Here is a 115343-nt window from a genome sequence, read left to right as displayed (position 1 = left end):
AGAGACCGAGCAGAAGCTGCGTAGCCAGTGGAATGTGAATCTGGTAGGCAGCCAGGATGGCTACTTCAAGCCGGAACAGCGGGATGCCTTGTTTGAACGCATTCGTGCCAGCGGCGCGGCTATCGTGACCGTGGCGATGGGATCGCCCAAACAGGAAATCCTGATGCGGGATTGCCGCAAGGTGCATCCACAGGCGTTGTATATGGGGGTTGGCGGCACCTATGACGTGTTTACCGGCCATGTGAAGCGCGCGCCCAAGGTGTGGCAGAATCTGGGGCTGGAGTGGCTCTACCGCCTGCTCAGCCAGCCGAGCCGTATTCGCCGCCAGCTTCGACTACTCAAGTTCGTCGGCTATTACTACACCGGCAAGATGTGATCCTTCGGCTGGAGCAGCCTCTCCGTTGCTCCAGCGTCTGTTTTGCTCAAATAATCTCCCTATCGGGCATAACGTGGTCAAAGCTATAACCTCGGTCAATCATTCCCTCGTCACTTATTCCATAAGGTTTTAATTCGCTGTTTGCTTATAGCGGCAAAATGCGAAACCATAGCGCCCGAAAATTTCCCCAGGCTGCAGCGGCACTTCCCCGCAATTAAATTGTGCGGATGACTCCTTAAGTTCCGTTTTGCCCGGCTGGGGATGAATTACACTCAACTTGTCTAAAACAATAATGACCGGCACCGATCGGCAGGCAAAACAGCATCAAAAATATGATTGAGGATGTATGGCAAGCAAAGAAAAACCACAAGGTTTACATCGCGGGTTAGAAGCGCGACATATAGAGCTGATCGCCCTGGGTGGCACGATCGGCGTGGGTCTGTTTATGGGGTCAGCCAGTACGTTGAAATGGGCAGGGCCTTCGGTGCTGCTGGCCTATATCATCGCTGGCCTGTTTGTGTTCTTCATCATGCGTTCGATGGGGGAGATGCTGTTCCTGGAGCCGGTAGCGGGCTCTTTCGCTGTCTATGCGCACAAATACATGAACCCCTTTTTCGGCTATCTCACCGCCTGGGGCTACTGGTTTATGTGGCTTGCCGTGGGGATATCGGAAATCACGGCTATCGGCGTCTATGTGCAGTTCTGGTTCCCAGAGATACCGCAGTGGCTGCCTGCGTTAATTGCGGTCGCTATGGTCGCGTTAGCCAACCTGGCGGCGGTGCGCCTGTACGGTGAGCTGGAGTTCTGGTTTGCCATGATCAAGGTCACCACCATTATCGTGATGATCCTGGTGGGCTTGGGGGTGATCTTCTTCGGCTTTGGTAACGGCGGGCAACCGACGGGCTTTGCCAACCTGACGGCTCACGGCGGCTTCTTTGCCGGTGGCTGGAAAGGCTTCCTGTTTGCCCTGTGTATCGTGGTGGCTTCTTACCAAGGGGTTGAACTGGTCGGCATTACCGCCGGGGAAGCCAAAAACCCGCAGGTGACGCTCAAACGTGCGATCAACAACATCCTGTGGCGTATCCTGATTTTCTATGTCGGTGCCATCTTCGTGATTGTCACCATCTTCCCGTGGAACGGTATCGGCACCGCAGGCAGTCCGTTTGTGCTGACCTTTGCCAAGATTGGTATCGTCGCCGCCGCAGGTATCATCAACTTTGTGGTGTTGACTGCCGCGCTCTCCGGCTGCAACAGCGGCATGTATAGCGGCGGCCGCATGCTCTATGCCCTGGCCAAGAACCGCCAACTGCCTGCGGCATTGACCAGGCTTTCTGCCAGCGGCGTACCGGTCAACTGTATTGCCGTTACCATCATTTGCCTGTTGGTGGGGTCTGCGCTGAACTACGTTATCCCCAATCCTCAGCAGGTGTTTGTCTATGTCTATAGCGCCAGCGTGCTGCCGGGCATGATGCCGTGGTTCGTGGTGCTGATCAGCCAGATCTATTTCCGCCGTGCCCATAAAGAAGCGATGAAGACTCACAGCTTCAAGTCATTTATGTTCCCTTACATGAACTACCTGACCATCGCTTTCCTGATTTGTGTGCTGGTTGGCATGGGGATCAATCCGGATACGCGGATTTCGTTGGTGGTGGGGATGATTTTCCTGGCTGCGGTGAGCCTGTGTTACTTTGTATTCGGTATGCATAAAGTCCATCATCAGCCTGAAAAGCGGACAGAAAGTCAGCGCTAAGCTTACGAAAAGGGCCTTGTCGGGCCCTTTCTGCTGCAAGAGTGAGCAAAGGGTCAGCGAACTCAACATTTCTGAGAAAAAGCACTAGACAGGATGGGCATAAAACCGTAGTATCCCCACCCGCAACGGCGCTACGCGCCCGTAGCTCAGCTGGATAGAGCGCTGCCCTCCGGAGGCAGAGGTCTCAGGTTCGAATCCTGTCGGGCGCGCCATTAATTTTGTGCGCAGGAGCTGCGGTGGTATGATTACCGCGTGAAGTAAGCAGTAGATAAAGTAGTTATGGTGGCTATAGCTCAGTTGGTAGAGCCCTGGATTGTGATTCCAGTTGTCGTGGGTTCGAGCCCCATTAGCCACCCCACTTTACCTAGGGTAAAGTAAAAGAATTGAAAGCTGTTTTGTGACAGTGCGAAGGTGGCGGAATTGGTAGACGCGCTAGCTTCAGGTGTTAGTGTTCTTACGGACGTGAGGGTTCAAGTCCCTCTCTTCGCACCACACACAAAATGTCTGATAAATTTAATATTTACATAGACATAAGCTGGAAAGTTCAGTAGTATCAGCAACAAGAAATCGGCGAGTAGCGCAGCTTGGTAGCGCAACTGGTTTGGGACCAGTGGGTCGGAGGTTCGAATCCTCTCTCGCCGACCAATTTCAAAGAAACCTGCTTTTTTAAGCAGGTTTTTTTACGTCTGAAGTCTATGAGGATGAGAACCTCCGAAGGAGGTCGACAAATCTGTCGGGAACAGATTTGCATATCGCGTCAGCGATACCCCGAAGGGGCGAGTATCATGGACGATACGAGTGAATCCTCTCTCGCCGACCACATTCAAGAAAGCCCGCTTTTTAAGCGGGCTTTTTTACGTCTGGAATTTGTGTAGCCCTTTCAGTAATGAGCGGCTTTTTTGCTTTTTATATTGAGTGACATTGTGGGTGTCCGATACCTGAGATATCGTGCTGGCCCCTCACCCTAACCCTCTCCCACAGGGAGAGGGGACCGATCGAGCTCGTTGATTTCTCTGCGTATCACCCGACCTTTCTTCTTACTTATCACTCTCCGAAGCGGTACGATCGAGTTCGTTGATTCTCTGTGTAATACCTTGCCTTTCTCCTTCTTACATCACTTTCCGAAGTCGCACGAGCTAATCAAGGGCTCAGGGCAGCCCCCTCGCCCTTTGGGAGAGGGTTGGGGTGAGGGGAAACAGACGACTTTAGAGCTGGCCTTACAAGGGAATGATCAGAAGGAAGCAGAGATAAGCGCGGGAAAAATGGCAGGGTGCAAAATGGAGGATAAACAGCGCAACGACTTCTGGAGCATATCGGCATCATGCCGTTCTTGCCCCAGATAACAGTCGTTTTATTTCAGGCAGGCGTTACGTCGGCAATCAGAGATTGATCGTGCCGAATGAGAAGTCTACGTTATTGAAAACGTTGATGATTTTGTTGATCAGTTTCATAGTGGCAGTCCCCAGAGAGTCATTGGTAGTGTGATTCATGTCACACAAATAGGCTACACTCGGCCGCCAAATCGATCAAGTATTTTGTGATGTATCTCACAAAAATATTAAACCAACGTTTTATTTTAACGTGAGTCGTTTTATCGAGCGGTTTTATCTTGGCAAACCCTACGAAATTTCAACCTGTCTCCTTTTGTCCTTTATGGGCATGCCTGTTGTCGTCAGTTTGAGACATTTAACCTGATGATTTTAATCAATAAAAAAGACTTCTCATTAACCCGTCGTTTTAAGGCGACAGGATCCGTAGAGGGGCAAATCGCAGCGAACAGGAGGGAAAAATCAGAGGGTTAATAGAGATAATTTTAAATCGTTTAAATTCAAAATGATGAGTTAAATTTTTGCCTGTTGGCACTCAGCAATCAAAAGTTGGCACGCCAAGTGCAATATCTCTATCGTAGATGCTCATTCCACTTCTTATGTTCGCCTTAGGCCTCATAAACCCAGGAATGATGCAGAGCCGATTTTAGGGTGCCTATTGCCCACCTGAACGATGAAAGGGTTGCTTGCAACGGCTTCATCACACTCCGGGCAAAACGTTGAGTGAGGCACCACCCCAGTTGTCCTAGACCTGATTGCTTCTTTTATACACTTGTCTCGCGGCAAGTGTTTTTTTTTGCCCCAAGGAAAGTTTCAGGCAAAAAAAAGGGCCCAGCACGGCATGCTGAGCCCTGACAAGCCAACCGGGGAAGTTACTCGCCGTTTTGCTTGAGCGTTAACATCAGCCCTTCACGGCGCATCTGTGTGGCTTCGTCGCTGCGGTGCAGCTTATCCAACGCATCTGCCAGCCAGGCGTAGTCATAGGCATCTGGCCGCTGTTGCAGTGCTGCATGGAAGGCATCACTGGCTTGCTGCCATTCACCGTGCTTCATCAGTAACTGACCCAGTGTGCTGTTAAGCAACGGCGTCGCGCCATGCTGCTTGATCTGTTGGCGTAACGCTTTCTCCAACTGCTCCGGGTTGCCAGACTTGATACGTGGGATCAACAACACCAACCGCTCGTCGTATTGGCGCTTCAGACCGTCCAGCACAATGCTTTGTGCCAGTTCATGGTCATTACACTCAATAAGATGTTCCACCATCGCGACCTGTAGCGGGATTTCGTGGCGAATTTTACGGCTTTGATCTTTCCACCAGCGCTTCAACCCTTCACTGCCTTCATCGGCCATGGCCTGATTCATCAGGCCGATATAGGCCTGCTGCTGTAAAGCTTGTAGCTCTTCTTCGCTGTGCAGGTTGATTTTGCTCATCGAAGGCAGAATTTCCAGCAGTGAGGCATAAGCTCCGGTGCGCAGATAAGCCTGCTCCGCCAACCGCAGCACTTCCGGATGACGTGGTGCCTGGTTCAGCAAGCGATCGACGCCGTGCCGTGCCGCATGGGCTTCACCCTGCGCCAACTGAATACGCACGCGGGTAATGTCTACCGGCAACTGATCGGTATCGGCAGCTTCGGCGGCACGCTCCAGATACTGGTTGGTGCGGAAGCCATCGCCACGTTGCTGTGCAGCTTCCGCTGCCAGCAGGTAGTTCACCACCGGTTGCTCGGCATGATCGGCATTGCGGGTCAGCAGTTTCTCTACCTGCTTGTAATCCCCTTCCGCCAGTTTGATCAGCGCCTCTTTGGTTTGCTTACGGGCGCGGCTACGTTTGCGGCCAAGGAACCAGCCACGGGTGCGCGCGCCAGTGCGGAAGACGCGGCGCAGGATCCATTCGATGACAAACAGCACCAGGAACAGCAGTACTGCCATAATCACCAGACCGGTCACGCTGGTTTCGACGTTGTAATTGTCGGTCTGGATCAGCACATAGCCTTGGTGCCCGGCCAGCATCGGCCCCAGCACCAGGCTGGCAATCAGCACCAGAAACAGGAATAACACGCGTAACATGGCTTATCCCTCCTGGTGAGTGGCAGGGGCCTGGGCCAACAGATTACGTACCCGGGTCTGCATCAGTTTTTCCAGCATCGGCTGGCTTTTCAGCTGGCCCGGCACGTCCATGGAGATCGATTGCTGGCTCAGGTTGTCCAACTCTTCCAGGAATGCCTTGGTAGCCGGATCGGTGGTATCGAAGTAGGCGCGTACCCAGGTCGATACCGTTTCCAGCGACTGTTTATACACTTCGTTCTGATGACGAGGGATCGCCTGTGCGGCAACCAGCAGGCGCGAACGGATATTCTCACGCAGGTAGACATCCTGATTCGGCGCCAGCAGCGGTTCGGCACTGCTATCGCGACGGCGGACGGTAATAAAGTCCGCCATAAAGTTGTGCCAGCTTTTGGTCAGGTTTTGACGCCATTCGCTCAACGAACTGGACAGCTCGCCGTCGTCTTCATCCATTGGCCGTTCGTCACGGTTGTTATCCGCCAGACGCAGGTCGTCGACCTGATTGGACAGTTGGTTGACCTTCAGGATGATGCCGTCAAAATCGATCTGCGCCACGGCGGAAAGGGTGCCGACATCTTCGGTGATGGCGCGGCGAATATCGATCAGGCTCGGATCGTTCATCTCTGCCAGGCTGGCGTCGGCGCTTTTCAGCAGCGCAGCCGCGGTGGTGACATCCTGATCGCTCCACAGCTTGCGGCCTGCCATTTTCACCAGAAAGTCCGCCTGTGCCAGCAGCCAGGTTTTGGCATCGCTGCCGGAAATGGTGGCAACCTTATCTTGCAGTTCATTGAGCTGACGCACCAGCGAGGTTTGCTCGCGATCGGTGGCCTCCAGCGTTTTCCCCTGCTGTTGCAGCAAGCCTTCCAGCGCGCTCTTTTCCTGCTGCTGGCTCTGCTTAAGCTCTGCCAACTGTTGTTGCAAGGCCTGGTTGGCGGCGATCAATGTCTGCGCCTGCTGGTGCGTGTGATAATAGCCGCCAGCACCCAGAGCGATGACCAGCACGATGGCAATCGCACCCAATACCGGGCCGGTGTTCTTACCTTTCCGGTGGTCAGCGGCTGGCTGCTGGGGGCTCTCAACCGCTGGGTTTGATTCTTCAACCGCGGCGGATGGAGTGTTTTGTTCCGTCATAGTGGCACATCCCATAGTCAGGTTATTGTAGCGCGCGGATCAGCGCGTCATTATCTGCGTTTTCAGCTACCCGAATCGTGCTCCAACCCAGCTCCTGGGCAAGGGTAGCAAGACGTTCACTGACGACTATCAGGCGGCAACGTAACAGCCACGAAGAGCGATAGTAATCAGGAACTAAAGTATAGAGCTGTTGTAACATTTCGCCGCTGGTCACTACCAGCGTATTGATACCGGCACGTTGCCAGTGGGCGCTTTGCTCACTGCCATCATAGTGCACCGGGCTGCGTTGATAACATTCATAATAGCTTACCACTGCACCCCGCTCAGCCAGCGTCTCGCCTAGCAGTTCGCGGCCGCCGTTGCCCCGCATGATCAACGCCCGTTTACCGGTGAGCTGTTGCAACGCGGGCAGCAGCAACAGCATTTCGCTGATTTCACGTTCACGCGGATAGTCTACCGGCAGGCTGCTGATGCGATGCATTGCCAGTGCGGTGGTGCGGCCAATAGCATAATAGGACAACTGGCCAGGCCATTGAAGCCCGGCACGATTGATGACCGAACTGGCATAGCTGACGGCATGCTGCGATAGGGCAAACACCAGATCGCCCGCCTGCAACTCTGCCAGCCCCTGAGGTAAGCGGACAAGATCGTTACCGGGGGCGAAGTCGATCAGCGGCGCGTGAAAGGCAACCCGGCCAAGTGCGCGCAGGCGGCTCACCAGTTGTTCCCCGGCGGGAGAAGGGCGGGTTACCAGAATAGTCATGCAGGAGGATTTCCCTGATAAACGTCATGCAGGATCTCACGGGCACCGGCAGCCAACAGTTCTTCTGCCAGTTCTACACCCATTTGCTCAGCCTGTGCCGACGGGCCACGGCGTTCACCGCAGACCATCTGACTGCCATCAGGGGCACCGACCAGCGCACGTAACCACAGTTCATCGCCTGTCAGCTCGGCATAGCTGCCGATGGGAACCTGGCAGCCCCCTTCCAGCCGGGTGTTCATCGCCCGTTCGGCGCGGACACGGATTTCTGTTTCGCGATGGTTGAGAGGGGCCAGCAAAGCGCGGGTGACGTCATCGTCAAGGCGGCATTCGATACCGACCGCACCCTGGCCGACGGCAGGCAAGGATTCTTCCGCGCTCAGCGGGCAGCGGATACGCTGTTCCAGGCCCAGACGTTTTAACCCGGCCACGGCCAGAATAATGGCGTCGTAATCGCCGTTATCCAGCTTACCCAACCTTGTGCCGACGTTGCCCCGTAGATCGCGCACGATCAGATCCGGGCGACGGCGACGCAGCTGGCATTGACGGCGCAGGCTGGAGGTACCTACCACGCTGCCTAGCGGCAGTTGATCGAGCGAGGCAAAGTTATTGGAGACAAAAGCGTCACGCGGGTCGTCACGTTCACAGATGGTGACCAGCCCCAAGCCGGCGGGGAAGTCGACGGGGACGTCTTTCATTGAGTGCACGGCAATGTCTGCCCGGCCTTCCAGCAGAGCCAGCTCAAGTTCTTTGACGAACAGGCCCTTACCGCCAACCTTGGCCAGCGGCGTATCCAGAATGATGTCGCCGCGCGTGACCATAGGCACCAGTTCCACCTGCAGGCCTGGATGGCTCGCCATCAGACGCTGCTGAACATAGCGTGCTTGCCATAGGGCAAGTGGGCTCTGACGGGTGGCAATTCGAATAATTTTGTCTAACATGCTGGTTACCGTTTTTATAATTCGCCGTCCATCCTACCACTGAGGATCAAAACTGTCAGTGCAAGAAGCCACAGGCGGAGAAAGGACAACGGAATCAAAGGGGCGTGAGGGGAAGTTGGCGGCAGTTCACACTGCGGGTAAATCATTTATAGAAGCGCTAGGATAAGTGTGTCGCTTTACCTCCTTTACGGTCAATCAGCAAGGTGTTAGATTGATCACGTTTCCAGCAATAAGTCGTCAAAAATTCTTCTAAACTAAAGACGCAGCGGGAATACGGGTTTTTTTCAAGCATCGGGATAATCAGGCGAGACGTCTTGTACCTCTACATCGAGACACTGAAACAAAGACTGGATGCGATCAACCAACTACGTGTCGATCGTGCCCTGGCGGCCATGAAGCCCGCGTTCCAACGGGTCTACAGTCTGCTGCCTACCTTATTGCACCACCATCACCCACTGATGCCGGGCTACCTCAACGGTAACGTTCCCCATGGCATCTGTATCTACACGCCTGATGAAACCCAACAAGCTTATCTCAATGATCTAGAAGACAAATGGGGCAGCCCGTTTGAAAAAATGGCCACGGGCGAACTGCCGATTACGGCGCTTTATTCCATGGGCAGCACCTCCTCGATCGGCCAGAGCTGCACCTCGGATCTGGATATCTGGGTCTGCCACCAATCCTGGCTAGACAATGAGGAACGCAGCCGCCTGCAGCAAAAATGCAGCCTGCTGGAGAAATGGGCGGCCTCGATGGGGGTGGAAGTCAGCTTCTTCCTGATCGACGAAAACCGCTTCCGCCACAACGAAAGCGGCAGCCTGGGCGGTGAAGACTGCGGCTCAACCCAACATATTCTGTTGCTCGATGAGTTCTACCGCACGGCCGTACGCCTGGCAGGGAAACGTATCCTGTGGAACATGGTGCCGGGCGAAGAGGAAGCGCATTACGATGAATATGTGCTTTCGCTCTATTCCCAGGGGGTATTAACCCCGAATGAGTGGCTGGATCTTGGCGGATTGAGCACGCTCTCTGCCGAAGAGTACTTCGGTGCCAGCCTGTGGCAACTGTATAAGAGCATCGATTCGCCCTACAAGGCGGTGCTGAAAACTCTGCTGCTCGAAGCCTATTCATGGGAATACCCGAAAACGCAGTTACTGGCGATGGGGATCAAGCATCGTCTGCACCAGGGGGAGATCGTCTGCTTCGGCCTTGATGCCTATTGCATGATGCTGGAGCGCGTCACCCACTACCTGACTGAAATCAACGACACCACCCGCCTTGACCTGGTTCGCCGCTGCTTCTATCTGAAGGTCTGCGAGAAGCTGTCGCAATCCAACAACGCCACCATCGGTTGGCGGCGGGAAATCCTCAGCCAACTGGTCAGTGAGTGGGGCTGGGACGAAGAGCGGTTGGAGATCCTCGATAACCGGGCTAACTGGAAGATCGAACGGGTGCGCGAAGCCCATAACGAACTGCTGGATGCGATGATGCAAAGCTATCGCAACCTGATCCGTTTCGCTCGCCGCAACAATCTCAGCGTCAGTGCCAGCCCGCAGGATATCGGAGTGTTGACCCGTAAACTGTACGCGGCCTTTGAGGCACTGCCGGGTAAGGTGACGCTGGTGAACCCGCAAATTTCGCCAGACCTGTCAGAAAACGACCTGACCTTTATTCACGTGCCGATTGGCCGCGCCAACCGCACCGGCTGGTACCTGTACAATCAGGCACCGGAGATGAGTTCGATCGTCAGCCATCAGCCGCTGGAATATAACCGCTATCTCAACAAGCTGGTGGCCTGGGCTTACTTCAACGGCCTGCTCACCTCACGCACCCGCTTGCATATCAAGAGCGGCAATATCTGCGACACCGCCAAACTGCAGGAACTGGTTACCGACGTGTCGCACCATTTCCCGCTGCGCTTGGCCGCTCCGACGCCGAAAGCGCTCTACAGCCCGTGCGAAATCCGCCATCTGGCGATTATCGTCAACCTGGAAAACGACCCGACGGCGGCCTTCCGTAATCAGGTGGTGCATTTCGATTTCCGCAAGCTGGACGTGTTCAGCTTTGGCCAACAGCAGCAATGCCTGGTTGGCAGTATCGATCTGCTGTACCGCAACTCATGGAACGAAGTGCGTACCCTGCATTTCAGCGGTGAGCAGTCGGTGCTTGAAGCGTTGAAGACCATTCTGGGCAAGATGCATCAGGATGCTGCACCGCCGGAATCGGTGGAGGTATTCTGCTATAGCCAGCACCTGCGTGGCCTGATCCGTACCCGCATTCAACAGCTGGTTTCCGAGTGTATCGAGCTGCGTCTTTCCAGCACTCGCCTGGAGCCGGGCCGGTTTAAAGCGGTGCGTGTGGCCGGGCAAACCTGGGGCCTGTTCTTCGAACGCCTGAGCGTGTCGGTGCAGAAGCTGGAAAACGCCGTGGAGTTCTATGGGGCTATCTCCAACAACAAACTGCATGGTCTGTCGATCAAGGTAGAAACCGATCAGGTGCATTTGCCACCGGTAGTCGATGGTTTTGCCAGTGAGGGGATTATCCAGTTCTTCTTTGAAGACACCACGGATGATAAAGGCTTCAACATTTACATTCTGGATGAGTCGAACCGGGTTGAGGTGTATCACCATTGTGAAGGGAGCAAAGAGGAGTTGGTGCGCGATGTCAGCCGCTTCTATTCCTCCTCACACGATCGCTTTACCTACGGCTCCAGCTTTATCAACTTCAACCTGCCGCAGTTTTATCAGATAGTCCATCTCGATGGGCGCACCCAGGTGATCCCATTCCGCAGCAATGCGTTGTCGAACCTGTGTATCACGGTCGCCGACGGCAATGCCGCACAGCCTCTGAAGCAACAGTTCCAGCTGCATTAATGCTCGAGGGCGCAGTCGCTTGCGCCCCTCAGCAGAACTCAACTGAAGCTGACCGTCTCGCCGGACTGTGTGCTGGCCGCTTCACTCAGTAACTCATAAAATTCCCGGCCGCTGCGATCGCACTGCCAGCTCTCGTCACGATAGTTAAAGTGATAGCCTCCGGCCTTGGTGGCCAGCCACACCTGGTGCAACGGCTCCTGACGGTTGATCACAATCTTGCTGCCGTTTTCGAAGCTTAGCGTCATCACCCCGCCGTTGGTTTCGTAATCGATATCCGCATCACCATCAAAATCGTCCAGGGTCTGTTCAATATTCAGCATCAGTTGGTCGGCCAACTGGTGAAACTCGCTATCGTTCATATTCGATTCCTATTGCTTTTCATGATCCACCTGCGATTATAGTGAGCTTGGACGCATGAATTACAGGCATTAATGCAAATGAAAAAACAACTACGCTATGCGCTGATGGCCGTTTTGCTGGCCGGGCTCTCTGGCTGTGGCCTGAAGGGCCCGCTGTATTTTCCACCGAAGGACAAACCGGCAGAGCAACCGGTAACCAGTGCTGGTACCGTTAGCAAAAACCAACAAGAACCCGCTGGCACTCAGCAGCAACCGTCGATGATCAATCAGTAATGAGCCTTTATGGTGGTTGATGCCACCATAAGTATCAGACGGTACGTCGTCCAGATAGCGGAGTATGATATGCAGTTCTCCAAAATGCACGGTTTAGGCAACGACTTTATGGTGGTCGATGCCGTTACACAGAACGTCTACTTTTCACCTGAGCTGATCCGCCGTCTGGCCGACCGGCATCTGGGCGTGGGTTTTGACCAGATGCTGGTGGTAGAACCGCCGTACGATCCCGAACTCGATTTCCATTACCGCATTTTCAATGCTGACGGCAGTGAAGTGGCCCAGTGTGGTAACGGCGCCCGCTGCTTTGCCCGCTTTGTACGCTTGAAAGGCTTGACCAACAAGCGTGATATCCGCGTCAGCACCCAGACCGGGCGCATGATCCTGAGCGTCACCGATGATGACCTGGTGTGCGTCAATATGGGCGAGCCGAATTTCGATCCGCAGATTGTGCCGTTTCGCGCCACCAAAGCGGAAAAGACCTACATTATGCGCGCGGCGGAACATACGGTGCTGTGCGGCGTAGTCTCAATGGGTAACCCGCACTGTGTGTTGCAGGTGGACGACGTGAAAACTGCCAAGGTGGAGCTGTTGGGACCGGTGCTGGAAGGACACGATCGCTTCCCGGAACGTGCCAACATCGGCTTTATGCAGGTGGTGAGCCGTGAGCACATCAAACTGCGGGTTTATGAGCGCGGTGCCGGTGAAACTCAGGCCTGTGGCAGTGGTGCCTGTGCCGCCGTGGCGGTGGGCATTCAGCAAGAGCTGCTGGCGGAAGAGGTGCATGTCGAACTGCCCGGCGGTAGCCTGCATATCCGCTGGAAAGGGCCAGGAGAGCCGTTATTTATGACCGGCCCGGCCACCCATGTTTATGACGGATTTATTCACTTATGAAGCAGGTTGACGATCGAATAGCCACGGGCGTTGAGCTTGATGATGACTCGGTGATGCAATTTCTGATGCAGAATCCGGACTTCTTTATGCGCAATGCGCGGCTGGTTGAACAGATGCGAGTGCCTCACCCGGTGCGGGGCACGGTATCGTTGGTGGAGTGGCATCTGGCGCGTCAGCGCAACCAAATCACCCAGTTGGAAGAAGAGATCACCTTGCTGATGGAGCAGGCCAGCGCAAACGAATCGCTGTTTGGCAGCCTGCTGCATCTACAGGCCGACCTGGCCACCGCCAGCAGCCTGCAGGATATGCTCAACCGCTTACAGCGTTGGGCGCGCGGGTTTGGGTTGGCAGGGGCGAATATCCGCCTGTTTGCCGATCGCTGGAATATTGGCGCACCGTCGGACTTCACCCATCTTGGCCTGGCGCGCTCGGCGTTTGAGCCGCTGCGAATTCAACGCCTGGGGGATCGCTATCATTACCTTGGCAACCTTAATGGCCCCGAACTGCTGCTGCTGTTGCCGCAGGCCAAACAGGTTGGCTCCGTGGCGCTGTCGTTGTTGGGGGAGCAGGGCGATCTCGGCATGGTGATCTTCAGCAGCCGCGATACTCAACATTATCAACAGGGGATGGGCACCGTGATGCTCGGCCAACTGGCGCGTATGTTGCCAAAACTGTTGGAACGCTGGATAGAACGCGCATGACCGGCGTAGCGGCCAACCTGCAACCGCCGGTGGACGCTTTCCTGCGTTATTTAAAGGTGGAGAGGCAACTCAGCCCACTGACTCAGATCAGCTATTCGCGCCAGCTGCAGGCATTGATCGCCATGGCAGGCGAACTGGGCATCAGTGAATGGCCGATGCTGGATGCCGCCAGAGTGCGTCAGTTGGCAGCCCGCAGTAAGCGCGCCGGGTTACAGTCTTCCAGCCTGGCGCTGCGCCTTTCTGCATTACGCAGTTTTCTGGACTGGCTGGTCGGCCAGGGCGTGATAAGCGCCAACCCTGCCAAAGGCATCCGTACACCGCGCAGTGGCCGTCATTTGCCGAAGAATATCGACGTCGATGAAATGAACCAACTGCTGAACATCGATCTTAACGATCCGCTGGCGGTTCGCGATCGCGCAATGCTGGAAGTGATGTACGGAGCCGGGCTGCGTCTGGCCGAACTGGTGGGGCTGGATTGCCGCCATGTCGATCTGGGCGGCGGTGAGATCTGGGTGCTGGGGAAAGGCAGCAAAGAACGCAAATTGCCGATAGGCCGTACGGCGGTCACCTGGCTGGAACACTGGCTGGCGCTGCGCGATCTGTTCGCGCCGCAGGATGATGCCATGTTCCTCTCCAATCAGGGCAAGCGCATCTCGGCGCGCAACGTACAGAAACGTTTTGCCGAGTGGGGCGTCAAGCAGGGCGTCAACAGCCATATCCATCCGCACAAGCTGCGCCACTCCTTTGCCACCCATATGCTGGAATCGAGCGGCGATCTGCGCGCGGTGCAGGAGTTGCTGGGGCACGCCAACCTGACCACCACGCAAATTTATACCCACCTCGACTTTCAACATCTGGCGAACGTGTACGATGCCGCGCATCCACGCGCCAAACGAGGGAAATCCTGATGCACTTTTACCGTCCGTTACGCCCGCTGGCCGCACTGACTTTCGATCTGGACGATACGCTGTATGACAACCGTCCGGTGATCAAGCAGACCGAGCATGAGTCGGTGGCCTTTTTGCAGAACTACCATCCCGGATTGAGCCACTTCCAGTCGGCGGACTTCCACCGTTTACGGCAGGAACTGCGTGAACAGGATCCGGAGATTTACCACGACGTTACCCAATGGCGCTGGCGGGCGGTCCACCTGGCGTTGAGCCGGCAGGGGCTGCGCGATGCTGAAGCGTCCATCGGTGCCGATGCCGCCATGCAGAACTTTGCCCTTTGGCGTAGCCGGATCGATGTTCCGGAAGCCACTCACGCTACCTTGCGGGCGCTGGGGCAACGTTATCCGCTGGTGGCGATCACCAATGGCAATGCCGATCCGGCCCAGTGCGGCTTGGAGCAATACTTCCAGTTTGTACTGCGCTCGGGGCCAGATGGCCGCGCCAAGCCGTATCAGGATATGTATCAACTGGCGGTCGAAAGGTTGGGCGTGGCGCCAGAACACATTCTGCACGTCGGGGATGACCTGACCACCGACGTTGCCGGGGCGCTGCGTTCGGGCCTGCAAGCCTGCTGGATCAACGACCGTCAGCGCAGCCTGATGCAGGTGGCTGACAGCCGTCTGCTACCACATATTGAGATTTCGCAGTTGGCATCGCTGACAGCATTGTTATAATCCCAGCAGAACTCTGTATAAATTCCCAGTGGAAAGCGCGTGGAAGCGGGTTTTCCCTTTACCAATCAATGGTGCCTATGGACGTTTCCGACCTGCTCGACAGCATGAATGATAAACAACGTGAAGCCGTGGCTGCGCCACGCAGCAACCTGTTGGTGCTGGCCGGTGCAGGCAGCGGCAAGACCAGGGTGCTGGTGCATCGCATTGCCTGGCTACTGGCGGTGGAGAACTGCTCGCCGTACTCCATCATGGCGGTGACTTTCACCAACAAGGCGGCAGCAGAGATGCGCCACCGTATCGAACACCTGATTGGCACCAGCCAGGGCGGCATGTGGATCGGCACCTTCCACGGCTTGGCACACCGCCTGCTGCGCGCTCATCATATGGACGCCAACCTGCCGCAGGACTTCCAGATCCTGGATAGTGAAGATCAGCTGCGCCTGCTGAAACGCATCGTGCGGGCGCTGAACATTGACGAGAAGCAATGGCCGCCGCGCCAGGCGATGTGGTACATCAACGGCAAGAAAGACGACGGCCTGCGCCCGCAGCATATCGAAAGCTACGGTAACCCGGTGGAAGCCACCTGGCTGCGGATCTATCAGGCTTATCAAGAGGCTTGCGATCGTGCAGGGCTGGTCGATTTTGCCGAATTGCTGTTGCGCGCCCATGAGCTGTGGCTGAACAAGCCGCATATCCTCAATCATTATCGTGAGCGCTTCACCAATATCCTGGTGGACGAGTTCCAGGACACCAACCGCATCCAGTACGCCTGGATCCACATGCTGGCCGGGGGCAAGGCCAACGTGATGATCGTGGGGGATGATGACCAGTCGATCTACGGCTGGCGTGGTGCACAGGTGGAAAACATCCAGCGTTTCCTGAAGGATTTCCCCGGTGCGGAAACGGTGCGTCTGGAGCAGAACTACCGCTCGACCAGCACCATCCTGAAGGCTGCCAACACCCTGATCGCCAATAACGACGGGCGCATGGGCAAAAACCTGTGGACCGAAGGGGCCGAAGGCGAGCCGATCTCGATTTACTGCGCATTCAACGAACTGGATGAAGCCCGCTTTGTGGTTAACCGCATCAAGGCCTGGCAGGACAACGGCGGCGCGCTGAACGACTGTGCCATCCTGTATCGCAGCAACGCCCAATCGCGCGTGCTGGAAGAGGCCTTGTTGCAAACTGCCATGCCATACCGCATTTACGGCGGCATGCGCTTCTTCGAACGTCAGGAGATCAAGGATGCTCTGGCCTATCTGCGGCTGATCGCCAACCGTAACGATGATGCAGCCTTTGAGCGCGTCGTGAATACCCCAACGCGCGGCATTGGCGATCGTACCCTCGACGTAGTGCGCCAGGCGGCACGAGACCGCCAGCTGACGCTGTGGCAGGCTACGCGTGCGCTGCTGCAAGATAAGGTGCTGGCGGGCCGTGCAGCGTCCTCCCTGCAGCGTTTTCTGGAGTTGGTGGACTCATTGGCCCACGAAACCGCCGAAATGCCGTTGCATGTGCAAACCGATCGGGTGATCCGCGATTCCGGGCTGTTCATCATGTATGAGCAGGAAAAGGGCGAGAAGGGTCAGGCGCGTATCGAAAACCTTGAGGAACTGGTCACGGCCACGCGCCAATACAGCTACCAGGATGAAGATCAGGATCTGATGCCGTTGCAGGCCTTCCTGTCCCATGCCGCGCTGGAAGCGGGAGAAGGGCAGGCAGATGCTTATCAGGACGCGGTTCAACTGATGACCCTGCACTCGGCCAAAGGGTTGGAGTTCCGCCAGGTATTTATCGTCGGCATGGAAGAGGGCATGTTCCCAAGCCAGATGTCGCTGGATGAAGGTGGCCGCCTGGAAGAGGAACGCCGTCTGGCCTATGTTGGCCTGACCCGTGCGATGCAAAAGCTGACGCTGACCTATGCGGAAACCCGCCGCCTGTATGGTAAAGAGGTGTATCACCGGCCATCACGCTTTATCGGTGAGATCCCGGAAGACTGCGTGGAAGAGGTGCGCCTGCGGGCCAGCGTTTCCCGCTCGGTAAGCCACCGCCGGATGGGGACGCCGATCAGTGAAAACGACACTGGTTACAAGCTTGGGCAGCGCGTGCGCCATGCCAAGTTTGGCGAGGGCACCATCGTCAACCTGGAAGGCAGCGGTGAACACAGCCGGTTGCAGATCGCGTTTCAGGGTGAAGGCATCAAGTGGCTGGTAGCAGCTTACGCCAAGCTGGAAACGGTATAACATCCCCTCACCCCAACCCTCTTCCACAGGGAGAGGGCGCTCAAAGTCCCTGCTTTGTTGGAAGCAAGAAGATAATCTCAGCAAAAATTGAGTTTATCTTCACCTAAGGTGAGTCAACAAAAGTACATGATGTATCACCGTTTTTTCAGGCCAACTCGATCGCTCCCCGTGGGAGAAGGTGAGGGGGAAATAATTTAGTGAGCGAAACGGTCACCCACCTTTGCAGTGGCATACCAGCGCATCACCGCTTCGATCCCCTCGCCACCTTCCGGTGGAGCCCAATGCATACAATCGTCTTCACCGAGCGCCTGATAAGGGCCCTGCTTCACTTCAAACACCACGCCACCCGGATCGACAGACAGCACGGCATGCCAGGTAAACGCCGGCATCTCCAGCACCTTGGTTTCTTCGCCTAGCAGGGTGCGTTGGGTGACCACGCCTTCGTCATTGAACTGCAGCACCACGAAACGGCCACGCAGCGGGGTGAGTAACTCCCAGGTCTGCGGGTGGCGGTGTGGGCGAATATAGGTGCCGGGCTCCATGGCAATGGCCAGGCGTTGCACTGGATCGCTCAGCTCTTCATGTAAGGTACGGTGGGCACGCAGGCGTGGAAGTGTAGCTGCCTGTTCACTCATGGTCGTCAGGTCGTGGGCGGTAATCTGTTTCATGTCGTCAATCCGCAATATTTCTGTGCGCTAATCTTAGCAAGATTCGTGGCTGCGGTCAGAGATCGCGACGCGGTTTTCCATCAGGCATGGTCAAGGTTGCGGGAGTGTTACAAACTGGCCGCGAGCGTGCTGAATTGTTGCGCGATTATCCACCCTAACCGGTTGACAGGCTTTTTCTTCTCGGCGTAACATGCGCGCACGAATATCAATGAGGACACACGCCTTGGACACACCCAGTAGATACTGGCTCACAGACCTGGACACCAGGTACAACTTCTAAGGCTATCCCATTGCGCTGATACCCTTCGTGGTTGTCGGCGACCCTCCCCAGCGTCGCTCCGAGTCAGATCTCTTCATGGTCTGGAACGAGCCGGTATTGCATACTTCCCTCGCTTTCTGTGCTTCAATGCGTTGTCTACCCCGTTACCATTAGGGAGTTTTGGCACATGCTAAGCGCTTTTAAATTAGATAACAGCCGCTTATCCCGTCTGGAGTTGGATGACTCAGATGATTTGACCTCGTCGCTGTGGGTTGACCTGGTCGAGCCGGAGGAGGGCGAACGCGAGCGCGTGCAAAATGAGTTGGGCCAAAGCCTGGCGACACGCCCCGAACTGGATGATATCGAAGCCTCGGCCCGTTTCTTCGAAGACGATGACGGCCTGCATATCCACTCCTTTTTTTACTACGAAGACGCCGAAGATCACGCGGGCAACTCTACCGTGGCTTTCACCATCCGCGATGGCCGCCTGTATACCCTGCGTGAACGCGAACTGCCTGCTTTCCGGCTTTATCGGATGCGTGCGCGCAGCATAAGAATGGTGGACGGCAACGCCTACGAGCTGCTGCTGGATCTGTTTGAAACCAAAATTGAGCAGTTGGCCGACGAGATAGAAAACGTCTACAGCGATCTGGAAAAGCTCAGCCGGGTGATTATGGAAGGGCACCAGGGCGACGAATATGATGAAGCGCTGTCCACGCTGGCGGAGCTGGAAGATATTGGCTGGAAGGTACGCCTGTGTCTGATGGATACCCAACGCGCGCTGAATTTCCTGGTGCGCAAGGCGCGTTTGCCAACCAGCCAACTGGAACAGGCGCGGGAAGTGCTGCGCGATATCGAATCCCTGCTGCCGCATAACGAATCGCTGTTCCAGAAGGTCAACTTCCTGATGCAGGCAGCGATGGGCTTTATCAATATTGAACAGAACCGCATCATCAAGATCTTCTCGGTGGTATCGGTGGTGTTCCTGCCACCGACGCTGGTGGCCTCAAGCTATGGGATGAACTTTGAGTTTATGCCTGAGCTGCGTTGGTCGTTCGGCTACCCGGGCGCGATTGCACTGATGATCGTGGCGGGACTGGCACCTTATCTCTACTTCAAACGCAAGAACTGGCTTTAAATCCGGCTCTCGTACGCTTCGGGTGGTGGCCTACACCACCGCCCCATTTTATCTTCAATGATCCCCTCTTTCGCCCGTTAAACCGGGGTAGAATATCCCCACTGCTTATCGGCTCGTAAGGCATGCGTCTTAATGGAGAAGTTCCCGCGCGTCATTCAATGGCTGATCCTGCTGCTGGCTTCGCTGGTGTTGGGGTTTGGTCTACAGGCCTTCCATGTTCCTGCCGCCTTGCTGCTGGGGCCGATGATTGTCGGCGTCGCGATGGGGCTGCTCGGCGCTTCGGTGCGCATCCCTGGCCCCTTATTTATTGCGGCACAGGCAATCTTGGGCTGCATGATTGCCCAAAGCCTTTCGCCCAATATTCTTACCCCCTTGTTGGATGACTGGCCGCTGGTGCTGTTGGTGCTGATCGCGACGCTGTTGGCGAGCGGCGTTTCCGGCTGGTGTCTGGTGCGTTTCAGTGGTCTGCCCGGCCCTACCGGTGCCTGGGGATCTTCCCCTGGCGGCGCATCGGCGATGGTAGCGATGGCGGGAGATTTCGGTGCAGATGTGCGGCTGGTGGCGTTTATGCAATATCTGCGCGTGCTGTTTGTCGCGACGGCAGCAGCGGTCGTGGCGCGTATCGGCCTGGGAGATGAGGCTGGGCATGGGAGCGCCGCTCTGGAGTGGTTCCCCGCCCTCGACTGGCGCTTTGCCGGTACTTTGGCCGTAGCCGTTATCGGCTCCTGGTTAGGACCGCGCCTGCGCATTCCTTCTGGTGCGCTGATGTTGCCAATGATCGCGGGGGCGGCATTACATTCTACCGGCACCATGACGTTACAGGTGCCTGAATGGCTGTTGGCGCTGGCCTACACGCTGATTGGCTGGAGCGTCGGGCTGCGTTTTACCCGGGCCATCTTCCTGCTGGCGTTGCGCACCTTGCCGCAGATGGTGGTATCGATTGTCGCGCTGATGCTGTTTTGTGGTGGGCTGGGGTGGATGTTGACCCAGTTCCTGCCGGTCGATCTGCTGACGGCCTATCTGGCCACCAGCCCAGGTGGATTGGATACCGTGGCGATCATCGCCGCAGGCAGCCGGGTTGATATGACCTTTGTGATGGCGATGCAGACGCTGCGGCTGTTTACTATTTTGCTGACCGGCCCGGCGATGGCCAGATTCATCTCTAACCACGCCCAGCCAGTGCAATCAACGTAGCTTTCGTTGCTGGTATAAGGCATCCAACAGGAACAACACCAACGCCGCCCAGATGAAGCCAAAGGTCACCAGTTTATCCTGACCGATGGTCTCACCGTAGAAGGTGACCGCCAGCAGGAACATCAGAGTTGGCCCCAGATATTGGAAGAACCCGAGCGTAGACAGGCGCAGGCGGGTGGCCGCTGCGGTAAAGAACAGCAGTGGAACGGTGGTGACCACTCCGGCGGCAACCAGCAGTAAATTCAGCGACCAGGGGTTGGCACTCAGATGGCTGGTTGGGCTATCGGCAATCAGGAATAGGTAGATGGCGGCCACCGGTAGCAGCCACAGGGTTTCGATCAGCATGCCGGTTTGTGCATCAATGGCAATCTTCTTGCGCAGCAGGCCGTAGAAGGCAAAGCTGAAGGCCAGGCCAAGCCCGATGATCGGCAGCGAACCAAACTGCCACAGCTGCACCAGCACTCCGGTAAAGGCCAAGGCTACGGCCACCCATTGCATACGGCGGAAACGCTCTCCCAGGAACAGCATCCCCAGCAGCACGTTCACCAGCGGATTGATGAAATAGCCCAGGCTGGCCTCCAGCATATGGTGGTTATTCACCGCCCAGATAAACAGCAGCCAGTTCCCTCCCACCAGCAGCGCGGTAACGGCCAGCAGCAGTAGCCGCTTGCGGTTTTTACAGGCGGCCCGCACCTGCGGCCAGTTGCGGCCCAATGACACCAGCCCCAGCATAAAGAAGAACGACCAGATCACCCGGTGGGTGAGGATTTCATCGGCAGGGACTTGTTGGATCAGCTTGAAATAGGCGGGGGCGATACCCCAAATAAAATAGGCGGCCAGAGCAAAGAAAATGCCCTGCCGCGTTTGTTGTGCGTCCATGACGGTTACCGGGTGGGAAAGGGAGATGCGGTGATTTTACTGAAGATAACCGGCCGTGTCCCACAATTGTGTGGTTTATGGATCACAACCGGCTGGCACCGTTAGCCCACCAGGTAGGTGGCAGTGGCGCTGGCGATGTGTAAGCCATCGTGGTTGTGCAGCTCAACGCGGGCTACCGCCACTTTATTACCGCTGCGCAGTACGCTGGCGGACGCAACAAAATGCTCACCACGGCCTGGGCGCAGATAGTCGACGCGCAGATCGATCGTCCCCATGCGCGATAGACGGGCCGCCAGCTCTTCTTCAATCAGCGGATCCTGGCGCATCAGCACGCTGCCCACGCACGCTAGCCCGGCGGCAACATCCAGTACGGAAGCGATCACGCCGCCATGCAGGATTTTCTGGGCGGCATTGCCCACCAGTTTAGGCTGGTTGGTAAAGCTCAGTTCAACGAAGTCGTCCTCAAAGCGGCGTAGCTCCAGCCCCAACTCACGGTTAAACGGCATGTGGTAGACGAAGATTTCGCCTATTTTCTGGCGGGCGGCCTCGAGGGTCAAAGTTGTGTGTGACATAATTCCTTTCTTCATGTGAGTTTTGCCAGCCGATGTACTGGTCAGTCCAGGTTAATGACTTGTGGATTTTATGCTTATCTTTTGTTGCTTTCCAGGCCTGACAGATAAATGTATTCACTAGTGCGGTAAATCCTGCAATGTGTGTAAAATGACCTGCTTTTATTTCTGGGTTTTTCCTTATCTTTCGAGAGTGAACTAAATTATGCGCGTTCTGTCTGGGATTGTGATGGCGATGCTGTTTACGCCAGTAGTGGTGCAGGCCGATGAGGCCACCGAGCAAAAAAATCTGAATAAACCGGCGGTTCGTGGCAGCATCATCGGCAACATGCTGCAACACTATGATAATCCGTTCACTCTGTATCCTTATGAAACGAACTACCTGATTTATACCGACACCAGCGATCTGAACAAAGAAGCGATCGAATCCTATAGCTGGGCGGAAAATGCCCGCAAGGATGAGGTGAAGTTCCAGCTCAGCCTGGCTTTCCCGATCTGGCGTGGCATTGCTGGCGAAAACTCGGTCCTGGGGGCGTCTTACACCCAGCGGTCCTGGTGGCAGCTTTCCAACCATGACGAATCCTCACCGTTTCGTGAAACCAACTACGAACCGCAAATTTTTGTCGGCTGGGCCACGGCGTATAAGTTTGCCGGCTGGACGCTGCGTGATATCGAAGTGGGGCTGAACCATGAGTCCAATGGCCGTGAAGATCCTACCTCACGTAGCTGGAACCGTGGTTATGCACGCCTGATGGCGCAGAACGGCGACTGGCAAGTCGAGGTCAAACCCTGGTTCCGCTTCTCGGAAAGAGACAGCAGCGACGATAACCCGGATATCACCAAGTATATGGGCTATTACCGCCTGACGGTGGGTTATGCCTTGGGGGAAAGCGTGTTCAGTGCAGAAGGCCAATACAACTGGAATAGCGGATATGGCGGCGCGCAGTTGGGCTGGAGCTACCCAATTACCAGCCATGTGCGTTTCTACACCCAGGTGTTCAGCGGCTATGGCGAATCGATGATTGATTACAACTTCAAGCAGACACGGCTGGGTGTTGGTGTCATGCTTAACGATATTATGTAGTTTAGGTAATAACGGTGTCAGTCAGGCACCGTGATAGCGATAAATGGGGAAGTGTGTGTCAACCGCAGCAGTGATAAACAGAGAGTTGCTGGCAGAGCAGGTATTACGCGATACCTTCGGCTACCAGCAGTTCCGTCCGGGTCAACAAACGATTATCAACGCAATTATCGGCGGCCAGGATTGCCTGGTGGTGATGCCGACCGGCGGAGGTAAATCGCTGTGCTATCAAATCCCGGCGCTGGTGATGGATGGACTGACGCTGGTGGTATCCCCACTGATTTCCTTGATGAAAGATCAGGTCGATCAGCTCTTGGCCTATGGTGTTTCCGCCGCCTGCTATAACTCGACGCAAACGCGGGAGCAGCAGTTGGAGGTGATGGCGGGCTGTCGCAGCGGCCAGATCAAGATGCTGTATATCGCCCCCGAACGGCTGATGATGGACAGCTTCCTCGAACTGTTGGATCACTGTCCGCCGGTGATGCTCGCGGTGGATGAGGCACACTGTATTTCCCAGTGGGGCCACGACTTCCGCCCGGAATACCGAGCACTGGGCCAACTGAAGCAACGCTTCCCGACCATGCCGGTAGTGGCATTGACGGCCACGGCCGATGAAGCCACGCGGGGAGATATTGTGCGTTTGTTGGCGCTAGACGAGCCGCTGATCCAGATCAGCAGCTTCGACCGCCCCAATATCCGCTACACGCTGGTGGAGAAGTTTAAGCCGCTCGACCAACTTTGGCGCTTCGTGCAGGACCAGCGCGGTAAAAGCGGCATTATTTACTGCAATAGCCGCGCCAAGGTGGAAGACACCACCGCGCGTCTGCAAAGCCGTGGATTGAGCGTTGGGGCCTATCACGCAGGGCTGGACAACGAACGTCGCTCCCAGGTGCAGGAAGCTTTCCAGCGTGATGATTTACAGGTGGTGGTCGCCACCGTAGCCTTCGGCATGGGCATCAACAAACCCAACGTGCGTTTTGTGGTGCACTTCGATATTCCGCGCAACATCGAGTCCTATTATCAGGAGACTGGCCGCGCAGGGCGTGATGGCCTGCCAGCGGAAGCGATCCTGCTGTATGACCCGGCGGATATGGCCTGGTTACGCCGTTGCCTGGAAGAGAAACCGGCGGGGCAGCAGTTGGATATCGAACGCCATAAGCTCAACGCCATGGGAGCCTTTGCCGAAGCGCAAACCTGTCGTCGCCTGGTGCTGTTGAACTACTTCGGTGAAGGCAAGCAGCAGGCCTGTGGCAACTGCGATATCTGCCTTGACCCGCCCAAGCGTTATGACGGCCTGGAGGATGCCCGCAAGGCACTGTCGGCGATTGGCCGCGTTGGGCAACGTTTCGGCATTGGCTATGTGGTGGAGGTGCTACGCGGCTCCAATAACCAGCGTATCCGGGAGTTTGGTCACGAAAAGCTGCCGGTGTACGGCATTGGCCGCGATCAGACCACCGAACACTGGACCAGCGTGCTGCGCCAACTGATCCATCTGGGCTTTATCACCCAGAACATTGCGATGCATTCGGCGCTGCAACTGACCGAGGCCGCGCGCCCGGTGCTGCGTGGCGAAGTGGTGCTACAGCTGGCGGTGCCGCGTATCCAGAGCTTCAAGGTACGCAGCAGCGCCAACCAGAAATCCTACGGCGGCAATTACGATCGCAAGCTGTTTGCCAAACTGCGCAAGTTGCGTAAATCGATTGCCGACGAAGAGAACATCCCACCGTACGTGGTGTTCAACGACGCAACCCTGCTGGAGATGGCCGAACAGATGCCGATCAGGGCCAGCGAGTTGTTGAGCGTCAACGGCGTGGGGCAGCGTAAGCTGGAACGTTTTGGTGCGCCATTTATGGCGATGATCCGCGCTCACCTCGACGGTGACGACGAATAAGGATAATCAATCATGCTGATGTTGTTTTTAACGGTGGCGATGGTGCATTTGATTGCGCTGATGAGCCCAGGGCCGGACTTCTTTTTTGTATCGCAAACCGCAGCCAGCCGTTCCCGTCGCGAGGCGATGATGGGCGTGGTGGGGATCTCCCTTGGCGTCATGGTCTGGGCCGGTGTGGCGCTGCTGGGGCTGAACCTGATCCTGCAAAAGATGGCCTGGCTGCACCAGATCATCATGGTGGGCGGTGGCCTGTATCTGTGCTGGATGGGCTGGCAACTGCTGCGTTCCGCCCGTAGCCAGAATGCGCAAACTGCTCCGGCAGAAGAGGTGAAGGTGGCGTTACCCAAGCCGGGCCGCAGCTTTATCCGTGGCTTGCTCACCAACCTTTCCAATCCCAAGGCCGTTATCTACTTTGGGAGTGTGTTCTCGCTGTTTGTCGGTGAGGATGTTGGTGCCGGAGCGCGCTGGGGATTGTTTGCTTTGATCACGGGTGAAACCTTTATCTGGTTTACCCTGGTGGCGATCATCTTCGCGTTACCCGCCATGCGCCGGGGCTATCAGCGGATGGCGAAATGGATCGACGGCTTGGCCGGGGTGTTGTTCACCGGTTTTGGCCTGCACCTGATTTTTACCCGTTAATAATCGTCGGGCCGAACGCTTCGGCCCAATCGTTCATGCCTTTCTTGCCGTTGCCAGTAATCCCGCCACCAGAATAAACAGCGAGCCAAAAATCCGGTTCAGCAGCTGCATTTGGCGCGGGGTCTTTAACCAACCGGCAATGCGCGTGGCCAGCGTGGCGTAACCAATCATCACCAGGATATCGATCACCACCGTGGTGACGCCGAGAATGACATACTGCTCGGCCTGGGGCTGGTTGGGCATGATGAACTGCGGGAACAGAGCTGCCAGAAACACGATGCTCTTGGGGTTGGTCAGATTTACCAGGACGGCGCGGCGAAACAGGCGGCGGCGTGGCATGGTGCCTGCCAGAGTGTGCAGATCCAACGCGCCTGCGGCGCGCCACTGCTGGATACCCAGCCACACCAGATAGGCCGCACCAAACCATTTCAGTAGTTCAAAGGCCAGCAGCGACTGGGAAACCACCGCGCCGAGGCCAATCCCCACCAGCACGATATGGATACTCAGGCCGACCTGTAGACCCGCAATCGACGCTGCCGCTCCGCGATAGCCGTGGCTGATGCCGGTACTCATGGTGTTGATGGCACCGGAACCGGGGGAAAGACTGAGGATAAGGGTTGTCAGCAGATAGGTTAACCACCAGTCTAAGGTCATCGCAATGCTCCCTGAATACACCAATTTGTCACCAATTTGTGCCACAATACGCTAGTATGATTTCCCGTGCCAGAGATCACATTTACCTCTCTGAACATCCCGTTAAAAGGTAGGCCATGTCGTCATTCACCCTTGATCCCGCGCAATGGTTAAACCGTGAAAAGCAGTTCTCTGCCTTCGCGACTGGGCCACTGCTGGATTTTTGGCGGCGACGTGAGGAAGGGGAGTTCACCGGCGTCGGGGGCGTACCGATCCGCTTTGTGCGTTTTGCTTCCCCGCTGCACCAGCGGGTAGTGGTGATCAGCCCGGGGCGCATCGAAAGCTATATCAAGTACCCGGAAGTGGCGTACGATCTGTTTCACAGCGGTTATGACGTGATGATCATCGATCATCGTGGTCAAGGGTTGTCCGGGCGGATGCTGGCAGATACGCACCGGGGGCATGTGGTAAACTTTGCCGACTACGTGGACGATTTTGCCCAGTTTTACCATCAGCAGGTCAAACCCTTGGGTTACCGGCAGCACGTCGCGCTGGCACACTCGATGGGGGGCGCGATACTGGCGCAGTTCCTGGCGCGTGAGCCACAGGCGTTTTCCGCCGTTGCACTCTGCGCACCGATGTTGGGCATTTATCTGCCGATGCCGGACTGGATGGCCAACGGTATTTTGAACTGGACGGAAAAGCGCCCAGGGCTGCGTGACTATTACGCAGTTGGTACCGGGCATTGGCGGCCCTTGCCCTTTGTGGTCAATACGCTGACCCACAGCCGCGAGCGTTATCGCCGCAACCTGCGTTATTACGCCGATCATCCCGAGCTGCGGGTAGGTGGGCCAACCTATCACTGGGTCAAGGAAAGTATTCAGGCCGGGCAGCAGATCATTGCCCAGGCTGCTAACATCACTACGCCGATTTTATTATTGCAGGCCGGTGAGGATCGGGTGGTAGACAACCGTTCCCAGCGCGCTTTTTGTCAGGCACTGTCAGACGCGGGGCACCCTTGTGAAGGGGGAAAACCGTGGGTTATCAAAGGCGCTCGCCATGAGATCCTGTTCGAACGGGACGCGATGCGCGCCGAGGCACTGAACGCAATCCTGCGATTCTTTGCTCAGCACTTAGGCGGTACTGCTGCCGCCGAAAATTCCACTAGAGGTTAGAACATATCGCTATGTATCACGTCGTTGCTTCCGATTTAGATGGCACTCTGCTGTCCCCTGAGCACACCCTGACACCGTACGCCAAAGAAACGCTGCAGCTGCTGACGCAGCAGGGCGTGCACTTTGTTTTTGCTACCGGCCGCCACCATATCGACGTTTCCCAGATCCGCGATAATCTCGGCATCAGTGCTTTTATGATCACCTCCAACGGTGCGCGGGTACATAACACCGCCGGTGAGCTGATCTTCAGCCACAATCTGGATGAAGATATCGCCCGCGATCTGTACAACATGATGCACGATAACCAGGAAATCCTGACCAACGTCTACCGCAACGACGATTGGTTCATGAACCGTGAAAGCCCGGAGCAGGAAGAATTTTTCCAGGAATCGATCTTTAAATATGAGCTGTTTGAGCCGGGCTTGCTGGAAACCGATGGCGTGTGCAAGGTGTACTTCACCTGCGACGATCATGAAAAACTGCTGCCGCTGGAAGATGCCATCAACGCGCGCTGGGGCGATCGGGTCAACGTCAGCTTCTCGTTCCCAACCTGCCTGGAGGTGATGGCCGGTGGCGTCTCGAAAGGTCATGCGTTGGAAGAAGTCGCCAAGATTATCGGCTATTCGCTTAAAGAGTGCATCGCCTTTGGCGACGGCATGAACGATCTGGAAATGCTGTCGATGGCGGGGAAAGGCTGCATCATGCAGGATGCCCAGCAACGATTGAAAGACAAGTTGCCGGAGCTGGAAGTGATTGGCTCCAACGTTGACGACGCCGTGCCTCATTACCTGCGTAAAATGTACTCGATTTAATTGATTGTGGCGCAGTCTTCACCGGCTGCGCCACCGAGCGATCTGGCTCATATTCCATCAACAGTAGGCATTCCGTGCCACACCATGATTTATCGTTGGGTTCCGTGCTATGCACCTGAGATGGAAAAACGTCTGCGTTGGTACGGGCGTCAGCCGACAGATCTGTGCTGGCTGTTGATAGCCACGGCACATCATTACAGATAAAGCATGGCCTATGGCAGAGCACTCGCGTTATTGAACTAGGAAGGCAAATGCCCGCCAGACGTAGTGCACCGTCAGGTGAACGACGTCTTCAGTCTCTAAGGGGGGAGCCTAAGGGAACGTTTTCCCTAGCCCGAATCAAATCATCTGGCTGAAGTTCATTTGAGCCATCAGTTTGTAATTGTCAGCATAATCTACCGGGATTGCCACCACCACCGGCCCCTGAATTTCCATAGCCTTACGCAACATAGGCCGCAACTCCTCCACTGATTGCACCGCAAACCCGACCGCACCGCATGCCTCTGCATAGGCTTTGAAATCAATCGGGCCAAACTCTACACCAGACTTGCGTTGATATTTACTCACCTCCTGCATTTCCACCATGTTGTAGGCATTATCCACCCAAATCACATGCACAATATTGGCTTTCAGCCGCACCGCAGTTTCCAACTCCATGCTCGACTGCATAAATCCCCCATCGCCGGAGATGGATAACACTTTGTCTCCCGGCCGGACCAGCGCCGCACCAATGGCCCACGGCAGGGCAACCCCCATGGTCTGCTGGCCGTTGGAGATCAGGAGTTGGCGGGCGCGGAAGCTATACAGATAGCGAGCGATCCAGATATGGAAGCTCCCCATATCCACACATAGCGTCACGTCATCGCTGACGATATCCTGCAGTTCCTTGACGATGCGCAACGGATGAATCGGCATACCGCCACGGCGTGCAGCACGCTCTGCCAGCTCCGCGCGCTGCACGCCGAGATCGGATAAGATCAGTTCCACCTCGGCAGGCATACCGATCACATTGCTGAAACCTTCGGTCAGCAAATTGATAGTGGCGTTGATATTACCGACCAGCTCCACATCTGGGCGGTAACAGGTATCAATTTCGGCCGGTTGTACATCGATATGTACCAGCATCAACCGCCTTTGGCTGTTCCACATGCAGGGGTCGTATTCGATCGGGCTATAACCCACACTGACCACCAGATCGGCTTTTTGCAACAGTTGGTCGGCAGGCTGATTGTTGAATAATCCGACGCGGCCAGCAAAGCGGGAAAAATCATTAGCATCAATCACTCCCGCGGCCTGATAGGTTCCTACCACCGGCATATGCGTACGCTGTAACAAATGGCGTATTGCGGCACTGTTTTCCGGGCGGCTGGCTTGCAGCCCCAGCAACAGTACCGGACATTTCGCCTGCTGGATAAGTTTAAGCGCTTCGTGAATGTCCTCAGTTGAAGCGGCCCCCAGACGGAGGGAGCGGCCTCCGGTCAGCACCGGTGCCGTCACCGGTTCATTGATGATATCCATCGGCAAGCTGATAAACGCAGCCCCAGGACGGCCAAATTCAGCACTGCGGAACGCATTGGCCATCACTTCTGAAATGGCGGAACCGGCATGTACTTCGGCACAATATTTGGTTACTGGCCGGAACATGCTGACGGTATCCATGCTCTGGTGTGTTTGTTTAAGATTGTCAGCACGTTTCACCGCACCGCCCAAGGCCACCACCGCATCCCCTTCGGAGGTAGCGGTGGCCAGCCCGGTGATCAGGTTAGAACTGCCCGGCCCGGAGGTCACCAGTGCGACTCCTGCCTTGCCGGTCAAGCGGCCAACTGCCGCTGCCATAAATGCCGCGTTGGCTTCGTGACGTACTACCACGGTTTTTATCTCGGGTTCATCTTCCAACGCATCGAACACGCGATCTATTTTAGCCCCGGGAATACCAAATACCTGTTTCACGCCCTGCGCGTGCAGATTTTTAACCACCAAATCTGCACCACACCGCCAGTGATTGTCTGAACCAACCATAATCCACCTCCTGAAAAAACGACGCCGATTAACCCTCGGCAGAACGAATGGCGCAATCCAAATCCTCTGGACAGAGGTCGGCGCACAGGAAATCCGCATCGTGCGGCAATTGAAGATTGAGACGAGCGATCACGCCAAACTGCAGACGGCCATGATCGAGCTGATAATCCAGGACATGGCCCCCACCGATGCGATCGTCAGTGATAAAGTGTTCGTGGTAACCCGCAACACTGATGCCCTGCATATAATCAGGTGAGCGGAATCCCACCAATGTGCCGCTGCGTTGCTGAAATGCAAAGGTCGGCTGCGCTTCGATCGCTTCCAGCATCGGTTTGTAGGGCCGCTCTTGCCGCGGTACGGTCCGGGTTTCCACATGGCTGAACAGACCATCAACCCGTAACGCACAGAACAGATTAGGTGAAGCTACCTGCTGGTCGATGCACCGGTGCAGGTCGGCTTTGCAGATCGGTTTTTCAATCTTTAGCGTCACACTAGGCTGAAAAAAAGTGACCACCGCGAACGGCGTTCTTTGTTGCAGACTGGCCGCACGGGCGCTGCCATCTGCACGCAACTGATGAACTTCCCGATCAAAAGCGATCAGTTCTCCATCAAGATGGTTGAAGGTCCCCAAGCCGAAGTTACCGTGTTTGAGCAACTCGGCGATAGTGACATCCCCTTCGTAAACACCATCAAGCAAGGCGCTCATCAATGAGGTCTGATAAATTTCCCCCTGACCACAATCCAGCGCTTGCTTGGCAAAACCTTGCGCCAGCTGTTGCGCACATGAACAGCCATGATTTTCATTCATTACCACCTCCTCCAGCCGCAGGGCACCTAAGGTGCGATGCGTTTAAATGCTCAAGAACATGAGCAAACCTGCCGCTGCTAAAGTGCTCACTTAGAACCCCTCAGCTGGCAACGGCAAAAAACAGTGATACAAACAGGCAACGCGCCGGACTCAACCAGAGTCTAGGTAAAACAAAGACCTGCTAATGATTTTAACCGCGCAACACCACGTTTACGATTAATGTGGTATTGATTTTAAAATGCATGAAGCAGATAAATTCACTATCTAATTTCAAATTTTAAGTTTTATAAAAATAAATTAAGGTTTTTTATATTGATAATTGAATATTATTAGTACGATATCGCTGATTCACTCTGGAAGTAGAGTAGCGCTAACTCAGTCGCTAGAGAACTGAGTATTCATAAGTAATGCTTTTGCATATAATGCAAAGATGAATGACGCACGCTATGCCGAACATTTGCCGATCTTTCTCGATGTTGCACAATTGGGTAGCTTCTCTGCTGCCGCACGCAAACTGGGTATGGTGCCTTCTTCATTGGTGCGGCATATCGATACGCTGGAAGGTGAACTTGGCGTCATGCTGTTTGTGCGCTCAACACGCGGCCTGGTGCTGACCGATGCTGGTGAAATACTGAGAAAGCGCGCCTCACTGTTGCTGACGCAAATCATCGACATCCGCGCCGAACTGGCAGCACAAAACGAGACTCCGCAAGGCGTGCTGCGTATCAGTTGCTTGCCCACCTTCGGCAAAACCTATCTGTTGCCGCTGTTACCGGTGCTAATCCAGCGTTATCCCAGGCTGGTAGTTGAGTTGGATCTCACCGAACGCCAGACCGATCCGAAACAAGAATTGCTGGACGCCGCCATCCGTATCGGCGAGCAGAAAGACAGTTCACTGTATGCAAACCGCATCGCCACACAGCGCTGGTTCATGTGTGCCAGCCCGGACTATATCGTTCACAATGGGATACCGGCCAACCTACAGGAGTTACGTGATCATCAGTTGATCGCCCGCTATCACAAACAGCAACCCGCTTGCTGGGCGCAAATCCTCAGTGAACCTCTGATGAATCAGTGCAAGATGGTGCTGCGCTGTGATGATTTCTCGGCACAGCGGCAAGCGGCATTACTCGGATTAGGCATCACTTTCTTGCCTAACTGGGTGGTGGGGCCGGATATTCAGGCAGGAAGTTTGTTACCTCTGCTGGCAGATCCTCGTGGCGAGGAACAAGGGATCTATCTGTTGCGCCCAGTAGCCAGAATCTCGGCCAAATTGAGCGTTTTTATAAGTTTGCTTACTGAGCGTATTGGTCAGCCTCCAAGCTGGCAATGACGTGGCTCAATTGAGCTTTTCAATCCCAGTTCAGCCTCTGGCATAGGCATTTATGTGGTTGCTTTGCTGTTACGGCAGGCTTGGTTCTGATCCCCACCGGGGTAACCCGGTGGGGGAGTCGTCGTTACTTATGTTGCCCCTGCTTTTGCAGGAACTGTACGCCCTTGTCCGGGAAGTCGGTAAACACGCCGTCAACGCCCGCCTGATTGTAAATCGCGTCGAACAGTTGGTTCACGTCGGTGACGTATTTCGGCAGCTTATCGGCACGAATGGTGTAAGGGTGCACCGCCATATTGCTGGCATGAGCGTCCTTGACCATATCGGTCAACACGATCTGGTTCGGTTTGGATTTTTCTTCGACGATCAGCATGTGATAGTCAGGCCCGATGCCGTCGGCATACTGGGCGATCTTTTTCATCGCACCCGGTTTGAACATCCAGTCGTAGTCATAGTTGACCCACTTGCCGTCGGCCTTCTGCTCGTAGGTTTCGTTCCAGTCGGTGTAGGCAATCAGCTGCACCAGCTTCAGATCCATCCCCATCTTGGGTTCCAGCTGATCCTTGATGCGTTTCAGCTCGTTGGCATCAAAACACTGCAGATAGACGTTGTCGCTCTTGCTGGTGTAGCCGTATTGCTTAAGGACTTCCAGCACCCTGGTGGAGATGTCTTTTCCTTCCTGCTGATGGAACCAGGGGGCCTTGATTTCCGGGTAGAGGCCGATGTTCTTGCCGGTTGAATGGTTGAGGCCCTGTACGAACTCGATCTCTTCCTGGAAGGTGTGGACGCGGAAGTCGGATTTGCCCATCGGGAAGCGGCCAGGGTAGCTTTGCACCTGCTTACCATCTTTGATATCGAAGCCTTCGGTGAACTTCAGCGATTTGATCTCAGGCAGCGTAAAGTCGATGGCGTAGTAGCGGCCATCTTTACGCGCCCGGTCCGGGAAGCGCTCGGCAACGTCGGTGACGCGATCCAGATAGTGGTCGTGCAACACCACCAGCTCGTTGTCTTTGGTCATCACCAGATCTTGCTCAAGGAAGTCGGCACCCTGCGCGTAGGCCATCGCCTTGGCCGGTAACGTATGCTCCGGCAGATAGCCGCTGGCACCGCGGTGAGCGATAACCACTTTATCCGCAGCCTGGGCGGCACTGAGCATTGAAGTGGCAAGAATGATCCCTGTGAGCAGGGCTTTGGTTTGAGTCCGCATTCTGTGTTGCTCCATGTTGTAGAGGTAAGAAAAAGGCCGCAGCGCGGCCTTAGATTGACGATAAAGGGTAGGTAGGGGCGCTGCATGCTGCGCCCGCTTAGCTTTTAACCGCGTTTGGCCGCGATTTCTGCGTGGTGTTTCTTCTCGCTGATCATGGTCAGTACCAGCAGGATCACCGCACCGATGCTGCCGCCGATCATCACCATAAAGCCGCCGTCCCAACCGAAGTAGTCAACGGTATAGCCAACGATGGCGCTGGCTGCGACCGAACCGCCCAGGTAACCGAACAGGCCGGTAAAGCCTGCGGCGGTACCTGCCGCTTTCTTCGGTGCCAGTTCCAGCGCGTGCAGGCCGATCAGCATGACTGGGCCATAGATCAGGAAGCCGATGGTGATCATACAGGCCATATCGATGCCTGGGTTACCCACCGGGTTCAGCCAGTAAACGATGGTGGCGATGGTCACCAGAACCATGAAGAACACCCCGGTGGCGCCACGGTTGCCTTTAAACACCTTGTCCGACATCCAGCCGCACAGCAGGGTGCCTGGGATACCGGCGTATTCGTACAGGAAGTAGGCCCAGGAGGACTTATCCAGCGCGAAGTGTTTCACTTCTTTCAGGTAGGTTGGTGACCAGTCCAGGATGCCGTAGCGCAGCAGATACACGAACACGTTGGCGATCGCGATGTACCACAGCAGTTTGTTTGGCAGCACGTACTGCATGAAGATCTGCTTGGCTGTCAGCTCTTCTTCTGCTTCTTCGCTGTAATCATCCGGATAGTCGTTTTTGTATTCTTCAATCGGTGGCAAACCAACAGATTGCGGGGTGTCACGCATCAAGGCGAAGGCGATCAGGGCCACCAGGATCGCACCGAAGGCAGGCATATACAGCGCCGCATGCCAGTCGTTAAACCAGGCCATACCCAGCAGGAACAGCAGTGGAGGCAGGCCACCACCGACGTTGTGCGCACAGTTCCATACCGAAACAATACCGCCACGCTCTTTTTGTGACCACCAGTGCACCATGGTACGGCCACAAGGCGGCCAACCCATACCCTGGAACCAACCACACAGGAACAGCAGCACGAACATCACGGCAATGCTGGAGGTAGCCCAAGGCACAAAGCCCATAAACAGCATGACGGCAGCAGCCAGGATCAGGCCGGCGGGTAGGAATACACGCGGGTTGGAACGGTCAGAAACCGACCCCATGATGAACTTGGAGAAACCGTAGGCGATGGAAATCCCTGACAGCGCAAAGCCCAGGTCACCACGGCTGAAGCCCTGATCGATCAGATACGGCATCGCCAGGGTGAAGTTTTTACGCACCAGATAGTAGGCGGCGTAACCGAAAAAGATCCCCATAAAAATCTGCCAGCGCAGCTTACGGTAGAGCGGGTCTACCTTGTCGACTGGCACACGAGAAATGTGTGCAGCTGGCTTAAAAATACTCAACATGAGCGCCTCCGATGGCTTTATCTGTTTATTGCCTCAACAGGAAACGGCTGTCCTGAAGATGAGCTTGCGGATACCTGAAGTGTTGTTAAATGTTCCATAACGAGCGCAATGCTAGAGAAAACCCCCCGGTCACACCGTGATGGATGGCTCATTTGTTACACTTTTATGAAACTGTGGCGAATTTTGAGTGATCGGTTAACATTTTGGAATGGCTAAATAGCACAAATACGTGATGCTGGTCACATTCATGGCTTTTTATGGCCATATTATTTTCGTTTTCTGTTCGTTATTGTTCCTTATCAAACAAAAACCCTACTGACTGTGGCTAAATAAACGCATAACTACAGGCTCAGGGGGCGTGATGAGCAACAACTCACCAATCACCGAAACGGACGTGATCATCATTGGCGGCGGCGCTACCGGCGCGGGGATTGCCCGTGACTGCGCGCGGCGCGGTCTGCGTTGCGTTTTACTGGAAAGGCATGACATCGCCACTGGCGCGACTGGCCGCAACCACGGGTTGTTGCACAGCGGGGCGCGCTATTCGGTCACCGACGGCGAATCGGCACGCGAATGTATTGAAGAAAACCGCATCCTCAAACGTATTGCCCACCACTGCATCGAACGTACCGACGGCCTGTTCATTACCTTGCCTCAGGACTCATTGGCCTTTCAGCAGCAGTTTATTACTGCCTGTCGCAGCGCTGGCATTGAGGCCGAAGCCATTGACCCCGCGCTGGCATTACGCCTGGAGCCTGCGGCTAACCCGGCGCTGATCGGCGCGGTGCGAGTGCCAGATGGCACCGTCGATCCTTTCCGCTTAACGGCGGCCAACATGCTTGATGCGCGTGAACATGGTGCACAAATCCTTACCTATCATCAGGTCACCGGTTTGTTGCGTACCGGCGATCGCGTGACGGGCGTGCGCGTTTTCGATCATCAGGCCGCACAGCAGTACGACATCCATGCTCAGGTGGTAGTCAACGCCGCCGGGATCTGGGGCCAGCAAATTGCCGAGTATGCCGATCTGCGCATCCGCATGTTCCCTGCCAAAGGGGCATTGCTGATCCTGGGCCATCGCATCAATAACATGGTGATTAACCGCTGCCGTAAACCGGCGGATGCCGACATTCTGGTACCTGGCGATACCATCTCGCTGATTGGTACCACCTCAACTCATATCGAGTATGACCAGATTGACAACATGGTGGTGACGCCACAGGAAGTGGATATATTAATCCGCGAAGGCACGCTGCTGGCCCCGAAACTGGCGCAAACGCGCATTCTGCGTGCCTATGCGGGCGTACGGCCGCTGGTAGCCAGCGACGACGATCCTTCTGGGCGCAACGTCAGCCGCGGCATCGTGCTGCTCGACCATGCGGTGCGTGACGGGTTGGAGGGCTTTATTACCATTACCGGCGGCAAGCTGATGACTTACCGGCTGATGGCTGAATGGACCACCGACCTGGTCTGCGCCAAGCTGGGCATCGACAGCCCTTGCACCACAGCGGAAGTGGCGTTGCCCGGCTCCCGCCAGAGCGCCGAAGAGACGGTGCGCAGCGTGGTTTCACTGCCTGCCAGCATACGGGGCTCGGCGGTGTACCGTCATGGCGATCGTGCCAGCCTGGTCCCTTCTGGCAACCGGCTGGACAACAGCCTGGTGTGTGAGTGTGAAGCGGTGACTGCCGGTGAGGTACGTTACGCGGTGGATTCTCTGACCGTCAACAATCTGGTCGATCTGCGCCGCCGTACCCGCGTTGGTATGGGGACCTGCCAAGGGGAGCTGTGTGCCTGCCGTGCCGCAGGTTTGTTGACGCGGTTTAACGTGGTGACGCCGCAGCAATCCATCACCCAACTGTCCCATTTCCTCAATGAACGCTGGAAAGGCGTGCGGCCTATCGCCTGGGGCGATGCCCTGCGGGAGAGCGAATTCACCAGTTGGGTATATCAAGGGTTATGCGGGTTAGATGCGCAGGGTGACGCTAAGCAGGAGGCGGATGATGCAATTTGATGCGGTGGTGATTGGTGGTGGCTTGGCCGGGTTGAGCTGTGCTATCCGTTTAGCCGAGCATGGCAAACGCTGCGCAATAGTTAGTTCCGGCCAAAGCGCGCTCTATTTTTCTTCCGGCTCGCTCGATCTGCTGGCCCATCTGCCCGATGGTACGCCGGTGGCGTCGCCTCTATCTGCCTTGCACGAACTGGCGCAACAGGCTCCACAGCATCCGTATAGCCTGATGGGGGCCACACAGGTGGCCGCGCTGGCAACGCAAGCCGAGCAATTGCTACAGCGTTGCGGGTGGCAGATGCAGGGCGATAGCAGCCAAAACCATCTACGCGTGACCCCTCTCGGGACCCGCCGTGCCACCTGGCTCAGCCCCCTGGCGATCCCTGTCTCTCCCTTGGATGGGAAGTTGCCGTGGCGGAATATCGCCGTACTGGGGATTGAAGGCTTTCTGGATTTCCAACCGCAGATGGCGGCCAGCTCATTGATTCAGGAGCAGGGCCTCAAGGCAGAAGTGGCATTCTTGCATCTGCCAGTGTTGGATCCCTTACGTAATAATCCTAGCGAGTTCCGCGCGGTGAATATCGCCCGCGTACTGGATTTGCCAGAACATCTGGCCCTGCTGGCGGAAGAGATCACACGCCAGGCAGGTGAGGCAGAGGCCATCTTGCTGCCAGCCTGCCTGGGGTTAGAGGATGATGAACCGTTGATGACGTTGCGCCGGTTGGTCGGTAAGCCCGTTTATCTGTTACCTACCCTGCCACCTTCCGTGCTCGGTATGCGGCTGCATCAAGCATTGCGCCAGCGATTGCAGCAGCTGGGTGGGGTGTTTATGCCGGGGGATAGCGTGTTGCGTGCCAGCTGCGACGGGCAGCGCGTCACCGGTCTGTATACCCGCAATCACACCGATATTCCGCTGCGGGCACAGCAGGTGATACTGGCCAGCGGCAGCTTCTTCAGCAACGGCCTGGTGGCCGCTTTTGATGGCATTCGTGAGCCGGTATTTGGCCTCGACGTGTACAGCAAAGCCGAACGCGCCGACTGGAGCGATGCCAATCTGTTTGCTCCGCAGCCGTACCTGCAATTTGGGGTTCAGACCGATACCGCGCTGCGGGCGTTAAAACAGGGGGAGGCGATGACCAATCTGTATGCTATCGGTGCCGTGGCTGGCGGTTACGATCCGTTGCAGCAGGGCTGTGGTGCCGGGGTTTCGCTGCTCGGTGCGCTGCACGTTGCCCAACAGATTTTGGCACAGGAGGTTTCAGCATGAGCCTGTTACCAGACAACAGCTTCGAGAGCTGCATCAAATGCACCGTCTGCACCACCTATTGTCCGGTCGCGAAGGCTAATCCGCTCTATCCAGGACCAAAACAGGCCGGGCCGGATGGGGAACGCCTGCGGCTGAAAGATCCGGCGCTTTACGACGAAGCACTGAAGTATTGTACTAACTGTAAGCGGTGCGAAGTGGCTTGCCCTTCAGACGTTAAAATCGGCGATATTATCCAACGTGCCCGGGCCAATTTCAGCCAAAGCAAACCTACGCTGCGCGATGCCATCCTCAGCCATACCGACATCATGGGCACCCTATCGACGCCGTTTGCGCCGATCGTTAACGCGACTACCGGCCTGAAGCCGGTGCGCAAGCTGTTGGATAAGGCGCTGAAGATAGACCATCGGCGTGAACTGCCGAAATATTCGTTTGGCACCTTCCGCCGCTGGTATCGCCAGCAGGCAGAGCAGCAACAGCGCTATGCCGAGCAGGTCGCGTTTTTCCACGGTTGCTTTGTTAACTACAACCATCCGCAGCTTGGCAAAGACCTGATCAAGGTGTTTAACGCCATGGATATCGGCGTGCAACTGCTCAAGCGTGAGAAATGCTGCGGCGTACCGCTGATCGCCAACGGCTTTATTGCGCAGGCGAAGAAGCAGGCCAAAGTGAATGCGGAATCACTGCATGATGCGGTCCTGACCAAAGGCATACCGGTGGTGGCTACTTCGTCGAGCTGCACGTTTACCCTGCGTGATGAGTACCCGCATTTGTTGGAGGTGGATACCTCGGCGGTGCGTGAACGGGTTGAGCTGGCTACGCGTTATCTCTATCGTCTGATCAGCCAAGGGCGCACCTTGCCGCTCAAACAGACGCCGCTGCGGGTGGCTTACCACACGCCGTGTCATATGGAGAAAATGGGCTGGACGGCCTATACGCTGGAGCTATTGCGGCAGATCCCAGGGCTGGAGCTGGTGGTGCTGGACTCGCAGTGCTGCGGTATCGCCGGGACTTACGGCTTCAAGTCGGAAAACTATGAAACCTCGCAAGGCATTGGTGCCTCGCTATTTCGCCAGATTGAAGCGAGCGGGGTGGACATGGTGATCACTGACTGCGAAACCTGCAAATGGCAGATCGAGATGTCCACCAGCAAGCGCTGTGAACATCCGATCACCCTGTTAGCACAGGCATTGGCGTAACGCATTAAATCGGGCCAGCATGCTGGCCCACTACGATTACTGCTTGATCTTCACCGTATTGAACACGCCAGCCGCTACGCTTTGAGACTGCTGCTGGTTATCCGCTGGCAGCGTGATTTGCAAGGTCAGTTGCTTACCGTCTGGCAGCATAGCGAGCAGTACGCCAGAGTAGGCTTTCTGGCCAGCCACGGTGATCACGGTATCCAGTTGGCGCATTGGCGTGCCGTTAATTTCAACCGCTTTATTGGTAATGACCTGCAGGTTGGCATCGCGGGAGCGTTGCTGCTCTTCCATGCGCTTGGCCAGAGTGTCCAGATCGCCCGCTGCCTTGTCAGCAACGATCACGATTACCGCACGCTGGTTGCTGCTGTCGGCATAAATGTGCACGTTAGTTGGCTGGTTGGTCAGCTTATCGCTCTGATCGGCCAAACCGTTAGGCAGGGTAAAGGTCAGCTTGCCATCCAATAAACTTACCTGTTGTCCGCTTGGGACGCTGGCTGCTGCGCTGCCTGCGGGGGCATTAGTGTCTTTGGTGGCGCTATCACAGGCCGCCAGGCCGAGCACTAGCAGGCCGATACCCATCAATTTTGTTACTTTACGCATCTGATGTTCCTTATTCCTTTGCAGATAGAGTTGGTTGACCGTATGGCTAGATGTCACAGGTTTTTTTAAGTAATAGACGATACTCGTCTACTTCGCCTTTCTTTTCTAGAGTGAAAATCTGATATTCGTGGCTAATGAGCATTATTAGCATGGCGAGTGGTTAAGCGCATGGGCAGCCCCATCCATAACGTCAGGCTGCCCAGTATAAACCAGAAGGCGGGTTAACTCAGTTGCAACCGGCTGGTGGGTTGGCGCTCTGCCAGGCGTTTGAGCAGCATATTGAGCAGTACCCCGTACATCGGCAGGAAGAACACCAGACAGATCAGCACTTTGAAGCTGTAGTCCACCAGCGCGATCTCCACCCAGTTGGCGGCCATAAAGGGGTCGCTGCTTTTGTAGAAGGCGATAAAGAAGAAGGCCAGGGTATCGCTGATATTGCCCAGGAACATGGCCGCGGCGGGAGCAACCCACCAGGCGCTGCGTTGGCGTAGGCGGTTGAATACCTGCACGTCCAGGATCTGGCCCAGCACGTAGGCCATAAAGCTGGCGGCGGCGATACGCGCCACAAACAGGTTGAAGCTGGTCAAGGCGGCAAAGCCCTGCCACTCACCCTGGAAAGTGACGGTGGAGATCACATAGGAGATAAACAGCGCCGGGACCATCACGGCAAGGATAATCCTGCGTGCCAGCGGGGCACCGAAGATCCGCACGGTCAGGTCAGTGGCCAGGAAGATAAACGGAAAAGTGAAGGCACCCCAGGTGGTGTGAAAGCCGAAAATACTGATTGGCAACTGCACCAGGTAGTTGCTGGAAGTAATGATGGCGATGTGGAATAGCGATAGCCAAACCAACGCGATTAAGCGTTGTCGATCGGTAAACGAATACATAATGTAGCCTTTTTGAGTGTGGGGTGAGGGAACCCATTGTTAACTGCGCGGCGACATGGTACGCGTTTGGGCATTCAATGCAATGGTTAAATTTAACGCAAACGTTAACGTATCTTGCGCAGAAAAACTACCGGCGTAAACTAGCGGGTAATCAGATCCGGCGAGGGTTCGCCGATCGTTTTAGATCGAGAGAGATGTATGACTGACATTTTTGCCCAGGCAGACCAGACGTTAGACGCTCTGGGGCTGCGCTGTCCGGAACCGGTCATGATGGTGCGCAAAACCGTGCGCCATATGGATAACGGTAAAACCTTGCTGATTATCGCCGACGATCCGGCCACCACCCGCGACATCCCGGGTTTTTGCCGCTTTATGGAACATACGCTGGTGGCCCAGGAAACCGAGCAGGCCCCGTATCGCTATCTGCTGCGCAAAGGGCTCGAGAGTTAATCACCCAGCGGTTGCTTAACGTTTCTGCAGTGCGTCCTGTACGCTCGCGTGTAACGCCAACCCACTAAAATCCTCCGGGCGATAATAATGCGCCGGGGCTGGCAAGTTGTGCATGGAATCCCCAGGCCAGAGTTGCAGCTCCGCCAGTTTCGCCAGCGTTAATCCCTCAATCTGTAGCGGCAACGTCAGGCGTTGCGGAGCGGCATACTCGAAGGGGGGTTGATTGGGCAGACGATTGTTGCTGGTGGTGTAATCCCGTTTTAAGACTAAAAATTTCTCCGGTACTCGGCGGTGGCTGTCCCACCAATCGCCGTCAATGCCGTCAAACTGCCGCTGGGTTTCGGCAATCGAAACTGCGCCAAGCTGGTGCAATGCCTCGGGTAGCAGTGTCTCCATTGCGCTGTTGTAACTGGCAACGGATATCGCGCGCCCTTGCAAGATAGCGTCGATCGCCAACCTTGCCCCTAGCAGGTTGGAATACAAATCCTCTGGCGTAAATGCAGAAATCTCTTCAGGAAATCCGGGCACCGATTGGTAGCCGTACCACTGTGCCACTTCATGCCATGCCGCCATCTGGAAGGCGAGCTCCCCGGCCAAGTAAGCCGCTAACGTATAGCGCTGAGCAGCCTCTTGCGGTGGGGTGAAGGCGTTCAGCTGTATACGACGCTTTGCTAATTCCGGGCCAAGATCGAGTGTCCATTGCTGGCCCAGCTTAGGCAACAGCTGGCTGAACAGGAACAGGGTGTTGTCGGCGGTATCACGAACGTGAGCGATGTCGATAAATCCCCCACGATAGGTGTAGACCAACCCCAATTGCTCACTGCCCAACCCCATCAAGTTGCCGACGGCATTGAAAGCGCTGTCATTATAGTGATGTGCGCCAAGCCGATCGGCGTCTACGACGTTACCCAATTGATAAAACGGCACCGGGATGCCTAACGCCTGTACTTTGAGGTTATAGCCAAAGGCACAGCAAGGGCGCAAACCATTCGGTGGCGAGAGTGGCTCAGTCACCGGCCAGGCAAGAGGGCTCTCACGGGTAGGTTGCGAGGTGATCAGCGTTTCCAGGGCCTTGGCGGGCAGTAAGGGGCTAAGCAGCAAAAATATCAGCGCAACAAAACGCATTAAAAAGCTTCTCCTACCTGAAAATAAAACCCGCTGCTTTCACGCCCGACCCCAAAATCGAGCCGTACGTTCATCCGCGGTTTGAATTCAAAACGGTAGCCAACCCCCACCGTCGGCAACCAAGGCCCTTGGCCCAGATCACCGGTTTTGCGGTTTAGGGTTCCGGCTCCAGCCCAGAGAACATAACCGTGCCGCCAGTTCAATTTGCGGCGATATTCAACCTGGCCGCTGAACGTATTCCTGTCGCGATAACGTCCTTGGTAATAGCCCCGCATCCGTTTGTCGTCGCCCAGTTCAGACAACCTGTCCCAGGGGACATCGCCAGTGGTCAGACGGCTGTAGACATCGAGTGCCAATACGCTCTTCTCACTCAGACTGTAATAGGCGTTGTATTGGCCTTCAAGGGTATTGAAGCGGCTATCGCCGCCCAATTCTGGCGCGAAATAGGTGTCGCTCAGGCTGAGAAACTGGCCACGGCTGGCATTAGAAACGAAATCACGCGTATCGTAGCTTAACGAGCCACTGATCCCTGAACTGATCGATGAGGTGCCAGCTGCTTGAGCTTTGAACAGGCTGCTATCTCCCCTGTCGGGATCGCTGGCGTGCGTCGAAGAAAAATCCCAGCCAGCTCCCGCGTAGGTGGCATTGGCAATACGATACAGCAGCTGTGGCGCTATCTGGAACGATTGCTGGGTGTATTTTTCCTTATTGCCGTCATGACGCCCGGCTTGATAACCGGTGCCCCAGAAATAGGTGGGCATATTATTGAGGGAGCCGCTGGCAAAGAAGCGCCATTGGTCGTTAGCGAAAAAGCTGTAGTTTTCAAAGCCAACGCCGAAGGCACCGGTACTGCTGAAAAAGCCTTTTAGCGCCAGCGTCGAATTTTGGCTGACGCTATCAAGGCTGTCTGGCCGGTACATGCCCACGACAGCGGTGCCGATGCCAAGACCGAGTTCTGGGGTATAAAACGGGCCGGGCAACACACCCCAATCGATGGTTTTACTGCTGTCGAAATGATTGTCTGAACCCAGAGGGGCTAGCATCCCATCAACTTGCTGACGTGACAGCAAAGCGGCATGAGCACAGGACAGCAGAGCGAGCAGGGGCAACGTCAGGTAGCGGAGCGGCATCGCCATCAGAAGCGATATTCACCCGAGACCATAAAGCTGTTGCGTTGGCTAAAGCCAAATTCGGTCAACAGGTTGAAATGCCGCGTGATCTCATATTGTGCACCCAGCAGCACATTCCAAGGTGATTGCAGATGCTGCTTCACGTCGAAACGGCCTTCTCCTTTCTGATTGGCGATGGCGATCAGGGGCTGAAGCGCTGCGGGCATCTGCAAATCAGACAGGCTGCCTCTGAACTCCTGCTGTACATCCTGGTACATGCTGCCGACCCACAGGTTCAGATTGCTTTGGCCTTGGATACCGGGCACCTGGAAGCGGTAGCCGACACGGGGTGTCACCGTCAGCGCGGAAATTTGGCCGTCAAGGATATTGAAGCTGGTACGGGTATAGTTGGTATCGAGCGTGGTGAACCAGTTCTCATAGCCCCCGGCTAGCGTGATGCCTGCGCCGTAAGTGGTGCCTTTGAAATCGAGCTTGAAGTCCAGATCGCGCAGTTGCCCGCTTTGGTTCAGACTGTGCACGGCAGACGCGATGATACGATCCAATCCTTTGTATTTACTGGGATCGGCGTCCACAGAGACCTGAGACAACGAGCTGCCTTTGGTATGGCCAACAATGCCGTAAACGTTGAGGAATGGGAGCAGCCAAGTGTCCAGACGCATGGTTTCCGTTTTGCTCTGTTCGCGGGTTTTGCCAACGCCGATGTTGAACAAATCCGACGGAATGGCGAGCGATCCCAGGCCTAGTCCGGAAAAGTTAATACTGTCGACATTGATATTCTGCCGCATGTTCATGTAGTTGACGCCAATACCGAATGGCTCTGGCAGCTCATAGCCGCGGGCTCGAGCCTCATCCCCCCAAATGGGCAACATACGATGTTCTGGCTGAGGCGCTGTCGTCGGTGCGTTGTGTTGGACGGTTGGCATCGCCGCACCTTGGGTGAATGGTGGACGTTTTGCTTCATCAATGAGTTGTGCGGTAGCGGCGGCATCAGGCTGTTGCGCCAGAGCCAGGGAAGGAATGAAGGTAATAACGATCAGATTCAGGATGTTATAAGAATGCAGTGGTTTCATTAACTCGACCATTACCCTGATAAATTCATAGAATTTATAGGTATGTAGTGTAAAGGTGCTTGGAGAGTATATTAAAGTCCTGTGGCTTATAGGGGCATTAAGTGCGTCTTGGTCGTGCTATTTTTCAGGTAAGGGCGTCAGGGCACAGTGGGTTGTGCCCTGACGATAGAATGGTATTACTGACGTTTTTTCAACAGCCGTAAGGCGTTGGCGGTCACCAGCGCGGTTGCCCCAGAGTCTGCCAATACGGCCAGCCACAGGCCGGTCATCCCCAGCAGGGTGGTGACCAGGAAAATCGCTTTCAGTCCAAGCGCAATGGTAATGTTCTGGCGAATATTGGCGTGTGTGGCGCGGGAGATGCGGATCATCTCGGCAACGCCGGTCAACCGGTTGTGCGTCAGCGCGGCATCGGCCGTTTCCAATGCCACGTCGGTACCGCTCCCCATCGCAATGCCAATGCTGGCGGCCTTCATCGCCGGGGCATCGTTGATACCATCGCCGATCATGGCGGTAGGTTGCAACTTGCTCAGCTCGGTTACTGCGTTCACTTTGTCTTCCGGCATTAACCCGGCGCGGTAATCGATCCCCAATTCATTGGCAATAGCGGCCGCAGCGCGCGGGTTATCACCGGTGAGCATCACACCACGAACGCCTAACTGCGCCAACTCGGCAATCGCCTGTTTAGCGTCGCTACGCAGGGTGTCACGCAACGCCAGCAAACCGATAGGCTGCCCGTCCTCTAACACCACCACTGCGGTTTTACCCGCCGTTTCCAGCTTCTCTACCTGGCTGCGCCATTCGCTGCTCAACTGATTTTCCGTCAACTTGCCCGGTGCGCTGATCAGGATAGTTTTACCGTCAACCTTCCCCTCAACCCCAATACCCGCCAACGCACGGCGGTTCTCGGCCAGTGGTAACGCATCCCCGTTTTGTGCTGCGCGGTTGACGACAGCTTGCGCCAAGGGGTGGTGTGAGCCCGTCTCGACTGCTGCTGCGATGGCCAGCAGTTGCTGCTCGCTAAGCCCGTCTACAGGCAGCACGTCGGTCACAGTCGGTTTGCCTTCGGTCAGCGTCCCGGTTTTGTCGAACGCGATGGTTTGCACTTGGCCCAACTGTTCCAACGCAGCACCGCCTTTAATCAGTGCGCCCCGGCGTGTAGCCGCCGCAAGACCAGAGGTGATGGCCGCTGGCGTAGAGATGACCAAGGCACAAGGACAACCAATCAGCAGCAAGGTCAGACCCCGGTAGATCCACATCTCCCAAGGTTCGGCAAACAGCAGCGGTGGCACCAGGATCACCGCCACGGCCAGCAGCATGATCGCCGGAGTGTAGTAACGGCTGAAGCGATCGAGGAAGCGCTCAATTGGTGCGCGGCGCTCTTCGGCCTCTTCAATCAGTTGCAGGATACGGTCGATGGCATTTTTGCCCGGCTCGGAAGTGACTTTCATCTGCGCAGCCTGATCGACGGACAGGCTGCCGGCGGCCACTTTCTGACCTTGTTGGCGTTCTACCGGCACGGATTCACCGGTTAAAGCGCTTTCGTCAAAGCTGGCGAATGGGTTTAGCAACTCGGCATCGGCAGGCAAGCGGCCACCGGGCGCGATCTCTATCACGTCACCGGGGCGCAGGCTGGCCACCGGTACGCGTTTACGTACGCTGCCCTGGATAAGCAGAGCATCTTCCGGCACCAATTCCATCAATGCTTTCACGCCACGGCGTGCACGATTGGCCGCGTAGGATTCCAGCAGTTCCCCCACCATAAACAGCAACAGCACCATGGCCGCTTCGGCGGTGGCACCGATAAACAACGCACCGATGGCGGCAACGCTCATCAGGGTTTCTATGGCAAACGGTGTGCCTGAACGGATCAGGCGCAGGGCTTTGCTGGCAATCGGCACCAGGCCGACCAAGGTGGTAGCGATAAAGGCAATTTCACCCAGACGTGGGTTGAAGAAGTCGAGAACCCAACTGAGCACCATCAGCGCGGAGAGCAGCAGCAGGGGGCCGTACTCACCAAACCGGGAGGCTTTCGGTTCATCACCTATTGCCGCCGGGGTAGTCCCCAGCAGGGTAAAGCCAGCCTGTTTTACCGCGTCCTGGATCCGCACGCTGACGTCGGATTGGGCATCCACCACCAGTTTTTCCGTGGCAAACAGCACGCGAGCGCTGTCGACGCCGGGGATCGACGTTACGGCATTTTCGATTTTCTTGGCACAGCTCGGGCAATCCATGCCGGTGACTTTCCAACTGAAACGCTGGCTGCCGGAAGGGGGAACGGCAGCCAGTCTGTCGCTTTCCTCATCCGGGTCGTCGGGGCCATCGCTACTGCAACAGCTGGCACCGTGCTCGTGGGCCGCTTGATGGTCATGGGCAGCGGTTGCTCCCACCGGGGTTTTTTCACTGCTACAGCCATGCTGGGTTTTGGCGTGGTCATGACTACAGCCGCAGCTGTGATCGTGATTATGTTCTTGATGCTGATGCTCTTGGTGATTATGTGGTTTATGAGTCTGCATAGCGCCCCCTTCAGGCAATCCAATATCATCTCAACAAGCACTCTACACCTTGGAGCTGACTCCAGAGTCAAGCGCGATATGAGAATTATTGTTAATTGCAGGGGCGCTACGGATCCGGTTGCCCGAACCCGTAGCCTGGCATTACAGATATAGCGAGCGGACGATGAGGAAATGCCCGGAGAAGTAGCAGAAGGCAACCACGGCATCTGCCGCGCGGAAGGTAAAGCGGTAGCGGTTCAGCAGCCAGACGATATTCGCCAACAGCAGCAGCGAGGTACCCGCCAGCAATGAGAAGCCAAAGTCGGTACTGCGCAGGAAATATTGTTCCCCCGCCAGCCACACCATCAGCAGCGTCATGGCAACCAGTGTGGCGATTGGCCAGCGCATTTCTTCCAACCGGCTCCAGATGATGGCCAGCAGTAGCGCGCCAATCACCAGCAGCACCAGCGGCAAGGGCCAGAACAGGCTGAAGGTCATCTGGCTGGCAAAGCTCAGGGTATACAGCAGGTGTGAGAGGAAGAAAGCCCCGATGGCGTACAGCACCCGCTCACGCGGCAACAGCAGCAAGGCATCACCCGCCAGCGTTGCCAACAGGCCCAAAACGATCAGGTAACCCGCGGGGCCCAATACCGGAGCCTGCCAGGCCAATAACAGCAACAGCAGCAAGGTGACCGGTTTAAACACCCAGCGCTGCCAGCGCGGGCCGCGATAGGAGGCATCAACGAACAACCAACCGGAAAAAAATACGGCAAGGAACGGCCAACTCATATGTCTTCCTTATTTATGATAGGAGCCGGGATAACCAACCCCAGGTTGTCACTTTCTCAGTGTAAGCAGCGCGCGTGGGTTCGACAATGCTTTCTTCTGAATGCTATGTTTACGCGGTTTTAGGCGTGAATGAAATTCGCCGGGTAAAAAAGGAAAACCGTCAATGAGTAAGCCACCGTTGTTCTTTGTTGCCGTGATCGCGCTGATTGCGGTGCTGGCGACCCGCCAATACCTCAACAAACGCCGCCAGGATGCGGATAATGACCGCCAGCCGGTGCGTACATTGCAGGTGGAAGTCAGTGCCAAGCGGGAGTTCCCCTCGCCGAATCGTCGTTCGCGGCAGCGGGAAAACATCGTGGTGGAAGATATGCGTTACGAAGTGTACTTCCGTCCGTTGACGGGCGGCAGCGAGATCAAAATACCGTTGCCGCAGCAGCAATATAATCAGATAGATAAAGGCGCTCAGGGTACGCTGAGCCTACAGGGCACCCGTTTTATCTCCTTCACGGCGCAGAAATCGTAGGGGCGTTAATTGCTGGTTGCTGACAGCTTGCGTTGCACTGAGAGCAGGGTACGGCGTCTTATCCAGCCGCTAGCAGGCCGAATAAGCGCCCAGTAGCAGGCAAATAGCGCTTTGACCCGTGGCGTAGGGCACCAGACGAAGGTTTCTGTTCGCAGCCGGGTATGTCCAGCGTTGTCTTGTATGACCATAAAACGCAGCACCAGCTTGGCGGCCGCGGGATCGGTAAAATGGTGAAACTCGTCGGCACTTTCCAGCTTGTGCACGCCCAATTCCGGCCGCCAGAACCGACCAGCCAATCCAAAAGAAACTTCATGGCTATTTTGCTGCAGCAGGGTAAAGGTGTCGAAACCAAAGGCTGCCGGGGGAGTTTGCCTGGTGCCGAAGTAGCGTTGGCGTAACCTGCCGGGCAATTGACGCAGCATCAGCAAGCGTCGGATGAAGGGATCTTCCTCCATATCCAGAGCGAGCACCGCCTGGATAATGGCTTCAGGCGAGGCATCAATGGGATGAGACTGATGTTTCTCATAAAAGCTGAAGGCGGGAAGATAAGGGGACGCGCCTTGCCAGCGCCGACACTCCTGTTCATTAACGAATCCCAATAATGCCATCATCCGTTCCTTAGGTTTAAAGGAATTCCCGGCTAGCAACGGGGCGCGGTAGGCTGCGCCCGCTAAAAGGCTATTTTTTCTTCAGCGGCGGCTGCTTTTTCTGCCAGTCCAACAGCTCAAACACGCCAAAAATAAAGATCTTGGTTTCCAGCCAGCGGCTGATGGGCTGATCTTTCGGCTGGGTGGACTTCAGTAGCACCAGCTGTAGCCCGTGCATCACCACCATAAAGAACAAGGCTACGTTGATGAAGTAGGTCAACGGCTTGGGGTACGGGTGAAACAGGTTGGTGAGCAGAAAGCCCCACACGCACAGCATCAGCAGACGGCCCAGATTAATCAGCATGTTCGGTTTTCTCTTCAAGGGTACGGAGGTAAAGGCGATAGGCTACCTGGCCGGCGACCTTCTCGCGGTGCAGTGTCCAGGTCGCAGGAACATCGGTGGCGGCGCTTTCGGCTTCGGCCTCAACGTAAATCCAGGCCTCGTTCGCTAACCAGCCCTGTTGTTCCAACAGCGTGATGGTTTCGGCCAGCAGCCCTTTGCGGAACGGGGGATCGAGAAACACCACGTCAAAAGGTTGCCCGTTGCCTGCCAACCAAGTTAAGGCATTGGTATTAACGACGTTGCCATTGCCTTGCAACAGCGCCAGGTTTTTCCCCAGCTGTTGTGCGACTGGCCGCTCGTATTCCAGCAGCGTGGCGCTTTCGGCATAGCGCGACAAGGCTTCCAACCCCAACGCACCGCTACCTGCGAAGCAGTCCAGACAGCGAGCGCCGCGGATCACCGGGGCTAACCAGTTGAACAAGGTTTCGCGTACGCGGTCGGTGGTTGGTCGCAGCCCTTCGCTGTTGGGCACCGGCAGTTTGCGCCCGCGCCATTGGCCGCCGATGATGCGGATTTGGCCAGCGGAGGCCGTCTGCGGCTTTTTGAGTGCGCCGCGCGGTGGTTGTTTTGCCATAAAGAGTCTTAATCAGTTGCGGGGTTAACGAAAAGTTACCGCTATTCTATACCCAATCGTTAATAAGTTGCAGCCTGGAGGCGATGGGGCGCAGTACAGGCAGGGGGGGCAGTAAAACTACCTCTATGAAAGCATTGCCGATGCGTGTTGCTGTGCCAGGGAAAGTGATAGACTCGGCGAATTAATTTTTCGCATTTGCAAGCCATTGGTACGGAGTAGGGTCAGAACATGGCAAAAGATAAAAAACGTGGGTTTTTCTCCTGGCTGGGCTTCGGCCAGAAGGAAGAAGAGCAGCAACAACCTGAATCTGCCGTAGAACAGGCGGAACAGCAGGCCGCAGAAACCCCGGCTGCCCCCAAACTGGACGACAAGCTTCCTACCCAGGAATCTGCTCCAGCCGCCACCAAAGATACCCCAGGGGAGTGGGATAGCAGCCTGAGCGGCGAGCCTATCACCGAAAATATCCTGCCGCTGGATGAACACCACGCTGAGCCGGTGGCGATCGAAGAAGTCACCGTAGCGCAACAGCCTGAGGCGCAAGTAGAAGAATCCGAGCTGATTGAAGCGCCTGCCGAGATTATCGAGCCTGAACCAGAGGTGATTGAAGCGGTTATCGAGGCGCCTGCTGAGATTGTCGAACCTGAGCCAGAGCTGGTTGAAGCGGTTATCGAGGCACCTGCCGAGATTATTGAACCTGAGCCAGAGGTGATTGAAGCGGTAATCGAAGCGCCTGCTGAAGTTATCGCACCTGAGCCAGAGTTGATTGAAGCGGTAATCGAGGCGCCTGCTGAGATTGTCGAACCTGAGCCAGAGCTGATTGACGAGGTTATCGAGCCAGAACGGGAAGCGGAACCTGAACAGCCTGAACTGCTGGCTCCGGCGGTAACACAAGAGCAAGAGCGCCCTAGCAAAGAAGGCTTCTTCGCCCGTCTTAAACGCAGCCTGCTGAAAACCAAACAGAACCTGGGCTCCGGTTTTATCGGCCTGTTCCGCGGTAAGAAGATCGACGACGATCTCTTCGAAGAGCTGGAAGAACAGCTGTTAATCGCCGACGTTGGCGTAGAAACCACTCGTAAAATCATTGAGTCTCTTACTCTGCACGCCAGCCGTAAGCAGCTGAAAGACGCCGAATCGCTGTATGGCAAACTGAAAGAAGAGATGGCGGAAATTCTCGCCAAGGTGGATCAGCCACTGGATGTCGGCGGCAAAACGCCGTTCGTGATCCTGATGGTTGGCGTCAACGGCGTGGGTAAAACTACCACCATCGGCAAGCTGGCGCGTCAGTTCCAGGCTGAAGGTAAATCGGTGATGCTGGCCGCAGGCGACACTTTCCGCGCCGCCGCGGTTGAGCAGTTGCAGGTCTGGGGCGAACGTAACCGCATTCCGGTCATCGCTCAGCATACCGGTGCCGACTCTGCTTCGGTGATCTTCGACGCGGTGCAGGCGGCTAAAGCCCGCAATATCGATGTGCTGATCGCCGACACCGCCGGTCGCCTGCAGAACAAGGCTCACCTGATGGAAGAGCTGAAGAAGATCGTGCGGGTGATGAAAAAACTGGACGAGCAGGCCCCTCATGAGGTTATGCTGACTCTGGATGCCAGCACCGGACAAAATGCGGTTAACCAGGCGAAATTATTTAATGAAGCCGTGGGCCTGACCGGCATAACGCTGACTAAACTGGACGGTACCGCCAAAGGCGGGGTGATCTTCTCCATCGCCGATCAGTTTACTATCCCGATCCGTTACATCGGCGTTGGTGAAGGCATCGAAGATTTGCGGCCGTTTAAGGCTGATGACTTTATTGAGGCACTTTTTGCCCGAGAGGATTGATACGGATGATTCGCTTTGAACAGGTCAGTAAAGCTTATCTGGGCGGACGGCAGGCCCTGCAGGGGGTAGATTTTCATCTGCGTCCGGCGGAGATGGCGTTTCTGACCGGCCATTCCGGCGCGGGGAAAAGTACCCTGCTGAAACTGATTTGTGGGATTGAGCGGCCAAGCGCCGGTCATATCTGGTTTGGCGGGCATGACATCAGCCGGTTGAAAAACCGCGAGGTGCCTTTCCTGCGCCGCCAGATCGGCATGATTTTCCAGGATCACCATCTGCTGCTGGATCGTACGGTGTATGACAACGTGGCAATGCCGCTGGTCATCGCCGGAGCCAGTACCGAAGATATCCGTCGCCGCGTTTCGGCTGCGCTGGACAAGGTTGGGCTGCTGGATAAAGCGAAGAACTTCCCTATTCAGCTTTCCGGCGGTGAGCAGCAACGCGTTGGCATTGCCCGCGCGGTGGTGAACAAGCCAGCGGTACTGTTGGCAGACGAACCGACCGGTAACCTGGACGACGCCCTGTCGGAAGGGATCCTGCGCCTGTTTGAAGAATTTAACCGCGTTGGGGTGACGGTGCTGATGGCAACCCACGACACCGGGCTGATCGCCCGGCGCAATTACCGCATCCTGACGCTGAGCCAGGGCCGTATGGTAGGGGGAGCACAGCATGGCGAATAATGCAAAAACCGCCAAGAGCAAGGCACTGCGCGGTGGCTGGCGTGAACAGTGGCGCTACGCCTGGATGAACGCCATTGCCGATATGCTGCGCCAACCGCTGGCAACGCTGCTGACCGTGATGGTCATCGCCATCTCCCTGACGCTGCCGAGCGTTTGCTACATCGTTTGGAAGAACGTCAGTACCGCGGCGACACAGTGGTACCCAACGCCACAGCTGACGGTGTATCTGGATAAATCCCTCGACGATGACGCGGCGGTCAAAGTGCTGGATGCCATCAAGGCCGAGGCCGGGGTGGAGAAGGTGAACTACCTGTCGCGTGAAGAGGCGCGGGGCGAGTTCCGCAACTGGTCTGGTTTTGGTGGCGCGCTGGATATGCTGGAAGAAAACCCGCTGCCAGCCGTGGCGATTGTCACGCCGCAGATGAGTTTCCAGAGTTCCGATACGCTCACCACCCTGCGTGATCGCGTAGCGGCGGTGCAGGGCGTGGATGAAGTCAGGATGGACGACAGCTGGTTTGCTCGCCTGGCGGCGCTGACCGGGTTGGTGGGCCAGGTGGCCTTGATGATCGGCATACTGATGGTGGTGGCGGTGTTCCTGGTAATTGGTAACAGCGTGCGTCTGAGCATCTTCAGCCGTCGCGATACCATCAACGTGATGAAGCTGATCGGTGCTACCGACGGTTTTATCCTGCGGCCGTTCCTTAATGGTGGTGCAATGCTCGGCTTCTTCGGCGCGCTGTTGTCGCTGGTTCTGTCTGGCGCGCTGGTGTGGAAGCTGGAGTCGGTAGTGACCAACGTGGCGAAGGTATTTGGCACCACCTTTACCCTGCATGGCCTGGGTTGGGATGAGGCGCTGTTGCTGCTGCTGATCTCGGCGATGATTGGCTGGATTGCTGCCTGGTTGGCCACCGTGCAACATTTACGCCGATTTACACCACAATAGTGAATTTTTGGTATACTCTTCTCCTGCTGCGGCCCGGTTGCCGTGCTGCGGGAGAAGAGCTGCCAGACCTCAACATCTCCGATCTCTTCTCAAACGCACAAATTCCCAATCAACCTGAGCTTGCATGACGTATTGTCGTGTGCACTGTGTGTGAAAAACGGTGAACTTTTGGGGTTGAGCACGGTCCAAATCTGCAGCAAATGTTTAGGTGCCCGGCTTGTGGAACCGCTTTTGCAACAGCAACTGCCGTAAGATCACTAACTCCCCCGCCGTGAAATCACCTGCATGACCAGTTTTATCAAGAGAGGGTTTTGAATGACCAAAGAAATGCGCACTTTAGCCTTAGTCCCACAGGGCAGCTTGGAAGCCTACCTGCGGGCAGCCAACACCTATCCGATGCTGACGGCAGAGGAAGAGCGGGAACTGGCTGAACGGCTGCATTATCAGGGCGATCTGGAAGCAGCTAAGCAGCTCATCCTGTCTCACCTGCGCTTTGTCGCTCATATTGCCCGTAACTATTCAGGGTACGGTTTGCCGGTGGCAGATCTTATCCAGGAAGGTAATATCGGCCTGATGAAGGCCGTGCGTCGCTTCAACCCAGAGGTTGGCGTACGTCTGGTGTCCTTTGCGGTGCATTGGATCAAGGCAGAAATTCACGAGTACGTGCTGCGCAACTGGCGTATCGTCAAAGTGGCGACCACCAAGGCACAGCGCAAGCTGTTCTTCAACCTGCGTAAAACCAAGCAGCGTCTGGGCTGGTTCAACCAGGATGAAGTGGAGCTGGTCGCGCGCGAGCTGGGTGTCACCAGCAAAGACGTGCGTGAGATGGAGTCGCGCATGGCGGCACAGGACATGACCTTTGACCCAACGCCGGAAGACGAAGGGCGTGACGGTCATGCCATGGCCCCAATGCTCTATCTGCAAGATAAAAGCTCGGACTTTGCCGAAGGGATCGAAGAAGATAACTGGGAAAGCAACGCCGCAGACAAACTGGCCTACGCGCTGGAAGGTCTGGACGAGCGTAGCCAGCATATCATCCGCGCTCGCTGGTTGGACGACGACAACAAGTCCACCCTGCAAGAGCTGGCCGATCAGTACGGCGTCTCTGCTGAGCGTGTGCGTCAGCTTGAAAAGAACGCCATGAAGAAACTGAAGATGGCGATCGAAGCCTGATACCGATATAGCGCTTAACGCTCGAAAAGCCCGGCTTGCCGGGCTTTTCTGTTTTTATCACACGGCTTACTTACCTGCTCGCTACATAGATAGGTGGGCTGCATGCTGCGCCCGCTTAGCATTATTAGCCTTCACCCTAGCCCTCTCCCACTGTATGCCTGAGGGCGTTATAACACTTGTTTGGGGGAGAGGGATCTAGCCCGAAGCCGCAGTTGGATGCGGGGGATAGCTTGGACCCCCTCTCCCTTTGGAGAGGGTGAGGGGGCCGTTCACTAGTTGGCTGAGGTATCAAACTCCGGTGCCGGGCAGTTGTAGCCAAACTTGGTCCCCCACTCAAACTGGGTGCCGTTCTTGATATAACGCTGATACAGCGCCCGGCCAGTCTTGGCGTCGCGGGCTATCACCCAACCAGCGGCATTACACAGCACGGCTGCATAAGCCTGGCTTTTCGGTGGCAGCAGATCGGCGGCCTTTTGTGCCAGATCCACCGCCTGCCAGCGGTAATGCAGGAAACGGTTATCTTCGTCTGGCAACGATTTTTTGGCCCGTGCCGCTTCCGCCGCGCTGATCCAACTCTTGTCTTTGATATCCTTGGTGTTGAAAGCATCCCCCAGATAGGAATACCCCGCGCCATAAATATTGTAATCCGGCGTCATTTCGTAACCGGTGAAATCCAATCCCTGCGAGCGCAACAGCGCCGCCGCCTGATAGTAGCTTTTGGCGCGTGCGTTCTTATCCGCCGATTTATCCTTCGCCGCTTTCATCAGGTTGGCAAAGTCCTGCGCCGCCTGGCGGTAGTTCGGAATGGCAAAGTAGTTCACCGCTTCCTCATAGCGGCCAGCGCGCATCATGCGCCGTGCCAGCAATTCACGCAGTTGAACCTCTTGGGTGATCCGCTCGCCATTGTATTCGTCGGGTTTGACCGGCTTGAGCGGCGTGGTGGGCGCTGGTGCATGCTTATCCACAAAGCCTTTCAGCTCATCGACCGTCAGCACCCGCTCGGCGATATCCGCCACGTCTGCCCAGTAGTTTTCTTTGCCGCGATACATCAGGTCCATCGCTTGCAGATAGTCGCCACGGTTCAGCGCCAGAATGGCCTGCTCGCCGGCAACTCGGCAATCCGGCACGATCATTTCGGCTGCGAAGTCTTCGTTACGCTGTTCTCCCCAGCTTTCATCGGTAGGGAATGCGGCTGCGGCTTTGGCATAGGCGGCAGTGGCGGCTTTCACATCACCATCACGCAGGGCCATTTTGGCACGTAACCACCAGGCTAAACCGCCATCACCCGCATTTTTCAGCAGGTTGGCCGCCATGGCATATTGCCCGGAACGATAGGCCAGCGCCGCCAGCCGGTCGCTACCGGTGAAACCGCTTTTAACCGAGTCATTGAGCAACGTCAGGGTCTGATTGACAAGCTGTTTGGCGCCGGTCTCACCGTTAATGATGCCGGACATCTCCAGGTTACTGCTGCGGGCGAACAGCTCAATGGTGACCAACTGCTGCACCAGCGGATCGTGAATGGCCTGTTTTAACGCCTCTACATGCTGCGGGTTGATCAAATAGCTGGAGATATACTGCAACGAAAGCCCGCCATCGGGATCGCCTTGAGCGGCCTGCTGGGCATACAGCTGTGCCGCCGGAGCGATTTCCCCGAGCCACAAATGAATACGTGCCTGCTGGCCCAGGCTACTCAGTGCCAGTTGATCGGGATCGGCAGTACCACTTTTCACCTGGTCGATCACCTGCTGGAAAGCGGCCAGGGCCTGCTCAAGCTGAGCTTTCTCCGGATGTTTCACCACCGGCTCGCTACCGGATTCGTTTTCCGGCGTGCCATGATCGTCCATCAGCAGGCGGCCAAGCGAGTATTGCGCCCGTAACCCCCATGCTCCCTGCTCGGCGGCTGGCAATGCCAACACCTGCTGGAAATATTGCGACGCCCGAGGATCTTCTGCGGCAAAGGCTACCGCCCCCAGCGTATATAAGCGCGCGGCATTCGATAGCCCTTGCGCATTCACCGCGTCGGCTTCTTCTACGGTCTTGGTTGCCCGCATTTGGGCAATGGCTTGCTGCTCCGGCGAGAGGGGCATCGGTTTTGGCGGTGTCGCCGGTGCTTCGGCCTGCCAGCGTGGCAGCTGTGGGTCTACCGGCACCAGACGGGTGGCTTCGAAAGCGAAGTTGCCCTCAGGCATATACAGCAGGGTGCCGTTGCGGTTGACCAGCAGGCGGTTGGGGAAGTCCGGCCCACAGGCCTGGCCGCTCAGCGGCACCATCAATGCTGCAGCGATCAGTGATGCTAACGGGAGCGCACGGCGACGGTGCCCTGCTGTGTGCAAATCAAGGTATGACATGGGTACCTCCTGGCATGATCTGTTGGCAGCGTAGCCAGCCCAAGGGGCGTGATTGCCCTGCTCGTAGCTGATCGCCGCTAATGCGGATAAAGCGTTGGGATTCCGATGGTGTTGCCAACTGGTAATGACCTACTGCGTCGGCGGCCAGGCAACCTTCTGCCTGAATGTGGATCTCACGCGGTAACGGCGCATCCATCGGTCCCTGATTCTCAATAATCAAATCATACAGCCCATTTTGCTGTGGCTGCGGCAAAAACTTAACCTGCCAGTTAGTGAGCAAGGGCTGATGCTGGATCACTGCCCGTAGCGTCGCCATCGACCAGGCGCGGCGATCGGTTTCCAGTGGCAGGCGGAACCAGATAATGCCGTGCAGACGTGGCAGTGGGCGTTGTGCGAGCTGCTGCAAAAAATCGGCAACCTGCTGCGGAGCCACGGTCAGTTCCTGGACCTTGCCCGCCACGCGCTGTGAGGCTTCGCTCTCAACCAGGGCCCCCTGGGCATCGAACCCTAGCAGAGCCATGCCGTAGGCTGGCAGGGCGATACGGAAGGGTTTAGGGCTAAGGCGCGCGTACTGGCGTGTCCACTCCTGCGCCAACCGGCCGTCGAATAAACCTTGGGTGGGAGAGAGCACCGCATGCACCTGAAGCACCGAGCTGTCTACCTGTTGCAGAACGCCGGGCAGCGCTGGGGAGCCGATCCAGGCGGGCAGGGCGGTGATGCCTAGCTGTAATGAAGAGGGAAGCCGTTGGCGAAGTTGGCGCAGAAATTGTTGATATTGGGGCAGCCGGGCAGTGGCGGCGTCATGGTCAATCTCCACGCCAATCACGGGTAAACCGGCCGCCTGCCAGCGTTGCAGCTGTTGCTGCAGACGTGCATAGATGGCGGCCTCATCCAACTGCATCAGTTGCCCGTCTATCCGCACTACCAGCCATAGCGGACGGCCATCCTGTTTCAGCAGGGCGGTATTGACCGTGATGTCCCGGAAACCCTCACGGGGATGCACCTGCAAACCCAACACGCGCAGGGTAGTAAACAGGTCACGGCTGGCAGCCAGCGCCTCGGCATGCTGAGGTGTCCACACCCTTTGCCAAACGTAGGCCTGCTGATCCCAAGGTTGATGAAGGTTCATTGCCTGGTAGCGCCCAACATACCAGGCCATTATTGCGAGTAGCATAACGACGATCAGGGCTATCCAACGTTTCATTTTTGCCAGCAATCGCCCTGAGCCTGGAAGCCGCAGGCGCGCATAAAGTTGCCGACTTCCCCACGTTCACGTGCTGCCAATCCGGCAGTATCCAGTTGCCAATGTTGCACCTGTGGCAATTGGCGTTGGGTATCTTCCATCAGATACAGCCCCACGCCACGGCGGCGTGTCACTTCGCGCACCAGCAGATCGTGCAATTGGGCGCTCTGGCCCTCTATCTCGATTTTTACCGCCCCTAGCAGCCGCTCGTTAAATCGGGCGGCAAACAGTGCTCTACCCTCCTCCAGCCAGCTTAGCCACTGCGCAGGTTGTTGATGTGGCCAGATTTTACCAAGGTCGATAAGGTCTTGTGGGGACAAGCTGGTCAAGCGTTCAATGGTCAGTTTCATGCCGGATTTCCGCACCGATAAGGGATGTCGACAGTGTAATGGATCTTGCACAGAGCGTTGTGTAAGTTTTTCTATACGAGGTCTGCGCGAAATGTTTTTTGCTGCGGGCATTTTCCGAGTAAACGATTGGTTAATGAGGTGTTAACCAGCATATCACGCTGTTCCTTGCGCTAAACAGCGCAGAATTAATCCGGATTTTATCCTGTTTACACCGCTTGTTTCTGGCATTGGGAGTTGCTTTGCAGAAGAAAACTCCTGTTTAATGGCATGAAAAATAAAGTCTTATTAGAAAATATTGTCGCGAATCTACCTAAATCATTATTACTTATAGATAAAAGCGATTTACCGGCGTTTTGCAAGCCACGGTCAGTTGGACGTTACTTGCAATCTGCCGGGTAGAAACAATGATTAGGTGTGACAAATACAACAGAAACACTCACAACGACAGATGGGGATTATGCGGATGAAATTAACAAAGGGTAAAGCGCTGCTGGCCGGTTGTATCGCGATGGCTATCGGCCATGTCGCTGTGGCAAAAGACATCAAGATTGCCGTAGTGGGCGCCATGTCCGGCCCGGTGGCGCAGTATGGTGATATGGAGTTCACCGGTGCACGTCAGGCAATTGCCGATATCAACGCCAAAGGCGGGATCAAGGGCGATAAGCTGGTGGCGGTAGAGTATGACGATGCCTGTGACCCGAAACAGGCGGTAGCGGTAGCCAACAAGGTCATCAATGACGGCATTCGTTACGTGATCGGCCACCTGTGCTCGTCTTCGACCCAGCCGGCTTCCGACATCTATGAAGACGAAGGCGTGATCATGATCACCCCGGCGGCGACCAACGCCGATCTGACTACCCGTGGTTACAAGATGATCATGCGCACCACCGGCCTGGATTCCGATCAGGGTCCAACGGCTGCCAACTACATCCTCAACGAGATTAAGCCCAAGCGTATCGCCGTGGTCCACGACAAGCAGCAATACGGTGAAGGCCTGGCGCGTTCAGTGCGTGACAGCCTGAAAAAGCAGGGTACCGACGTGGTGCTGTTTGAAGGTATCACCGCTGGGGATAAAGATTTCTCTACCCTGGTGGCTCGCCTGAAGAAAGAAAACGTCGATTTCGTCTACTTCGGCGGTTACTACCCGGAGATGGGGCAGATCCTGCGTCAGGCCAAACAGGCGGGCATGACTACTCGCTTCATGGGGCCGGAAGGTGTGGGTAACTCCTCGCTGTCCAATATCGCCGGTGCTGCGTCTGAAGGCATGCTGGTGACGCTGCCAAAACGTTACGATCAGGTGCCAGCCAACCAGCCGGTAGTTGATGCATTAAAAGCCAAGAAGCTGGATCCGACAGGGCCATTTGTCTGGACCACCTATGCGGCACTGCAATCGCTGGTCACCGGGATGGAGCGTAGCGGTAGCCAGGAGCCAGCAGATATCGTCAAAGATCTGAAAACCGGCCAACCGGTGGCAACCGTGATGGGGCCACTGAGCTGGGATGACAAAGGCGATCTGAAAGGCTTCGAGTTCGGGGTGTTTGAATGGCATGCCGACGGCTCATCAACGCCGATTAAATAAGCCCGTTTAAGGTGGCCTCTGCGCTTTTTGGGCGCGGAGGCCACCTCGACAGCAAAATCTACAAACCGGGAATTCCCGGAGCCTGCAACGCCAGCAGGCCGTTGGGCCGCTCTTTGTCGGCCAGTACAACACCTTAGAAGGTCAGAGTATGTCAGAGCAGTTTCTCTATTTTCTGCAGCAGATGTTCAACGGCGTGACGCTGGGCAGCACCTATGCATTGATCGCCATCGGTTACACCATGGTCTACGGCATTATCGGCATGATCAACTTCGCCCACGGCGAGGTATATATGATCGGCAGCTATGTCTCCTTTATCGTGATCGCCGCCCTGATGATGATCGGCATCGACGTGGGTTGGCTGCTGATCGGCGCAGCGTTCCTGGTGTCGATCGTGATTGCCAGCGCCTATGGCTGGAGCATCGAGCGGGTGGCCTACAAACCGGTGCGCAACTCCAAGCGCCTGATTGCGCTGATTTCCGCCATCGGGATGTCGATATTCCTGCAAAACTACGTCAGCCTGACGCAGGGTTCACGTGATGTGGCGCTGCCAAGCCTGGTCACCGGCCAGTGGGTGCTGGGTGAGAGCAACGGCTTTGCCGCGACCATCAGCACCATGCAGCTCATCATCTGGGGGGTCACCTTCCTGGCGATGCTGGCATTGACGATGTTTATCCGTTATTCGCGTATGGGCCGCGCCTGCCGTGCCTGTGCGGAAGATTTGAAGATGGCCAGCCTGCTGGGCATCAATACCGACCGGGTGATTTCGCTCACCTTCGTGATCGGCGCGGTGATGGCGGCGGTGGCGGGCGTGTTGCTCGGCCAATTCTACGGCGTGATCAACCCTTACATCGGCTTTATGGCCGGGATGAAAGCCTTCACCGCTGCGGTACTGGGCGGGATTGGCAGCATTCCTGGGGCGATGATCGGCGGGCTGGTGCTGGGCGTGGCTGAAGCGCTCACCTCGGCCTATCTGAGCACCGAATACAAAGACGCGGTGTCCTTCGCCTTGCTGATTGTGGTGTTGCTGGTGATGCCAACCGGTATCCTTGGGCGTCCGGAGGTTGAGAAAGTATGAAACTCGGTCTGCTTAACGCCTGTATTGCCACGGTCGTGCTGTTTGTCATGGCCTCCTTCCTGATGGGGATGCAACTGAGCCTCGACGGCACCAAGCTGGTGGTGCACGGCGCTGCCGAAGTGCGCTGGATGTGGATTGGTATCGGTTGTGTGGTGGTATTTTTCTTCCAACTGCTGCGTCCGCTGATGCAGCATGGGATGAAAAAAATCTCCGGTCCGGCGTTCGTATTACCCAGCTTTGACGGCTCCACAACGCGCCAGAAGGTGCTGGCAGCGGCGATCATCATTGCCGCCGTAGTCTGGCCGTTCCTGGTATCGCGCGGCACGGTGGATATTGCCACCCTGACGCTGATCTACGTCATGCTGGGGCTGGGCCTGAACGTGGTGGTTGGCCTTTCCGGCCTGTTGGTGCTGGGTTACGGTGGCTTTTACGCCATCGGTGCCTATACCTACGCATTGCTGAACCATTATTACGGCCTGGGATTCTGGGAAAGCCTGCCGCTGGCGGGGATCGTCACCGCCATTTTCGGTTTCCTGCTCGGTTTCCCGGTGCTACGCCTGCGGGGAGACTATCTGGCGATCGTCACGCTCGGCTTTGGTGAAATCGTCCGCATCCTGCTGCTGAACAACACCGAAATTACCGGTGGGCCGAACGGCATCAGCCAGATCCCGAAACCCACCTTTTTTGGTCTGGAGTTTAACCGCAGCGCCCGCGACGGTGGCTGGGATACCTTCCATAACTTCTTTGGCCTGAAATACGATCCCAGCGACCGCATCGTGTTCCTCTACCTGGTAGCGCTGCTGCTGGTGATATTGACGCTGTTTGTGATTAATCGCCTGCTGCGCATGCCGCTGGGCCGTGCCTGGGAAGCATTGCGCGAAGATGAAATTGCTTGCCGTTCACTGGGCTTGAGCCCGACCAAAATCAAACTGACCGCCTTCACCATCAGTGCCGCCTTTGCCGGTTTCGCCGGTACGCTGTTTGCCGCACGTCAGGGGTTTGTCAGCCCGGAATCCTTCACCTTTGTGGAGTCGGCCTTTGTGCTGGCGATCGTGGTGTTGGGCGGCATGGGCTCACAGTTTGCGGTGATCCTGGCGGCGATCCTGCTGGTAGTGTCCCGTGAGATGATGCGCGATCTGAATGAATACAGCATGTTGCTGCTGGGGGCGCTGATGGTGTTGATGATGATTTGGCGGCCACAGGGGCTGCTGCCGATGAAACGCCCGCAGTTGAAGCTGAAAGTGGCTGATATCAAAGCCGTGAAGGGGGAGCAGGCATGAGTACTCAACCTTTACTGGCGGTAGTCGGGCTTTCGATGCGTTTTGGTGGTTTGCTGGCGGTTAACAACGTCGCGCTGGAACTGCATCAAGGTGAGATTGTTTCGTTGATTGGCCCGAATGGCGCGGGCAAGACTACGGTGTTCAACTGCCTGACCGGATTCTATCGCCCGACCAGTGGCACCATCAAACTGCGCGATCGCCATCTGGAAGGGCTTTCCGGCCAGACCATTGCCCGCATGGGCGTGGTACGCACCTTCCAGCACGTGCGGCTGTTCCGTGAAATGACGGTGATTGAAAACCTGCTGGTGGCCCAACATCAGCATTTGAAAAGCGGGGTGTTTGCCGGTTTGCTGAAAACCCCGGCGTTCCGCCGTGCAGAGGCCGATGCGCTGGAGCGTGCGGCGGTGTGGCTGGAGCGTGTGGGCTTGTTGGACATGGCTAACCGCTCTGCGGGTAACCTGGCCTATGGCCAGCAGCGTCGGCTGGAGATCGCCCGCTGCATGGTAACGCGCCCGGAACTATTGATGCTGGATGAACCGGCGGCGGGCCTGAACCCGAAAGAAACCGATGAGCTGGATCACCTGATCGTCGAGCTGCGTGACCAGCACCAGGTGTCGGTGCTGTTGATTGAGCACGATATGAAACTGGTGATGGGGATTTCCGATCGCATCTACGTGGTGAATCAGGGAACGCCGTTGGCACAAGGCACACCGGCAGAAATCCGCAATAACCCGGACGTGATCCGGGCCTATCTGGGCGAATAAGCATATGTTGTCATTTAATCAGGTTTCCGCCCATTACGGCAAAATTCAGGCGCTGCACCAGGTCAGCCTGAACATTCAACAGGGGGAGATCGTTACCCTGATCGGCGCCAACGGTGCCGGTAAAACCACCCTGCTAGGCACGCTATGCGGCGACCCAAGGGCCAGCGAAGGGTCCATCACCTTGATGGAACAGGACATCACCCAGTGGCAGACAGCGCGCATCATGCGTGAGGCCGTGGCGATCGTACCGGAAGGGCGGCGGGTGTTCTCACGCATGACGGTGGAAGAGAACCTGGCGATGGGCGGTTTCTTTGCCGATCGCGAGCAGTATCACCAACGCATCGAGCGGGTATTTACCCTGTTTCCACGCCTGCTGGAGCGCCGTAGCCAGCGCTCTGGCACCATGTCAGGTGGCGAGCAGCAGATGCTGGCGATTGGCCGTGCGCTGATGAGCCAGCCGAAGTTGTTGCTGTTGGACGAGCCTTCACTTGGGCTGGCCCCCATCATCATCCAGCAGATTTTCGATATCATCCAGCAGCTGCGCGAAGAGGGGATGACCATCTTCCTGGTGGAACAAAACGCCAACCAGGCGCTAAAACTGGCAGATCGTGGTTATGTGCTGGAAAACGGCCGCGTGGTGTTGGAAGATACGGGGGCCGCATTATTAGCAAACGAAGCAGTGCGGTCAGCATACCTGGGGGGTTAAACCATGGGTAATTGCCATAGGGCGCACTGAGTGGCGCCCCTATTCTTAACGATTACGAGAACAAGCAATGAAGACAGAAGGACTACTCGCACAGCGCATCGTAAAGGTCAAAAGCTCGGCAATCCGCGAATTGCTCAAGCACAGCAAAATGGAAAACGTCATTTCGCTGGCGGGTGGCATTCCCTCTGATGCGCTGTTTGACTTCGAAGGATTGAGCATTGCTACCCAGCAGGCCATTACCGAGCAGCCAAAAAGCGCGTTCCAATATGGGCTGACCGAAGGCAGCGAACTGCTGCGTGAAGGCATCTGTACCCTATGCGCACAGCGTGGCGTTAATGCCAAGCCGGAAGATATCGTGGTGACCGCAGGCTCCCAGCAGGCGTTAGATCTGGTGATGCGTGCGGTGATTAACCCTGGTGATGTGTTTGTAGTAGAGCGCCCGACCTATCTGGCGGCGCTGCAAACGCTGGAACTGGCGGAAGCCAACGTCATGTCCGTCTCTTCCGACAGCGACGGCATGGTGGTTGATGAACTGGCTGAACTGCTGAAAACCCAGAAGATCAAAGGGGTATACGTGGTGCCGAACTTCGGCAACCCGAGCGGCCTGACCCTGAGCGCCGCACGCCGTGAGCAGCTGGTGAAACTGGCGGTGGAGCATAACTTCCTGATTATCGAGGATGACCCGTACGGCGAGCTGCGCTTCACCGAAGAGCGTAATGCTACGCTGTATCAGGTTTCGCAGCAGGTACTGGGCCATACCGAAAACATTATCTATACCTCCACCTTCTCCAAAATCCTGGCTCCGGGCCTGCGCTTGGGTTGGGCCATCCTGCCGCCATTCCTGCTGCATAAAGTGGCGATCATCAAGCAGGCGGCGGATCTGCATGCCAGCGCGCTGTCGCAGAGCATCGTCGAATGTTACCTGGGGCTGGATCGTTTACCGGCGCAGATCGAAAAGATCCGCGCAGCCTACAAGCACAAAGGCGAGATCCTGGCCGGGCTGGTGGAAAAAGAGCTGGGTGATGTGATCAGCTTTGATATGCCGAAAGGTGGCATGTTCCTGTGGGCGCGTTTCCGTCAGCAATTCGATGCCACCGAGTGGCTGAAAACCACCCTGAAGCAGGGCGTGGTATTTGTGCCGGGAGAATACTTCTTCTCTGAAAAACCGGATCGCTCTACCTTCCGTCTGTCGTTTGCCACGGCAACCGAACAACAGATGCAAGAGGCCGTCGCCCGCCTGCGTCGCTCACTGTAATCTCTCTGCGGCGGTGGGGTGAATTCCCTACCGCCGACATCAAACCGCCATCTGCACTTCACCTCGCTGTCATCTAGCTGTCACGCCAGAGTTATTTTTCTGTCATCCGCGCATGGCATGTTTAGCATCCGAACAAAAACTGTTTCTTTTCGCTCACGCGTTTTGATCACACCCGCTTTTTCAGGAGTTAGGCATGTTTGCTCACGCGATTAAAAAAACCACGTTGTGCGTTACCTTGGCCCTGGCGGTCAGCGGCCATGCAATAGCTGCTACCGAGATCCCATTCTGGCATTCGATGGAAGGGGAACTGGGTACCGAAGTCGACTCTCTGGCGGACCGTTTCAACCAAACTCACAGCGATGTGAAGATCGTCCCGGTTTATAAAGGCAACTACGAACAAAGCCTGGCGGCGGGCATTGCTGCTTACCGTTCCGGCAAGGCTCCGGCGATCCTGCAGGTCTATGAAGTGGGCACCGCCACCATGATGGCGAGCAAGGCGATCAAACCGGTGTATCAGGTGTTCCAGGAGTCGGGCGTCAAGTTCGACGAATCGGTGTTTGTGCCGACTGTGGCCGGTTACTACACCGATAACAAGAGCGGCCATTTGCTGTCCCAGCCTTTCAACAGCTCCACCCCGGTGCTGTATTACAACAAAGACGCCTTCAAGAAAGCGGGCTTGAACCCGGATCAGCCACCGAAAACCTGGCAGGAGCTGGCGGCTGATGCGGCCAAACTACGCGCGGCTGGCATGAAGTGCGGCTACACCAGCGGTTGGCTGGGTTGGATCCAACTGGAGAACTTCAGCGCCTGGCATGGCGTGCCGTTCGCCAGTGAAAACAACGGCTTTGGTGGCACCAATGCCAAGCTGGAGTTCAACCAGCCGCTGCAGGTGAAACATATTCAGTTCCTGCAAGACATGAACAAGAAGGGTGACTTCACCTACTTTGGCCGCAAGGACGAACCTACCGAGAAGTTCTACAACGGCGACTGCGCCATGGCTACCGCCTCTTCCGGCTCGCTGGCCAGCATCCGCAAATACGCCAAGTTTGACTTCGGTGTGGGCATGATGCCTTTTGATGCTGACGCAAAAAATGCACCGCAGAACGCCATTATCGGCGGGGCCAGCTTGTGGGTGATGAACGGCAAAGACGCGGCGACTTACAAAGGTGTGGCGGAATTCCTGCAATATCTGGCCCAGCCTGAGATTGCCGCCGAATGGCATCAAAAGACCGGCTACCTGCCGATCACCACTGCCGCCTATGAAATGACCAAGCAGCAGGGCTTCTACGACAAAAACCCAGGGGCCGATGTGGCCACCCGTCAGATGCTGAACAAGCCACCACTGGCGTTCACCAAAGGGCTGCGTCTGGGCAATATGCCGCAGATCCGTACCGTGGTGGATGAAGAACTGGAAAGCGTGTGGACCGACAAGAAAACCCCGCAGCAGGCGCTGGATGCCGCGGTACAGCGCGGTGACGTGTTGCTGCGCCGCTTCGAGGCTTCCACCAAGTAAGCGTCAGATTGGGCCATATTCGGCCAAACGACATCGATCCACTCCCTCTCCCTTTGGGCGAGGGTTGGGATGAGGGGCTTATGCCGTCCCTCATCCCCATTTAACGGTTAACCCTATGTCATCATCCCGTCCCGGCTTCGGCTGTAGCTGGCTGCCCTATGTGTTGGTGCTGCCACAGTTGCTGATCACCGTCGTTTTCTTCCTGTGGCCTGCCGGCCAAGCGCTGTGGTACTCGGTACAAAGCGTCGATCCGTTCGGCCTTTCCAGCCAGTTTGTCGGGTTGGACAACTTTACACAGCTGTTCCAGGACCCGTATTACCTGGAGTCTTTCTACACCACGCTGTTGTTCAGCTTCCTGGTGGCCGGTGTTGGCCTGCTGGTATCGCTGTTCTTTGCCGCGCTGGTGGACTACGTGCTGCGCGGCAGCCGCTTCTATCAGACGTTGATGATCCTGCCTTATGCGGTTGCCCCTGCGGTAGCGGCGGTGCTGTGGATCTTCCTGTTCAGCCCCGGCATGGGTCTGATCACCCATGTGCTTGCCGGTTTTGGTTACGACTGGAACCATGCGCAAAACAGCGGCCAGGCAATGTTCCTGGTGGTGTTGGCATCGGTGTGGCAGCAGATCAGCTATAACTTTCTGTTTTTCCTGGCGGCATTGCAATCTATCCCGCGTTCCCTGGTGGAAGCGGCTGCGATCGACGGGGCAGGCCCGGTACGGCGTTTCTTCAACCTGGTGCTGCCGCTGATCACGCCGGTGAGCTTCTTCCTGCTGGTGGTCAACCTGGTGTATGCCTTCTTCGACACCTTCCCGGTGATCGACGCCGCTACCGGCGGTGGGCCGGTGCAGTCGACCACTACGCTGGTGTACAAAATCTATCGTGAAGGCTTTGCCGGTCTGGATCTGTCCAGCTCGGCGGCGCAGTCGGTGGTGCTGATGCTGTTGGTGATTGGCCTGACGGTGATCCAGTTCCGCTTTGTCGAACGTAAGGTGCGTTACCAATGATTGAGAACCGACGCGGGCTGGATATCTTCAGCCATACGATGCTGATTGTTGGCGTGCTGGTGGTGCTGTTTCCGCTGTATGTGGCCTTTGTGGCCGCCACGCTGGACGATCAGCAGGTGTTCCAGGTACCTATGACGCTGATCCCTGGCGGCCGCCTTTGGGACAACATCCGCCATATCTGGCAGGGCGGTGTGGGCACCCTCAAGGTGCCGTTCTCGATGCTGCTGCTCAACAGCGTGATCATGGCGTTGGCGATCACCTGCGGCAAGATCGTGGTTTCGGTGCTGTCCGCCTATGCCATCGTCTATTTCCGTTTTCCGCTGCGCAGCCTGTTCTTTTGGCTGATCTTCATGACGCTGATGCTGCCGGTCGAGGTGCGTATCTTCCCGACGGTGGAAGTGATCTCCAACCTCAACCTGCTGGACAGCTACACTGGCCTCACGCTGCCACTGATGGCATCGGCCACGGCCACCTTCCTGCTGCGTCAGTTCTTTATGACCCTGCCGGATGAGCTGCTGGAGGCCGCCCGTATCGACGGTGCCGGGCCGATGCGCTTCTTTTGGGACATCGTGCTGCCGCTGTCGAAAACCAATCTGGCGGCGCTGTTTGTCATCACCTTCATCTACGGCTGGAACCAGTACCTGTGGCCGATCCTGGTCACCAGTGACGCCTCGATGAGTACGGCGGTGGCAGGGATCCGCAGCATGATTTCCACCTCCGGCGCGCCGACCCAGTGGAATCAGGTGATGGCGGCAATGATGTTGACTTTGATCCCGCCGTTGGCGGTGGTTCTTCTGATGCAGCGCTGGTTTGTGCGCGGTCTGGTTGATAGCGAGAAGTAACGAATATGGCAGGTTTAAAACTACAGGCGGTCACCAAGTCTTACGACGGCAAAACGCCGGTGATCAAGCAGATCGATCTCGACGTGGCTGACGGTGAATTTATTGTGATGGTTGGCCCCTCCGGCTGTGGCAAATCGACGCTGCTGCGGATGGTGGCCGGACTGGAGCGCACCACCAGCGGTGATATCTATATTGATAGTCAGCGCGTGACCGATCTGGAACCGAAAGATCGCGGCATCGCCATGGTGTTCCAGAACTACGCGCTGTATCCGCATATGAGCGTGTACGACAATATGGCCTATGGCCTGAAAATCCGTGGTTTTGGCAAACAGCACATCCGTCAGCGGGTAGAAGAGGCGGCGCGTATTCTGGAGTTGGAACCGCTGCTGCAACGCAAACCGCGTGAGCTTTCCGGCGGCCAGCGCCAGCGGGTGGCTATGGGGCGTGCGATTGTGCGCGAACCGGCGGTGTTTCTGTTTGATGAGCCGCTCTCCAATCTGGACGCTAAATTGCGTGTCCAGATGCGCCTGGAATTGCAGCAGCTGCATCGCCGCCTGAAAACCACCAGCCTGTACGTCACCCACGATCAGGTTGAAGCGATGACGCTGGCACAGCGGGTGATCGTGATGAATAAAGGCGTAGCGGAGCAGATTGGTACGCCAAGTGAGGTTTATCAACGCCCGGCGACGCTGTTTGTCGCCAGCTTTATCGGCTCCCCGGCGATGAACTTGTTGCCTGGCACGCTGAGTGCGGACGGCAAACAACTGCAACTGGCCGGTGGTATGGCACTGGATCTGCCAGAACCTCGGCCACAGTGGGGCGGACAGGAGTTGACGTTGGGTATCCGACCGGAGCATATTCAACTGAGTACGCGCGAGCAGGGCGGTATTCCGTTAGAGCTGCAAACGCTGGAGTTGCTCGGCGCCGATAACCTGGCACACGGGCAATGGGGGAGTTCAGGCGTGATCGTCCGCCTGAGCCATGAAACCCTGCCGCCTGCGGGCAGCATCCTGTATTTACAGCTGCCTGCGTCGGCGCTGCACTTTTTTGCTACCCATAGCGGAACACGGATGGATTGATGACTACAGCCTGGCCTTATCCCCATATTGTCGCCCATCGCGGCGGCGGTTCTCTGGCACCGGAAAATACCCTGGCCGCGATTGATGTCGGCGCGCGTCATGGCCACAAGATGATCGAGTTTGACGCCAAACTGGCGCAGGACGGGCAGATTTTCCTGCTGCATGATGACACGCTCGAACGCACTAGCAACGGCTGGGGCGTGGCGGGCGAACTGCCATGGGAAAAGCTGGTAGAACTGGATGCCGGCGACTGGTACAGCTCGGCCTTTAAAGGGGAGCGTTTGCCGCTGCTGTCGGACGTGGCGGAGCGCTGTAAGCAGCACGGCATGATGGCCAATATTGAAATCAAGCCAACCACCGGCAGCGACGAGGAAACCGGCCGGGTGGTGGCCTTTGCCGCCAGCATGTTGTGGCAAGGGCAAACCGATCCGCTGCTTTCTTCGTTCTCGGTGGAAGCCCTGGCGGCGGCACAGCAGACTGCCCCAGAACTGCCGCGCGGCCTATTGCTGGACAAATGGGATGACAATTGGCGTGAGCTGACCGAGCGCCTGGGCTGTGTCTCGCTGCATATTAATCATAAAGAACTGACCGCTGAACGTGTCGCGGCGCTAAAAGATGCCGGGCTGCGTATTCTGGTGTATACCGTCAATAAGCCGGAGCGGGCGCGTTTATTGTTGAATTGGGGCGTTGACTGTATTTGCACCGACCGGATAGATTTGATCGGCCCGGATTTTTAACCGGTTAATTTATTAGTTTACATGACCAAACCAGAACATAGCGACGTCAGCCCGTTGCCGCCGCGCCATCGGAAGGGATACGATGCCTGCCTTTATTGTTTCGCTGTGGCACCAAATAGTGCTGTCTTTGCCGTTATTTGTGCTGATCGTGCTGGGATATGGCCTTATCCGTTGGGGAAAGTGGCCAGCGACCATCACCGATGGCCTGACCCGCTTCGTGTTTTCCCTCGCCCTGCCCGCCATGCTGTTTCGCATGATGTGCGATTTCTCACAACGTCCGGCGGTGGATGCCCGCCTGCTGATCGCCTTCTTCGGCAGTTGCCTGATTGTCTTCGTGATCGGCCGCATTGCCGCACGGCGGCTCTTCAAGCTGGACGGCGTTTCGGGTTCGGTATTTGCTCTAGGCGGCATTTTCTCCAATAACGTCATGCTTGGCCTACCGATCGCCACGGTGATGCTGGGAGAGGAGGCCATCCCATCGGTTGCTCTGGTGCTGGTCTTTAACGGCTTGATTTTGTGGACGTTGGTGACCATCTCCATCGAATGGGCGCGCAATGGCTCCCCTACGCTGCAAGGATTTATCAAAACGGCGCGCAGCGTGCTGACCAATCCGCTGATTATCGGCATCCTGTCTGGTACGCTGTTCAGCCTGACCGGCCTGCCTCTGCCAGTGTTTGTCGATCAGCCGGTCAGCATGCTGGGCCAGGTGGCGGCTCCGCTGTCGCTAGTGGTACTCGGCATGGGGCTGGCGGAATACCGTATCAGCGAGGGTTGGCAACTGAGTAGCGGCATCTGCTTCCTCAAGCTGATCGTTCAGCCGATGGTGGTCTGGCTGCTGGCTTGGTCAATGGATTTACCCCCGATGGAGACCCGTGTGGTGGTACTGCTGGGATCAATGGCCGTGGGGGTAAACGTCTACCTGATGTCGCGGCAGTTCAACGTGCTGACCGGCCCTGCTGCTACCAGCCTGGTGATGTCCACCGCGCTGGCGGCGATCACCACCCCGTTAATCCTCACCATTATGGGGGTCAGGGTGTAGCCGGAAGCGGCGCCTGCGGTATTACCGGAGCAGTCTGGTTAAAGGGATTAACCGGCTGATTGCCGTTTTGCAGCATCTTGCCAGTGGTCATCTGTGGCTGCATCGGATTGTTATTGCCGTTATAGGGCAGCATTTTGGGCTGGTTGACCTTGAGTTGATAACCCTGCTGCTGGCGCTGCTCCATCTGCTGATTGTTCAGCATGCGCTGTTGTTGTGCCTGCTGGTTGCGCTGGTTAAGAAATTGCTGTTGCTGGCTGAGCGTAGTGACGCCGTTTTCCGCCACAGCCAACCAGGGCAGCCACAGCAGGGTGGTGATAATAAGGTGACGTTTCATGTTCTACCTCCGGTTCTTTCCGTAGTCTTAAGCCTAACGTAGTCAGGCAAAATTGCTCGTTAGTTTATTTTACACTCAGACGTAAACCTCCTTTGCGCCACATTGTTGTTCTGCTTCCGCTACAATCGCCCTTTCGGATCTTTTAGGGTGAACTTGTCGTGCTGCTTCTGGTTATTACCACCATTTTATGGGCATTTTCTTTTAGCCTGATCGGCGAATACCTGGCAGGCAATGTCGACAGCTGGTTCTCGGTGCTGATGCGCGTTGGGCTGGCGGCGCTGGTGTTTCTGCCGTTCCTGCGCTGGCGCAATATCAAGCTGAAAGTGATCCTGCTGTATATGCTGGTGGGCGCCTTCCAGCTTGGCATCATGTATCTGATCAGCTTCCGTGCCTTTATCTATCTGACCGTGTCGGAATTCCTGCTGTTTACGGTGCTTACGCCGCTGTATATCACGCTGATTTACGATCTGATCAGCGGCCGCCGTCTGCGTTGGGGCTATCTGTTCAGCGCGTTGCTGGCCGTGCTGGGGGCGGCGATTATCCGCTACCACCAACTGAGCGATCACTTCTGGTGGGGGTTGCTGCTAGTTCAGGCGGCGAATATCAGTTTCGCCATCGGCATGGTGGGTTACAAACGCCTGATGGAAGTGCACCCGCTGCCGCAACATACCGCATTTTCCTGGTTCTATCTGGGCGCGGCGGCAGTAGCGGTGGTCGCCTGGTTCCTGTGGGGTAATCCGAACCAGCTGCCAACCACCAACCTGCAATGGGGCATTTTGGTCTGGCTGGGCGTGGTGGCTTCCGGGCTGGGCTACTTTATGTGGAATTACGGGGCGACACAGGTGGACGCCGGTACGCTGGGCATCATGAACAATATGCATGTGCCCGCGGGCCTGCTGGTTAATTTTGCTGTTTGGCATCAGCAGCCGCACTGGGCCAGCTTTATTATCGGCGGCTCGGTGATTGTCGCCTCACTATGGGTACATCGCCGCTGGGTTGCGCCGAAAGGTATCCATTAACGTCAGATGCCAACTCGTAGGGGGCGCTGCATGTTGCGCTCGCTTAGATAACTAAAGGGGCCCGTTTGTGGGCCCCTGCCGATCTTACCTTCTGCCACCCATGCCCCCATGGAAGCGCGGCTCATAGTTGCTGCGATCGAACGGGTGATGTTCCCCTTGAAGGCGCTGTTCCGGCGCTCTTTGCTGCATTCGCTGCTGTACCTGTTGCTGTTGTTGCTGGTTAAAGCGCGGCTGTTCTTGCAGGGCAGGGGCTCTTTGTTGCAACCGTTGCTGCACTTGCTGGTGCTGTTCCTGATTCAGGCGCGGCTGCGTTTGTAAGGTCTGTGCCCGCTCGGTCTGACGTTCATCGCCGCGTTGGCGGGCCTGCTGGGCGCTGCTGACCTCTGCCGGAGGCTGGCTTTTGACAAACTTGCCGCTGGCGTTCATCTGCTGCCAACTGCCGTTGTTGTATTGATAGATATTGCCATCGCGCCCGGCGTAGACGTGATCGGGGCCGATAACCACGCCACCCTGCGTCACCTGGCCGGTTTCCTTGTTGTAATGCACGTAGCCTGAGCCGTACGTCACGCCATTTTTCCCGGCGGTGGTAAAGCTGCCTGCCTTACCACTCCCTTGTGGCGTGGTTCCACTGATGCTTTGGCTGTGGGTCACGCGCCCGGTCTTGGTGTTCACGCTGTTGCGTTCTCCCCCGGCGATGCCGTTGCCGGTATTCGGGTTATAACCCCCGGCGCCGTTGGCGGCCACTGCTCGACCGGTCTGCGGATTAAAACGTACGCCGCCTGCACCGCCGTGGGTGATGCCGTTATTACCGTTGGTATCGCGCCAAGCATAACCGGCTCCGTGGCCGCCGGTGGCGTTATTGTAAAAACTGCCGCGTACGTTGCTCCCGTAATGGCCGTTCCACGGGTTGCTCCAGTCACTGCGCACGCCTTGCGCCACGGTATTACCCCAGTGGTTATAGACGTTATAAACCGACACGCCGCCTCCCCAGTAGCCAGGATGATATGGCGGATAGTAACCGTACCAAGGGCCCCACCAAGGTTGGCTCCAGGCACTGCCCCAGATCCAGCCGCTGACAAAGCCAAAGCTCCAGCCGATCGCCGGGTCCCAGGCAAAGCTGCTGCCGTAACCGTAGGTAGCCGGGCAGCTGTACCAGACGTTACCCACCCAGGCGTTGCAAGGATAACCGGTGCCATACACCACCACGCCGTCGCTGGCCACGGTGCCGTAATAGCCCGGCGTATAGCCGACATATACCACCTCGCTGGTGCTGCTGTAGACGCGAACATAGGTGACGTAATGCAGAGGGGAATTGGTTGGAATGGTGTAGATCACCGCCGGGACGTTGGCGGTCACCCCCCACGGGCCTTGTGGAGCCGTGGCAGCAAACCATACGCCGTTTTTCACTGCAAAGAAGCTCTTGCCGTCTACCTTGATCACCGGCACATCGGTGTTCCAGGCATATTGCAGTGGCGTGCCGTCGATCGGCCTGAATTTGGCGCTGCCGCCATCATAACTGACCTGAAGTGCCGCTTTGTTGCGTGATACCTTGGCCGTCTGCGGCACCGAGTTGGCGATCAGTGCCTCGCGAGCCTCTGGCGTACCAGGGAGCGAGGCCAGTACCGCGCTTTTTGGGCTGTTGGACGGGATATTGCTAAAGTCTGCGGGCAAAGCGCTACCGGCAACATATTGCCATGGGCCATTGGTGGAATCGGCTCGGAACCAGCGGCCAGACACCAGCACATACCAGCGGTTATTTTGCTGGTCATCGACAAACACATCCGAAGGTGTATTGGCCACGTAAGACAGCTGGGTGCCATCAATCGGCATAAATTGCGGTTCGCCGTCGATCTGGATCAGCTCTGCTGGCTCAGTGGAGACCGTGATCTGAGCAGGCTTGGTGACCAATGTTTTATCCTGCGGCCCGGTGGTGACCAGCTTACTTTTCACTGCGGCCTGCATGGCCTGGGTCAGCTCTGCCGGTACCGTGATTTTTTGCACCCACGGCCCGCCAAGGTCTGGTGCGGTATACCACTGATTGGCGAAGTAGATATATAGCATGCTGTCTTTTTTTAACAGCAATGAGCGGGTATTGATGGCGCGTTCCACACCCGATTGCCCGATAGCCTGCCAGGCGGGTTGCCCATCAAGTAACACCAGCGTGGCGGGTTGGAAAGCGAACAGGATTTTTGGTGGAGCGTTGTTTACCTTCACACCCAGCGGCGGGACCTGATCCTGAATGGCCAGATCGGACTCCAACTGGTCAAGGCTGACCAAGAGCGTTTTGGCAGGAAGTTGTCGTAATAATGCTAGATAATGCTGTTTATTGGCGTTATCTGTCGGGAAGTTCACCTTCTCGATAGTGATGTTGTCCAGTGTAACCTGCCGTTTTTCCTTGTCGGTACCGGTACGGGCGCTGAACCAGGCGACGCCGTAGCTGATTTTGTCCTGTTTTTTACCGTTGGCATCGGTCAGGGTACCGGTTTTCACCGCGACCACCATGCGGCCTTTCAGCAGGTTATCTTGCCAACTGTCGAGCTGCGGCTGGTGCAGCTCCATGGAGGTGCCGGAAAGAGTCACGCTGTGTGGCCAGGGAGCAACCGCTTCGGCCGCCCATAACGTTGAGCTGGCTAACAGCGCCAGGAGAAGGAACCCTTGATAACAACCACGCAGTATTCGCATAAGCGCCTCGGAAAAGCTGATAATTTCGGTGGGGGAATGGTCCCCGATGAAATTACTGTAACCGCTTTTGCCGAATTTGCCTGATACAGAGTGTGTGTAAAATTAGACTGGCAGTCTTTTCCAAAGGTCAGCTCAAGGAAGTTAAGGACTTGGCCCCCGCAAGGTTGGCGCTGGGCCTGGCGGCATCACGCACGAACGGCAGATGATCGCAAGCGTGCTGACGTGCCGAACGGATAAAGGCTTCGGTGACCGTCTGGCGCTGCTCGCCGTCACGAGTGGCGGCATATAACCGGCTCCACAGGCCATCCCCGAGCGTCTTGGTGACCACCAGTCCCTGGCGCTCAAAACTCTCCACTACCCAGTGCGGTAACGCGGCGATCCCCATTCTGGCTGACACCATTTGAATCAATAACAGCGTGTTATCGACGTTTTTCAGCGCCGGGCTGACGCCTGCCGGTTGCAGGAAATGGCGCCAGATATCCAGCCGTTGGCGCTGTACCGGGTAGATCATCAGCACTTCATCACTCAGGTCTGCCGGTTCAATGTGCGGCTTATTGGCCAGCGGGTGATCGGGGGCCAGGATCAGCCGGACTTCAAAGTCGAACATCGGCGAATAGTGCAGCCCGCTGCGCGGCAAGATATCCGAGGTCAACACCAGATCCAGTTCCCCTTGCTGCAAGGCCGGTTGCGGATCGAACGTCACGCCGGATTTGAAATCCATCACCACCTGCGGGAAATAGGAGCGGAAGTTGTCCAACGCCGGAGTCAGCCACTGAATACAGCTGTGGCATTCGATGGCGATGCGCAGCGTGGTTTGATGCGGCTCGTGGCAGGCTTGTAACGCCTGTTGGATCTGCGGCAATACCTGTTCTGCCAGCTGTAGCAGGATCTCCCCCTGAGCGGTAAAGCGCAGCGGCTGGCTTTTACGAACAAACAGCTTAAAGCCCAGACGCTGCTCCAGATCGCTGAACTGATGCGAAAGGGCTGACTGTGTCTGATGAAGCTGTGCGGCGGCGGCGGCCAGGGAGCCGGTATTACGCAGAGCCTGTAGGGTCCGTAAGTGTTTCAGTTCGATCATGAGAGTCCTTCACAGTGACAGTGAAAATATTGCGCTTGTGGATCATACAGTACCTGCGGATTATGGATGTGTAAACATCTGGACGGCTAAATGGGAAATATGACGATGACAATTCTAAATCACACACTGGGTTTTCCACGCGTTGGTCTGCGTCGTGAACTGAAAAAAGCGCAGGAAAGTTACTGGGCAGGTAATTCAACACAGGAAGAGCTGTTGGCGGTTGGCCGCGAGCTGCGCGCTCGTCACTGGCAACAACAACAGCAGGCCGGGGTGGATTTGGTGCCGGTTGGCGATTTCGCTTGGTACGATCACGTGCTGACCACCAGCCTGCTGCTGGGCAACGTCCCGGCGCGTCATCAAAACCAGGATGGCTCGATCGACCTCGATACCCTGTTCCGTATTGGCCGTGGCCGCGCACCCACCGGTGAACCTGCGGCGGCGGCGGAAATGACCAAATGGTTTAACACCAACTACCACTACATGGTGCCTGAGTTTACTCAAGGCCAGCAGTTCAAACTGGGCTGGACTCAACTGCTGGATGAAGTTGACGAAGCATTGGCGCTGGGTCACAAAATCAAGCCGGTGCTGTTGGGCCCGGTAACCTATCTGTGGCTGGGCAAGGTGAAGGGTGAGCAGTTCGACCGCCTGTCGCTGCTGAACGATATCCTGCCGGTCTACCAGCAAGTGCTGGCTGAGCTGGCCAAACGCGGCATCGAGTGGGTACAGATCGACGAACCTGCGCTGGTGCTGGAACTGCCTAACGCCTGGTTGGAGGCCTTTAAACCGGCTTACGCCGCGCTGCAAGGCCAGGTCAAACTGCTGCTGACTACCTATTTCGACAGCATTGGCCATAACCTAAACACCATCCGCGAACTGCCGGTGCAGGGGCTGCATGTGGATCTGGTCGCAGGCAAAGATGATGCCGCTGCCCTGAACAACGCGTTGCCGAAAGAGTGGGTGCTGTCGCTTGGGGTGATCAATGGCCGTAACGTCTGGCGTGCCGATGTGAGCAGCTGGTTTGAACGCCTTCAGCCGCTGGTAGGTAGCCGCCAGCTGTGGATTGGCACCTCGTGCTCGCTGCTGCACAGCCCGATCGATCTGAGCGTGGAAAGCCGCCTGGACGAAGAAGTGAAAAGCTGGTTCGCCTTTGCACTGCAAAAATGTGCCGAGCTGGCGTTGTTGAGCTCAGCTCTGAATGCACCAGGGGCAGACAAACAAGCCAAACTGGATGCTTATAGCGCACCAATCCGCGCCCGCCGCCAATCCAGCCGTGTGCATAATGCACAGGTTGAAAAACGCTTGGCGGCTATCACTGCCAAAGACAGTGAACGTCAGCGCCCTTATGAACAACGTGCCCAGGCTCAGCGCGATCGCTTTAATCTGCCTGCCTGGCCAACCACGACCATCGGCTCCTTCCCGCAGACCACCGAAATCCGCGGCCTGCGCCTGGACTTCAAGCAGGGCCGTCTGGATGGTAGCAACTACCGCACCAGCATCGGCGAACATATCAAGCAGGCTATCGCCGAACAGGAACGCCTGGGGCTGGACGTGCTGGTGCACGGCGAAGCCGAGCGTAACGACATGGTGGAATACTTCGGCGAGAACCTGGACGGCTTCGTGTTCACCCAAAATGGTTGGGTACAGAGCTACGGTTCCCGCTGCGTGAAACCACCGGTGATTATTGGCGATATCAGCCGCCCGGAAGCCATCACCGTAGAGTGGGCCAAATTTGCCCAGTCGCTGACCGACAAGCCGGTAAAAGGCATGTTGACCGGCCCGGTGACCATTCTTTGCTGGTCCTTCCCACGTGAAGATGTGACCCGTGAAGTGATCGCCAAGCAGATTGCGCTGGCACTGCGTGACGAAGTGGAAGACTTGGAGAAGGCCGGTATCGGTATCATCCAGATCGACGAGCCTGCACTGCGCGAAGGCCTGCCGTTGCGCCAGTCCGATTGGGCCGCATACCTCGACTGGGCGGTGGATGCCTTCAAACTGAACGCCGCCGTGGCGCAGGACGATACCCAGATCCACACCCACATGTGTTATTGCGAGTTCAACGACATCATGGATTCTATCGCGGCGCTGGATGCCGACGTGATCACCATCGAAACCTCTCGTTCCGATATGGATCTGCTGGAAGCGTTCAAAGAGTTCGACTATCCGAACGAAATCGGGCCGGGCGTTTACGACATCCACTCGCCGAACGTGCCAAGCGTAGAATGGATCGAAGCGCTGCTGCGTAAAGCGGCGCAGAACATCCCGGCAGAACGCCTGTGGGTCAACCCAGACTGCGGCCTGAAAACCCGTGGCTGGCCAGAAACCCGCCAGTCGCTGGCTAACATGGTGCTGGCAGCTCAGCGCCTGCGTGACCAGGTTGTCTGATCCAAACGCGATGTTTTTACTCAAGGGCGCTTCGGCGCCCTTTTCTTGTTCTACTCCCGCGTTTTCCTCGCCGCTATTGGTTATTATCAAGTCTCGTTGTCCACTTGGTTTGAAGGATTATTCCCGATGAAACACCCGCTGGTGGCCGTGTTGGCTCCGCTGCTCGATGATGGGCAGGGGATCCGGCAGGTTTATTTTGCCGGTAATCAACATCCGGCCCCGGAGCTGGCCTATCAGGTAGGCTTTCCGCGCCTTGAGCTGGTGGTGGATGGGGAGCAGGAAATGGAGTGGGAGGGCAGCCAGGGAGTGCGGCAACAGCAGATACTGCTGCCGGGGGATGTGCTGTTTGTCCCGGCGCAAGGCTGGAACAGCCCGCGCTGGCAGCAACCGACGACCACGCTCAGCCTGTTGTTTGGCAAGCAGCAACTGGGCTATAGCCTGTTGGGCTGGGATGGGGAAAATACTCTGCCGCTGGGTAAGGATAACGTGGCGCGCCGTGGCCCGCGCGTGGGGTCGTTTATGTTGCAGGCGCTTAACGAACTCTCCTGGCACCAGAGCGATCAGCCCACTGCGCGTTTCCTGGTGAAGGGCTTGCTTAGCCATGCGCTCGATCTGTTTGGCACCTCGGTGAGAACCGCCTCACGTAGTCAGGCGCTGTTTGATGCTGTGCGGGGTCACCTGGAGGAGCATTATCGTGAGCCACTCACCCGTGAGTCGGTGGCCCAGGCATTTTATATCTCACCGAATTACCTTTCTCATCTATTCCAGAAGGCTGGTGGCATCGGGTTTAACGAATATCTCAATCACGTGCGGCTGGAGCAGGCGAAGCACCTGCTTAAACGCTATGACATGAAGGTGAAAGAAGTGGCGCACGCCTGCGGGTTTGTCGACAGCAACTATTTCTGCCGCCTGTTTCGCAAGAACACCGAACGTTCCCCGTCGGAGTATCGCGGCCAGTATCACAGCGAGCTGAGCCCCTCACCCCAACCCTCTCCCACAGGGAGAGGGAGCTGATAGCCCCTGTTCTTTTGCAGGTAAAGAGGCCATCTCAGTAAACGCAATCGTCCCCCTCATCCAAGGTGAGTCACTATAATTTCAGAGAGGCTCGATCGGTCCCCTCTCCTTGGGGAGAGGGTTAGGGTGAGGGGGCTAACACAGCAGTTAAACCACGCGGATATGCGTTTCCTGGGGTGAAGCGGCGGCCTTGCGTACCGCACTGAGCGCCTTTTCTGGCGTGCGTAGAAAGGTGTTGATGCCGATCTGCACGCAGCGGTGATGTTCAAAACGCTCACTTTCCGCCAGCAGAATGTCGCTGATCAACAGCACCACGTCGGCCTGCGCCAGATCGTCCGCCGTCAGAGAATTTTCAATCCCCAATGCGCCCTGGGTTTCTACTTTGACCGGCCATTTCTCCTGCGTGCACAGTTTTTCCAGCCGCTCGGCAGCCATGTAGGTATGGGCGACCCCGCTGATACAGGCCGTTACCGCTACGAGTTTTATCGTCATGTCAGCCCCTTTGCTTCTGTTCAACCGCCAATGATCACTCGGTAACCTGCCTGTTGCGCCATCGCCTGCAAGGGAGCGATCTGTTGCTCTGTCGGGGCTGCTACGCCGCGCATGGCATATTCGCGCCCCAGCAGGGTATATTTCGCCTCGCCATACTGATGAAAAGGCAACAGGTGGATCTCTTGTAGCCCAAAAGGCGCCAGAAATGCCAGCACCTGCGCCATATTCTCCGTGCTCAAAGTGTAGCCGGGTATTAACGGCAGGCGTGGGATCAGGTTAACTCCGCGCTGCACCAGCGCAGTAAAGTTTGCCAGTACCCGTGGCAGATTGATGTTCAACTGATGTTTGGCGGCCTCGGCATCCATGATTTTCAGGTCGAACAGGATTTGATCGCAGTATTCTGCCAGGGCCAGCACTTGGGCCTGGGAGGCATCTCCGGCGGTTTCGACGGCGGTATTGATGCCCAACGCCTGCAAGCGCTGCAACAGCTGGGTGGCAAACTCGGCCTGCATCAGCACTTCTCCGCCGGAAAGCGTCACTCCGCCGCCGGAAGTGCGATAAAACACCTCATCCTTGAGGATTTGCTGTAACAACGCCTCCAGCGTGATGTTCTGCCCGATCAGTTCCATCGCCCCACTTGGGCACTCTTGTGCGTCGTTCAGGCAGGGCTGGCAGCGTAGGCATTTGGCCTCGCGGCGTACGCGGTGGATCTTGCCCGACATCGACTCCGGGTTGGCACACCAAGGGCAGCTATGTGGGCAGCCTTTGAAAAATACCACGGTGCGGATGCCGTGGCCGTCGTTCAGCGAATAACGCTGAATATTGAAGATCCGGGCCTGCGGCTCTGCGGGTGTTGCCCGGGAAAACCCGGGCGTGATCAGGTTACAGTTGATGCGCTGTACGGCGGATGATGTCATCCTGGATCTCCTTCGACAGCTCCACGAAGAATGCGCTATAGCCGGCAACACGCACCACCAGCCCTGCGAAGTCCTGTGGCCTGGCCTGCGCTTCCTTCAGCGTTTCGGCATTCACCACGTTGAACTGCACGTGCTGTAGCTTGAGCTTGGTAAAGGCTCCGAGGAAGTCTGCCAACTTGTTCAGCCCTTGCTGGCCTTCCAGCGTGCTGGGGGTGAATTTTACGTTCAGCAGCGTACCGTTGGAGAGCAGGTAGTTATCCAGCTTACTCACCGATTTGAGTACCGCCGTCGGCCCCTGGCCATCCTGGCCGAGCATGGGTGATAGCCCACCATCCGCCAGCTGTTCCCCTGCATAGCGCCCGTCTGGCGTGGCACCCACCACCGCACCCAATGGCACGTGGGCAGAAACGGTATAAGAGCCAGGGGTAAATTGGCCGCCACGCGGGTTACGATACTGTTCCACCTCTTTGCAGTAAAATCGCAGCAGATCGGCGCTGATAAGGTCAACTTCGTCGATATCATTGCCGTATTTGTCAAAGCGGTTAATCAGCCGTGCGCGGATCTTTTCCCCTTCCGGCGTGGCAAAGTTGGCCTTCAGCGTGGCCAGCAGTTCATCAAAGCTCAGGCGTTGTTGATCGAACACCAGGCCTTTCAGGGCAAACAGCGAATCGCTCAGGTTGGCGATGCCGATGCCCTGCACCCCGGAGAAGTTGTAACGTGCACCGCCTTCGGTGATGTCTTTGCCGTGTTGCAGGCAGTCATCAATAAAGGAAGACAGCAGCGGCACCGGTGCCCAGTCGCGGTGGCCGATATCGCAGATGTTGCTGCCTTCGGCCATCAGCCGGACGTAATGGCGGATTTTTTCACGAATGTGATCCAGCAATTGCGGATAGGTGAGGCTAGCGTTGCCTTCGTTATCCAGCAGCGTCAGCTCCATCACTTTCAGCAGGTTGAACATGGCAATGTCGTGCAGGCCGTAGGTACGCCCTGGGATCGACAGCTCAACACAGCCCACCACCGCATAATCGCGGGCATCTTCCAGTGAGACACCACGGTTCAGGAACGCTGGCACCACCACTTCATCGTTAAAGATTTGCGGAATACCGGTGCCGAGGCGGATGGTTTCGGCGGTTTTCAGCAGGAATGGCCGATCGATAAACTCATTGACTCGCACGCCCAGGTTCGGCTGTGGTAGGCGGATATTCTGGTACGCATCCAGGCACAGGAACGACAGCACGTTTACCGCGCTGCGGCCGGTTTCCGTCAAGCCGCCCAGCAAGATGGTGTAGCCGGTAGGGAAACCCGCGAAATAACGTGCGCTGGAGGTGGAGCGTAGTAGCACGATGTCGTTGCATTTCACCCACAGGCTTTCCAGCAACTCCTTCAGGAAGGCCGGATCCTGCCCCTGATTGAGGGAGGCTTGATAAAACGCCAGCATGTACTGATCGAAGCGGCCCAGCGACAGTGAGCTGGCGTTGGATTCATACTGCAAAATGATGTTCATATACCAGAACAGCTGGCACGCCTGGTAGAAATCCTGCGGCTTGTGGTGGGCGTTGTGGCTGGAGATCTCGGCGATGCGCAGCAGCTCGGCGCGGCGAGTCTCATAGCTGCATTGCTCCGCCATTTGGCGTGCCAGGCTGGCATAGCGCAGGATATGGCGCTGTGAGGCTTGTAACAGCAACAATGCTGCGGCATAGAACGCGTTGTCTGGCTGCTGCTGCGCATGGCTTTGCAGTTCGGCTAGCAGGCTATCCAGGCCGTTATTCAGCAGGCGCGGGTAATCAATGATGATGTGTCCCTGGCCCTTGTCCGTCTGGTTGACGCTGAAAATCTGGGTCTGGGTGGCGGTTTTAACCTCCTCTGACATCTGGCCGTTGATGAAATCCTTCATCGAACGCTTTTCCCAATAAGGGTAAAGCTGCTCGCGATATACCTGTTTGTCCGCTTCGGAAATGGCAAAGCGATCCTGCGGACGGGTTGGGAAAGCATCCAGCTCTTTCAGCAGCCAGTAAGGGTCCATCTCTGGCGACACGATCCCGGCACGCGGCTTCACCGTACGGTTACCGGCAATCAGCTCATCTTCCCGCAGGGTGATCGCTACGTGATCAAGAATATAGGCGGTTGCCTTGGCACGGCGGATAATGGTGGGTTCTCCCTCGGTCTGCCGGTGGCTGGCGGTATAGAGCAGTGCGCGTTCGAGTGAGATTTCACGCGGGGCGGAGAACAGGGCGGCTTTTAGACGTTCGATCCGGGAGAGCATCACATTTTCCTTTTGTGCGGTAATGAGGGCGGGAAAACCCGGCACGTCGTGCCGGGCTGGCTCTTTGGTTAGGCCTTTTGCGCTAAATGGGCGGCAATTTTCTCCATGATGGCATCGGCACGTTTTACCGCATCGCTGATGGCCACGCGCACCACTGTTTTCCCTTTAAAGCGTTCTTCAAACTTGATGCCGATATCCTTGGTCAGGATCACCACGTCGGCGGCGGCCACGTCTTCGGCCGTCAGTTCGTTTTCCAGGCCGATGGAGCCTTGGGTTTCCACCTTGCACTGCCAGCCTTGAGCTTTGGCGGAGCGCTCGATGGCCTCGGCAGCCATGTAGGTATGGGCAACGCCAGATGGGCAAGCGGTTACAGCGATAATCATGGTCATATTCAATTCCTCAACGTTATCCGTCGTCTCTCAAGACGCAGCCTGAGAGCGTATTTATTCAGTTAATTTCGAAATCCAGATCCAGATCGTTTTCCTGTGTGGTCTTGTTGGCCTGTTTCTTGGCGGCAAAGCTTTTCAGCAGGTTAACCAGCAGGGCAGTGACTACCATGCCCACCAGCAGCGCGGCTACGTAGCCCAGCTTGCCTTCAACTACCGGCAGCACAATCAGACCACCCCAACCGGCGTAGCACTGTGCTCCCACCAACGCGGCGGTTACGGCGGCGCAGGCAGAACCGATCATGATGGAGGGGATCACGCGCAGCGGATCGGCGGCGGCGAACGGGATAGCCCCTTCAGTAACGCCGACGCAGCCCATCAGCAGCGCGGCTTTACCCGCTTCGCGCTCTTCCGGGGTGTAGTATTTGCGGCCAATCAGCGTGGCGAATCCCAGGCCGAGCGGCGGGGTGGCGATGGCAACGGCCGCGATGGCGACCACCGAATACACGCCCTGAGCGACGCAGATCAGCATAAAGGCGTAGGCCACCTTGTTAACCGGGCCACCCATGTCAAACGCCAACATCAGGCCCATGATGATGGCCAGCACTACGATGCTGCCCTGCTGCATACCTTGCAGCCAGTGAGTCAGGCCGTTGGTCAGCGCGCCAACCGGTTCGCCCAGGCCCCACATCATGATGCCTGCGGTAAGCAGGGTGCCGATGATTGGGATCACGAAGATCGGCATCACCGAGCGCAGGATCTTCGGCACCGGGATCTTCTTGAGGTAGAAAACAATAATGCCGCCCAGCAGGCCAGCAATGATCGCCCCGAAGAAGCCAGCCCCGAAGGACGCGCCCACCCAGGCCCCAATCGCCGAGGGAGCCAGTGCGGAGCGATCCGAGATGGAGTAGCCGATATAGGCCGCCAGGAAAGGCACCATCAACGTCAATCCGGCCACGCCGATATCGAACAGTTTTTTCAGGTTAGGGTCCGTTGCCGCATCGGGGACTGCCCCTTTGCCATACAGCATCACGGAGATGGCCAGCAAAATGCCGCCGGCGACCACAAACGGGATCATATGGGAGACGCCGGTCATCAAGTGCTGGCGTGTGTTTCTTAGAATATTGAGTAGCTCTTTCATCGTTCACTCCCTGGCCGCGACCAGCGTGCTTCTGAGATAAAACCACCGGGGAATGACCCCTGATGGATAAAGGTTGTTGGCTATCACAATAGGCATCTGGCGGTACTATCAACAGTGGATAAAATTGCCATTTACTGGATTTTTGTATTGTCAGGAGAAAAGTGCGATCTAACTCAAAGTGTGCGACAGAATAAACCGGGCTTGTGGAAACGGGCTTTGTGAGCGGTATCGCATTTATGCCGTCAGGATACATTTGTCCAGTGTTTGACATTTTTATCCGATAGCCCTGGGCCGCGCTGCGCTTTTATCCTTGTGGCAAACCGGTGTTGTTCACCGCTGCTTTGGTATGAGGAAAGAGTGATGGCGAAAATAGTGACGTTTACCTGCGTGCTGCCCAACGGGGTACATGCCCGCCCAGCCAGCCATATCGAAACCCTGTGCAATGGTTTCCGTTCCCGCGTTGAATGGCACAACTCACGTAGTGGCCTGCGTGGCGACGGTAAAAGCGTGTTGTCACTGATCGGTACTGATACTTTGCTGGGCGATGAATGCCGCATCACCATCGAAGGGGAAGATGAACAGGCGGCGTTTGAGCGCCTGAGCCAGTTTATCCAACATGAATTCCCGCACTGCGACGAAGCACTGCCGCAAGTGGATGGCCAGGCGGAGCAGGAACCTATCCCGCAGTCTCTGGCTAACCTGAACCCAACGCTTGTGCGCGCTCGCTCCGTCAACCAAGGCACCGCTAATGGCAAACTGGTGCATCTGGCGCGGGTGGATTTAAACGCCCTGACGTTGCCGCCTACGCAATCTGTTGAGCAGGAGCAGCAGCAACTGGCCGAAGGGTTGACGCGCTTTGGCAAGGCGCTGGATTTGCAACTGATGGGCGGTAACGGCACCACCACGGCGGTGCTGGAAGCGCATCGCTCCTTGCTGCGTGACGGCGCATTCCGCCAGCACCTGCTTGATGGTGTGCTGGCCGGGGAAAGCTGTGCCGCCGCCATTGTGGCCACCGCAGCCCACTTCAGCCAGCAACTGGCACAGTCTGCCAGTGCCTATCTGCGTGAGCGTGAACTGGATATTCGTGATGTCAGCTTCCAGCTGTTACAGCAAATTTATGGCGAGCAGCGCTTCCCGGCGCAACAGGCGCTAAGTGTAGACAGCATTTGCATCACCGATGAGCTGACCCCGAGCCAATTCCTGGAGCTGGACAAGCTTTATTTGAAAGGCCTGCTGCTGGGCAGCGGCGGTAGCACCTCGCATACGGTGATCCTGGCACGCTCCTTTAACATTCCAACTCTGGTTGGCGTTGATGCCGCTGCAATGCTGCCATATTTGAATCAATCGGTGCAGATCGACGGCGATCTTGGGCTGGTGGCCTGCGATCTCAGCGAACCGGTTCGTCGTTACTATCAGCAGGAGCAGTGGCTGAGCGAGCAGATCCGCAGCCAGCAAAGCGCCTATCTCGATCAACCGGGGCGCACGGCCGACGGTGTGCGGATGGAAGTTGCCGCCAATATCGCCCATGCGGTAGAAGCAGAGGCGGCCTTCAGCAACGGTGCAGAGGCAGTAGGCCTGTTCCGTACCGAAATGCTGTATATGGATCGCCTGACTGCGCCTTCCGAAGATGAGCTTTACAACATTTACTGTCAGGCAGTGGAAGCCGCCGCAGGCAAGACGATCATCGTGCGCACCATGGATATCGGCGGCGACAAGCCGGTGGATTATCTGAACATCCCGGCCGAGAACAACCCGTTCCTCGGTTACCGGGCGGTGCGTATCTATCAGGAATTCCTGCCGCTGTTCCGCACCCAGCTCCGCTCGATCCTGCGCGCTTCGGCACACGGTCCGCTGAAGATCATGATCCCGATGATCTCCTCAATGGAAGAGATCCTGTGGGTGAAAGATCAACTGGCCGAAGTGAAGCAATCGCTGCGTGCCGGGCAGATCCCGTTCGACGAAAAAATCCCGCTCGGCATCATGCTGGAAGTGCCTTCGGTGCTGTTTATCATCGACCAGTGCTGTGAGGAGATCGACTTCTTCAGTATCGGCAGCAATGACCTGACGCAGTACCTGCTGGCGGTGGATCGTGATAATGCCAAGGTCATCAAGCACTACAACAGCCTGAACCCAGCGTTCCTGCGTGGGTTGGATCATGCCGTGCGTGAAGTGCACCGCCACGGTAAATGGATCGGCCTGTGTGGCGAGCTGGGAGCGAAAGGTTCGGTGTTGCCACTGTTGGTGGGGATGGGGCTGGATGAGATCAGCATGAGCGCGCCTTCCATTGCCGCCACCAAAACCCGCCTGGCCAAGTTGGATAGCCGCGAATGCCGTTTACTGCTCAACCGGGCCATGGCCTGCCGTACGTCGCTGGAAGTTGAGCACCTGCTGGCCCAGTTCCGCATGGAGCAAAGCGATGCGCCGCTGATCACGCCGGACTGCATTGCCCTGGGGGCCGATTGGCGTAGCAAAGAAGAGGTGATCAAAGGGATGGCGGATAACCTGCTGCTGGCCGGACGCTGCCGTTACCCACGTAATCTTGCCGCCGATTTGTGGGCGCGTGAGGCGGTATTCTCCACCGGGCTGGGCTTCGGTTTTGCCATTCCGCATACCAAATCTGAACATATTGAACAGTCCACCATCAGCGTGGCCAAGCTGGCGCAGCCGGTCGTCTGGGGGGATGAAGAGGCGCAGTTTGTGATCATGCTGACCCTTAATAAACATGCCGCCGGGGACCAGCATATGCGGATTTTCTCCAAGCTGGCGCGGCGCATCATGCATGAAGGTTTCCGTGACGCACTGGTGAACGCAGTGTCTGCCCAACAGGTAGAAGCGTTGCTGAAACAAGAGCTTGAACTGTAATCCATTTTTGGGCGCTGCGGCGCCCTTCATTTTTAGCCTTGAGGAGCAACTATGGAACTCTATCTGGATACTGCCGACATCAATGCAGTGAAACGCCTGGCACGTGTGTTGCCGTTGCAAGGGGTGACAACTAACCCGAGCATTGTGGCTGCGTCACACACGTCGCTATGGGAAGTGCTGCCTGCTTTACGCGATATCATCGGTGGCGAAGGAAAATTGTTTGCCCAGGTGATGGCGGCCACGACCGAGCAGATGGTTGAAGAGGCGGTGATGCTTCACCGGCGCGTTCCTGGCCTAGTGGTGAAAGTGCCGGTGACGGGGGAAGGGCTGGCAGCGATCAAAATCCTGAGCGGCATGGCTGTTCCAACGTTGGGCACGGCGGTGTATGGGGCGGCGCAGGGGCTGCTTTCTGTCTTGGCAGGGGCGGAGTACGTGGCGCCTTATGTTAACCGCGTGGATGCCCAGGGCGGCAATGGTATTGCTACCGTGCAGGAGTTGCAGCACTTGTTAGAACTGCACGCTCCGCAGGCCAAGGTGCTGGCCGCCAGCTTCAAGACTCCGCGTCAGGCGCTGGAGTGCCTGTTGGCAGGTTGTGAAGCTATTACCTTGCCGGTTGATGTCGCAGAACAGTTGATCAGCGCCCCGGCGGTGCAGGCGGCGGTTGAGAAGTTCGAGCACGATTGGCACGGTGCGTTTGGCACTTTGTCACTGAGCTAAGTAGGTGGCTTAACTGACAAGCATCAGGGGCACCTGCTGCCCCTGAAACTGCTGATGATATTCCTCACCCAACTTGGCATGTAGGGATGCGCCCCTCTATTTCACACCATGCTGGCTGAACCAGGCCAACATGCGCTGCCATCCGTCGGTGGAAGCCTCCGCGTCATAGCTTGGCCGGTAATCGGCGTGGAAAGCGTGACCCGCTTCTGGATACACCACGATTTCCGCATCGGCATTGGCCGCACGGATCGCCTGGCGCATGGTTTCCACCGTTTCCTGCGGAATGCTGCCATCCTGGCCACCGTATAGCCCAAGTACCGGCGCTGAAAGATCGGTCGCGATATCAACCGGGTGCTTCGGCGAATTCAAGGTTTTCTCCCCCACCAGCTTGCCGTACCAGGCCACAGCCGCTTTCAGCTGCGGATTATGCGCGGCATACAGCCAGGTGATGCGGCCGCCCCAGCAGAAACCGGTGATCGCCAACTTGCTGGCATCGCCGCCGTGGCGCGTTGCCCAGTGCGCAGCGTGATCCAGATCGGCCAATACCTGGCTGTCTGGCACTTTGCTGACCAGCTTTTGCATCAGCTCGCTGATTTCGCTGTACTCTCTGGCATCGCCCTGCCGGAAATAGAGCTCTGGAGCGATGGCCAGATAACCCTGCTTAGCCAGACGGCGACATAGATCCTGAATGTGTTCATGCACGCCAAAAATTTCCTGCACGACCAGCACAATTGGGAACGGCCCTTGATGATGGGCCGGTTTGGCGATATAGGCTGGCAGATCGTCCCCCTGCGAAGGGATGGTGGTTTCCCCCACGTGTATATCCTGCACATCGGTCAGAATGGTTGAGGTGGCCAACGGTGCGACGGCCGGGGTAAATCCCCCTTTGGCCTGTTTTAACGTTATTTGTTGTTCTGTTTTCATTGATTGCAGGCTCCATGCGTTAGAGAAAAAGCGCGGCAGTTAACTATAGGCAGATTAGCGCTTATTAGCACAGCATGGCGAATTTTCGCGCAGGATAGCAATGACTGCTCAGGCAGCAACTTGGTATAAACTGAGTGGAGATTAAGCGTGCTAGGGTTTTTTATGTGATTTAAATAACAAAAATAATGTAGATGAATTTCTGTTTCTTTATTCAAGGTGATGATCATCACGAAATTTAACAGCGATTGTCAGTAGAATCTCTGTTTGTTCCTCCCAAAAACCGTATCCATGAGGAGTCTCCCATGTCTCAGTCTGACGTTTTCCACCTCGGTCTCACTAAAAACGATCTGCAAGGCGCTACATTGGCCATCGTCCCTGGCGATCCGCAGCGTGTTGAGAAAATTGCCAAGCTGATGGAAAACCCGGTTCACCTGGCTTCCCACCGCGAATTTACCTCTTGGCGTGCAGAACTGGATGGCAAGGCAGTGATCGTGTGCTCAACCGGTATCGGTGGCCCGTCTACCTCTATTGCCGTTGAAGAGTTGGCACAGCTGGGCATCCGTACCTTCCTGCGTATCGGCACGACCGGTGCCATTCAGGCCAATATCAACGTGGGCGACGTGCTGGTGACAACTGCAGCTGTGCGCCTCGACGGTGCCAGCTTGCACTTTGCCCCAATGGAATTCCCGGCAGTGGCGGACTTTGCCTGTACCACTGCGCTGGTTGAAGCCGCCAAGGCCTGCGGTGCTACCACGCATATCGGCGTAACCGCCTCTTCCGATACCTTCTACCCAGGCCAGGAGCGTTACGACACCTATTCCGGCCGTGTGGTCAGCCGCTTTAAGGGCTCGATGGAAGAGTGGCAGTCGATGGGCGTGATGAACTATGAAATGGAATCCGCCACCCTGCTGACCATGTGCGCCAGCCAGGGCCTGCGTGCGGGAATGGTTGCCGGTGTGATCGTTAACCGCACCCAGCAAGAGATCCCGAATGCGGAAACCATGAAGAAGACCGAAAGCCAGGCGGTGCAAATCGTCGTCGAGGCAGCTCGCCGTCTGCTGTAATCCAAATCCTCGTTAAAAGCGGGCCGTTTGACGGCCCGTTTCCCCTTCTGTTACGGTTATCCCCCTCTGCGTCATGCTGCTGGCCTTCTGTTGTTGGTGTTTACCGATTGCTGGCTGATGTGGCGGCATATCCCGAGACAATCAATGTAAGGACGTCTATGACCGCTCAGATCCTGCTCCATCCTTCACTTGCGCCGCTTGACGGTGGTATCAACTTCCGCGATTTAGGCGGCAACAGCGTGGCCGATGGCCGCCGTATCAAACGCGGGCTGCTGTTTCGTTCCGGTGCTCTGGATCGCTTGAGTGAAAACGACTGTAGCTACCTGGCTCAGATGCCAATGCGTTCGGTGCTGGATTACCGCGACTTCGACGAAGTGCAGGCCAAACCTGACGTGCTATGGTCGGGAGCCGACTATTACCACGTGCCGGCCAATCCACTCAGCAGCGAAGTGAATGCCAACCTTGAAAAACTCACCGACGAAACGCTGGCCAAGTTTGATGCCCGGGCTTTTATGCTGGAGCTGTACCGCCGCCTGCCGTTTAATAACGCCGCCTATCGCCAACTGGCGCAGTTGCTGGCTCAGCCCGAAGGCGGTGCGATTGTGCAGCACTGTGCGGTAGGCAAAGACCGTACCGGAGTGGGTTCGGCGATGGTGTTGCTGGCGCTGGGCGCGGATGAGGCTACGGTAATGGAAGATTATCTGCTGACGGAAACCACGCTGGCGAGCTACCGTGAGCACATGCTGGATCAGATCTCTAGCCGCCTGAACGACGCTTCGGTGGCGCAGTTTGCCTATGTGCTTAGCGCACGTGAAGAGTTCCTGGCGACCGCGTTGGGTTGCATTCATCAGCAATATGGTTCCAGCAGCCGTTGGTTGGAAGCCGAATATGGGCTGGGGCAACGCCAGCTCGAGACGTTGCAGGCGCTCTATCTGGAATAACGGCGCCATGTTTAACCGGAGCTTAACCAGTGAGGTAGGGTACTACGTATCCTTGAGGTCGGATCCGTTCTCAAAAGGAGCAGGCTATGAGCCTCAATGACGTGATTAACTGGGTTAGCGAAACAGTGCGCCAGCATGAAGCCTGGGCGATCCCGATCGTTTTCTTCCTGGCGTTTGGCGAGTCGCTGGCCTTCCTCTCGTTGTTGTTGCCTGCCACGGTGATTCTGCTGGGGTTGGGGGCGTTGATTGGCGAGAGCGGCATTGCCTTCTGGCCGGTCTGGGCTGCGGCCGCCGCCGGTGCCTTCTTTGGTGACTGGCTCTCCTATTGGGTAGGCTATCACTATCAGGGGCGTGTCGCTCATATGTGGCCGCTGTCACGCAATCCACAGCTGTTGGTGCGTGGCCATGCGTTTTTTGAGCGATGGGGCGTGCTGGGCATTTTCTTTGGGCGCTTCTTCGGGCCCTTACGCGCCGTGGTGCCGCTGGTGGGGGGCATCTGTGCCATGCCGCAAACCGCATTCCAGATTGCCAATGTGGCCTCGGCAATGGTCTGGGCTTTCGGCATCCTGGCACCTGGCGCCTTTGGTATCAAATGGTTTACCCAGTGGATGGCATGAACCGGTGCCGTGCCAATTAGCCTCATATTTTAATTATTCAGCGTCACAGTGAGAATTCGATCACGAATTTATCCTTATCCGGTGCTTTTTAATTCCCTTATTTTTTTAACAGTGTTACTTTCCCAATAAGTGGATTGTTACTGTGAATAAACAGGCAAAACCCAAACCCGTTGACAAACCAATGTCATGGGTTTGGGTTTTTTTTCGCCCTTATTTTGGCAAATGATCTGCCGATGATTAAAAAAATTAACCTATAGACGTTATTTTGTTCACTAAGGAAAAAGTAATGAAAATTAAAACCTGGCTACTGGCCTCCGTAGTTGCCGTTTCCTCTGCTGCGGCTTTCAACGTAACAGCCGCGCAAAGCGATAGCGTCGATATCTATTTTGCTCGCCACGGTAAAACGCTGCTCAATACCTACGATCGCGTGCAGGGCTGGGCTGACTCACCACTGACACCGGCTGGGATCGAAACCGCGCGCTATCTGGGTGCCGGGTTGAAGGGGATCCCTTTCGATAGCTTCTACACCAGCGACGCTGGCCGCCAGCGTGAAACGATGCAGGTGATCCTCAAGGAAATGGGCAAGTCGGATGCCAAGGTCACGGAACTGACCGACCTGCGCGAAATGTTCTTCGGCGGTTTTGAAGGGCGCGCTAACGCAGAAATGGCCGACGCTGCTGCCAAGAAGCTGGGCCTGGCCTCTGGTGCCGAGATGTTCAAGCAAATGGGCGAAGGTAAGATCAGCCTGATCCCGATGGTGGATGCCATCACGCAAAGCGATGATAAGCAAGAGGCGGAAAGTGCGCTGCAGGTCAAAACCCGTATGCAACGAGCCTTGCATACCATGGTGCAGAATGCCGTAAAGAATGGGGATAAAAACATCCTGGCGGTCTCTTCCGGGCTCTCGATGCAGATGATGATTTCCGATATGACCGATAACCCTAACAAAAATAAGCCACTGACTAATGCGGCAGTCGTCAAGATGACTTATAAAGACGGGAAATATACCGTAACCGATATTGGCGATATGACTTATGTCGCTAAAGGGAAAGCGTTACTAAATAAAGCACCTTGATTATTACCCAATAAAAATAACGCACCCTTTTGGCTCAGGGATATTATCTGAGGCGATAGCATATCGCCTCGGCAGGGATTTTCTATACCTTTTTCGGGGATAACAATAATGAAACGTTCTGCTTTAAACTGTCTGATCGCTATTTCGCTATTCTCCACCGCGGCCCAGGCCAGCGTTGATGACGTCCTGGATTCGTCCTTTTTCAGTGACAGCCACGCTGAACTGTCGCTGAAAAACTACTGGAAGTACCTCAAGGAAGATGCCGCCAACCCAAAAGAGGTGCACAATGCCTGGGGGCAAGGGCTGGCGCTGGGTTATCAGTCTGGCTATCTGGCGGACTTTATCGGCGTTAATCTCGATTACTACAGCGCGGTAAAGCTGGGTGCCAGCGATTACTTCAATACTCGTGGGGTGCTATATAACAACGGTCCCGGCAACAGCAAAGAGAATGCTGCTGGTTATAGCAAGGTGGGCCAACGCTATATCAAGCTGAAAGGCGACGTAGGTGGCGCGGCGCTGAATGCGCAGGCTGGCTGGCAGGTGTTGCGTAACTACGGCGTGATTTCCACCTCCACTCGCCTGTCGCCTACGACTTACCTGGGTTGGTCCGGTGGCGTATCCGGTGCCGGGCTCTCTTTGCGCGGCGCGTATGTTGAACGTTCTATGGATCGTAACTCCCCTGACAGCCTGCGTTTGCAGACCAACGATGGCCGCTATATCAACCATCTCGCCAGCGCTGAGTTGGGCTATGAGAATAAACAATTTAATGGGCAACTGGCCTATGGGGAATCTCAAGACTATTTACGCCGCCAGATCTTGCGGGTGGGGTACAAAGCCAATGAGAAACTCAGCCTGGGCAGCCAGATTTATACCACTCAGGCGCTGGATGACTATAAACAGATGGCGCTGAGCAAGCGCAACTTCGATCATAACGCCAACCACTATGCGCTGGATGCCAAATGGCAGGAACCGCTATGGAGCGTCAAGGTCGGCATCGCCCATACGCGAGCACCGAAGGGCGACGGCCAGCTTGGTTTCTACCCGCGCCATATGTCCAAAAATTCACGCGGTACCTTTACCTCCATGGCCTATGCGGGTGAAGACTATATGCGCGATGGCGAAACCATGCTGGCCACCATGGCCGAATACCGCATCACGCCTGAGTTTACCGCCGGGCTGGCGGGCAACGTGGGCCAGTTTAGCTACCAAGGTACCGCGGTGCGTACCGGCGAGATCAACGTCTTTGGCCGCTGGGCTCCCTCCCATCCGAAGCTGAAAAACCTGACGGTATTCGCTATGGCTGGGCCGGGTTGGTCTTATAAGAACAGCAATAAAACGCCGATACTGGTGGATGGGCATTCGCAGACCTCCCACTCGCTGTCCGGCGAGTTTATCGCCGAATATCGCTTCAAGCTGTTTTAACCTGCCTTATTAGCGCGGTACCGCCGTGGTTACCGCGCTCACTTCCACATAAAAACAGACTGGACATCCATACAGGCTCCCTTTAACGTGGCAGGCATCAGGCGTAAAACGCGCCGCAAGTGCATGTATGACAGGAGGCAGGGTGGATACCAGTTTGGTTTACGGTATTGGTGGCGTAGCGATAGGTTTACTGCTGGGGTGGCTGATCGCCAGCCTGCGTGCGCAGCAGCACGGTGCGCAACATGAGACCGACATGCGTCTGCTGGAACAGTCTTTACAGCAGGCACAGCTTGAAACTGCCTCCCGCCAAGAGACGCTGCAACGCCACGAACAGCTGCTACGGCAAAACGATCTGGAACTGCGCACCCTGCACAGTCAACTGGCCGCCGGGCAGGAGAGGCTGCAACAGCTCAACCATTGGCGTAATGAATGTGAATTGCTGAACCAGGAGCTACGGGCGCAGCGTGAAGTCAACAGCGCTCAGGAAGCCGAACTGCGTGAGGTGACGATCCGCCTGGAAGAGACCCGGATGGCCGCAGAAGAGAAACAGCGGCTGTTGATCAGCAGTGAACAACGTTTGACCACCCAGTTTGAGAACCTGGCCAACCGCATTTTCGAAAACAGCGGCCGTAAGGTTGATGAGCAAAATAAGCAAAGCCTGGATCGCCTGTTGCTGCCGTTACGCGAGCAGTTGGACGGTTTCCGCCGCCAGGTGCAGGACAGTTTTGGTCAGGAAGCACGTGAACGCCATACATTGACGCACGAAATCCGTAATCTGCAACAGTTGAATGCGCAAATGGCTCGCGAGGCGCTCAATCTCACCAAGGCGCTAAAAGGCGATAACAAAACCCAGGGTAACTGGGGCGAGGTAGTGTTGAGCCGCGTGTTGGAAGCCTCTGGCCTGCGTGAAGGACATGAGTATGAGACGCAGGTTAATGTGCGGCTGGATAGCCAAAGCCGTATGCAGCCAGACGTGATCGTGCGTTTGCCACAGGGTAAAGACGTGGTGATCGACGCCAAGATGTCGCTGGTGGCCTATGAGCGTTATTTCAACAGTGAAGATGACTTCGAACGGGAAACGGCGTTGACCGAGCATATCACTTCGCTGCGTGGGCACATTCGCGTGTTGGGCCGGAAGGATTATCAACAGCTGCCTGGCCTGCGTTCGCTGGATTATGTGCTGATGTTTATCCCGGTGGAACCGGCCTTCCTGTTGGCCATCGATCGTGAGCCGGAGCTGATTAGCGAGGCATTGCAACATAATATCATGCTGGTCAGCCCAACCACTTTGCTGGTGGCGCTGCGTACCATTACCAACCTGTGGCGCTATGAGCACCAGAGTCAGAACGCCCAGCGGATCGCCGATCGCGCCGCCCGCCTGTATGACAAGATGCGCCTGTTCGTTGACGATATGTCGGCCTTGGGGCAGAGCCTGGATAGGGCGCAGGGCAGTTATCACCAGGCGATGAATAAACTGAGCGAAGGCCGTGGTAATCTTATCGGCCGCATCGAGGGCTTCCGCGCGCTTGGGGTTGAGATTAAACGTCCCATCAACCCGCTTTTGGCGCAGCAGGCATCGGAACAACAGGATGATGAGCTGCTCTCTGAGCCAGACGAGGATATCGCCTCGCTGCCGGGGGAAGAGAACGACGATAGCAACGAAGAACCGCATCGCGCATCGCACGGATGATACCGTTGCGAGGTGGGGTATTACGTGGCTTTCTGGTACACTCCACGACACTAAATTGACTGAATGGCAGGCAGGACAATGGCAGATCAAGCGCAGGAAACCACCGATTTTGGCTTTCGTACCGTAGCAAGAGACGAGAAGCAGGCCATGGTGGCCAACGTTTTTCACTCGGTAGCGGCAAAATATGACGTGATGAACGACCTGATGTCGTTTGGTATCCATCGTATCTGGAAGCGTTTTACCATCGATTGCAGCGGCGTGCGCCGCGGCCAGCGCGTGCTGGATCTGGCCGGTGGTACAGGCGATCTGGCTGCCAAGTTCTCCCGAATGGTGGGCGAACAAGGGCAGGTGGTGCTGGCGGATATCAACGATTCCATGCTCAAGATGGGGCGCGAAAAGCTGCGCGACCACGGTATCGTTGGCAATATCAGCTACGTGCAGGCCAACGCCGAAGCGCTGCCGTTCCCGGATAACTATTTTGACTGTATCACCATCTCCTTTGGCCTGCGCAACGTCACCGACAAAGACAAAGCACTGCGCTCGATGTTCCGTGTGCTGAAACCGGGTGGCCGCTTGCTGGTGCTGGAGTTTTCCAAGCCGCTGCTGGAGCCGCTGAGCAAGGCTTACGACGCCTATTCCTTCCACGTGCTGCCAAAAATTGGTGAGCTGGTGGTGAAAGATCCGGACAGCTACCGCTATCTGGCAGAATCGATCCGCATGCACCCCGATCAGGAAACCCTGAAGGGGATGATGGCTGCGGCCGGCTTCGAGAACGTCAACTACTTCAACCTGACCGGCGGCATCGTGGCGCTGCACCGGGGCTTCAAGTTCTGATATGGAAATGCCGATGCTACTAACCCCGTTACTGACCGGCGTGCTGGAAACCTCGCTTAATAGCCTGCTGTTTCGCGATCGTAGCATGAAAACCGCCCGCCAACGGCTGGCGGGTAAAGTGTTACGTATCGAGCTACAGGAACTCTCTTCGCCGTTGGTACTGCTGTTCAGCGAACAGCGCGTGGATGTGCTTGGCCAATCAGACGATAGCGCCGACTGTACGGTGCAAACCCGCGTACCGGTGCTGCTGAAATTGCGCGATCGCCAGCAACTTTCCCCGCTGATGCGTAGCGGCGAGCTGATTGTCGAAGGCGATATTCAGGTGGTGCAACAACTGGTCGGTTTGCTCGATCTGGCAGAATGGGATCCGGCGGAATGGTTGGCACCTTATGTGGGTGACATCGCTGCGCAAGGGGTTAGTCAGATCGTAGGTAAAGGTTTAGGCCTGCTAAAATCCGGTTTGCAGAGCCAGCAACGCTACGTGGCCGAAACGCTGACCGAAGAGTGGCGTATGGCTCCCGGCCCGCTTGAAGTGGTGTGGTTTAACGAAGAGGTTGATGCCACCGTTCGCAGTGTAGACGCACTGATTGCTCGTCTGGACAAGTTGGAGGGTAAGCGATGACCCCTGGCGAAATTTGCCGCCTGTATTTGATCGTGTGCGTTTTCCTGAGCTATGGACTGGATGAACTGATCCCCAAGATGCGCTTGACGCTGCCGCTGCGCATTGGCCGCCGCCTGCTGTTCTGGATGCCTAACCGCCATAAAAACCAGCCGTTGGGCGAACGCCTGCGCCTGGCGCTGCAAGAGCTGGGCCCGGTGTGGATCAAGTTCGGCCAGATGATGTCGACCCGCCGCGATCTGTTCCCACCCCATATTGCCGACCAACTGACGCTGTTGCAGGACCGAGTGGCGCCGTTCGATGGTGCGCTGGCACGTAAGCATATCGAGTTGGCGATGGGCGGCCCGCTGGAAACCTGGTTCGATGACTTTGACCAGCAGGCGCTGGCGTCGGCTTCGATTGCCCAGGTGCATACCGCCCGGCTGAAAACGACTGGCCAAGAGGTGGTGCTGAAGGTGATCCGCCCGGACATAGGGCCGATTATCAAAGCCGATGTGCGCCTGATGTATCGCCTGGCAGGCTGGGTGCCCAAGCTGATGCCGGACGGTCGCCGTCTGCGTCCGCGCGAAGTGGTGCGTGAATATGAGAAAACCCTGCTCGATGAGCTGAACCTGCTGCGTGAAGCGGCCAACGCCATCCAGCTGCGCCGTAATTTTGACGGTAGCCCGATGCTCTACGTGCCAGAGGTTTACTCCGATTACTGCCGTGAGAGCGTGCTGGTAATGGAGCGGATTTACGGCATCCCGGTATCGGATATTGCGGCTCTGGAACAGCAGAACACCAATATGAAACTGCTGGCCGAGCGTGGCGTCCAGGTGTTCTTTACCCAGGTGTTCCGTGACAGCTTCTTCCATGCCGACATGCACCCAGGCAATATTTTCGTCAGCTATGAGCACCCGGAAGATCCGTGTTATATCGGCATCGACTGCGGTATCGTGGGTTCCCTGAACAAAGACGACAAGCGCTATCTGGCGGAAAACTTTATCGCCTTCTTCAACCGCGACTACCGTAAGGTGGCGGAGCTGCACGTTGATTCTGGCTGGGTACCGCGTGATACCAACGTGGAAGATTTCGAGTTTGCCATCCGTACCGTCTGTGAGCCGATCTTTGAAAAACCGCTGGCGGAAATTTCGTTCGGCAACGTACTCTTGAACCTGTTCAATACCGCACGCCGTTTCAATATGGAAGTGCAGCCGCAGCTGGTATTACTGCAAAAGACGCTGCTGTACGTTGAGGGCCTTGGCCGTCAGCTCTATCCGCAACTGGATCTGTGGACCACGGCAAAGCCGTTCCTGGAAAGCTGGCTGCGGGATCAGGTGGGCATTCCGGCAGTGATCCGCGCGCTGAAAGAAAAAGCGCCGTTCTGGGCCGAGAAACTGCCGGAGTTACCTGAATTGTTTTATGACAGTCTGCAACAGCATAAACTGTTACAACAAAGCGTCGATAAATTGACCGGTCAGATGCAGGCGCAACGCGTTCGGCAAGGTCAATCACGGTATTTGTTCGGGGTTGGCGCTACACTGTTAGTCAGTGGTACGATTTTACTGCTGGGAGGCGTAGAGGTGTTCCCTGCCTGGATGATGGCCGCAGGCGTAGTGGCCTGGGTCGTCGGTTGGAAACGCACCGTCTGAATAAATTAACCATCAGGTTAAGCGTTGTCGCTGTAGCCCTGCAAAAACGGGGCATATCCAACACAAAGATGAAGGGTATATAATGTGGCAGCTTGAAATAGACCCTTTTTTAAACCAGAGGTAAGTACAATGGGCGGTATTAGTATTTGGCAATTGTTGATTATCGCGGTGATCGTGGTGCTGCTGTTTGGTACCAACAAACTGCGTACGCTGGGTTCCGATCTCGGTGCATCAATCAAGGGCTTCAAAAAAGCGATTGGCGATGACAACACCGCAGCGCCAACCAACACGACTGAAAAAACCAACCACGATGCAGACTTTGCGGCCAAGCCTATCACCGATAAGCAGCCGGAAGTGAAAGCAGCGGAAGAGTCGAAGAACAAAGAGCAGGTATAAACCGTGTTTGACATTGGGTTTGGTGAACTGCTGCTGGTACTGGTGATTGGCCTGGTGGTACTTGGGCCAGAACGGTTACCAGTGGCGGTCAGAACCGTTGCGGGCTGGATCCGAGCGCTGCGCTCTCTGGCAGCATCGGTACAGAATGAGCTGACGCAGGAATTGAAGCTGCAAGAACTGCAGGAAAGCCTGAAGAAGGCGGAGAAAGCGGGCTTGCAGAATTTAACGCCGGAACTCAAAGCTTCAATGGATGAGCTGAAAGAGGCGGCTGAGTCGCTGAAACGTTCTTATCACGTCGATAAGGACGAGCCACCGCATACCATCCACAATCCAGTGGTCACCGATCCTGAAGCCATCCACGACGGCGTGACTCCGGCGGAAGCGGCGACTACCGCTTCGGCACCTGTTGCCACACCGCAGCCTACTGAACCTGCGCCAGCCGTGCAACGCGAGCCGGTGGTGCCCCCCGTGGCTCAGGCAACGGTCGTGGATCAGCAAATCCCTGCAAAGCAGGCCATCCCAGAGCCTGTGGCGGATAAATCCCCTGCGTCTCAACAACCTAGTGGCGAACGTTAAAACATGGCCGTTGAAGATACCCAACCGCTTATCAGTCATCTGATTGAACTGCGTAAGCGGCTGTTGAATTCGATCATCAGCGTGCTGGCGATCTTTATCGTGTTGGTGTTTTTCGCTAACGATATCTATCAGATCGTTTCTGCACCGCTTATCGATCAGTTGCCTGCCGGGGCGAGCATGATCGCCACCGACGTGGCTTCTCCCTTCTTTGCTCCGATCAAGTTGACGATGATGGTTTCGGTGATCGTTGCCGCGCCTTTCATTCTCTATCAGGTCTGGGCCTTTATCGCTCCTGCGCTGTACCAGCATGAACGCCGCCTGATGATGCCGTTGCTGGTCTCCAGCAGCCTGTTGTTCTATCTGGGAATGGCGTTTGCCTACTTTGTCGTGTTCCCGCTGGCCTTTGGCTTTTTTGCCAAAACTGCACCCATCGGCGTCACGATTGCGACCGATATCAGCAACTACCTGAGTTTTGTCATGGCGCTGTTTATGGCGTTCGGCGTGGCTTTTGAAGTGCCGGTTGCCATTATTCTGCTGTGCTGGAGTGGTGTCACTACGCCAGAAGACCTGCGTAAGAAACGCCCGTATGTGTTGGTCGGGGCTTTCGTGGTCGGTATGCTGTTGACGCCGCCGGACGTGTTCTCGCAAACCCTGTTGGCGATCCCGATGTACCTGCTGTTTGAGGTTGGCGTGTTCTTCGCCCGCTTCTATGTAGGGAAGCGGCGCAAGCCGGTAGAGGAAGAAGAGGAAGGCGAAGAGCCACCAGCGTCCTGATACTCGTCTGTCCCTAAGCCGCCCATCGGGCGGCTTTTGCTTTGGAAAAATCCATGTTTGATATTGGCGTCAATCTTACCAGCTCCCAATTTGCCAAAGATGCCACACAGGTGGTTGAGCGAGCCAAAACGGCAGGCGTGACGGGGATACTGATCACCGGCACCAACGCACAGCAAAGCGAGGCGGCCAGCCACCTGGCCCGTGCTCATAGTGGCTATTGCTGGTCTACGGCGGGCGTGCATCCGCATGATGCCAGCAGTTGGAACGATGAGGTCGCGCAGCATATTCACCGGTTGGCATCGCAGCCCTTCGTGGCCGCGATTGGCGAGTGTGGGCTGGATTTTAACCGCAATTTTTCCACCCCGGCACAGCAGGAACTGGCTTTCACCGCTCAACTGGCATTGGCCGCCGAGCTCACTATGCCGGTCTTCCTGCATTGCCGCGACGCACACGCACGTTTTGTTGCACTGCTGACTCCCTGGTTGGATAAACTGCCCGCCGCAGTTGTGCATTGCTTCACCGGCAGCGCCGAAGAGTTACAGGACTGTCTGGCGCTGGGGTTGTCGATCGGTATCACCGGTTGGGTTTGTGATGAGCGCCGGGGACTGGAACTGCGTGCCTTGTTACCCCAAATCCCGGCCGATCGTCTGCTGCTGGAAACTGATGCCCCCTATTTGTTGCCCCGGGATTTACACCCGAAACCTGCATCTCGCCGCAACGAACCCTGTTTTCTGCCCCATATCATTCGGCAGGTTGCAACCTGGCGCGAAGAAGATCCCGCGTGGCTGGGCCAGAAAACTGATGAGAACGCCCGCCGGTTATTCCGGCTGGTCTGAGTTAGGAGAAAATTATGAGCTATGCATTTCCGGGCACCTTCCCTGGTCGCCGTATGCGCCGTGTGCGCCGTCATGACTTCAGCCGCCGTTTGGTGGCCGAGAATCAGGTAACGGTCAATGACCTGATCTACCCTGTGTTTGTCATGGAAGGTAGCAACCGTCAGGAAGCCGTTTCCTCGATGCCTGGCGTATCGCGCATGAGCATCGATCTGCTGATCAAAGAGGCGGAAGCCATTGCCAAACTCGGCGTGCCGGTGATCTCCCTGTTCCCGGTGATTGAGCCTGGCCTGAAGTCGCTGCATGCCGAGGAAGCCTATAACCCGGATGGTTTGGTGCAGCGCACCGTGCGTGCGCTGAAAGATGCCGTGCCGGAGCTGGGGATCCTGACCGATGTGGCGCTCGACCCGTATACGACCCATGGGCAGGACGGGGTGATCGACGAGCATGGCTACGTGATCAACGACATCAGCAAAGAGATTCTGGTTCGCCAGGCGCTATCTCATGCCGAAGCCGGTGCCGAAATCGTGGCTCCCAGCGATATGATGGATGGCCGCATCGGCGCGATCCGCGATCAGCTGGAGCTGCAAGGCCTGGTTAATACCCAGATCATGGCGTATTCCGCCAAATATGCCTCATGCTATTACGGCCCGTTCCGTGATGCGCTCGGCTCTACCGGTAACCTGAAAGGCGGCAACAAGAAAACCTATCAGATGGATCCGGCCAACGGCGACGAAGCCCTGCAAGAGATTGCTCAGGATCTGCAGGAAGGCGCGGATATGGTGATGGTGAAACCGGGGATGCCGTATCTGGACGTGGTGCGCCGTGTCAAAGATACCTTCGGGGTGCCGACCTTCGCCTATCAGGTATCGGGCGAATATGCGATGCATATGGCGGCGATCCAGAACGGCTGGCTGCAGGAGCAACCGGCGGTGATGGAATCCTTGCTGTGCTTTAAGCGTGCCGGGGCTGATGGTGTGCTGACCTACTTCGCCAAGCGTGTTGCCCAGTGGCTGCATGATGATGCGATGCGCCGTTAATCGGTAGCAGACAAAACAGGCACCCAAGGGTGCCTGTTTGCATTAAAGTTTCTGGAATTGCCGGTTATCGATGCTCTGATTAATCTGCTTATTGATCAGATTCAGCAGCAGCATCGAGCGGGCTTCACCGTCGGGTTCGGTGTAGATCGCATGCAGGCCCTCGAACACGCCATCGGTGATCAGCACCGTATCGCCCGGCTGTGGGGTCTCTGGATCCACATAGTATTCTTCGCTATGTGTCTGGAGTTCTTCGATAACCTGTAAAGGTATCTGGGTCGGTAAGGCTCCAAATCGCACAAAGTGGCTGACACCACGGGTTGCACTGATCGTGGTGGTGTGAATACGTTCCGGATCGAATTCAACAAACAGGTAGTTGGGAAACAGCGGTTCGCTAACGGCGGTACGCTTGCCACGCACGATTTTTTCCAACGTAATAATTGGGCTCAGGCAGTTGACGGCTTGCCTTACCAGGTGTTCCTGGGCCCGTAAGAGCTGGCCGCGCTTACAATAAAGTAAATACCAAGATTCCATAGTTTCACATGCCTTTCTGTCAGCCGTTAAGCATACCAAAAGCCACTACGGATACCTAGTGACGCAAGCGTCCATCTTGTTGCCATGAGTTGCGGCAATCCACGGTAGCCAGCATAAAGTCACATATTTGTTTACCTGATTCAGGTATAACAATAGGCCTAAAATTTACGACTGTCACAGTATGGTGGGCAAGCCTGACGCTCAATGTGACGCCTTTATCATTCTTGCACTGAGGGAGAGACATGGAGCTATTTTTGCTAAGTAACGGCAAGCTTTCCGGCGAGGCCGAACTGCTCGGTTATGCCAAGAGCCAGCTGTTGGCCATGATTGAATGCCGTAACATCACGTCAGCCGTATTTGTTCCTTATGCCATGATCCGGGGTGATTACGACCAGCGTGCGGGTGAACTGTCGCAGACGTTGGGTATCAAGGTCACCAGCATCCACCATGCCGAGTCTCCGGCAGAGGCGATCGCGCAGGCCGAGTGTATTTTGGTCAGCGGCGGCAATACCTGGATGCTGAACCAGATGCTGCATGAAAATGGCCTGATTGTGCCAATCCAGCGTGCGGTGCGTGAGCGTGAAGTACCCTATGTGGGTTGGAGCGCTGGCTGCAACGTGGCGACGCCGAGCATCCGTACCACCAACGATATGCCGGTGCGCAACAGCGTCGTGTTGCCTGCACTGGGGCTGTTCCCGGTACAAATCAACCCACATTACATCGATGCCCATATCAGCGGCCACATGGGTGAAACCCGTGATGAGCGCCTGGCAGAGTTCTGTGCGGTGAATCCGAGCGAGTCGGTTGTCGCACTGCGTGAAGGCAGCTTGCTGCACGTCTGCGGCAACGACCTGCGCTACTTCAGCGCCAGGGATCAGGGCTTCAAGGTGTTCCGCCACGGGGTAGAGATACAGGAGTATCAGGATACTTTGGCATTGCGCTCTCTGGTGCCGTTCATCTGCCATTGATAAACCGAAGGGGCGCAGCATGCGGCGCCCCTATAGATTCAGCATTGTGATGACAACCCAAACCAGTAGCGCTAATGTGGGCAGATTGGCTAGAATTTGTTAATCTATCCCTTTGCTGTGAAACGCCTTAAAATCAGCCAGTTAATTAAACGTCGAGCCACCTTGAGATTTTCAGGGTTCGTCGTTTAAATCTTCTATAAATCAATGGTGTAATGGCTTGCATGAAATACCGTGACCTACGCGATTTCCTCTCGTTGCTGGAAAAGAGAGGGGAACTAAAACGCATCAGCCAGCCGATTGATCCCTATCTGGAAATGACAGAAATTGCCGATCGTACGCTGCGTGCGGGCGGCCCGGCGTTGCTGTTCGAAAACCCGAAAGGTTACGATATGCCGGTGCTCTGTAACCTGTTCGGCACGCCCAAGCGGGTGGCAATGGGGATGGGGCAGGAAGATGTCAGTGCGCTGCGCGAGGTGGGCAAGCTGCTGGCGTTCCTCAAAGAGCCTGAGCCACCGAAGGGCTTTCGCGACCTGTTCGACAAGGTCCCCAAATTCAAGCAAGTGCTGAATATGCCGACCAAGGTGCTGGGCTCTGCCCCGTGCCAGGAACAGGTGTGGCAAGGGGAAGATGTCGATCTCGGCCGTATCCCGGTGATGCACTGCTGGCCGGAAGATGCCGCCCCGCTGGTCACCTGGGGGCTGACGGTTACCCGTGGCCCGCACAAAGAGCGCCAGAATCTGGGGATCTATCGCCAGCAGGTATTGGGCAAGAACAAGCTGATTATGCGCTGGCTCTCGCACCGTGGTGGCGCGCTGGATTATCAGGAGTGGTGTCAGGAACATCCTGGTGAACGTTTCCCTGTCGCCGTTGCGCTGGGGGCCGATCCTGCCACCATTTTGGGTGCTGTGACGCCGGTGCCGGATAATCTGTCCGAATATGCCTTTGCCGGGCTGTTGCGCGGCAACAAGACCGAAGTGGTCAAATGTCTGTCCTGCGATCTCGAAGTTCCCGCCAGCGCGGAAATTGTGCTGGAAGGCTATATCGAGCAAGGGGAACTGGCGCCGGAAGGCCCGTATGGCGATCACACCGGTTACTATAACGAGATCGATCACTTCCCCGTCTTTACCGTGACCCATATTACCCAGCGGCGCAATGCGATTTATCACTCGACCTATACCGGCCGCCCGCCGGATGAACCTGCGGTGATGGGAGTGGCGCTGAACGAAGTGTTTGTGCCGATCCTGCAAAAACAGTTCCCGGAAATCGTCGATTTCTACCTACCGCCGGAAGGGTGTTCCTATCGCCTGGCGGTGGTGACCATCAAAAAACAGTACGCAGGGCATGCCAAACGCGTAATGATGGGGGTCTGGTCTTTCCTACGCCAATTTATGTATACCAAGTTTGTCATCGTTTGCGATGACGACGTGAATGCGCGTGACTGGAATGATGTGATTTGGGCGATAACCACCCGAATGGATCCCGCAAGGGATACCGTTTTAGTGGAGAATACGCCGATTGATTATCTGGACTTCGCCTCACCGGTTTCCGGGCTGGGATCGAAGATGGGCCTGGATGCCACCAACAAATGGCCGGGAGAAACCCAACGAGAGTGGGGCCGTCCGATCAAGATGGATGAGAAGGTGCGTGCGCGCATCGATGACATCTGGGATGAGCTCGCCATATTCAGTGACCGAGAACCGACGCTTTAGCGCCAGTGATGACCCGACAGAGGAACGCATGACAATCCTGAGCTGTAAAGTGACCTCCGTAGAGGCCATTACCGATACCGTTTATCGGGTACGTTTGGTGCCAGAGGCACCGTTTTCGTTCAAAGCAGGTCAATACCTGATGGTAGTGATGGATGAGCGTGATAAACGCCCGTTCTCTGTGGCCTCGACGCCAGCACAGCAAGATTATATCGAGCTGCATATTGGTGCTTCTGAACTGAACCTGTATGCCATGGCGGTGATGGATCGGGTGCTGAAAGAGCAGGCCATCACCGTGGATATTCCGCATGGTGAAGCCTGGCTGCGTGAAGAGGGCGAGCGCCCGCTGGTGTTGATTGCCGGTGGTACCGGGTTCTCTTACGCGCGCTCGATTTTGCTGACGGCGCTGGAACAGCAGCCCAATCGCGATATCTCTATCTACTGGGGTGGCCGTGAGCTGAAGCATCTTTATGATCTCAGCGAACTGGAAGCGATTTCACTGCAATATCCAAATCTGAAGGTCATCCCGGTAGTTGAACAGCCGGAAGAGGACTGGCGTGGCCGCAGTGGCACGGTGCTGAGCGCCGTGTTACAGGATTTTGGCTCGCTGGCGGAGCATGATATCTATATCGCAGGTCGTTTCGAGATGGCGAAAATTGCCCGTGAGCGTTTCTGTGCCGAGCGTGGCGCGCTGGAAGCGCACATGTTTGGCGATGCTTTCGCGTTCATCTGATCGTACGCGCAGCAGTAAAGACGGGGTGGCCAGGTGCTGCCCCGTTTTTATTGGTGCCGAATTCCAGGCATAAAAAAACCCGCCCCTGACAGGCGGGAAGTACGGCAACAAAACCTTTGGGATGCCCTTTTGGGGCATCCAATCAGACACAGCTAAACGCGTTCAAATACCGTGGCGATCCCCTGACCCAGGCCGATACACATGGTGGCCAGACCAAACTGCACGTCACGGCGTTCCATATTATTCAGCAGGGTGGTGGAGATGCGGGAGCCGGAGCAGCCTAATGGGTGGCCCAGGGCAATCGCACCGCCGTTAAGGTTGATCTTGTCGTCCATGCTTTCCAGCAGCCCCAGATCTTTAATGCAGGGCAGCGACTGGGCGGCAAAGGCCTCATTCAATTCAAACAGATCGATATCCTGTACGCTCAGACCGGCGCGTTTAAGCGCGAGTTTGCTGGCAGGCACCGGACCATAGCCCATGATCGAAGGATCGCATCCTACCACCGCCATTGAGCGGATGCGGGCACGAGCCTTCAGGCCGAGCGCCTTGGCGCGGGATTCGCTCATGATCAACATGGCGGAAGCGCCGTCAGACAGTGCGGAAGAGGTGCCTGCGGTGACGGTGCCGTTGACCGGGTCAAACGCCGGGCGCAATGCCGCCAGGCTGGCAACGGTGGTTTCCGGGCGGATCACTTCATCATAATCGTAACGAGTCAGTACGCCGTCGGCGTCATGGCCGGTGGTGGGGATAATTTCGTTTTTGAAATAGCCAGCCAACGTAGCGGCATGGGCACGTTGGTGTGAGCGAGCTGCAAATTCATCCTGCATTTCGCGGCTGATATTATGCATTTTGGCCAGCATTTCTGCGGTCAGGCCCATCATCCCGGCCGCTTTTGCCACGGTGCGGCTCAGGCCAGGATGGAAGTCTACGCCGTGGTTCATCGGGACGTGGCCCATATGTTCCACTCCGCCAATCAGGCTGACCTGAGCGTCACCTACCATGATTGCGCGGGCTGCGTCGTGCAAGGCCTGCATGGAAGAACCACACAGACGGTTCACTGTTACCGCTGGTACGCTATGTGGGATTTCGGCCAGCAGCGCGGCGTTACGGGCGATATTGAAGCCTTGTTCCAGCGTTTGCTGTACACAACCCCAATAAATATCATCAATCTCAGCGGCATTCAGCGCCGGGTTACGGCTCAGCACGGCACGCATCAGATGTGCGGAAAGGTCTTCCGCGCGTACCTGGCGGAAAGCGCCGCCTTTTGAGCGGCCCATTGGCGTACGTACGGCATCAACAATAACTACGTTTTCCATCTTCATAACCTCATGCCGGTTGGCCAGTGGAGATATCAGACAGCGCTGCTGTCGCCACCGGGTAGTAGCTTTCATTACGTTCCGCCTTGGCACGCAGACCGGCTGGTACCTGATACAGCGCCCCCAGGTTAGCGTAACGCTGGGCCATCTCGACGTAATTGGCGGTGCCGAGCGTATCCAGATAGCGGAATGCGCCGCCGTGGAACGGCGGGAAGCCGATGCCGTAAACCAATGCCATATCCGCTTCTGCCGGGCTGGCCACAATGCCTTCTTCCAGGCAGCGTACCACTTCGTTGATCATCGGGATCATCATGCGAGCGATGATCTCTTCACTGCTGAAGGTCTGTGCCGACGCGCTCACGGTTGCCAGCAGAGTGTCGGTTTGCTCGTCGTTATCTTTACGCGGCTTGCCTTTGCTATCCTGGCTGTAGCGGTAGAAGCCCAGCTGGTTTTTCTGGCCGAAGCGTTGGTTATCGAACATCACGTCGATCGCATCGCGGTAATTTTTACTCATGCGTTCAGGGAAACCGTTGGCCATCACCGCCTGGGCATGGTGTGCGGTATCAATACCGACCACATCCAACAGATACGCCGGGCCCATCGGCCAGCCGAACTGTTTCTCCATCACTTTGTCGATCTGACGGAAGTCGGCGCCGTCGCGCAGCAGCTGACTAAACCCGGCAAAATACGGGAACAGCACGCGGTTAACGAAGAACCCAGGGCAATCATTGACCACGATCGGCGTTTTGCCCATGCGGGTGGCGTAGGCCACCACGGCTGCGATAGTGCTGTCGCTGGTGTGTTCACCGCGGATTATCTCAACCAACGGCATGCGGTGCACCGGGTTGAAGAAATGCATACCGCAGAAGTTTTGCGGGCGCTTCAACGATTTTGCCAGGTGATTGATCGGGATGGTTGAGGTGTTGGAGGCCAGTACGGTATCTTCGCCGATCAGGGCTTCCACTTCAGACAACACCGCCGCTTTTACCTTAGGATTTTCAACTACGGCCTCAACAATCAGTTGGGCGCGTTCGATCCCGGCATAGTCCAGCGTTGGCTGGATGGTTGACAGCACCTGTGCCATCTTCAGGCCATCCAACTTGCCGCGCTCCAGCTGTTTATTCAGCAGCTTGGCCGCTTCATTCATGCCAAGAGTCAGGGATTTGTCGCTGATGTCCTTCATGATCACCGGCACGCCTTTCAGCGCGGATTGGTAGGCGATACCGCCCCCCATAATTCCTGCACCCAGCACGGCAGCCTGCTTCGGAGCGTCAACGTTCTTGGCCAGTTTTTTCGCCTGGCCTTTCACAAACTGATCGTTGAGGAAAATGCCCACCAGGGCGCGCGCTTCGTTAGAGCGGGCCAAAGGCACAAAGCTGGCGGTTTCCAGTTTCAACGCTTCGTCACGGCCAAGCTTGGCGGCGGCTTCGATGGTTTTTACTGCGGTCATCGGCGCAGGATAATGAATACCTGCGGTTTGCATCACCATGCCTTTGGCAGTGGTGAAACTCATTGCCGCTTCGATTGGGCTCAGCTTCAACGGCTCCAGCTTCGGCTGACGGTAAGCACGCCAGTCGAGTTGGCCGTCGATCGCCTGTTGCAGCATTTTCAGCGCGGCTTCCACCAGTTTCTCCGGTGCGACCACGGCATCGACCAGGCCGACTTTCAGTGCGTCTTTTGCACCGATATCTTTCCCGGCGGCGATGATTTCCAGCGCGCTGTCGTTACCGAGCAGGCGTGGCAGACGTACGGACCCCCCGAATCCTGGCATGATGCCCAGTTTGGTTTCCGGCAGGCCGATGCGTGCGTCTGGAGAGGCGATACGGAAATCGGTCGCCAGGATACATTCGCAGCCGCCGCCTAACGCGTATCCGTTAATGGCGGAGAGGGTTGGCACCGGTAAATCTTCCAGCCGGTTAAAGATGGTATTGGCAAACACCAGCCATTCATGCAGCTTTTCGGCCGGTGCGGCAAACAGCGAGAGGAACTCGGTGATGTCGGCACCCACGATGAATGCGGATTTGGCAGAGCGCAGCAGCAGCCCTTTCAACTCGGTTTGCTGTTCCAGCACCTCGAGTGCGGCACCCAGGCTGGCAACGGTGCTGGTATCCAGCTTGTTGATCGGGCCTGGTGCGTTGAACACCAACTCGGCGATGCCGTTGTCGAGCCAGTGTACTTGTAATGTTTCGCCTTGGTAGAGCATGTCGATCTCCTGAATCAGCGCAGATGATCTGGTATGACCAGATGATGAGGAGTGTGGTTTTTATGTTAATAAATTGCAAATAATAGATTGCATATTTGCAAACCGGATCACAGGGGAAATGGCTAATTGCTTGATACCAAATCAACTTATTTTTCACCCCTGGGCGCAAAACTTTGGCGCGTAGCGGCCATATCGCCCAGGGATGTAATCTGGTTGCAGCGGTTTGCGAAGCACACCTCATGCAAGAGGAGATGGGGTTGGAGCGTGGGATCTGTGTGTTAAGATGGCTCATTCCGTTCTGAGGGCATAAGGGTACTGTGATGGAAACGCTGGCTTCTTTGTATAACGACCACCTGGCAACACTGCAACAACGAGCTCGTGAAGTATTAGAGCGCAACAATCTGGATGCATTGCTAATCCATTCAGGCGAGCTGCAACGGGTCTTTCTGGACGACCACAGCTACCCGTTTAAAGTGAACGCCAACTTCAAGGCGTGGGTGCCGGTAACGTCGGTGCCGAACTGCTGGTTGTGGGTGGACGGCGTTAACAAACCAAAGCTGTGGTTCTATTCCCCGGTGGATTACTGGCATAGTGTTGAACCGCTACCCAACAGCTTCTGGACCAAATCCATTGAACTGTTGCCGCTGACCAATGCCGATGATATCGCCGGCCAACTGCCACAGCAGCGCGAACGTGTAGGCTATATCGGCTATGCACAACAGCGGGCCCTCTCTCTTGGCATTGCGGCCGAGCACATCAACCCGCAAGCGGTGTTGAATTTCCTCGATTTCCGCCGCTCGATCAAAACCGGCTATGAGCTGGCCTGCATGCGCGAAGCGCAGAAAACGGCCGTGATGGGGCACCGTGCCGCTCATGAAGCCTTCCAGTCCGGTATGAGCGAGTTCGATATCAACCTGGCCTATCTGACCGCCACTGGCCATCGTGATACGGACGTGCCTTACGATAATATCGTGGCCCTGAATGAGCATGCGGCGGTGCTGCATTACACCAAGCTGGATCATCAACCTCCGGCCGAATCCCGCAGCTTCCTGATCGATGCAGGGGCAGAATATAACGGCTACGCCGCCGACCTGACTCGCACCTATGCAGCTCAGAGCGACAATGCATTCGCCCATCTGGTGAAAGATCTCAACAGTGAACAGCTTGCGCTGATAGATACCATCAAAGCCGGGGTGCGCTACACGGATTACCATGTACAGATGCATCAACGCATCGCCAAACTGTTGAAAAATCATAAGCTGGTAACGGGCATCAGCGAAGAAGCGATGGTCGAACAAGGCATCACCTGTCCGTTCCTGCCGCACGGTTTAGGCCACCCGCTTGGTTTGCAGGTGCATGATGCCGCCGGGTTTATGCAGGATGAAAATGGTACTCATCTGGCAGCACCCGCAAAATATCCCTTCCTGCGCTGCACCCGTGTCATGCAACCAGGTATGGTGCTGACCATTGAGCCGGGCCTGTATTTCATTGAGTCCCTGTTGGCTCCTTGGCGTAGTGGCGAGTTCAGTAAACACTTTGCCTGGGATCGTATCGATGCGTTAAAACCTTACGGCGGTATCCGCATTGAGGACAATATCGTGATCCACGAAAAGCGTATTGAGAATATGACGCGCGATCTGAACCTGGCCTGATGCAGCCTTACCCCATTCCTGGCGCTGTCATCAGCGTCAGTGAAGAGATAAAGAAAAGCCGTTTCATCACTCTGCTGGCACCTACCTGCGGGGTCGAGGCGGCCAAAGCCTTTATCCAGCAGGTGCGTGACGAGCATCCAACGGCCCGGCACCATTGCTGGGCTTTTGTTGCGGGGGCACCGAATGATTCGCAGCAGTTGGGGTTTTCCGATGACGGTGAACCCTCCGGCACTGCGGGCAAGCCCATCCTGAGCCAGCTAATGGGCAGTGGGATCGGTGAAATAACCGCGGTGGTAGTTCGCTACTATGGTGGGATCAAACTGGGTACTGGTGGCCTGGTGCGGGCATACGGCAGCGGCGTACAACAGGCGCTTAAGCAGCTGGTTGTTAGCTATAAAGTACCGCAGCTCGAATATACTTTGCAGTGCGACTATGCTCAGCTGGCAATGGTAGAGAATTTGCTACAGCTTAGTGAAGGGCGGATTGTGCATGGGGATTACGGTGCTGCCGTGGTGTTACATCTGGCGCTACCCGCCACGGGTACCGAGGTATTCGGGAATAAATTACGCGATCTCAGCCGCGGAAGTTTGCAATTAGTCCCTATATCGCAATAATTCCCACCAACTGAATTGTTAAGGATCGTGCTGAAATGCATTTTCGCGCCATAACCCGTATTGTGGGCCTGCTGGTTATCCTGTTTTCCGGGACAATGTTTATTCCTGGCCTGGTGGCATTGATATACCGCGACGGAGCGGGGCGGGCATTCAGCCAGACCTTCTTTGTAGCCGTGACCATTGGTTTGATGCTGTGGTGGCCAAATCGTAAGCAGAAGCACGAATTAAAACCACGTGAAGGCTTCCTGATTGTGGTGTTGTTCTGGACCGTACTGGGCAGCGTGGGGGCATTGCCTTTCCTGTTTTCCGAACGGCCCAATCTTTCCCTGACGGACGCTTTTTTCGAATCCTTCTCGGGTTTAACCACCACCGGAGCTACCACCCTGGTCGGGTTAGATTCCTTGCCTAAAGCCATCTTATTCTACCGCCAGATGCTGCAATGGATGGGGGGGATGGGGATCATCGTGCTGGCCGTCGCCATACTGCCTATCCTCGGCGTCGGGGGTATGCAGCTATACCGTGCGGAAATGCCCGGCCCATTGAAAGACAACAAAATGCGCCCGCGTATTGCCGAAACGGCCAAGACCTTGTGGCTGATTTACGTACTGCTGACCATCGCCTGCGCGCTGGCATTATGGGGCGCCGGAATGTCGGTATTCGATGCTATCGGCCATAGCTTTGCAACTATCGCCATCGGGGGCTTTTCCACGCATGATGCCAGCGTGGGTTACTTTGCCAGCCCGGCCATCAACACTATCATCGCTGTGTTTCTATTGATCTCCGGTTGTAACTACGGCTTGCACTTTGCCTTGCTCAGCGGGCGCAGCTTGAAAGTGTACTGGCGCGATCCGGAATTTCGCATGTTTATCGCCGTGCAGTTCACGCTGGTGGCGGTGTGTACCGTGGTGCTGTGGTGGCACGGTATATATAGAAGCGGCATGGAAACGCTTAATCAGGCGTTTTTCCAGGTGGTGTCGATGGCAACCACTGCAGGGTTTACCACCGACAGCATCGCCAAATGGCCACTGTTCTTGCCAATGCTCCTGCTCTGTTCAGCCTTTATCGGTGGCTGTGCGGGTTCAACGGGCGGTGGCTTGAAAGTGATCCGCATCCTGCTGCTGTACCTTCAAGGGTCGCGTGAGTTGAAGCGGTTGGTGCATCCTAATGCGGTTTACACCATCAAGTTAGGCAACCGCGCGTTGCCGGAGCGTATTCTTGAAGCGGTGTGGGGATTCTTCTCCGCCTATGCATTGGTATTTATCGTCAGCATGCTGGCCATTATCGCCACCGGCGTGGACGAGTTCTCGGCCTTTGCCGCGGTAACGGCTACGCTTAACAATCTGGGGCCTGGCCTCGGCGTTGTCGCCGATAACTTTACTACCATGCCACCACCGGCAAAGTGGGTACTGGTCTTGACCATGCTGTTTGGTCGTTTGGAAGTGTTTACGCTGCTGGTTCTCTTCACACCGACTTTCTGGCGTGAGTAAATGTATCTACGAGGAGTAACGCCATGAAGGCACTGATTCTCTATTCGAGCCGTGACGGACAAACGCACTCTATTGCTGCTTATATAGCTAACCAGTTGCAGGATACTCTGAACTGCGACGTTATCGATCTGCAGCAGGCAGAGAATATCGAGCTTGGGCAGTACCAACAGGTACTTATAGGGGCTTCGATACGCTACGGGCATTTCAATACGGCATTACACCGATTTGTGAAGCGCCACGCTGATCAGTTGAATCAGATGCCTAGTGCGTTCTTCGCGGTTAACCTGACGGCACGCAAACCGGAAAAGCGTTCGCCGCAAACCAACGCCTATACCCGCAAGTTCTTATTGTCATCACCTTGGCAGCCAAAGCAGTGCGCCGTGTTCGCCGGTGCGCTGCGTTATCCGCGTTATCGCTGGTTCGATCGCGTCATGATCCGCTTTATTATGAAAATGACCGGGGGAGAGACGGATACCAGTAAAGAAGTGGAATATACAGATTGGCAGCAGGTGGACCGTTTTTCCCAGGAATTCAGCCGCATCCAGTACGAAAAGTGATAGAAATGCTGCCTTGTGCAGCGTTTTGCCGAAAAAAGCCGCGCTTGAAAAGTTTTTTGAATTTAGGGGTTGCGCCCTTCTGAGAACTCCCTATAATGCGCCTCCACTGACCGGGAACAACGACGAAGCAGTCGCCCAGCCAGGAAGAAGCAACCCGGTGAAAACACCGCGTCTCGTAAGAGAAAAAGGTTGACTATTCAGCGGGAAAGCGTAATATGCACCTCCCGCGTTACCGAGAAATATC

103 protein-coding genes, 4 tRNA genes and 2 pseudogenes (1 of these 109 running past the window's edge) are annotated in these 115343 nt (G+C 56.2%); 70 read left to right on the top strand and 39 right to left on the bottom strand.

Annotated elements, in window-relative coordinates; genetic code table 11:
- From wecG to IMQ33_RS17335, 6 genes are all read left to right on the top strand, one after another.
- Positions 1–376 carry the 3' portion of a lipopolysaccharide N-acetylmannosaminouronosyltransferase gene (gene wecG, locus IMQ33_RS17360; RefSeq protein WP_065684889.1) on the top strand. Its footprint begins 365 nt before the window's first position, so the window shows 376 of its 741 coding nt (coding positions 366–741); its start codon lies off the left edge, out of view; the stop codon is at positions 374–376.
- Between the two features lie 346 nt (positions 377–722).
- Positions 723–2126: an amino acid permease gene (locus IMQ33_RS17355; RefSeq protein ID WP_065684888.1), complete on the top strand. Its 1404-nt coding sequence runs from the start codon at positions 723–725 to the stop codon at positions 2124–2126.
- Positions 2127–2261: 135 nt separating this feature from the next.
- Positions 2262–2338: transfer RNA gene (locus IMQ33_RS17350), tRNA-Arg, on the top strand.
- Positions 2339–2408: 70 nt separating this feature from the next.
- A tRNA-His gene (locus IMQ33_RS17345) sits at positions 2409–2484 on the top strand.
- A gap of 47 nt (positions 2485–2531) precedes the next feature.
- Positions 2532–2618: transfer RNA gene (locus IMQ33_RS17340), tRNA-Leu, on the top strand.
- Positions 2619–2694: 76 nt separating this feature from the next.
- Positions 2695–2771: transfer RNA gene (locus IMQ33_RS17335), tRNA-Pro, on the top strand.
- 1555 nt (positions 2772–4326) lie between these two features.
- Here the strand turns inward: IMQ33_RS17335 and hemY are convergent.
- The 4 genes from hemY to hemC are packed head-to-tail and all read right to left on the bottom strand — an operon-like array spanning position 4327 to position 8349.
- The gene (gene hemY, locus IMQ33_RS17330; protein WP_024529529.1) at positions 4327–5520 is read right to left on the bottom strand and encodes a protoheme IX biogenesis protein HemY; all 1194 of its coding nucleotides are present in this window, start codon (positions 5518–5520) and stop codon (positions 4327–4329) included.
- A gap of 3 nt (positions 5521–5523) precedes the next feature.
- A complete protein-coding gene (gene hemX / locus IMQ33_RS17325) occupies positions 5524–6648 on the bottom strand; it encodes a uroporphyrinogen-III C-methyltransferase (RefSeq protein ID WP_024529530.1) in 1125 nt (374 codons plus the stop codon).
- Between the two features lie 22 nt (positions 6649–6670).
- Positions 6671–7411, bottom strand: a complete 741-nt coding sequence (gene hemD, locus IMQ33_RS17320) for a uroporphyrinogen-III synthase (RefSeq protein WP_024529531.1) — start codon at positions 7409–7411, stop codon at positions 6671–6673.
- Positions 7408–8349: a hydroxymethylbilane synthase gene (hemC, locus tag IMQ33_RS17315; protein ID WP_196062953.1), complete on the bottom strand. Its 942-nt coding sequence runs from the start codon at positions 8347–8349 to the stop codon at positions 7408–7410. The genes hemD and hemC overlap by 4 nt, the downstream gene beginning before the upstream one ends.
- A gap of 314 nt (positions 8350–8663) precedes the next feature.
- Here hemC and IMQ33_RS17310 point away from each other — a divergent pair, with 314 nt between their 5' ends.
- Positions 8664–11222: a class I adenylate cyclase gene (locus IMQ33_RS17310; protein WP_024529532.1), complete on the top strand. Its 2559-nt coding sequence runs from the start codon at positions 8664–8666 to the stop codon at positions 11220–11222.
- A 38-nt stretch (positions 11223–11260) separates the two neighbouring features.
- Here IMQ33_RS17310 and cyaY read toward each other — a convergent pair whose 3' ends face one another.
- A complete protein-coding gene (gene cyaY, locus IMQ33_RS17305; protein ID WP_024529533.1) occupies positions 11261–11581 on the bottom strand; it encodes an iron donor protein CyaY in 321 nt (106 codons plus the stop codon).
- A 78-nt stretch (positions 11582–11659) separates the two neighbouring features.
- On the opposite strand from cyaY, the gene IMQ33_RS17300 reads away from it, so the two are divergent.
- The 6 genes from IMQ33_RS17300 to uvrD all read left to right on the top strand — a co-directional run bounded on the left by IMQ33_RS17300 (position 11660) and on the right by uvrD (position 17313).
- Positions 11660–11854 carry a lipoprotein gene (locus IMQ33_RS17300; protein WP_282440812.1) on the top strand — a complete coding sequence of 65 codons (195 nt, stop codon included), beginning with the start codon at positions 11660–11662 and terminating at the stop codon, positions 11852–11854.
- Between the two features lie 69 nt (positions 11855–11923).
- Positions 11924–12748, top strand: coding sequence for a diaminopimelate epimerase (dapF, locus tag IMQ33_RS17295; protein ID WP_021181537.1), 825 nt, complete (start codon positions 11924–11926; stop codon positions 12746–12748).
- Positions 12745–13449 carry a DUF484 domain-containing protein gene (locus IMQ33_RS17290; protein WP_024529535.1) on the top strand — a complete coding sequence of 235 codons (705 nt, stop codon included), beginning with the start codon at positions 12745–12747 and terminating at the stop codon, positions 13447–13449. Before dapF ends, IMQ33_RS17290 begins: the two co-directional genes overlap by 4 nt.
- A complete protein-coding gene (gene xerC, locus IMQ33_RS17285; RefSeq protein WP_098929163.1) occupies positions 13446–14357 on the top strand; it encodes a tyrosine recombinase XerC in 912 nt (303 codons plus the stop codon). Before IMQ33_RS17290 ends, xerC begins: the two co-directional genes overlap by 4 nt.
- A complete protein-coding gene (yigB, locus tag IMQ33_RS17280) occupies positions 14357–15073 on the top strand; it encodes a 5-amino-6-(5-phospho-D-ribitylamino)uracil phosphatase YigB (protein ID WP_161740545.1) in 717 nt (238 codons plus the stop codon). The genes xerC and yigB overlap by 1 nt, the downstream gene beginning before the upstream one ends.
- A gap of 77 nt (positions 15074–15150) precedes the next feature.
- A complete protein-coding gene (gene uvrD, locus IMQ33_RS17275; RefSeq protein WP_021181533.1) occupies positions 15151–17313 on the top strand; it encodes a DNA helicase II in 2163 nt (720 codons plus the stop codon).
- Between the two features lie 194 nt (positions 17314–17507).
- On the opposite strand, the gene IMQ33_RS17270 is transcribed toward uvrD, so the two are convergent.
- Complete coding sequence (locus IMQ33_RS17270; protein WP_065684869.1) at positions 17508–17981, bottom strand: WbuC family cupin fold metalloprotein; 474 nt, start codon at positions 17979–17981, stop codon at positions 17508–17510.
- Positions 17982–18171: 190 nt separating this feature from the next.
- Between IMQ33_RS17270 and ysgD the strand changes: the two genes are divergently transcribed.
- The 3 genes from ysgD to IMQ33_RS17260 all read left to right on the top strand — a co-directional run bounded on the left by ysgD (position 18172) and on the right by IMQ33_RS17260 (position 20572).
- Positions 18172–18261, top strand: coding sequence for a YsgD/CorL family protein (gene ysgD, locus IMQ33_RS26425; RefSeq protein ID WP_367651464.1), 90 nt, complete (start codon positions 18172–18174; stop codon positions 18259–18261).
- A 166-nt stretch (positions 18262–18427) separates the two neighbouring features.
- On the top strand, positions 18428–19378 hold the full coding sequence (gene corA, locus IMQ33_RS17265) for a magnesium/cobalt transporter CorA (RefSeq protein ID WP_024484663.1): 951 nt from the start codon (positions 18428–18430) through the stop codon (positions 19376–19378).
- A 132-nt stretch (positions 19379–19510) separates the two neighbouring features.
- Positions 19511–20572, top strand: a complete 1062-nt coding sequence (locus tag IMQ33_RS17260) for an AbrB family transcriptional regulator (protein WP_094982258.1) — start codon at positions 19511–19513, stop codon at positions 20570–20572.
- Here IMQ33_RS17260 and rarD read toward each other — a convergent pair.
- Positions 20564–21451, bottom strand: a complete 888-nt coding sequence (rarD, locus tag IMQ33_RS17255) for an EamA family transporter RarD (protein WP_021807769.1) — start codon at positions 21449–21451, stop codon at positions 20564–20566. The genes IMQ33_RS17260 and rarD overlap by 9 nt on opposite strands.
- 101 nt (positions 21452–21552) lie before the next feature.
- Positions 21553–22023, bottom strand: coding sequence for a thioesterase family protein (locus IMQ33_RS17250; protein WP_065684871.1), 471 nt, complete (start codon positions 22021–22023; stop codon positions 21553–21555).
- Between the two features lie 202 nt (positions 22024–22225).
- Here IMQ33_RS17250 and pldA point away from each other — a divergent pair, with 202 nt between their 5' ends.
- The 3 genes from pldA to rhtC are packed head-to-tail and all read left to right on the top strand — an operon-like array spanning position 22226 to position 25631.
- Positions 22226–23104, top strand: a complete 879-nt coding sequence (gene pldA, locus IMQ33_RS17245) for a phospholipase A (protein ID WP_065684872.1) — start codon at positions 22226–22228, stop codon at positions 23102–23104.
- A 55-nt stretch (positions 23105–23159) separates the two neighbouring features.
- On the top strand, positions 23160–24992 hold the full coding sequence (recQ, locus tag IMQ33_RS17240) for an ATP-dependent DNA helicase RecQ (protein ID WP_024484660.1): 1833 nt from the start codon (positions 23160–23162) through the stop codon (positions 24990–24992).
- A 12-nt stretch (positions 24993–25004) separates the two neighbouring features.
- The gene (gene rhtC, locus IMQ33_RS17235) at positions 25005–25631 is read left to right on the top strand and encodes a threonine export protein RhtC (protein WP_024529543.1); all 627 of its coding nucleotides are present in this window, start codon (positions 25005–25007) and stop codon (positions 25629–25631) included.
- A gap of 33 nt (positions 25632–25664) precedes the next feature.
- Here rhtC and rhtB read toward each other — a convergent pair whose 3' ends face one another.
- Complete coding sequence (gene rhtB, locus IMQ33_RS17230; RefSeq protein ID WP_021181524.1) at positions 25665–26285, bottom strand: homoserine/homoserine lactone efflux protein; 621 nt, start codon at positions 26283–26285, stop codon at positions 25665–25667.
- 116 nt (positions 26286–26401) lie between these two features.
- On the opposite strand from rhtB, the gene pldB reads away from it, so the two are divergent.
- From pldB to IMQ33_RS26420, 3 genes and pseudogenes are all read left to right on the top strand, one after another.
- Positions 26402–27439: a lysophospholipase L2 gene (gene pldB, locus IMQ33_RS17225; RefSeq protein ID WP_196062952.1), complete on the top strand. Its 1038-nt coding sequence runs from the start codon at positions 26402–26404 to the stop codon at positions 27437–27439.
- An 11-nt stretch (positions 27440–27450) separates the two neighbouring features.
- Positions 27451–28251 (top strand): sugar/pyridoxal phosphate phosphatase YigL, encoded by an 801-nt coding sequence (yigL, locus tag IMQ33_RS17220; protein ID WP_065684874.1) that lies wholly within the window; start codon positions 27451–27453, stop codon positions 28249–28251.
- 78 nt (positions 28252–28329) lie between these two features.
- Positions 28330–28419 (top strand): annotated as a pseudogene (locus tag IMQ33_RS26420) (IS6 family transposase); the annotation flags it as partial.
- Between the two features lie 171 nt (positions 28420–28590).
- Here IMQ33_RS26420 and alsS read toward each other — a convergent pair.
- A complete protein-coding gene (gene alsS / locus IMQ33_RS17215; RefSeq protein ID WP_196062951.1) occupies positions 28591–30270 on the bottom strand; it encodes an acetolactate synthase AlsS in 1680 nt (559 codons plus the stop codon).
- Between the two features lie 28 nt (positions 30271–30298).
- Positions 30299–31078 carry an acetolactate decarboxylase gene (gene budA, locus IMQ33_RS17210; RefSeq protein WP_065684876.1) on the bottom strand — a complete coding sequence of 260 codons (780 nt, stop codon included), beginning with the start codon at positions 31076–31078 and terminating at the stop codon, positions 30299–30301.
- Between the two features lie 430 nt (positions 31079–31508).
- Between budA and IMQ33_RS17205 the strand changes: the two genes are divergently transcribed.
- A complete protein-coding gene (locus IMQ33_RS17205) occupies positions 31509–32411 on the top strand; it encodes a LysR family transcriptional regulator (protein WP_196062396.1) in 903 nt (300 codons plus the stop codon).
- Positions 32412–32535: 124 nt separating this feature from the next.
- Here IMQ33_RS17205 and glpQ read toward each other — a convergent pair whose 3' ends face one another.
- Together glpQ and glpT are read right to left on the bottom strand one after the other, a co-directional pair.
- Positions 32536–33615: a glycerophosphodiester phosphodiesterase gene (glpQ, locus tag IMQ33_RS17200; protein ID WP_024529558.1), complete on the bottom strand. Its 1080-nt coding sequence runs from the start codon at positions 33613–33615 to the stop codon at positions 32536–32538.
- 104 nt (positions 33616–33719) lie between these two features.
- Positions 33720–35072, bottom strand: coding sequence for a glycerol-3-phosphate transporter (glpT, locus tag IMQ33_RS17195; RefSeq protein WP_024484654.1), 1353 nt, complete (start codon positions 35070–35072; stop codon positions 33720–33722).
- A 361-nt stretch (positions 35073–35433) separates the two neighbouring features.
- Here glpT and glpA point away from each other — a divergent pair, with 361 nt between their 5' ends.
- The 3 genes from glpA to glpC are packed head-to-tail and all read left to right on the top strand — an operon-like array spanning position 35434 to position 39540.
- On the top strand, positions 35434–37083 hold the full coding sequence (glpA, locus tag IMQ33_RS17190; RefSeq protein WP_098929149.1) for an anaerobic glycerol-3-phosphate dehydrogenase subunit A: 1650 nt from the start codon (positions 35434–35436) through the stop codon (positions 37081–37083).
- Complete coding sequence (gene glpB, locus IMQ33_RS17185) at positions 37073–38344, top strand: glycerol-3-phosphate dehydrogenase subunit GlpB (RefSeq protein ID WP_173410250.1); 1272 nt, start codon at positions 37073–37075, stop codon at positions 38342–38344. Before glpA ends, glpB begins: the two co-directional genes overlap by 11 nt.
- Entirely contained in the window at positions 38341–39540 is a 1200-nt protein-coding gene (gene glpC, locus IMQ33_RS17180; RefSeq protein WP_021181516.1) for an anaerobic glycerol-3-phosphate dehydrogenase subunit GlpC, read from the top strand. Before glpB ends, glpC begins: the two co-directional genes overlap by 4 nt.
- A gap of 36 nt (positions 39541–39576) precedes the next feature.
- On the opposite strand, the gene IMQ33_RS17175 is transcribed toward glpC, so the two are convergent.
- The 3 genes and pseudogenes from IMQ33_RS17175 to IMQ33_RS17170 all read right to left on the bottom strand — a co-directional run bounded on the left by IMQ33_RS17175 (position 39577) and on the right by IMQ33_RS17170 (position 41030).
- Positions 39577–40143: a DcrB family lipoprotein gene (locus IMQ33_RS17175; RefSeq protein ID WP_065684880.1), complete on the bottom strand. Its 567-nt coding sequence runs from the start codon at positions 40141–40143 to the stop codon at positions 39577–39579.
- Between the two features lie 46 nt (positions 40144–40189).
- Positions 40190–40297: pseudogene (locus IMQ33_RS26205) on the bottom strand (GNAT family N-acetyltransferase); the annotation flags it as partial.
- A gap of 67 nt (positions 40298–40364) precedes the next feature.
- Complete coding sequence (locus IMQ33_RS17170) at positions 40365–41030, bottom strand: 7-cyano-7-deazaguanine/7-aminomethyl-7-deazaguanine transporter (RefSeq protein WP_024529563.1); 666 nt, start codon at positions 41028–41030, stop codon at positions 40365–40367.
- A 198-nt stretch (positions 41031–41228) separates the two neighbouring features.
- Between IMQ33_RS17170 and tusA the strand changes: the two genes are divergently transcribed.
- Positions 41229–41480: a sulfurtransferase TusA gene (tusA, locus tag IMQ33_RS17165; protein WP_024484647.1), complete on the top strand. Its 252-nt coding sequence runs from the start codon at positions 41229–41231 to the stop codon at positions 41478–41480.
- Between the two features lie 15 nt (positions 41481–41495).
- Here tusA and IMQ33_RS17160 read toward each other — a convergent pair whose 3' ends face one another.
- The 5 genes from IMQ33_RS17160 to IMQ33_RS17140 all read right to left on the bottom strand — a co-directional run bounded on the left by IMQ33_RS17160 (position 41496) and on the right by IMQ33_RS17140 (position 48086).
- Complete coding sequence (locus IMQ33_RS17160; protein WP_065684881.1) at positions 41496–42605, bottom strand: DUF4056 domain-containing protein; 1110 nt, start codon at positions 42603–42605, stop codon at positions 41496–41498.
- Positions 42605–43753, bottom strand: a complete 1149-nt coding sequence (locus tag IMQ33_RS17155) for a BamA/TamA family outer membrane protein (RefSeq protein WP_370572563.1) — start codon at positions 43751–43753, stop codon at positions 42605–42607. Before IMQ33_RS17155 ends, IMQ33_RS17160 begins: the two co-directional genes overlap by 1 nt.
- Positions 43741–44805 carry a hypothetical protein gene (locus IMQ33_RS17150; protein WP_196062394.1) on the bottom strand — a complete coding sequence of 355 codons (1065 nt, stop codon included), beginning with the start codon at positions 44803–44805 and terminating at the stop codon, positions 43741–43743. The genes IMQ33_RS17155 and IMQ33_RS17150 overlap by 13 nt, the downstream gene beginning before the upstream one ends.
- Before the next feature lie 176 nt (positions 44806–44981).
- Positions 44982–47318: a zinc/cadmium/mercury/lead-transporting ATPase gene (locus tag IMQ33_RS17145; RefSeq protein WP_196062393.1), complete on the bottom strand. Its 2337-nt coding sequence runs from the start codon at positions 47316–47318 to the stop codon at positions 44982–44984.
- Between the two features lie 141 nt (positions 47319–47459).
- The gene (locus IMQ33_RS17140; RefSeq protein ID WP_021181510.1) at positions 47460–48086 is read right to left on the bottom strand and encodes a lysoplasmalogenase; all 627 of its coding nucleotides are present in this window, start codon (positions 48084–48086) and stop codon (positions 47460–47462) included.
- Positions 48087–48249: 163 nt separating this feature from the next.
- Here IMQ33_RS17140 and IMQ33_RS17135 point away from each other — a divergent pair, with 163 nt between their 5' ends.
- On the top strand, positions 48250–48609 hold the full coding sequence (locus IMQ33_RS17135) for a DUF2500 domain-containing protein (RefSeq protein WP_021181509.1): 360 nt from the start codon (positions 48250–48252) through the stop codon (positions 48607–48609).
- A gap of 5 nt (positions 48610–48614) precedes the next feature.
- On the opposite strand, the gene IMQ33_RS17130 is transcribed toward IMQ33_RS17135, so the two are convergent.
- The 3 genes from IMQ33_RS17130 to rsmD form a co-directional block, all read right to left on the bottom strand.
- Entirely contained in the window at positions 48615–49220 is a 606-nt protein-coding gene (locus tag IMQ33_RS17130; RefSeq protein ID WP_226906650.1) for a hypothetical protein, read from the bottom strand.
- 67 nt (positions 49221–49287) lie between these two features.
- Complete coding sequence (locus IMQ33_RS17125; RefSeq protein ID WP_021181508.1) at positions 49288–49560, bottom strand: DUF1145 family protein; 273 nt, start codon at positions 49558–49560, stop codon at positions 49288–49290.
- Positions 49550–50173, bottom strand: coding sequence for a 16S rRNA (guanine(966)-N(2))-methyltransferase (rsmD, locus tag IMQ33_RS17120; RefSeq protein ID WP_065684886.1), 624 nt, complete (start codon positions 50171–50173; stop codon positions 49550–49552). Before rsmD ends, IMQ33_RS17125 begins: the two co-directional genes overlap by 11 nt.
- A 228-nt stretch (positions 50174–50401) precedes the next feature.
- On the opposite strand from rsmD, the gene ftsY reads away from it, so the two are divergent.
- The 4 genes from ftsY to rpoH all read left to right on the top strand — a co-directional run bounded on the left by ftsY (position 50402) and on the right by rpoH (position 54796).
- Entirely contained in the window at positions 50402–52003 is a 1602-nt protein-coding gene (gene ftsY / locus IMQ33_RS17115) for a signal recognition particle-docking protein FtsY (protein ID WP_196062392.1), read from the top strand.
- Between the two features lie 5 nt (positions 52004–52008).
- The gene (gene ftsE / locus IMQ33_RS17110) at positions 52009–52680 is read left to right on the top strand and encodes a cell division ATP-binding protein FtsE (RefSeq protein ID WP_021181505.1); all 672 of its coding nucleotides are present in this window, start codon (positions 52009–52011) and stop codon (positions 52678–52680) included.
- A complete protein-coding gene (gene ftsX, locus IMQ33_RS17105; RefSeq protein WP_024484638.1) occupies positions 52670–53623 on the top strand; it encodes a permease-like cell division protein FtsX in 954 nt (317 codons plus the stop codon). The genes ftsE and ftsX overlap by 11 nt, the downstream gene beginning before the upstream one ends.
- A 315-nt stretch (positions 53624–53938) precedes the next feature.
- Positions 53939–54796, top strand: a complete 858-nt coding sequence (gene rpoH, locus IMQ33_RS17100; RefSeq protein WP_021181503.1) for an RNA polymerase sigma factor RpoH — start codon at positions 53939–53941, stop codon at positions 54794–54796.
- A gap of 272 nt (positions 54797–55068) precedes the next feature.
- On the opposite strand, the gene IMQ33_RS17095 is transcribed toward rpoH, so the two are convergent.
- The 3 genes from IMQ33_RS17095 to panM are packed head-to-tail and all read right to left on the bottom strand — an operon-like array spanning position 55069 to position 58737.
- Complete coding sequence (locus IMQ33_RS17095; protein ID WP_196062391.1) at positions 55069–57144, bottom strand: hypothetical protein; 2076 nt, start codon at positions 57142–57144, stop codon at positions 55069–55071.
- On the bottom strand, positions 57131–58348 hold the full coding sequence (locus IMQ33_RS17090; RefSeq protein WP_196062390.1) for a DUF3142 domain-containing protein: 1218 nt from the start codon (positions 58346–58348) through the stop codon (positions 57131–57133). The genes IMQ33_RS17095 and IMQ33_RS17090 overlap by 14 nt, the downstream gene beginning before the upstream one ends.
- A complete protein-coding gene (panM, locus tag IMQ33_RS17085) occupies positions 58345–58737 on the bottom strand; it encodes an aspartate 1-decarboxylase autocleavage activator PanM (protein WP_196062389.1) in 393 nt (130 codons plus the stop codon). The genes IMQ33_RS17090 and panM overlap by 4 nt, the downstream gene beginning before the upstream one ends.
- Before the next feature lie 463 nt (positions 58738–59200).
- On the opposite strand from panM, the gene IMQ33_RS17080 reads away from it, so the two are divergent.
- The 12 genes from IMQ33_RS17080 (at position 59201) to IMQ33_RS17025 (ending at position 71609) form a co-directional block, all read left to right on the top strand.
- Complete coding sequence (locus tag IMQ33_RS17080; protein ID WP_065685453.1) at positions 59201–60316, top strand: branched-chain amino acid ABC transporter substrate-binding protein; 1116 nt, start codon at positions 59201–59203, stop codon at positions 60314–60316.
- A 148-nt stretch (positions 60317–60464) separates the two neighbouring features.
- Positions 60465–61391, top strand: a complete 927-nt coding sequence (gene livH, locus IMQ33_RS17075; protein ID WP_196062388.1) for a high-affinity branched-chain amino acid ABC transporter permease LivH — start codon at positions 60465–60467, stop codon at positions 61389–61391.
- Positions 61388–62671, top strand: a complete 1284-nt coding sequence (locus IMQ33_RS17070; protein ID WP_065685454.1) for a high-affinity branched-chain amino acid ABC transporter permease LivM — start codon at positions 61388–61390, stop codon at positions 62669–62671. Before livH ends, IMQ33_RS17070 begins: the two co-directional genes overlap by 4 nt.
- Positions 62668–63435, top strand: a complete 768-nt coding sequence (gene livG, locus IMQ33_RS17065) for a high-affinity branched-chain amino acid ABC transporter ATP-binding protein LivG (protein WP_196062387.1) — start codon at positions 62668–62670, stop codon at positions 63433–63435. The genes IMQ33_RS17070 and livG overlap by 4 nt, the downstream gene beginning before the upstream one ends.
- Positions 63436–63439: 4 nt before the next feature.
- Positions 63440–64141, top strand: coding sequence for a high-affinity branched-chain amino acid ABC transporter ATP-binding protein LivF (livF, locus tag IMQ33_RS17060; protein WP_196062386.1), 702 nt, complete (start codon positions 63440–63442; stop codon positions 64139–64141).
- A gap of 67 nt (positions 64142–64208) precedes the next feature.
- Positions 64209–65396 (top strand): PLP-dependent aminotransferase family protein, encoded by a 1188-nt coding sequence (locus tag IMQ33_RS17055; RefSeq protein WP_065685456.1) that lies wholly within the window; start codon positions 64209–64211, stop codon positions 65394–65396.
- Between the two features lie 193 nt (positions 65397–65589).
- A complete protein-coding gene (gene ugpB / locus IMQ33_RS17050) occupies positions 65590–66909 on the top strand; it encodes a sn-glycerol-3-phosphate ABC transporter substrate-binding protein UgpB (protein WP_098929125.1) in 1320 nt (439 codons plus the stop codon).
- A 115-nt stretch (positions 66910–67024) separates the two neighbouring features.
- Positions 67025–67912 carry a sn-glycerol-3-phosphate ABC transporter permease UgpA gene (gene ugpA, locus IMQ33_RS17045; protein ID WP_024529581.1) on the top strand — a complete coding sequence of 296 codons (888 nt, stop codon included), beginning with the start codon at positions 67025–67027 and terminating at the stop codon, positions 67910–67912.
- Entirely contained in the window at positions 67909–68754 is an 846-nt protein-coding gene (gene ugpE, locus IMQ33_RS17040; protein ID WP_196062385.1) for a sn-glycerol-3-phosphate ABC transporter permease UgpE, read from the top strand. Before ugpA ends, ugpE begins: the two co-directional genes overlap by 4 nt.
- Before the next feature lie 5 nt (positions 68755–68759).
- Positions 68760–69833, top strand: a complete 1074-nt coding sequence (locus tag IMQ33_RS17035; RefSeq protein WP_161712638.1) for a sn-glycerol-3-phosphate import ATP-binding protein UgpC — start codon at positions 68760–68762, stop codon at positions 69831–69833.
- Positions 69833–70570 (top strand): glycerophosphodiester phosphodiesterase, encoded by a 738-nt coding sequence (gene ugpQ / locus IMQ33_RS17030; RefSeq protein WP_024484626.1) that lies wholly within the window; start codon positions 69833–69835, stop codon positions 70568–70570. Before IMQ33_RS17035 ends, ugpQ begins: the two co-directional genes overlap by 1 nt.
- Before the next feature lie 82 nt (positions 70571–70652).
- Positions 70653–71609 carry an AEC family transporter gene (locus IMQ33_RS17025; RefSeq protein ID WP_098929121.1) on the top strand — a complete coding sequence of 319 codons (957 nt, stop codon included), beginning with the start codon at positions 70653–70655 and terminating at the stop codon, positions 71607–71609.
- On the opposite strand, the gene IMQ33_RS17020 is transcribed toward IMQ33_RS17025, so the two are convergent.
- Positions 71599–71943: a hypothetical protein gene (locus IMQ33_RS17020; RefSeq protein ID WP_161712637.1), complete on the bottom strand. Its 345-nt coding sequence runs from the start codon at positions 71941–71943 to the stop codon at positions 71599–71601. The two genes, IMQ33_RS17025 and IMQ33_RS17020, sit on opposite strands and share 11 nt — an antisense overlap.
- Positions 71944–72101: 158 nt before the next feature.
- On the opposite strand from IMQ33_RS17020, the gene IMQ33_RS17015 reads away from it, so the two are divergent.
- Positions 72102–72962, top strand: a complete 861-nt coding sequence (locus IMQ33_RS17015) for a carboxylate/amino acid/amine transporter (RefSeq protein WP_196062384.1) — start codon at positions 72102–72104, stop codon at positions 72960–72962.
- Positions 72963–73046: 84 nt separating this feature from the next.
- Here IMQ33_RS17015 and IMQ33_RS17010 read toward each other — a convergent pair whose 3' ends face one another.
- Both IMQ33_RS17010 and metR read right to left on the bottom strand, forming a co-directional pair.
- The gene (locus IMQ33_RS17010) at positions 73047–75644 is read right to left on the bottom strand and encodes a hypothetical protein (RefSeq protein ID WP_196062383.1); all 2598 of its coding nucleotides are present in this window, start codon (positions 75642–75644) and stop codon (positions 73047–73049) included.
- 127 nt (positions 75645–75771) lie between these two features.
- Positions 75772–76722, bottom strand: a complete 951-nt coding sequence (gene metR, locus IMQ33_RS17005) for an HTH-type transcriptional regulator MetR (RefSeq protein ID WP_196062382.1) — start codon at positions 76720–76722, stop codon at positions 75772–75774.
- Positions 76723–76827: 105 nt separating this feature from the next.
- Here metR and metE point away from each other — a divergent pair, with 105 nt between their 5' ends.
- Together metE and IMQ33_RS16995 are read left to right on the top strand one after the other, a co-directional pair.
- Positions 76828–79104: a 5-methyltetrahydropteroyltriglutamate--homocysteine S-methyltransferase gene (gene metE, locus IMQ33_RS17000; protein ID WP_196062381.1), complete on the top strand. Its 2277-nt coding sequence runs from the start codon at positions 76828–76830 to the stop codon at positions 79102–79104.
- A gap of 126 nt (positions 79105–79230) precedes the next feature.
- Complete coding sequence (locus IMQ33_RS16995) at positions 79231–80118, top strand: AraC family transcriptional regulator (protein WP_196062380.1); 888 nt, start codon at positions 79231–79233, stop codon at positions 80116–80118.
- Between the two features lie 147 nt (positions 80119–80265).
- Here the strand turns inward: IMQ33_RS16995 and IMQ33_RS16990 are convergent, their stop codons facing one another.
- The 5 genes from IMQ33_RS16990 to IMQ33_RS16970 form a co-directional block, all read right to left on the bottom strand.
- Positions 80266–80610 carry a PTS fructose-like transporter subunit IIB gene (locus IMQ33_RS16990; protein ID WP_065685033.1) on the bottom strand — a complete coding sequence of 115 codons (345 nt, stop codon included), beginning with the start codon at positions 80608–80610 and terminating at the stop codon, positions 80266–80268.
- Between the two features lie 20 nt (positions 80611–80630).
- Positions 80631–81527: a [formate-C-acetyltransferase]-activating enzyme gene (locus IMQ33_RS16985; RefSeq protein ID WP_065685034.1), complete on the bottom strand. Its 897-nt coding sequence runs from the start codon at positions 81525–81527 to the stop codon at positions 80631–80633.
- The gene (locus IMQ33_RS16980) at positions 81493–83790 is read right to left on the bottom strand and encodes a formate C-acetyltransferase (RefSeq protein ID WP_196062379.1); all 2298 of its coding nucleotides are present in this window, start codon (positions 83788–83790) and stop codon (positions 81493–81495) included. The genes IMQ33_RS16985 and IMQ33_RS16980 overlap by 35 nt, the downstream gene beginning before the upstream one ends.
- A 68-nt stretch (positions 83791–83858) precedes the next feature.
- Positions 83859–84179, bottom strand: coding sequence for a PTS fructose-like transporter subunit IIB (locus tag IMQ33_RS16975; protein WP_021181481.1), 321 nt, complete (start codon positions 84177–84179; stop codon positions 83859–83861).
- A gap of 58 nt (positions 84180–84237) precedes the next feature.
- Positions 84238–85317 carry a PTS fructose transporter subunit EIIC gene (locus tag IMQ33_RS16970; RefSeq protein ID WP_196062378.1) on the bottom strand — a complete coding sequence of 360 codons (1080 nt, stop codon included), beginning with the start codon at positions 85315–85317 and terminating at the stop codon, positions 84238–84240.
- A gap of 360 nt (positions 85318–85677) precedes the next feature.
- Here IMQ33_RS16970 and ptsP point away from each other — a divergent pair, with 360 nt between their 5' ends.
- Both ptsP and fsa read left to right on the top strand, forming a co-directional pair.
- The gene (gene ptsP / locus IMQ33_RS16965) at positions 85678–88179 is read left to right on the top strand and encodes a phosphoenolpyruvate--protein phosphotransferase (RefSeq protein ID WP_196062377.1); all 2502 of its coding nucleotides are present in this window, start codon (positions 85678–85680) and stop codon (positions 88177–88179) included.
- A 51-nt stretch (positions 88180–88230) separates the two neighbouring features.
- The gene (fsa, locus tag IMQ33_RS16960) at positions 88231–88896 is read left to right on the top strand and encodes a fructose-6-phosphate aldolase (protein ID WP_196062376.1); all 666 of its coding nucleotides are present in this window, start codon (positions 88231–88233) and stop codon (positions 88894–88896) included.
- Between the two features lie 96 nt (positions 88897–88992).
- On the opposite strand, the gene IMQ33_RS16955 is transcribed toward fsa, so the two are convergent.
- Complete coding sequence (locus IMQ33_RS16955; protein ID WP_065685038.1) at positions 88993–89820, bottom strand: dienelactone hydrolase family protein; 828 nt, start codon at positions 89818–89820, stop codon at positions 88993–88995.
- Positions 89821–90122: 302 nt separating this feature from the next.
- Between IMQ33_RS16955 and udp the strand changes: the two genes are divergently transcribed.
- The 14 genes from udp to hemB all read left to right on the top strand — a co-directional run bounded on the left by udp (position 90123) and on the right by hemB (position 103332).
- A complete protein-coding gene (gene udp / locus IMQ33_RS16950; protein ID WP_024485456.1) occupies positions 90123–90884 on the top strand; it encodes a uridine phosphorylase in 762 nt (253 codons plus the stop codon).
- Positions 90885–91042: 158 nt separating this feature from the next.
- Complete coding sequence (locus IMQ33_RS16945) at positions 91043–91825, top strand: tyrosine-protein phosphatase (RefSeq protein ID WP_065685039.1); 783 nt, start codon at positions 91043–91045, stop codon at positions 91823–91825.
- Positions 91826–91911: 86 nt separating this feature from the next.
- Entirely contained in the window at positions 91912–92442 is a 531-nt protein-coding gene (locus tag IMQ33_RS16940) for a DedA family protein (protein WP_065685040.1), read from the top strand.
- A 292-nt stretch (positions 92443–92734) separates the two neighbouring features.
- Positions 92735–93517 (top strand): histidine phosphatase family protein, encoded by a 783-nt coding sequence (locus tag IMQ33_RS16935; RefSeq protein ID WP_248006653.1) that lies wholly within the window; start codon positions 92735–92737, stop codon positions 93515–93517.
- Between the two features lie 108 nt (positions 93518–93625).
- Positions 93626–94939: an OprD family outer membrane porin gene (locus IMQ33_RS16930; RefSeq protein WP_173409982.1), complete on the top strand. Its 1314-nt coding sequence runs from the start codon at positions 93626–93628 to the stop codon at positions 94937–94939.
- Between the two features lie 142 nt (positions 94940–95081).
- A complete protein-coding gene (gene rmuC, locus IMQ33_RS16925; RefSeq protein ID WP_196062375.1) occupies positions 95082–96629 on the top strand; it encodes a DNA recombination protein RmuC in 1548 nt (515 codons plus the stop codon).
- A 78-nt stretch (positions 96630–96707) separates the two neighbouring features.
- A complete protein-coding gene (gene ubiE, locus IMQ33_RS16920) occupies positions 96708–97463 on the top strand; it encodes a bifunctional demethylmenaquinone methyltransferase/2-methoxy-6-polyprenyl-1,4-benzoquinol methylase UbiE (RefSeq protein WP_021181470.1) in 756 nt (251 codons plus the stop codon).
- A 13-nt stretch (positions 97464–97476) separates the two neighbouring features.
- The gene (locus IMQ33_RS16915) at positions 97477–98085 is read left to right on the top strand and encodes an SCP2 domain-containing protein (RefSeq protein WP_196062374.1); all 609 of its coding nucleotides are present in this window, start codon (positions 97477–97479) and stop codon (positions 98083–98085) included.
- The gene (ubiB, locus tag IMQ33_RS16910) at positions 98082–99713 is read left to right on the top strand and encodes a ubiquinone biosynthesis regulatory protein kinase UbiB (RefSeq protein WP_173409981.1); all 1632 of its coding nucleotides are present in this window, start codon (positions 98082–98084) and stop codon (positions 99711–99713) included. Before IMQ33_RS16915 ends, ubiB begins: the two co-directional genes overlap by 4 nt.
- A gap of 129 nt (positions 99714–99842) precedes the next feature.
- Positions 99843–100109: a Sec-independent protein translocase subunit TatA gene (gene tatA / locus IMQ33_RS16905; protein WP_065685043.1), complete on the top strand. Its 267-nt coding sequence runs from the start codon at positions 99843–99845 to the stop codon at positions 100107–100109.
- 3 nt (positions 100110–100112) lie between these two features.
- Positions 100113–100685, top strand: coding sequence for a Sec-independent protein translocase protein TatB (gene tatB / locus IMQ33_RS16900; RefSeq protein ID WP_173409980.1), 573 nt, complete (start codon positions 100113–100115; stop codon positions 100683–100685).
- Positions 100686–100688: 3 nt separating this feature from the next.
- A complete protein-coding gene (gene tatC / locus IMQ33_RS16895; RefSeq protein ID WP_021181465.1) occupies positions 100689–101459 on the top strand; it encodes a Sec-independent protein translocase subunit TatC in 771 nt (256 codons plus the stop codon).
- Positions 101460–101512: 53 nt separating this feature from the next.
- Positions 101513–102295 (top strand): 3'-5' ssDNA/RNA exonuclease TatD, encoded by a 783-nt coding sequence (gene tatD / locus IMQ33_RS16890; RefSeq protein ID WP_065685046.1) that lies wholly within the window; start codon positions 101513–101515, stop codon positions 102293–102295.
- A 14-nt stretch (positions 102296–102309) separates the two neighbouring features.
- A complete protein-coding gene (hemB, locus tag IMQ33_RS16885) occupies positions 102310–103332 on the top strand; it encodes a porphobilinogen synthase (RefSeq protein ID WP_021181463.1) in 1023 nt (340 codons plus the stop codon).
- Between the two features lie 42 nt (positions 103333–103374).
- Here the strand turns inward: hemB and rfaH are convergent, their stop codons facing one another.
- The gene (gene rfaH / locus IMQ33_RS16880) at positions 103375–103863 is read right to left on the bottom strand and encodes a transcription/translation regulatory transformer protein RfaH (protein ID WP_025121815.1); all 489 of its coding nucleotides are present in this window, start codon (positions 103861–103863) and stop codon (positions 103375–103377) included.
- Between the two features lie 242 nt (positions 103864–104105).
- Here rfaH and pepE point away from each other — a divergent pair, with 242 nt between their 5' ends.
- From pepE to fre, 3 genes are all read left to right on the top strand, one after another.
- Complete coding sequence (gene pepE / locus IMQ33_RS16875; RefSeq protein WP_173409979.1) at positions 104106–104831, top strand: dipeptidase PepE; 726 nt, start codon at positions 104106–104108, stop codon at positions 104829–104831.
- A 212-nt stretch (positions 104832–105043) separates the two neighbouring features.
- Positions 105044–106540 carry a 4-hydroxy-3-polyprenylbenzoate decarboxylase gene (gene ubiD, locus IMQ33_RS16870; RefSeq protein ID WP_098929084.1) on the top strand — a complete coding sequence of 499 codons (1497 nt, stop codon included), beginning with the start codon at positions 105044–105046 and terminating at the stop codon, positions 106538–106540.
- A gap of 28 nt (positions 106541–106568) precedes the next feature.
- A complete protein-coding gene (fre, locus tag IMQ33_RS16865; protein ID WP_024485471.1) occupies positions 106569–107270 on the top strand; it encodes an NAD(P)H-flavin reductase in 702 nt (233 codons plus the stop codon).
- A 152-nt stretch (positions 107271–107422) separates the two neighbouring features.
- Here the strand turns inward: fre and fadA are convergent, their stop codons facing one another.
- Both fadA and fadB read right to left on the bottom strand, forming a co-directional pair.
- Positions 107423–108586 (bottom strand): acetyl-CoA C-acyltransferase FadA, encoded by a 1164-nt coding sequence (gene fadA / locus IMQ33_RS16860; RefSeq protein ID WP_065685049.1) that lies wholly within the window; start codon positions 108584–108586, stop codon positions 107423–107425.
- Positions 108587–108596: 10 nt separating this feature from the next.
- Entirely contained in the window at positions 108597–110789 is a 2193-nt protein-coding gene (fadB, locus tag IMQ33_RS16855; RefSeq protein ID WP_196062373.1) for a fatty acid oxidation complex subunit alpha FadB, read from the bottom strand.
- A gap of 320 nt (positions 110790–111109) precedes the next feature.
- Here fadB and pepQ point away from each other — a divergent pair, with 320 nt between their 5' ends.
- The 4 genes from pepQ to hemG are packed head-to-tail and all read left to right on the top strand — an operon-like array spanning position 111110 to position 115099.
- Positions 111110–112441, top strand: coding sequence for a Xaa-Pro dipeptidase (pepQ, locus tag IMQ33_RS16850; protein ID WP_161712617.1), 1332 nt, complete (start codon positions 111110–111112; stop codon positions 112439–112441).
- A complete protein-coding gene (locus IMQ33_RS16845; RefSeq protein ID WP_098929077.1) occupies positions 112441–113055 on the top strand; it encodes an IMPACT family protein in 615 nt (204 codons plus the stop codon). The genes pepQ and IMQ33_RS16845 overlap by 1 nt, the downstream gene beginning before the upstream one ends.
- A gap of 35 nt (positions 113056–113090) precedes the next feature.
- A complete protein-coding gene (gene trkH, locus IMQ33_RS16840) occupies positions 113091–114542 on the top strand; it encodes a Trk system potassium transporter TrkH (RefSeq protein WP_021181454.1) in 1452 nt (483 codons plus the stop codon).
- Between the two features lie 23 nt (positions 114543–114565).
- Positions 114566–115099 carry a menaquinone-dependent protoporphyrinogen IX dehydrogenase gene (gene hemG, locus IMQ33_RS16835; protein WP_065685053.1) on the top strand — a complete coding sequence of 178 codons (534 nt, stop codon included), beginning with the start codon at positions 114566–114568 and terminating at the stop codon, positions 115097–115099.
- The last annotated feature ends 244 nt before the right edge of the window (positions 115100–115343 follow it).

Origin of the sequence: Serratia sp. Res13-Sevr-LER1-36-b (assembly GCF_015673035.1) — a bacterium.
GTDB lineage: Bacteria > Pseudomonadota > Gammaproteobacteria > Enterobacterales > Enterobacteriaceae > Chania > Chania fonticola_C.
This window is presented reverse-complemented; position numbering and strand designations above follow the sequence as displayed.

Coding starts and splice junctions, on each gene's coding strand:
- IMQ33_RS17355 (WP_065684888.1), top strand. CDS start 723: ATGGCAAGCAAAGAAAAACCACAAGGTTTACATCGCGGGTTAGAAGCG.
- hemY (WP_024529529.1), bottom strand. CDS start 5,520: ATGTTACGCGTGTTATTCCTGTTTCTGGTGCTGATTGCCAGCCTGGTG.
- hemX (WP_024529530.1), bottom strand. CDS start 6,648: ATGACGGAACAAAACACTCCATCCGCCGCGGTTGAAGAATCAAACCCA.
- hemD (WP_024529531.1), bottom strand. CDS start 7,411: ATGACTATTCTGGTAACCCGCCCTTCTCCCGCCGGGGAACAACTGGTG.
- hemC (WP_196062953.1), bottom strand. CDS start 8,349: ATGTTAGACAAAATTATTCGAATTGCCACCCGTCAGAGCCCACTTGCC.
- cyaY (WP_024529533.1), bottom strand. CDS start 11,581: ATGAACGATAGCGAGTTTCACCAGTTGGCCGACCAACTGATGCTGAAT.
- IMQ33_RS17300 (WP_282440812.1), top strand. CDS start 11,660: ATGAAAAAACAACTACGCTATGCGCTGATGGCCGTTTTGCTGGCCGGG.
- dapF (WP_021181537.1), top strand. CDS start 11,924: ATGCAGTTCTCCAAAATGCACGGTTTAGGCAACGACTTTATGGTGGTC.
- IMQ33_RS17290 (WP_024529535.1), top strand. CDS start 12,745: ATGAAGCAGGTTGACGATCGAATAGCCACGGGCGTTGAGCTTGATGAT.
- xerC (WP_098929163.1), top strand. CDS start 13,446: ATGACCGGCGTAGCGGCCAACCTGCAACCGCCGGTGGACGCTTTCCTG.
- yigB (WP_161740545.1), top strand. CDS start 14,357: ATGCACTTTTACCGTCCGTTACGCCCGCTGGCCGCACTGACTTTCGAT.
- uvrD (WP_021181533.1), top strand. CDS start 15,151: ATGGACGTTTCCGACCTGCTCGACAGCATGAATGATAAACAACGTGAA.
- IMQ33_RS17270 (WP_065684869.1), bottom strand. CDS start 17,981: ATGAAACAGATTACCGCCCACGACCTGACGACCATGAGTGAACAGGCA.
- ysgD (WP_367651464.1), top strand. CDS start 18,172: ATGCGCGCACGAATATCAATGAGGACACACGCCTTGGACACACCCAGT.
- corA (WP_024484663.1), top strand. CDS start 18,428: ATGCTAAGCGCTTTTAAATTAGATAACAGCCGCTTATCCCGTCTGGAG.
- IMQ33_RS17260 (WP_094982258.1), top strand. CDS start 19,511: ATGGAGAAGTTCCCGCGCGTCATTCAATGGCTGATCCTGCTGCTGGCT.
- rarD (WP_021807769.1), bottom strand. CDS start 21,451: ATGGACGCACAACAAACGCGGCAGGGCATTTTCTTTGCTCTGGCCGCC.
- IMQ33_RS17250 (WP_065684871.1), bottom strand. CDS start 22,023: ATGTCACACACAACTTTGACCCTCGAGGCCGCCCGCCAGAAAATAGGC.
- pldA (WP_065684872.1), top strand. CDS start 22,226: ATGCGCGTTCTGTCTGGGATTGTGATGGCGATGCTGTTTACGCCAGTA.
- rhtC (WP_024529543.1), top strand. CDS start 25,005: ATGCTGATGTTGTTTTTAACGGTGGCGATGGTGCATTTGATTGCGCTG.
- rhtB (WP_021181524.1), bottom strand. CDS start 26,285: ATGACCTTAGACTGGTGGTTAACCTATCTGCTGACAACCCTTATCCTC.
- pldB (WP_196062952.1), top strand. CDS start 26,402: ATGTCGTCATTCACCCTTGATCCCGCGCAATGGTTAAACCGTGAAAAG.
- yigL (WP_065684874.1), top strand. CDS start 27,451: ATGTATCACGTCGTTGCTTCCGATTTAGATGGCACTCTGCTGTCCCCT.
- alsS (WP_196062951.1), bottom strand. CDS start 30,270: ATGGTTGGTTCAGACAATCACTGGCGGTGTGGTGCAGATTTGGTGGTT.
- budA (WP_065684876.1), bottom strand. CDS start 31,078: ATGAATGAAAATCATGGCTGTTCATGTGCGCAACAGCTGGCGCAAGGT.
- IMQ33_RS17205 (WP_196062396.1), top strand. CDS start 31,509: ATGAATGACGCACGCTATGCCGAACATTTGCCGATCTTTCTCGATGTT.
- glpQ (WP_024529558.1), bottom strand. CDS start 33,615: ATGCGGACTCAAACCAAAGCCCTGCTCACAGGGATCATTCTTGCCACT.
- glpT (WP_024484654.1), bottom strand. CDS start 35,072: ATGTTGAGTATTTTTAAGCCAGCTGCACACATTTCTCGTGTGCCAGTC.
- glpA (WP_098929149.1), top strand. CDS start 35,434: ATGAGCAACAACTCACCAATCACCGAAACGGACGTGATCATCATTGGC.
- glpB (WP_173410250.1), top strand. CDS start 37,073: ATGCAATTTGATGCGGTGGTGATTGGTGGTGGCTTGGCCGGGTTGAGC.
- glpC (WP_021181516.1), top strand. CDS start 38,341: ATGAGCCTGTTACCAGACAACAGCTTCGAGAGCTGCATCAAATGCACC.
- IMQ33_RS17175 (WP_065684880.1), bottom strand. CDS start 40,143: ATGCGTAAAGTAACAAAATTGATGGGTATCGGCCTGCTAGTGCTCGGC.
- IMQ33_RS17170 (WP_024529563.1), bottom strand. CDS start 41,030: ATGTATTCGTTTACCGATCGACAACGCTTAATCGCGTTGGTTTGGCTA.
- tusA (WP_024484647.1), top strand. CDS start 41,229: ATGACTGACATTTTTGCCCAGGCAGACCAGACGTTAGACGCTCTGGGG.
- IMQ33_RS17160 (WP_065684881.1), bottom strand. CDS start 42,605: ATGCGTTTTGTTGCGCTGATATTTTTGCTGCTTAGCCCCTTACTGCCC.
- IMQ33_RS17150 (WP_196062394.1), bottom strand. CDS start 44,805: ATGAAACCACTGCATTCTTATAACATCCTGAATCTGATCGTTATTACC.
- IMQ33_RS17145 (WP_196062393.1), bottom strand. CDS start 47,318: ATGCAGACTCATAAACCACATAATCACCAAGAGCATCAGCATCAAGAA.
- IMQ33_RS17140 (WP_021181510.1), bottom strand. CDS start 48,086: ATGAGTTGGCCGTTCCTTGCCGTATTTTTTTCCGGTTGGTTGTTCGTT.
- IMQ33_RS17135 (WP_021181509.1), top strand. CDS start 48,250: ATGAGTAAGCCACCGTTGTTCTTTGTTGCCGTGATCGCGCTGATTGCG.
- IMQ33_RS17130 (WP_226906650.1), bottom strand. CDS start 49,220: ATGATGGCATTATTGGGATTCGTTAATGAACAGGAGTGTCGGCGCTGG.
- IMQ33_RS17125 (WP_021181508.1), bottom strand. CDS start 49,560: ATGCTGATTAATCTGGGCCGTCTGCTGATGCTGTGCGTGTGGGGCTTT.
- rsmD (WP_065684886.1), bottom strand. CDS start 50,173: ATGGCAAAACAACCACCGCGCGGCGCACTCAAAAAGCCGCAGACGGCC.
- ftsY (WP_196062392.1), top strand. CDS start 50,402: ATGGCAAAAGATAAAAAACGTGGGTTTTTCTCCTGGCTGGGCTTCGGC.
- ftsE (WP_021181505.1), top strand. CDS start 52,009: ATGATTCGCTTTGAACAGGTCAGTAAAGCTTATCTGGGCGGACGGCAG.
- ftsX (WP_024484638.1), top strand. CDS start 52,670: ATGGCGAATAATGCAAAAACCGCCAAGAGCAAGGCACTGCGCGGTGGC.
- rpoH (WP_021181503.1), top strand. CDS start 53,939: ATGACCAAAGAAATGCGCACTTTAGCCTTAGTCCCACAGGGCAGCTTG.
- IMQ33_RS17095 (WP_196062391.1), bottom strand. CDS start 57,144: ATGTCATACCTTGATTTGCACACAGCAGGGCACCGTCGCCGTGCGCTC.
- IMQ33_RS17090 (WP_196062390.1), bottom strand. CDS start 58,348: ATGAAACGTTGGATAGCCCTGATCGTCGTTATGCTACTCGCAATAATG.
- panM (WP_196062389.1), bottom strand. CDS start 58,737: ATGAAACTGACCATTGAACGCTTGACCAGCTTGTCCCCACAAGACCTT.
- IMQ33_RS17080 (WP_065685453.1), top strand. CDS start 59,201: ATGAAATTAACAAAGGGTAAAGCGCTGCTGGCCGGTTGTATCGCGATG.
- livH (WP_196062388.1), top strand. CDS start 60,465: ATGTCAGAGCAGTTTCTCTATTTTCTGCAGCAGATGTTCAACGGCGTG.
- IMQ33_RS17070 (WP_065685454.1), top strand. CDS start 61,388: ATGAAACTCGGTCTGCTTAACGCCTGTATTGCCACGGTCGTGCTGTTT.
- livG (WP_196062387.1), top strand. CDS start 62,668: ATGAGTACTCAACCTTTACTGGCGGTAGTCGGGCTTTCGATGCGTTTT.
- livF (WP_196062386.1), top strand. CDS start 63,440: ATGTTGTCATTTAATCAGGTTTCCGCCCATTACGGCAAAATTCAGGCG.
- IMQ33_RS17055 (WP_065685456.1), top strand. CDS start 64,209: ATGAAGACAGAAGGACTACTCGCACAGCGCATCGTAAAGGTCAAAAGC.
- ugpB (WP_098929125.1), top strand. CDS start 65,590: ATGTTTGCTCACGCGATTAAAAAAACCACGTTGTGCGTTACCTTGGCC.
- ugpA (WP_024529581.1), top strand. CDS start 67,025: ATGTCATCATCCCGTCCCGGCTTCGGCTGTAGCTGGCTGCCCTATGTG.
- ugpE (WP_196062385.1), top strand. CDS start 67,909: ATGATTGAGAACCGACGCGGGCTGGATATCTTCAGCCATACGATGCTG.
- IMQ33_RS17035 (WP_161712638.1), top strand. CDS start 68,760: ATGGCAGGTTTAAAACTACAGGCGGTCACCAAGTCTTACGACGGCAAA.
- ugpQ (WP_024484626.1), top strand. CDS start 69,833: ATGACTACAGCCTGGCCTTATCCCCATATTGTCGCCCATCGCGGCGGC.
- IMQ33_RS17025 (WP_098929121.1), top strand. CDS start 70,653: ATGCCTGCCTTTATTGTTTCGCTGTGGCACCAAATAGTGCTGTCTTTG.
- IMQ33_RS17020 (WP_161712637.1), bottom strand. CDS start 71,943: ATGAAACGTCACCTTATTATCACCACCCTGCTGTGGCTGCCCTGGTTG.
- IMQ33_RS17010 (WP_196062383.1), bottom strand. CDS start 75,644: ATGCGAATACTGCGTGGTTGTTATCAAGGGTTCCTTCTCCTGGCGCTG.
- metR (WP_196062382.1), bottom strand. CDS start 76,722: ATGATCGAACTGAAACACTTACGGACCCTACAGGCTCTGCGTAATACC.
- metE (WP_196062381.1), top strand. CDS start 76,828: ATGACAATTCTAAATCACACACTGGGTTTTCCACGCGTTGGTCTGCGT.
- IMQ33_RS16995 (WP_196062380.1), top strand. CDS start 79,231: ATGAAACACCCGCTGGTGGCCGTGTTGGCTCCGCTGCTCGATGATGGG.
- IMQ33_RS16990 (WP_065685033.1), bottom strand. CDS start 80,610: ATGACGATAAAACTCGTAGCGGTAACGGCCTGTATCAGCGGGGTCGCC.
- IMQ33_RS16985 (WP_065685034.1), bottom strand. CDS start 81,527: ATGACATCATCCGCCGTACAGCGCATCAACTGTAACCTGATCACGCCC.
- IMQ33_RS16980 (WP_196062379.1), bottom strand. CDS start 83,790: ATGCTCTCCCGGATCGAACGTCTAAAAGCCGCCCTGTTCTCCGCCCCG.
- IMQ33_RS16975 (WP_021181481.1), bottom strand. CDS start 84,179: ATGACCATGATTATCGCTGTAACCGCTTGCCCATCTGGCGTTGCCCAT.
- IMQ33_RS16970 (WP_196062378.1), bottom strand. CDS start 85,317: ATGAAAGAGCTACTCAATATTCTAAGAAACACACGCCAGCACTTGATG.
- ptsP (WP_196062377.1), top strand. CDS start 85,678: ATGGCGAAAATAGTGACGTTTACCTGCGTGCTGCCCAACGGGGTACAT.
- fsa (WP_196062376.1), top strand. CDS start 88,231: ATGGAACTCTATCTGGATACTGCCGACATCAATGCAGTGAAACGCCTG.
- IMQ33_RS16955 (WP_065685038.1), bottom strand. CDS start 89,820: ATGAAAACAGAACAACAAATAACGTTAAAACAGGCCAAAGGGGGATTT.
- udp (WP_024485456.1), top strand. CDS start 90,123: ATGTCTCAGTCTGACGTTTTCCACCTCGGTCTCACTAAAAACGATCTG.
- IMQ33_RS16945 (WP_065685039.1), top strand. CDS start 91,043: ATGACCGCTCAGATCCTGCTCCATCCTTCACTTGCGCCGCTTGACGGT.
- IMQ33_RS16940 (WP_065685040.1), top strand. CDS start 91,912: ATGAGCCTCAATGACGTGATTAACTGGGTTAGCGAAACAGTGCGCCAG.
- IMQ33_RS16930 (WP_173409982.1), top strand. CDS start 93,626: ATGAAACGTTCTGCTTTAAACTGTCTGATCGCTATTTCGCTATTCTCC.
- ubiE (WP_021181470.1), top strand. CDS start 96,708: ATGGCAGATCAAGCGCAGGAAACCACCGATTTTGGCTTTCGTACCGTA.
- IMQ33_RS16915 (WP_196062374.1), top strand. CDS start 97,477: ATGCTACTAACCCCGTTACTGACCGGCGTGCTGGAAACCTCGCTTAAT.
- ubiB (WP_173409981.1), top strand. CDS start 98,082: ATGACCCCTGGCGAAATTTGCCGCCTGTATTTGATCGTGTGCGTTTTC.
- tatA (WP_065685043.1), top strand. CDS start 99,843: ATGGGCGGTATTAGTATTTGGCAATTGTTGATTATCGCGGTGATCGTG.
- tatC (WP_021181465.1), top strand. CDS start 100,689: ATGGCCGTTGAAGATACCCAACCGCTTATCAGTCATCTGATTGAACTG.
- tatD (WP_065685046.1), top strand. CDS start 101,513: ATGTTTGATATTGGCGTCAATCTTACCAGCTCCCAATTTGCCAAAGAT.
- hemB (WP_021181463.1), top strand. CDS start 102,310: ATGAGCTATGCATTTCCGGGCACCTTCCCTGGTCGCCGTATGCGCCGT.
- rfaH (WP_025121815.1), bottom strand. CDS start 103,863: ATGGAATCTTGGTATTTACTTTATTGTAAGCGCGGCCAGCTCTTACGG.
- pepE (WP_173409979.1), top strand. CDS start 104,106: ATGGAGCTATTTTTGCTAAGTAACGGCAAGCTTTCCGGCGAGGCCGAA.
- ubiD (WP_098929084.1), top strand. CDS start 105,044: ATGGCTTGCATGAAATACCGTGACCTACGCGATTTCCTCTCGTTGCTG.
- fre (WP_024485471.1), top strand. CDS start 106,569: ATGACAATCCTGAGCTGTAAAGTGACCTCCGTAGAGGCCATTACCGAT.
- fadA (WP_065685049.1), bottom strand. CDS start 108,586: ATGGAAAACGTAGTTATTGTTGATGCCGTACGTACGCCAATGGGCCGC.
- fadB (WP_196062373.1), bottom strand. CDS start 110,789: ATGCTCTACCAAGGCGAAACATTACAAGTACACTGGCTCGACAACGGC.
- pepQ (WP_161712617.1), top strand. CDS start 111,110: ATGGAAACGCTGGCTTCTTTGTATAACGACCACCTGGCAACACTGCAA.
- IMQ33_RS16845 (WP_098929077.1), top strand. CDS start 112,441: ATGCAGCCTTACCCCATTCCTGGCGCTGTCATCAGCGTCAGTGAAGAG.
- trkH (WP_021181454.1), top strand. CDS start 113,091: ATGCATTTTCGCGCCATAACCCGTATTGTGGGCCTGCTGGTTATCCTG.
- hemG (WP_065685053.1), top strand. CDS start 114,566: ATGAAGGCACTGATTCTCTATTCGAGCCGTGACGGACAAACGCACTCT.